The sequence below is a fragment of the Pseudomonas sp. SWRI154 genome (genome assembly GCF_014268645.1).
Taxonomy (GTDB): Bacteria; Pseudomonadota; Gammaproteobacteria; order Pseudomonadales; family Pseudomonadaceae; genus Aquipseudomonas; species Aquipseudomonas marvdashtae.
The window spans coordinates 1-85,139 of the sequence record NZ_JABWQW010000026.1 but is presented as its reverse complement, the minus strand read 5'-3'; the positions used below and the strand labels follow the sequence as shown (position 1 = coordinate 85,139).

Sequence of the window (85,139 nt, the reverse complement as noted above, 5' to 3'; positions counted from 1 at the left end):
GTTTATCCGTATAACCTGAACCGCCGTATACGGAACCGTACGTACGGTGGTGTGAGAGGACGGCGGATGTAAATCCGCCTCCTACTCGATGGCGATCAGTCAGCTAATGGCAGGAATTTGTCTTTCGCCAGGGATTTGCCGATCAATCCTCGATGCACTTCCAGAATCGCGTACGGGTTATCCGCCTTGGCAAGCAATGAGTGATAGTGCTCCTTGCGTTGTTCCTTGGTTTTCAGGTGCGCGACGCCATAGTCGGCTTTTGGCGTCTCGGCTGTTTCATAGTGAAAGTGCGCATACCAGAGTGGAAAACCGTTGCGGTCGTTGATTGCGTACTCCTGGAGGAAATCCTTTCGTGCGCCTTTCAAGGCTATGCGTCCTCCGAGCCGCGCGACTTGTATCAGGTTCTCCTTGAACAGGTGCTGCAGGTTGCCGTCGGTGGGCGGCAACTTCAGGCTCAGTTCGGTGCGCAGTGCGCGTCCCTTGGTGGTCAGGCTGGTCACGGCGTCGGATAACTGTTTGGACAGTGCTTGCTCCGCCGCTGTTGCCGGTGTTTGCGAAGCCGAGAACGCACGGTCGAGCTCGTGGGAAAGCTCGCGATAGCGATCTGCTTCGTTGCCCATTCGCTCTTCGAGTTCCTGAGGATATTTGCAGTACTTCTTATAGGCATCGGCGTTGCGTAGGCGTTCCGGCAGTTGGTCTAGCAGCGCACGCGCGTCGCTCTTGATCCTTCTGAGCGCTCTTGTCCTGGGAGCCGGGACGGGGCGCCGCTCTTCCACGACATCCCAGACTTCTTCGTGCTGCGAATAGGTGGCAAGCACATGGTCGTCGATTTCAGATCGCAACTCGACGACGTCTATCGGCATGTTTTCGTCGGCCGGTTTCAAATCACCAATCAATACGCCGCTTTTGCGGGTCTTGATCACCTTTTTCTGCGGCCGGCCGGACGATATCTTGGGGCGTTTAGGAGGACGTTTGCGCGGTTTTGGCTCAGGTTTGATCTCTGCCACCAAGCTTTTCGAGACATCCTGATACAGGCTTTCGACTAATTTGAGCAACCGGTCGAAATAGTTCTCCCTCAGATCGCTCGAATCGAGTGCTTTCAAACCGTGCAAGCCATCGAGCGCCTTGCCGTACTGTTCGGTCAGGGTCTCCAGGACCTCCAGGTGTTCCGAGGCGGTCAAGTCGTACAGGCGCATGTCGGAGTGCGAACGGACCTGCCTGATCAACGGCTCGATGATGTTTGTGAGGCTGGTGGACCGGCCACGATCGGTGGGGCTGAAAACCTGCGAGGCAAGAGTCGGTAGCTGCAACGCTTTTGTGGCCAGCGCGTTCCTTTCGTTGGGCGAACGGCCCTCGGTCAGGCGCTTGAATGCCTGCTCGCCGGCGGCACCCAGGTTCAACAGTTTCTCCAGGTATCGATCCTTGAGCTCCAGCCAATGGATCGAGCGGTCATTGATATCGGCCAGTTTGGTTAAATACCGCTCGTAGCGCTGGACATCGACGACCGCGCTCTCCACCAGTTCGAACCCTTTTGTCATGAATTGGGGGTGGGCGCCAAGCAGGTCTTGCAGATCCATTTCCACGACTACGTAGGCCTTGCGGGCGTCGTTGACCACGTTCTGCATCAACGCGTGATAGGTCCCGGAAGGCGGTTCGATGTTGAGCCGGGTGTAATCCGCTTCGTTGTCCAATATTTTCTGGCAAAGATCGACCTGTTCCTCCAGCAGCTCATAGAACACCTTGCGTTTGGCCGCGCGTTGCTCGTCGGTGTAGGTACTTGCTTCGTTGACCCTTTGCATCACCGTTTGAGCCGTGTCCACGGCTTGTTGCCGCCTGGCCTGTTGTGCGCTGAATTCGCGCAACTCTTCAATCAGCTGGGTCTTTCTTTGTGCGTTGAGACGGCGTTGCTCCATCACTCGGTTGCCTGGCATGCCTGCTCGCAGCCGCAAGCCCAAGTCGATGGACCAGTTGCCTGCACCGTCCGATCGGAGCATGGGTCCCTTTTTTGACTGATCGAGTGGATCGACAATGGTCACGCTTGCATCTGTTTCGACGCTGGCTTGATACAGGGTGTTTTCAACCAGCGCATGCCATTTGTTGCCGATCACGTACAAGCCCATTAGAGGGCCATTTTTAATAGGCTCGGGAAGTGAGGAAGGACGCGGCACTTGCATGCGCTGCAGTCGGGTGAGTTGCTCAGGGGTCAGGCGATTGCGGGCGTTGGCGAAGCTGAAGTCCAGCGCTGCGTCGTCGGTGTTGGCGTAGCCGGGCAAGGTAACGTAGCCCTCGTTGATGTCAGGCTGGACCGGTGCTGGCCATTGCTCGGGAAAGGCCCGCGGTGCGGGGGAGTCCACTGCCTGTGTCCTCAGCACTTGCGGCACCGCGGCGCGAGACGGGGCAGCAATGGAGGGGAACTGGCTCACCAGCATCGTGAGATTGAGCAGCAAATCGACGGTGGCGAGTTCCCGTGTCATGGGGTCGTTGCTGCTCAGCGCCGGGATGTCATGGTTGGCGCTGGCCATCAGGTTCCACAACCAGGCGACGGCCATGGCCGGGCCACGCAGCAACGGAACCAGCAACGTGTTGAATAACAGATTGCCGCCTTCGAGCAGTGCTGCCCAGCGGCTCTCGCGGTTGGACACTGATTCCCGATCGGCCTGGGCAACCAAGGCTCGCCCATTGCTGCCGTAGAGGTATTGCATCAGCTTGCCGTTATGCCGGAATTGTCGCAGCTCGTCGCTGGCCTCGTCGACGGCGATCGCCGCCGGGGCCGGCTTTTCGGGGGCGCTGAACTCATCACCCTGAAAAAAACGCACGATGTGCGGCTCCAGGAAACCGCCGTTGGCGTACACCGGGCGTGCGGCGTCGGACATCCATGTCAGCAGGCTGTCTTGCAAGCCTCCAGGTTTGACGATGGCCTGTAGCATCGCCGCTCGTGTTGGGAACTGCTGCAAGGAAGGCGAGTAAAAAGGCCGATACAGCAGGTGCGGGCCAGTTCGTACGTCCTCTGCCTCGATAATGAACATGTTGTCAACGATGTCGGGTTTAGCCTGGGATTTGCGCAAGAACGCCAAGTGGCGAATGACGACGCGCGGTCCACCCAATGGCTGGCTCTGTGCGTCGACCTGCAAGACTGCTTCGAGCAGACTCAAACCTTGGCGAGTCATGCCGTTCTCGTCGTTCAGTACCTGCTTCAACGCTTCGAGGACCAATTGCGCAGGGATCTGCTCGGCAAAAAAATCCTGGCGACGCTGCGCCTGGGGCAAGTCGTCGAACAGTTTTTGTTGCAAGTAACGGGGGTAGGTCGTGCCGATATCGACCTGTTCGATCAACCCGCCGTTGCGGGTAATGAAATCCACCGTCAGCCACATCGGAAGGGCCAACCCCTGGCGATGGCTGAGTTTCACGTTGGCGCTGGGCCGGGCGACGAGATTGTTGATGGCCAGCTCAGTCAGGCTCATCCGCCTCTGCTCGCTGATACCTACCGTGCCCGGATAACCGGCGGATACGGTGAAAGTGAGTACCACGTCGTCCGGTTGGTAATGGTTGGACGGGGACTTGGCCGGGCTGTTGTCGTTCGTTTTTCCCATCTTGTCGAGCAAGGCATCGGCGGTGAAGCGTTTGATGTCCTGGATATCGCTGAGATAGGTCTGGCCCTCGCTGCGCCTTCTCGCGCCAGCCAGCGCCAGGGTGTAATGCTGGAATTTCGTTTGCTCGACAACAGGCGCTTTCTTCAGCCATTCGGGTAACAACGGCGCAAGTTGTTCCGATGTTTCAGGCAGCAGGCGTGGGGCGTCGCGCAAGTCACGGGCGGGATCGGTCAACTCGCTATAAAGCGCTCCCAGCATCTGCTGGCCGATCGAGGAGGGCAGTCGGACCGTCTTGAGGTCGGCCAGTTGCTGCTCCAGCATCGATCCGGCCTGGGCGTCGAAGGCATTTCCGCCGATTTCGTAGCGTTGGAGGGTGACCGAGTCGACAACATAGCGGCTGGCAATCCGCTCGCGCCAGTGATTGTTGAAAGCCTCCATCGAATCAAAAGCCTTTACCGTGGCGCCCGGGCTGCAAAGAAGAATGACGAGGCCGTATGGGGTGTAATGAAGCAGGAGCAGGTCGGGGCTTGGCAACACAGTGCTGCGGATGCCTTGGACGAGCGTGCTTTCCAGGCTGTAGGCGTAGACGGGCGGAACGTTGTGACTGAAGCGCTGATCGCGATCGGGCCAGCGGACGATCTGGTCCAAGGCCACGCGTGCGGGTTGCGTGAGGCCCGATTGCTGCAGCGCATGGGTTTGCAACATGTTGCGCAGGGTGTCGCCGAGCCATCGCCAGCGGCTGATACTGCTCTTGGTGGCAGCTGGGGAGGCGGGATCGATGTTAGCGTTCCAATAGCGAGTCAGGGCGTGCTCCAGCCCGATTGGCACGGTCCAAGGCAGCTCGAGCACGAGCTTTTCGACGACACTGATATCCAGGCTGGCGCCCGTATCGAGGCGAAGACGCCGGGGGAACGCGTCCGAAAGAAACGCATCGAGGGCGCCGTGTGAACTGAAGTCCACGGGCGTGCCCAGGGCCAGGTAATCGAGTACCAGGGGCATGAACGGGCGGGCGATCCAGGCTTTGCCGGTGGCATCCGGTGTCGCCAGTTGGGTCTTGGAAAGGTCGATATCCAGCGTGGGGTATTTTTCTTTGAGGGTCAGTTCAAGCATGGTTTGCGCGACCTGCTCGAAGGTCGGGCGACCGGCAAACTGCTGGCTGACGCGTTCGGCTAACGCAGAGGGACGATCGGTTGGGGAGGCTGAGGTCATAAGAAGTCCTTTTCATACGCTCATGGCCGCAGGATGGCGGCGATAGAAGTATCGCCGCCCCGGTTGCTTGAAGGCGGTATATAAATACCGCCCGCATGGACGTGGGGTGTGCCAGGGCTTGTCGGGGCTTTTTATGCTACGGGGATAAGGGCAGTGGCTTGCGAGGTTCCGTAGCCTGTCAGGCGGGATCGGCGCCCAGCACCACATTCAGCGCGCTGCGGGCATCGTCCAGTTGCACCAGCGTGGCATGGCGAGCGCCAAGGGCGTCGCGGTTCTCGATGGCGGTGAGGATCGCTTTATGTCGGGGCATCGCCAGCTCATGCAGGTTGGGCCGCTGGTTGGAGTGCTTGAGCGCCTCGGCGATGGCCACCGACAGCATGTTGCACAAGTTGGCGAGCAGGTCGTTGTGGGTGGCGTCGGCGATGCGGCTGTGGAAGTCCAGGTCCGGTTGCAGCAGCGCCTCGGGGGTCGGAGCTGCTTCCATGCGCTGGTAGGCTTCGTTGATGGCAGCGATGTCTTCGTCGGTGGCGAATTGCGCGGCGAGAGCGGCGGCAGCCGGCTCGATGATGCTGCGCACGCTGGTCAGCAGGTTGAAAAATTCATTTTGCGGGCTGCTTTGCATCAGCCAATGCAGCACATCGGGATCGAGCATGTGCCATTCCCGACGCGGCTTGACCACCGTGCCCACGCGCGGTCGCGAATACACCAGGCCCTTGGCGACCAGCACCCGCGTGGCTTCGCGCAGCACCGGGCGGCTGACCGCATATTCTTCGCAGAGCAAGGCTTCGGCCGGCAGTTTGTCGTCGGGCTTGAAGCGCCCGGAGACGATCTGCATGCCCAGTTCCTGGACGATGCGCGCATGCATGCTTTTGCGGTCGGAGGGTTTGCGGTAATCCATGGGGCGCGGCGCGATCCTGTACGAGGGGGTGCCGCGCATAATAGCAGGCGCGGCGGGTATTCATCAGGCTAAACCCTTGGGGCTGTTGACCGTGTGGCGAGGGAGCTTGCTCCCGCTGGACTGCGAAGCAGGCCCCGGGGCGGTCGCTGCGCAACCGAGCGGGAGCAAGCTCCCTCGCCACAGTCAGGTGCGACAGCCAATTTTGATGTTGGATGTGCAACCGCTATCGCGAGCAAGCTCGCTCTCACAGGGAGAATGAGCTTAGTGAGAGTGGCGTGGCACCTCGGCCCCACGGCAACCCACCAGGAAGTCGAAGTCACAGCCCTGGTCCGCTTGCAGCACATGATCGATGTACAACTGGCGGTAGCCACCCACCAACAGTTGCTGCGGCGGGGCGAGGTCGGCCAGGCGCGCGGCGAGTTCGGCGTCCGGGATGTCCAGGTGCAGGCGGCCGCTGGCGCAATCGAGTTCGATCCAGTCGCCTTCCTTCACTGCCGCCAGAGGTCCGCCGGCCGCTGCTTCCGGTGCCACATGCAGCACCACGGTGCCGTAGGCGGTGCCGCTCATGCGCGCATCGGAAATCCGCACCATATCCGTCACGCCCTGGGCCAGCAGTTTGGCCGGCAAGCCCATGTTGCCGACTTCGGCCATGCCCGGATAACCCTTCGGTCCGCAGTTCTTCATCACCAGGATCGAGCTGGCATCAACGTCCAGTTCCGGGTCGTTGATCCGCGCCTTGTACTCGTCGAAGTTCTCGAACACCACCGCGCGGCCGCGATGCTGCATCAATTCGGCGGTGGCAGCGGAAGGCTTGAGCACTGCACCCAGTGGCGCCAGGTTTCCGCGCAGCACGCAGATACCACCGTCGGCGCGGATTGGGTTGTCGAGGGTGCGGATGACTTCGTCCTGGCCGTAGATCGGCGCGTCCTTGGTGTTTTCACCCAGGCTCTTGCCGTTGACGGTCAAGGCGTTCGGATGGGGGATCAGGTTGGCTTCGCCCAGACGCCGCAGCACAGCGGGCAAGCCGCCAGCGTAGTAAAACTCTTCCATCAGGAAGCGCCCGGACGGTTGCAGGTCGACGATGGTCGGCATGCCGCGACCGATGCGGGTCCAGTCGTCCAGGTCCAGTTGCACGCCGATGCGGCCGGCAATGGCCTTGAGGTGGATCACCGCGTTGGTCGAGCCACCAATGGCGGCGTTGACGCGAATGGCGTTTTCGAAGGCTTCCTTGGTCAGGATCTTCGACAGCTTGAGGTCTTCGCGGACCATCTCCACGGCGCGCATGCCGGACATGTGGGCCAGTACATAACGCCGCGCGTCCACCGCTGGAATGGCGGCGTTGTGAGGCAGGGACGTGCCGAGGGCTTCGGCCATGCAGGCCATGGTCGAAGCGGTGCCCATGGTGTTGCAAGTGCCGGCCGAGCGGGACATGCCGCCCTCGGCCGCGAGGAAATCGTCAATGGTGATGGTGCCGGCCTTGACCTGTTCGCTGAGCTGCCAGACCACGGTACCGGATCCGATGTCCTGGCCCTTGTGCTTGCCGTTGAGCATCGGCCCACCGGTGACGACGATGGCTGGCACGTCGCAGCTGGCGGCGCCCATCAACAGCGCGGGGGTGGTTTTGTCGCAACCGGTGAGCAGCACCACGCCATCGATCGGGTTGCCGCGAATGGCCTCTTCCACGTCCATGCTTGCCAGGTTGCGGGTCAACATGGCGGTGGGGCGCAGGTTCGATTCGCCATTGGAGAACACCGGGAATTCCACCGGGAAGCCCCCGGCCTCGATCACGCCGCGCTTGACGTGTTCGGCGATCTGCCGGAAGTGCGCGTTGCACGGTGTCAATTCCGACCAGGTGTTGCAGATGCCGATGATCGGCTTGCCATGGAACTGATGGTCGGCGATGCCCTGATTTTTCATCCAGCTGCGGTACATGAAGCCGTTCTTGTCGGCGGTGCCAAACCATTGGGCCGAGCGCAGGGAGGGTTTCTTATCAGACATGATCGATTCTCTTATTGTATGACTATATTGTTCTAGCTGAAGCGTAACATAAGCGCAAATTGCGCGGTTTGGAAGTGTTGTTGCTCAAATAGTATTACTATATAGTCCGGTTCAACGGAGGGGTTGTCCTGGCGGTCATTCGCGAGAGAAATCCCCAGAGCTTCTATAACAACAACAATCGGAGACCGGTCCCATGAGCCAGGAATTGCGGCTTATTCGTCGCATCACGCTGAAACTGATTCCCTTCCTGATCCTGCTTTACCTGATTGCCTACGTGGACCGCTCCGCCGTGGGCTTCGCCAAGCTGCACATGGGCGCCGACATCGGCATTGGCGACGCCGCCTACGGCCTGGGTGCGGGGCTGTTTTTCATTGGCTATTTCCTGCTGGAGATCCCCAGCAACCTGATGCTCGAACGCTTCGGTGCCCGACGCTGGTTCGCCCGGATCATGATCACCTGGGGCGCCATCACCATCGGCATGGCCTTCGTGCAAGGGCCGTACAGCTTCTATGTGATGCGCTTCTTGCTGGGCGCGGCCGAAGCCGGGTTCTTCCCAGGCGTGCTGTACTACATCACCCAGTGGTTCCCGGTGCGCCATCGCGGCAAGATCCTCGGCCTGTTCATTCTGTCCCAACCCATCGCGATGATGATCACCGGCCCCGTGTCCGGTGGCTTGTTGGGCATGGATGGCATCCTCGGCCTGCATGGCTGGCAGTGGCTGTTCATCGTCATTGGCATGCCGGCGGTGCTGTTGACCTGGCCGGTGCTGCGTTATCTGCCGGACGGCCCGCACCAGGTCAAATGGATGGACCAGAGCGAAAAGGATTGGCTGACCGGAGAGTTGAAAAAGGACCTCGAAGAATACGGCCAGACCCGCCATGGCAATCCGCTGCATGCGCTTAAAGACAAGCGTGTGTTGCTGCTGGCGTTGTTCTATCTGCCGGTGACCCTGAGCATCTACGGCCTGGGCCTGTGGCTGCCGACACTGATCAAGCAGTTCGGTGGCACGGACCTGGTGACCGGATTCGTGTCCTCGGTGCCTTACATCTTCGGCATTATCGGGCTGTTGATCATTCCACGCAGTTCCGACCGCTTGAATGATCGCTACGGCCACTTGGCGGTGTTGTACGTGCTGGGCGCCATAGGCCTGTTCCTCAGTGCCTGGCTGTCGGTGCCGGTGCTGCAACTGGCGGCGTTGTGCCTGGTGGCGTTCGCGCTGTTTTCCTGCACCGCGGTGTTCTGGACCTTGCCCGGGCGTTTCTTTGCCGGTGCCAGTGCGGCGGCGGGCATTGCGCTGATCAATTCGGTGGGCAACCTGGGTGGCTACATCGGACCGTTCGTAATCGGTGCGCTGAAGGAATACACCGGTAATCTGGCGTCGGGGCTGTATTTCCTCTCGTGTGTGATGGTGTTCGGCCTGGTGTTGACCGGCGTGGTCTATCGCCTGCTGGAGCGTAAGCACGTGTTGCCGGCCGATCAGTTCGCCGCCAGCGCCCGTGGGGCAACGCGTACCTGAGGTCACTGCGATCAATTATGGAAGAGCTTTTGTGGCGAGGGAGCTTGCTCCCGCTCGACTGCGCAGCAGTCGCAATATGGGCGATGTGTTTCGTCTGAATGAACTCGGCGCCTGAAGGTGGGGGTGCTTCGCCCCCCAGCGGGAGCAAGCTCCCTCGCCACAAAAGCCTGCTACGCCTATTCAAGTTTTGTTTACAGGGAGAAACCCCCATGCGTTTAGTTCAGTTCGAATTGAGTCACGGCGAGCGCCGCGTCGGTGTCGTCGATGGCGATCAGGTGCGCGAAGTGCAGGGCGCCGGTACTGTGCGGGAGCTGGCGCTGGCCGCCATCGAAGCGGGCGTGAAGCTTGAGCAGCAGGTCAATGGCCTGGGCCTGGGTGCCAGCCACGACTACGCGCAATTGCTCGCAGAGTTGCGCATCCTGCCGCCGTTGGATCACCCGGACCCGGCGCATCTGTTGGTCAGCGGTACCGGCCTGACCCATCTGGGCAGCGCCTCTGCCCGGGACAAGATGCATCAGCAGGCCGGTGACGAAAGCGCGATGACCGACACCATGCGCATCTTCAAATGGGGCGTGGAGGGCGGTAAACCCCAGGCCGGGCAGGCCGGCGTGCAGCCGGAATGGTTCTACAAGGGCGACGGCAGTATCGTCGTCCGTCCGGGCCAGCCGTTCCCGCTGCCGCCGTTTGCCGAAGACGCCGGCGAAGAACCGGAAATCAGCGGCCTGTACGTCATCGGCCACGACGGCAAGCCGTATCGACTGGGCTTTGCCGTGGGCAACGAATTTTCCGACCATGTGATGGAACGCAAGAATTACCTGTACCTGGCCCATTCGAAACTGCGCAGTTGCAGCTTTGGCCCGGAACTTCGCGTGGGTGAACTGCCTCAACATCTGTCCGGGACCAGTCGTATCCTGCGCAACGGCGAAGTGCTATGGCAGAACGAATTCCTCAGCGGCGAGGCGAACATGTGCCACAGCCTCGAAAATCTGGAGTTCCACCACTTCAAGTACAGTCAGTTCCTGCGCCCGGGGGATGTGCACGTTCACTTCTTCGGGACCGCGACTCTGTCGTTCGCCGATGGCATCCGCACCCAGCCGGGGGATGTGTTCGAAATCAGCCAGGCTGAATTCGGCGCGCCGCTGGTCAATGGCATTGCCCCGGTAGACGCGGTGTTCAACCCAGGTACTATCGGCACACTTTAAAGGAGACTTGCGATGAACCAGATCCTTGGCCACAACTACATCGGCGGCGCACGCAGCGCCGCCGGACAGACCCGCCTGCAAAGCGTCGACGCCAGCACCGGCGAGGCCTTGCCCCATGATTTCGTCCAGGCCACGGCTGAAGAAGTCGACGCTGCCGCCAAGGCCGCGGCGGCGGCTTACCCTGCTTATCGCAGCCTGAGCGCGGCGCGTCGGGCCGAGTTTCTCGACGCGATTGCCGATGAGTTGGACGCCTTGGGCGATGAGTTCGTCGCCGTGGTCTGTCGTGAAACTGCCTTGCCAGCCGCACGGATCCAGGGCGAACGCGGGCGCACCAGCGGGCAGATGCGCCTGTTTGCCAAGGTCTTGCGCCGTGGCGATTTCTACGGTGCGCGCATCGACCGCGCGTTGCCTGAGCGCACGCCGCTGCCGCGCCCGGACCTGCGCCAGTACCGCATCGGCCTCGGCCCGGTTGCGGTGTTCGGCGCCAGCAACTTCCCGCTGGCATTTTCCACCGCCGGTGGTGATACCGCCGCGGCCCTGGCCGCCGGTTGCCCGGTGGTGTTCAAGGCCCACAGCGGCCACATGGCCACGGCCGAACACGTGGCCGATGCGATCATTCGCGCAGCCGAAAAGACCTCGATGCCGGCCGGTGTGTTCAACATGATCTACGGCGGTGGTGTCGGCGAATGGCTGGTCAAGCATCCGGCGATCCAGGCCGTCGGCTTCACCGGTTCTCTCAAGGGCGGCCGTGCCCTATGCGACATGGCCGCCGCCCGGCCCCAGCCGATCCCGGTCTTCGCCGAGATGTCGAGCATCAACCCGGTGATCGTCTTGCCAAAAGCCTTGCAGGCCCGTGCCGACAGCGTTGCTCGCGACCTGACCGCCTCGGTGGTGCAGGGTTGCGGTCAGTTCTGCACCAACCCTGGGCTGGTGATCGGCATCCGCTCGCCTGAGTTCACCGCGTTCACCCAGCAGGTGGCGGCCCTGATCGGCGATCAGGCCCCCCAAACCATGCTCAACGCCGGCACGCTGCAAAGTTACGGCAAGGGCCTGCAAAAGTTGTTGGCTCACTCGGGCATCGAACACTTGGCCGGTCGCGAGCAGCAAGGCAACCAGGCCCAGCCGCAGTTGTTCAAGGCCGACGCCAGCCTGTTGATCAACGGCGACGAAGCGTTACAGGAAGAGGTCTTCGGCCCGACCACGATCTTTGTCGAAGTGGCGGACCAGGCGCAACTGACTGCCGCGCTGAACGGCCTGCACGGTCAGCTCACCGCTACGATCATTGGCGAGCCGGCGGACTTCGAACAGTTCGGCGAGCTCACGCCGTTGCTGGAACAGAAGGTCGGCCGCATCCTGCTCAACGGTTATCCAACCGGCGTCGAGGTCTGCGACTCGATGGTCCACGGCGGCCCGTATCCGGCGACCTCCGATGCCCGTGGCACGTCGGTCGGCACTTTGGCGATCGATCGTTTCCTGCGGCCGGTGTGCTTCCAGAACTACCCCGACAACCTCTTGCCGGAGCCGCTGAAAAACGCCAACCCGCTGGGCATCCAGCGGCTGGTGGATGGCGTACCGGGGCGCGAGGCGCTCTGAGGATCAGGCAGTCCATTGTGCTTTGATGGGCTGCCTGATCCAGGCAGGCCCGCTCCCACACTTCGAATGCGTTCGGGTGTGGGGCGGGCCTGTTTGCGTTGGCGAATGTGCCGGTGGCAGGTTTTTCGAACCTTAGGGGCCCAGGCCCGGTCCGACATTGGGTTATCATGCTGCCTTTCCCAATGACCGACTGATCGCCATGACTGCTTCCACCGACACCCTGCTGCACGCCCTCGAACACTGCGACATGCTGATCATTGACGGGCTGCACGCGTTCGATTTTTCCCTCGACGAGCAAGATCAGTTGCACGTTGAGTGCATGAACGGCCGCACCCTTGAGCACTGGCGTTTTACACCCGCGCAGATGCAGGCCGCGACGTTTGACGAAGCCCTGAAGCATTGGATCATCACCAGCGACTCGGGCGACCATCACCTGGAATGCGTGGAAGCGAGCAGCGGCCACGACGACGAGGACCAAGAAGATGAAGATGCGTAGTTTCTGGCCGTTGTTGATGGCCGGCAGCGTGGGCGCCATGGGCGTCCAGGCAGAAACCGCCGAACATTATCAATTGCTGGTCGGCTCCTACACGGCGGACCAGAGCCAAGGCATCTATCGCATGCAGTTCGACAGCCGCACTGGACAGCTCGACGCCAAGCCGCTGCAAGTAATCAAGACGGACAACCCTTCCTGGCTGACCCTTTCCAAGGATATGACCCGGTTGTTCGTGGTCAACGAAAACGGCCCGGGTCAGAAGGATCCGGTGGGCAAGGTCAGCAGCTACGCCATCGACCCGAAGACCCATGAACTGAGCCTGATCAATCAGGTACAAAGCCTGGGCAACGAGCCAACCCATTCCAGTCTGAGCCACGATGGCCAGCATTTGCTGGTCAGCAATTATTCCGTGCTGGAAAACCCGGGCGGCACCTTGGTGGTGCTGCCGGTGGGGCCAGGCGGCAAGCTGGCGCCGGTGATGCAGTCGGGCAGCCATCAGCCGAGCCGGGTCAATCCTGAGCGGCAGAAGTCCGGCCATGTGCATTCGGCGGTGCCTTCGCCAGACGGCAAGTACGTGTTTGCCAATGACCTGGGGGCGGACAAGGTCTTCGTCTACCGCTACGACCCCAAGGCCAACCCCGAGCTGCCCCTGACACCCGCCGACCCGGCATTCGTGCAGTTGCCGCCGGGCAGCGGGCCGCGTCACCTGTTGTTCAGCCGTGACGGCAAGCACGCCTGGCTGACCATGGAAATGACCGCCCAGGTCGCTGTATTCGACTACGCGGATGGCCGCCTGACCCAGCGCCAGCTTGTTGATTTGGCGGCAGACAAGCCCCAACCGGGCAGGGCAGCGGCGGCGCTGCATGCCTCCAAGGATGGCAAGTTTCTGTACGTCAGCAACCGCGGCACCACCAACGAACTTCTGGTATTGGCCATCGACCCGGCGACGGGCACGTTGAAGGAACTCCAGCGACGCTCTGTCGAAGGCGATCATCCGCGAGAATTCAGCCTCGATCCGAGCGAAAAATTCGTCCTGGTGGCCAATCAGAAGAGCAACCAGATCGTGGTCATCGAGCGTGATCCAAAGACCGGTCTGCTGGGCAAGACCGTGCAGAAGTTACCAATGGACGCGCCCAGCGATCTGAAATTCCTGGTCCGTCAATAGACTGAAGACCCCGATTGCCGGGGCCTTCGCAGTTGTATCAACGAGACTGATAGTCGCTAGTATTACAAAGCATTTCAAGACGAGACGCCTCGGCGCGTAAGTTTGCTTCACGGCCCCAACGGGCAAATCAGCTAACTGAATCCGAGGACTACCGCCATGAATCTGAATCTTTTCTCCGTGATCGCTGCTTCCGCCATTTCTGCTACCGTGGCCTTGCCAGCCAGTGCCAGCATCGAAATCAGCGACAAGAAAAACCGCACCCAGAGCTACACTGAAAAATACCTGCAACAGAGCGCCAATTTTTACGCGGCGCTGGACCACAAGACCCAACACTGAATCTCGCTGCAAATGAAGCCTGCGATCTTTTCATCTCCCTTAGCGTGCTAAAGAGAGAAAAGATCGCAGGCTTCGTGCGTCTGGGTAAAACCCTGTTGTGATATCACATAGCCATGTGTTTAAATTTGACGCTAGTTAATTGACTCCTTACCGATAAGGATCGACACCATGGCGATGCGTTTGGCGGCGATGCTGCTGTTTCTCTATTCCGCGCCGATTGTCTCGGCAGCCCAGCCAATTCCCGGCGAATTGGAAGTGGCTCGCGAACGGTTGTTGAGTTTGCTGAGCGACTGATCGGGCCGCGCGGCTTGAACATCATCATCGCTTTTGTGGCGAGGGAGCTTGCTCCCGCTGGACTGCGCAGCAGGCCTATTCGGTCTACAACCAAGGCGTCTGCTGCGCAGCCGAGCGGGAGCAAGCTCCCTCGCCACAGAAGCGCGCTCGCAAGACCAACATTTACTTGGCCATGATCGCCATGAACAGCTCGGAATCGAGCAGGCCCTGCAACCACTTCTGGAGCCGAGGGTAGGGCGCCAGGGAAAACCAGTCGCGATCGACATGGGCAAATTGGCGCACGAATGGCAGTAGCGCTACATCCGCCAGGCTCAGGTGGCCCGCAACCATGAACGGTCGGGATTCAAGCAGTTCTTCCAGCTTGCGGAGGAAAATTTCGCCTTCGCTGCGGTAATGTTCCTTCGGGTATTCGGGATGACGCTCCGGGTATTTGTAGCGATTCAAGTGGAGCTTGAACACTTGATCGTTTTCCTCGATCAACGCCGCCGTCAGCGCCTGGCCCTGGGCATCGTCCCGCAGTTTCCAATCCTGCGGATCGTGCAGGGCCAAGGCCCAGTGCATGATCTCCAGGCTTTCATCGATCACCCGACCATCGACCTGCAACACCGGCACCGTGCCTTTGCTCGACAACGCCAGCATCTCGGCAGGCTTGGCCTTGAGGCTGACTTCGACAGTGGCCACATCGATCGCGCTGTAGCGCAGCGCCATTCGCGCTCGCATGGCATACGGGCAACGGCGGAAGGAATAGAGCGTGGCGCGGCTCATTTCACTTCCACCGTGCTCAAACCGTTGCCCTGGCGGCGGACCTGAATCTGTACCGGAATCCGCTCGTGCATCTCCTGCACGTGGGAAATGACCGCGACTTTGCGGCCCTGGGCCTGCAAACCGTCGAGAGCGTCCATCGCCAGTTGCAGCGACTCGGGGTCGAGGCTGCCGAAGCCTTCGTCGATGAACAGCGACTCGATCTTCAGCGTGCTGGACGCCATCGAGGCCAGGCCCAGCGCAAGGGCGAGGGAGACCAGGAAGGTTTCGCCGCCGGATAACGAATGCACCGAGCGCAGCTCATCACCCATTTCCGTGTCCATCACCAGCAGGCCAAGCATGCTGCCGCCACGCTTGAGGCGATAGCGGCGCACCAGTTGTCGCAACTGGGCGTTGGCGTGGTGCACCAGCAAATCGAGGTTGTACGCCTGGGCCAGTTTGCGGAAACGGTCGCCAGTGGCCGAGCCGATCAACGCGTCCAGGCGTGCCCAGCGCTGGTACTCGGTATAAGCCTGCTCGATCTGTTGGGCCAGTGCCTGGTTGGCATTGTGTCGGCGTTGGTCCTCGGCCTGCCGGGCACGCAACTCGGCGCACTGTTGTTCGCTTGCTGCAAATTGATCCTGAAGCGCGGACAGGGCATCGGCCAATTCTTCCGGTGGCAGCTGGCCGTTGTGTTGGGCCTGGTGATTTTGCAGGCGCTGCTCGCGCTCGGTCAGCAGGACGCGGGCTTGTTCGACGGCTTTTTCGCTGTTGAGCAGGCGTTGCCGCAGTAGGCTGACCTGTTGCTCGTCGAGGCCCAGCAGGCCATCGAGCGCCGCGTCGTCCAGTTCAGGGTGAGAGGCGCGCCATTGCCCAATGCCAGCGGCCAGCGATTGTTGTTCGGCCTCCAAACCATGGGCCTGTTCACGACGGGCCTGGAGTTCGGCCGCCAGTTGCACAAGGTTGTTGCGCAGATCCTGCAACTGCTGATGGGCTGTTGCATCGGCATTGCGGGCCTGTTCCTGGGCCAGATCGAGCTGTTGCTGCCATTGTTCGGCACTGGCATGTTCGCCCAGCAGGTGCGTGAGTTTCCGCTGGCAGGATTGATGTTGTCCATTCAGCGCATTGAATTGCTGTTGCGCCGATTCCAATTGCTGTACGCGGGTCTGCTGGCGGTCCTGTTCTTTCTCCAGGGTTCGCTGACGCTGAAGCTGTTCGCTGAGTTCCTCGCGTTGCTGTTCCAGTTGCGCCAGGCGCTGGCTGATCCGCTGGTCAAGTTGCATGAACGTCGCTGCGGGTTCGCCGCGCAGGGCCTGTAGCGTGGCGGACGGCAACAGCGTGCTGAAATGCTCCAGTTCTTCATCCAGGCGCTGGCGATCCCGGGCCAGCTCCTGTTGCTGGTAGTTCAGATGCTGTGACGCCTGCTGGCTCGCCGTTTCGGCATCACGCAGTTGTTGCGACAGGCGCGCGGCGTCTTGTTGCAGGGTGAGCAGGGCAGCCTGGCGCTGTTCGTCCTGGCTGATGCGTTGGGTCAACTGGCTGTTTTGCTGGGCCAGCCAGGCGTCGCGCTTGTCCGAATCCTGGGCCAGCAACGGCTCCGACAGTGGATGGGCTTCGAGAGTTGGCGCGAGGCTTTGTTGTTGGGCCGCGAGTTGTTCCTGTTGCTGCTTGAATTCCTTGAGCTGGGCGATGACTCCGCTGTATTGCGCCCGCAGGTCGATGACTTTTTCATTGAGCAGGTCGACGGCCTTGCGCGCGTTGGCCTCTTCGCTTTCATCGAATCGTCCGAGGCTTTGCAGCAGCGCTTCGGGTTGATGGTAAGGATGTTCGATGCTGCCACACACCGGGCAGGGCTGGTTGTCCTGCAACTGTTCGCGCAGTTGCTCGACGCTTTCGCTGCGAGCCAGGCGCTGGCGCTCCAGTAGCTCACGGGTCACGGTCAGGGTCTGTTCGGCAACGGTCAGCTCGGCCTTGGCTTCGCCACCTTCACGTACCAGTCGATCGCGCTCCTGCAAGGCTTGTTGCTGGCGCTGCTCCAGTTGCGCGCTGCGGTTGTTCAGTTCCTGTTGACTGGCCCATAGCCGACTCAGTTCTTCGAACGCCCGCAGTTGCTTGCGATTGTCTTGCAGCAGGTTGCCCAGCAACTGGATCTGCTCGGCGACCGCTTGCGGTTCGGCACCGGCCTCCTTGTAGAGCACGTCGAGATTTTGTCGACGGGCCGCGAGATCATCGGCGGCGCGAGTTGCGTTCTGTTCCAGTAGGGCGAGTTCGTCCTGGCCCTTGTTCAGCCGATTGCCGATCAACATCAATTGTTGGAGGCGATCACGATAAGCACTCCAGGCATCACCCAGTGGCGCAAGATCGACGCTTTGCTCCAGTTCGCCGGCAATCCGTTGCAGGCGCTCGCTGACGTGGCGTTGCTGTTCGAGCAAGGTGTCGATGGTGCGTTGACCATCGCTGCAAGCCTGTTGGGCCTGTTGCAACTGCTCGGCGCCTTGAGCGACTTCCCTGGTCAGGCGAGCGAGATTGCTTTGTTCATCGAACGCCTGGCGCAGCAGCGGCGCGTTATCGTTGCTCTGCTGGCGGGCGGCAGCCAGCGCCAACTGCGCCACGCCCAGGGCCTTTTCCAGTTCGGTCTGTTGTTCATGCAGCTCGACCTGCTGCTGGGTCAGTTGCAGGATTCTGACGGCCAGCGGTTCAAGTTGCCGGGTCAACTCAGCCTGGCGGATGAATTGATGGCGCTGGGGCGCCAATTGCTCAAGGCGTGCCAGTTTCAGGCGCTCATTCGCCAGCGCAGCCCAATCGACCTGGGCCTGTTGCAATTGCTCGGCGGCACTGGCCTGTTCATCCTGCAATTGGCGCAGGTCCTTGAGCCAAGTGTGCTGCTGTTCCAGTTGCTTGAGCTGCGCCTGCTGGGCCTTGAGCAATTGCTGGGCTTGGTTGAAGCGCTGGTCCAGCTCGGCCCGGTCTTCAAGGGACAGCGGCGTGACGCCGGTGGCCTGGTCCTGTAGCACCTTGTGGGCTTCCTTGGCGTGCTTGGCCTTGTCGAAGGCGCGGCGCCCGAGGCGCGTATAGAGTGCAGTGTCGGTAAGCTTTTCCAGCAGCTCGCTGCGGTCGTTGTCGTCAGCCTTGAGGAAGGCGCTGAACTCGCTCTGGGCGAGCAGCACGGCACGGGTGAACTGCTCGAAGTTCAAACCGAGGGCGGCTTCGAGCTGGGTCTTGTATTCGCCTTTCTGGCTCGCCAGCAGTTGATCGTTGTCCAGGTCGCGAAGGCTCTGGCGGCTGGCTTGCAGCTTGCCGGCGGCTTTTTCCCGAGCGCGATTGGCTTCCCAGCGAGCGCGGTAGCGGCGGCCGTCGACGCCGCGAAAATCCACTTCGGCATAACCATCGCCCGTACCCCGGCGCAACAGTGTGCGTGGGTCACCCGTGGCGATTTCGCCGTCGGCGTCCGGCACCTTGGCGTCGCGACCGGTGTTGTTGAGGCGTGGCACCGCGCCGAACAAGGCCAGGCACAAGGCGTCGAGCAGGGTGCTTTTTCCGGCACCCGTGGGGCCGGTGATGGCGAACAGGCCAGCGCTGGCCAATGGCTCGGCGGTGAAGTCGATTTCGAAAGGGCCGGCCAGGGAGGCGAGGTTCTTGAGGCGGATCGCGAGAATCTTCATGGCTGCTCGCTCTCCGTCTGGACGTCTTGCAACAACAGGGCGAAGTCCCTGAGGGTCTGCTCGTCGACTTCATTGCCGTAGGTGTCCTGCCAGGCGCGGCTGAACAGTTCCTGCGGGCTGAGCTGGTCCAGTTCCACCAGTGCGCTGCCGTCATCGGCACCGCCGGCACCACCGTTGCCGGCATACTCGGCGGCGATTCGTACCAGGCGTACGGCTTTACCTTGCAGGGCGGTTTCCACCTGATGGCGCAAGTCCGGCTGCGGTTCGTCCAGGCGTACTCGTACTTCCAGCCAGGGCTGGCGCTGGACATCGGCCAACAGGTCGATGTCCGGCAGCTCCTTCAGTTGTACCAGCAGATCGGCCAATGGCACTGGCCCCAGGCGTTGCAGATTGACGGCACGGGGAATCAGCCGGGGTTCGACGTTTACCAGGGTTTCGCCATCCAGGGTGACGTCGAGAATCTGGTGCCGGTAGCCGATCTCGGAAAACGACAGCGGAATCGGCGAGCCGCTGTAGCGGATGCGTTCTTCGCCGTTGACCTTCTGTGGCTTGTGCAAGTGACCGAGGGCGACGTAGCTGATGCTCGGGCCGAACAGGCTGGCGGGCAAGGCCTCGGCGTTGCCGATGATCAGGCTGCGCTCGGAGTCCTCGGACACCGAGCCGCCGGCCATGTGCGCGTGGCTGACAGCGATCAGAGCTTGTCCTTTCTTGCGTTTACTGTTGGCGGCGGCGATCAGCCACTCATGGACCTGGCCGATGCCCCGCAAATAGTCGTCGCCCAGTTGTGCGCCGGTGACCTCGGCGGGGCGCAGGAAAGGCAAGGCCAGGCACCAGGCCTTGACCTTGCCTTTGGCATCCGGCAACGGCAGCAACAGACGCTCGACGTCGAGCTGCCCATCGTCCAGCCACAACACCCGGCCCAATGCGTGGGTGCGCAGGCGACGCATCAACGGCGCCGGCAATTCGATACGCGAGCCGGAGTCGTGGTTGCCGGCGATCATGACGATGGTGAGGTTGGCATTTTGTTCGTGGGCGCTGACGATAAAGTCGTACAGGCGCTCCTGGGCTTTGACCGGTGGGTTGACCGTGTCGAAGATGTCCCCGGCGATCAGCAGTGCGTCGGGCTTTTCGTTGGCCAGCTGACGCAGCAGCCATTCGAGGAAGCAGGCGTGTTCGAAGTCGCGATCCTGGCCGTGGAGGTTTTGCCCAAGGTGCCAATCGGAGGTGTGAAACAGACGCAAGGCAGACTCCAGAAAACAGAGGATGGCCGCGGGAAGAGAGGCGGCGCAAAAATGCAGAGTTTACTGGGAAATGGCGTTGGGGACTTGGTCAACTTCCCTGGATCGTCTAACGCCCGCTTTTGTGGCGAGGGAGCTTGCTCCCGCTCGATTGCCTAGCCCCCCCAATTCATCATTATGTGTGCAGCAGATCGCGGTGATGGTCCACAAAGTTCTGGGCGATTAATACATAGGAGGTATTTTTCCTTCGCCGCTTTGATCCCTGGTGTCATTTGCGCAGAAACACGGCACCGATCAGCGACGCAATGAGAGCAAGTAGCGCACCCGCCAAAAATGCCATTCCATAACCACCGCTCAACGCTGCTTGTGGTGCCAGACCGCTATCTACGAGGTAGTCACGGTGATACGAGGCCAGGCTGCTGATGATCGCCAAGCCCAAGGCTCCTCCCATCATGAAGGAGGTATTGACAAGACCGGATGCGAGGCCGGACTCACTTGCATCCACGTCGCCCATAGCGGCAACAAGCACCGGATTAAATGCCATTCCTGCACCAAATCCCAGCAGTAGCATGCCCGGCAAGATATCAAATAAGAAATTACCGTTTGCCGGCGTTCTGCTTAACAACAGAAGGCCTCCCGCGGCTAGTATCAAGCCCAAGACCAATGGGGGGGTGATACCAAAACGAATGATGAGCCTTGGGGATAGGCTCAATGAGCACACGGCCATCACAAGGTTGGCGGGCAGAAATGCAAGTCCTACTTCAAGGGGGGTATAACCCAAAACCTGTTGAAGGTAGAGGGCGCAAAGAAAAAACCAAGCGAACATTGAGGTAGCCCAGAGTATACCGATCAGGTTGGCTGTACTCAGGTTCCGCAGCCGGAACAGACGGAGGGGTACTAGCGGCTCTTTCAAGCGAACCTCTACGGCTAAGAACAGAATGAATGAGGACGCTGACAGTGTCAGCAAACTGAGTGTTTGCGTCGATCTCCATCCGGCATGATTGCCATTCATGACCGCGTAGACTGCCAGCATCAGTGCTCCGATGATTGTGATGGCGCCCAGCACATCGAGTGAGCCCTTTTTGGTGTTCTCGACAGGAGGAAGCAACCGGTAAGTTAGGCCGAGAACGATGAGCCCCAGAGGCACGTTGACCAAAAAAATCGAATGCCAGTCATAGGTGTTTGTCAAAATGCCGCCCAGCAACACGCCAATGCTGCCGCCACCAGCACACACGAAGCTATAGGAGCCGATGGCTTTTGCGCGTTCTATCGGGTCGGAGAAAAGGTGAATGATTAAAGATAGCGCCGTCGCGGTGACCAGCGCTCCGCCGAGACCTTGGAGTCCCCGTGCTGTTATCAGGACCCATTGGGTAGAGGCTAAGCCGCATCCCAATGAAGCCAGTGTGAAAAGAGTTACACCCCCGATAAAAATATTACGCTGTCCATACAAGTCGCCCAATCGACCAGCCAGCAGCAAAAAACCCCCAAACATCAGCAAATAGGCATTAATGATCCAAGCCAGCGAAGTATCGTTGAACCCCAATTCCCGTTTGATCGACGGCAGCGCGACATTGACGATCGTGGTGTCCAGCACAATCATCAATGTGGCGAGGCATATAAGCATCAACGCTTTCCAGCGTTTTTTACTGTAGGAAGCGTTGTGCGCAAAGCCTAGTTGCGAGTATTCGTTTATATTATTCATAAAATATCCTTGTGCTAGGTTGCTTTGGTGATCGTGCTCGTTTCATTTGCTTGTAGGAACTTGATGTAGGACTTTGGTGTGGGTATTGGTTTGTAGGTTTTTTCTGTCGGGTACAAGTTGGCTGCCCCATTTGCTTGGGAGTGATTGAGTCTAGAGTAATACAATATTTATTTTTTTCTAGTCTGGTTGATTCGTTCGCTTTTTATGTTGTAGGCTCGCTGCTGTCTGTTAATTGATTGGTTGTAACTATTTTTATTGCGCATCAACGGAGTGACGGTCGAGAGGCTGGGAGGGCTGAAATATATGAGCAGGCTCGCGAGTGGCTATGAGGAGCTTATATTCGATCGAATAGAAAAAGATCGAAATGACCCTGGTTGTACGCTGTCATACGGCTTTCTGCTTCACGGCGATGTAGCAGTAAGTGATTTGAGTGGCGCGTTATATACTCTGATGTGTCGCGACTATCGATGTGCTTTTAATAAATTTATAAGAAAAGAGTCCGGTGTTTACGTTTGTCCGGTGATCATGCCGAAAAATATACTTGAATATGTTGAGGTTAGTCGCCTTGAAGATTCTGGAGCTATGCCTGCTGCTGCGGTATTTCTTCCGGAAAATCGATTATTTCGCTTCACTTTGACGAAGCGTTCAGAGCATGCTCATTATCTTCGATTGACGTTCAGTCATCTGATTTTCGACGGACAGTGCTACCGGATTTTCTGTAATTTGCTGGTCCAGCTATACAGGCAAAAAAGGTTTGATCCACTTCGTGAAGGCTTGCGCGCTCGGTGTATTACTTCCGAAATTCCGACAGTTCAATCAGCCGATAGTATTGCCTTCTGGAAGGAGCGGTTGAGTCAATATCCACTCGGTCAAACGTTGCCATTTCTCAAAGCGAATCTTCGAGATACATCCCGGTTTATTACGGTGAGACGTTCGCTGGCCGGATCTCCCTATGCTGCCCTCCAGGCTTATATCAAAGATTCAAACAGTACGATGTTCAGGCTGATCTTGGCGGTGACGGCCGTGACGATCGCCCGCTATAGCGATGATGAAGACCTTAAAGGCATCAACATTGCTCATACGCTTGATGCTCGGCAGCAGCCGGATGCGTTGGGGTGTTTCACCAATCTGATTCCGTTGTGGGTTCCACATCATCCTGAGTGGTCGCCTCGACAATATCTCAGTCATGTGGATCAGGAGCGCAGAGTGCTCAGGCCACACCAGCTACTGGCTACCAAAATTTTGCTTGGTTTGGCGGATGAGCGGCTGAATCGTAATCGTCCGGTTCTGAATGTGGTGGTCAATCATTCCGAGGGGCTGTTGCCAAGCATTACCCCCGACTTGGAAGGGCTTAAGGTTGAACTGATTGACACGCCATCGACCGGTGGGGCGTACGACCTAGGGGTGAGTTTCCATCATGGCATCGAGGGATTGTCTCTGAGTGTCGACATTCCCCACAACCTTGCTACCGATGCGCTGGTCAACCAGTGGGCGGATAATTTCATGCGGGTGCTGAATAGCTTTGTGGCCGATGGAGATACTGCCATCCGCGACATCGAGTTTGCTCAATCCCTGTGCCCGGCGGCGTGCGGCGACGTAATGGGGCTGACCGAGATCGACAGTGTAGTTGCGCGCTTTTTTGAACAGGTGCAGTTGCGCCCGGAAAAAGTCGCTGTGCAGTCTTCGCAACAAGTGCTGACGTATGCTCAATTGTCGGATCGGTCTCTGCATCTGGCCCGACAGATTCAAAGGGAGGTAGAGGAGGTCGCACTGCCGCATGGTATCGGTCTGATGCTGGGGCGCTCCTCCTGGCTACCCGTGGCGATTCTCGCCGCATTGAAGCTTCAGGTCCCGTTTATCCCTTTGGATAGTACGCTGCCGAAACAACGGCTGGACACGATCCTCGCGACAACGCGATTGGCGGTTATGCTCAGCGACGGACAGGTAGATGTCGCAGATTTCCAGGCTCGCTATCCCGACGTGTTGGTGATCGAGTTGCCTCACGCCGCCACGCTATTGTCGAGCGTCAGTAACGAGCCGCTGCGGGTGCATGGCTGCGATCAGGCCTACATCCTGTTCACCTCGGGCTCGACTGGTGTTCCAAAGGGCGTTGCACCTACCAGAAACAACTTGTCAAATTTTCTAATGGCCATGACGTTTGAGCCGGGGTTTTGTGAGGAAGACCATTTCCTTGCATTGACGCCCATAAGCTTCGACATCTCGATCCTCGAACTGCTGCTGCCATTGGTCGTTGGCGGCACACTGGAAATCGTCGACGATGAGACTCGGCGTTCGGCGACTGCACTTGCTCGGTACATTAATGACTCGGCGGCCACGGTTGTCCAGGCCACTCCCACCTCCTGGCGATTACTCAAGAATGCCCGATGGTCCTGTCCCCGCAAGCTGACGATTGTTTGCGGCGGGGAGTCATTGACGACTGATATCGCGCAGTTCCTGCTTCGGGACCGGCACCTGCTGTACAACTTATATGGTCCTACGGAGGCAACGATCTGGGCCTCCTGTGCACACATCCAAAACCCCGATGTCATTTACCTCGGTCGCCCGATTCTCAACAGTTGCTTCTACGTCGTTGACGAACACCTGCGAACTGTCGCGAACGGCCAGGCGGGAGAGCTGCTGATCAGCGGTGCTTGCGTGGCGCCGGGTTACTTGAATGCCGACAACCGCAACGCGTTCATCGATGTTCCCGGCATCCAGGGCAAGGTTTACCGTACGGGGGATCGGGTCAGGCACTACGGCGAGGGGCAGTTGGCGTATCTGGGGCGGGCCGATAGTCAACTCAAGCTCAATGGTCATCGGATAGAACTTGACGAAATAAATCTGCGTCTCGCGGCGTTGCTGGGGCCAGTAGAGGTGTTCACGGTCGTACGTACCGACACTGTCCCGCACTTGTGCAGCTTTTATTGGTCCGGACAGGGCGCCGCAGTGGATGAGGCACGTGTCCTAGCAGACCTGAAAAAAGCAGTGCCGCTTTATATGATCCCATCTGCTCTCTTGCGTCTGGAGGCGATTCCGCTGACCACCAGTGGTAAGGTCGATATGCGGCGCCTGGCCAGCGAGCCGCTGGGGCTGTTGAGCCTCCTGCCCTTTGGTACCGCTAAGCCGGGGCCATCAACCTGCGAGTCTGAGGGCCGCGAGGCCAAACTCCGGGCTATTCTCCTTTCTTGCCTGGGGGTCTATGTCCACGATCGACAGCAGCCACTGGGATGGCTGGGGCTGAACTCGATTTCCTACAATCTACTGTCTCAGGCGCTATTCGATGAACTGGGAGTGCGTATCGCCCCGCATCGTTTCTATGCCCTCAACACGCTGGCTGCCATCAGCAAAGAGCTGTCGGACCGCCCGCGAAACGGTGATGCCGACAGCCAGCAGTCGTGTAAGACTCCGCAGCCAGCGACCCGAATTGAACGGGACGATCAGATCGCGATCATCGGTTATTCCATATTGATGCCTGAAGACCTTGAAGCACCGGGGTTCTGGCAGGCCTTGCTGGACAATCGGAATTTGATCTCCAGCGCCTGGCGTCCCGGTTTTACGGCTCCTCTGCAAGCCGGATTTCTGAGCAACATCAAGGCATTCGATGCCCGGTTATTTTCAGTTTCACCGCTTGAAGCCAACTGTATGGATCCACGTCAACGCCTGCTCTTGCAGACGACCTGGCGCGCACTTGAAGACGCCGGCTACGCGCCGCAAGCCCTAGCCGGCAGTCGAACCGGTTGTTACATCGCAGGAACCGGTGTCGATTACGCCACGCTCCAGGCCAGGTTCTCCACCTCATCGAACCCGTACACCCTACCCGGTACGTCGTTGAGTATCCTGGCCAATCGTCTGTCGAACTTTTTTGATTGGCGCGGTCCGTCCTTCACCTTGGATACTGCTTGTTCAGGTTCACTGAGTGCACTGATCAAGGCCTGTCAGGATCTGGCCTCGGGTGTTTGTGAGGTCGCGCTGGCGGGCGGCATCAACCTGATTGTCGATGATCAGATTTCCCACGGACTACAAGCTGGCAACTTCATGTCGCCACGGTTTCGTTGTGCCAGTTTCGATGAGTCGGCCGACGGCTATGTCCGCGCGGAAGGCGTGGGCTGCTTCTTGCTTAAACCCTTGCGTCAGGCCCAGCAGGATGGGGATGCCATTCATGGTGTGATACTGGCATACGGTGAAAATCATGGAGGGCGGGCTAACTCCCTGACCGCACCTAACCCGGAGGCTCAAGCTGCGCTGTTGACTCGTGTCTACAGTCCCGGGCTCGCCAAGCAGGTTAGTTACATCGAAACCCACGGCACCGGTACCTTGTTGGGCGATCCGATTGAAATTGACGCGCTCAAGGGCGCCTGGCGAGAACTGTGCCCGAACCAGCCTGAACAGTCGGTTTGGCTGGGGGCCGTAAAGTCCAACATTGGCCATCTGGAGCCGGCCGCCGGAGCCGCGTCGCTGGCCAAGGTGCTGCTTGCCATGCAGCACAGCACCCTGACGGCGAACCATCACTTCAACCGGTTGAATCCACTGATCAACCTTGAGCAGTCGCCGTTCTCGATCCTCACACAAACACGTCCTTGGCCTTCGCCGCAGGTGGCGGGTATCAGTTCGTTCGGTTTCGGTGGCGCCAATGCTCACCTGGTCGTTGGCCAGGCGCCGCAGCGTGAGCGATATGCCAACCATCACACCTGTTATCTGGTTACGTTGTCCGCAGCAAGCGACAAAGCCTTGCAGGCCATGCGTGAGCAGCTCAAAGACTTTTTGACCCTCACATTGCAGAGCGATTTGTTGCGTTTTGACCTGGAGCAGGTTGCGTACACGTGCAACAGCGGTCGTGCTCAGGCTGAATTCAGATTGGCCTGGGTGGCCAGCAGTCTCGCCGATTTGGTGCAGCAACTGGCACTGCCGTCGGCCTCATGGCGTGCCGCCGCTCAAGCCAATGGCGACGCTTCTGTATCGCTGCTCGCAGACTTGCCTCGGCACGAGGCGTTGTCAGCCCTCAGAGAATGCTTCTTGCAGGGCGAGACACTGGATTGGGCGAGCATACATAGGGGCGAAAGCGGTCAACGAGTACATTTGCCGACTTATCGCTTCGATGAGCGCGACTACTGGTTTGATCAGGTACGCCCGAGCCGTGCCGCGCAGGAATCGGAAAGATGATTGGGGAGGGCATTTTTGCCCCATTCATTCAGGCTCGGGGCCACGCTGCGACACTTTGCGTGCCGCCCCATCATCCATGTTTTTCCGATCATCAGGTGCGCTCGATGCCGGTCTTACCCGGCGTGAGTTATCTGGAGCTGGTCTTGAGTGCCGCGAAGTTGCTTTTTCCGCACTTCACGACAAGCACGCTGGAAGACTGTCTGTGGCTGCGGCCGTTTCTTGGCAACGTCCCGTCCCCGCGACTGAATATCGAGTTCAAGTCAGTTGGTGATGAGCGTCTGGCGTTTACCGTCGGTGATCAGCAACATACCTATGCTCTGGGTTGCCTCAGCGCTGAGCCTGCAAAAATGGACGTTCCTGCACAGGGGCAGTGCATTCGCGAGCGACTGGGGGCGCACTTCAACCGGTATTTCAACCATCAGCAGGTGTACGCCGAGTTCGCTGGCATGGGGATCGACTACGGCCCGTTCTTCAAAAAGATCAGTGAAGTGCGCATCCACGAGCAACAGTCTCTGGCGTTGCTTTCAAGACAAGCCGGCGCCGGATTCTGCTTCAGTAATCTACTGGACTGCGCGTTTCAATCGGGCATGGCCATCTCCATTGGAACCGAGCGCGGTAGCCTGATGCCGTTCTCGCTGGGCACGTTGGTGCTGCATGCCCCCATCGACTTCAGCCGTACGAATGAATACTGGGTCGCTACCCAGAAAAACACTGAGTTTCGAACCGACATTTGCGTGCTCAGCCATGATGGCAGACCGCTGATATCGGTTCGCGACCTGGGCGTCAAACCGTCTCTTCTGTAAGCACAGATCATATTCATATGGAGGTGAAACATGAGCCAGACCGTTCTTCCGTTCTCTCAGGTTGCATCATTGATATACGCACCCCGGTGGCAATGTTCAAAGCTACAAACCGACACTCGTGCCAGCTTCGAGCATGACATTCTGGTCGTGATTCCGGCCCGACAAGTCGCTACCTTCGAAGCGCTCAAACAGTGGTTTCCCGATGCACAGTCGCTGCTGCTCAATGCCGAAAACGTCGAGCGGATAGGGTACTTGGTCGAGAGCGGTGCGGTTTCGCGTATTGTTTTCATATCGATTACGCCTTGGCGTGATGGCATCGATGATCAGGCGATAAAAGTCTTTCTGCAGATGAACAAGCGGCTGGCCAAGCTGGCGCATCTGCGGCTGGATATCGTGACAGTCAAGTCGATCGTTTCACCGGCTGCCGAAGCGCCGACCCATCCGGTTGACAGTGTCTACATCGGTCTCGGGCAGACGGCGGCCAAGGAGTTCAGCGGCTGGGACGTGCGCTGTTTCTCGGTGATTGAATTCACCCAGAAGCATTTCCGGGCGGCCGTGCATGGGCACTTCCCGGTCGAGAGCGGCCAACCGATCACCCTTGATGACCGTCAGTGGTGGACACAGACTCTGGCCGCGCAATCGCTGGCACCGGTCGATACAGCCAAAGGCTTTAAACAAGGTGGTACCTACCTGATATTCGGCGCTACTGGTGGTCTGGGAAGCATGTTGGCTCATTATCTGGCCAGTCGTTATCAGGCCCGTCTGATTCTCATCGGCCGTCGCGCCAGCGCCGATGAACTACTCGCTGATCTGCGGCCCTTGACCGCCAGTGTGGTGTATGAACAGGCTGACTTGGCTGATGCGGCTGCGGTCACGGCATTGTTGGCGCGTTATCCTGAAATAGACGGAATTATTCACTCAGCGCTGGTACTTGATGACGCGGTGCTGAGCAACATGACCGAGCAGGCATTGATGCGTGTGCTGGAGCCGAAGTTGCACGGCATGGTCAATCTGTTGAATGCAGTCCGTGGTCGGAACTTCGATTTCGTCCTGCTGTTTTCCTCGATCCAGTCCTACATTGCCAATGCCGGTCAGGCCAATTACACGGCGGCCTGTGTCAGCAAGGACGCGCTGGGTGGATTGCTGCGTGACGTACTGATGATCAACACCAAAGTCATCAACTGGGGATATTGGGGGTCTATCGGCATTGTCGCCTCGCCCCTCTACCGTGAGCGCATGCAGAAGCTGCAGATCGGTTCGATTGAGGCGTCGGAAGGATTGGCGATCATCGAAGCATTGTTGCACAGCGCCGTCCCCCAGATCAGTGTGGTCAAGGCGTCGACGCAAGCGTTGGAGCGGCTGCGTATCAGCCCACATTCCGAGGCTGAGATAGAGAGCCCAGTGAGCGCTGCGCAATCACTGCTGGCTGCAGTTGTTCCGGCCTTTGACCCCGGCAGTGAGACCGTGCGCCGCAATATTGGTTTATCCCAGGGATTGCAAAACTACGCACGTGCCCGTCTGGCGCAGATCACAATTCCAGTGGTGACGGTGCCCCGACACGCCAAATTGGTGGCCGCCATCAAGGCCATTGCACGGAGCCACGGCCCCAGTCGTGAGCAACTGTTGAGCGAGTTTCCCGAAGGCGCCGGACATGTCGCGTTGCTAGACGCTTGCCTGGCGCGCTACCCGCAAATACTCAGTGGTGAAATCGACCCGCTGACTGTGTTGTTTCCCGAAGGCAGTTTCGCGTTGGTCGAGCCGGTGTACCGGGACAATCCCCTGGCGGACTATTTCAACAACATCGTGGCACAGGTTGTAGACCGATTTGCCCGTCAACAATCGCGACCCTTGCAGTTACTTGAAGTGGGCGCCGGCACCGGAAGTACTTGTCAGTTCGTGCTCCCGATATTGCAAGGGCGGGAGGCTACTTACACCTTCACTGACCTGTCCCATGCGTTTTTGAACAAGGCGCGTAGCCGTTTTTCCGCGTATGGATTTGTGCGTTACGAGCTTTGCGATATCGCGCAGCCGACCAGCAGTGACCAGCGTTACGATGTCATCATCGCTACGAACGTTATCCATGCGACCGCCGATCTCCCGGCAACCCTAGCCAATGTGCGTGACCGGCTGGCGCCCGGAGGCATTTTCATCCTTAATGAAATAACGTCTTGCCAGGACTACGCCACGCTGACCTTTGGCTTGACCGAAGGCTGGTGGCTGAGCGTTGATCCTTACCGGATCCCCAACAGCCCTCTGGTGGCCGCCGCGACTTGGCGTTCGTTGCTCAGCGAGGCCGGATTCAGCACAATGATCAGCCACGGTTCCGAGGATCAGCAGGTTATTGTTGCCAGGCTTGAGCCTGCCGCCATTGAGCCTGCGGCAAAGGCTGGCGCTACCCCGAGCGCTGGCGTTACAGGCGACTCCCAAGCTTCGGTGGAACACTGGGTACGTCGGATAATCGCTGATGTGCTGTACGCCTATGAAGACGAAATCGATGTTGACCAGCCCTTCAACGAGTACGGTGTCGATTCGTTGATTGCGATGGAGTTGCTCAAACCCTTTAAGGAAAGCCTTGGATATCTGCCGGCCACTGTGTTGTTCGAGCACCCTACCATCGTACGTCTTGCACGGCACTTTCTGACGGAGTTCGGCGAGGTGGCGGAGTGTGCAGCCAGAGCCATGTTGTCGCTCGCCGAGGGCACACAACAACCGCCAAGCGCAGTAACACCGACAGCGCAGCCTTCGCTAGCGCCAACCGTAAACGTCGCAGCAGCGCCAACCTTGCAGCGCCCGGCTTGCGCGCTCCTACGTCAGGTGATTGTTGAGACCATGTTGATGGAGCCTGATGAGTTGGAGGACACGGTGCCGTTCAAGGAATACGGTATCGATTCGATCATTTCTCTGGAGTTGCTCAAACCGCTGCGTGAGCGTTTTGGCTACTTGCCGGCGACGTTGTTGTTCGAATACCCAACAGTCGACCGATTGGCTACTTACCTGGAGCAGTACTACCCCGAGTCCGTCGGGCCACAGGCTTCAGAGCCTGTGTCGGTGGCTAACGAGTCACTGAGTGAGCCCGAGCAGTCGTTTTCCGCTGGCGCCGACATGGACGCAACGTCGCCGACGCGTGCCGATGATCTGGCGGTTGTCGGTATGGCAGGGCAGTTTCCCGATGCCGATGATGTGCAGGAGTTCTGGTCCCGTTTGCAGGCCGGGCGTCGGTGCACCTCTTCTATTCCAGACCAGCGCTGGCCGCTGGAAGGCTTTGAGAACCCTCGCAGTCCGCTCGAAGGGGGAAGCTACACCTCAATCGGTGGATTTGTGCGGGATATCGATGCGTTCGACCACCAGTTTTTCAACATCACGCCGCTTGAAGCGCAGCGGATGGACCCCCAGGAGCGCCTGTTCCTGCAGAACGCCTATCATACATTTACCGATGCCGGTTACCGGCGCGGTGATCTGAAGGGCAGTGAAACCGGGGTCTTTGTTGGGGTGATGAATGGCGGTTATGCCTGGCATCAGCCCGAAGAACCGACGGATCCGACTCCAACTTCGCTGTTCTGGTCCATCGCCAATCGTGTCTCCTATCTGTTCGACCTCAAAGGGCCGAGCATGGCCATCGATACTGCTTGTTCGGCGTCGTTGACCGCGCTGCACCTGGCTTGTCAGGCGGTACGCAGCGGCGACTGCACCCAGGCGTTGGTCGGTGGAGTCAACTTGATCGTGAACCCGCGTCATTACGAGCAGCTCTGCAGCCTGCACATGCTGTCGCGTTCGGGCACCTGCAGCCCGTTTGGCTCAGCGGCGGACGGTTTCGTTGATGGAGAAGGCATCTGCGCGATCCTGATCAAACCCTATGCCGATGCGATTCGTGCAAATGACCGTATCTACGGTGTGATTCGCGGGACGGCAGTTAATGCCGGTGGTCAATCCAACGGTTACTCGGCCCCCAACCCTGAAGCGCAATCGAGGGTTGTCGGTAAAGCTCTTGAACGTGCTGGCTTGACGCCCGCCGACATTCATTTTGTTGAAGCCCACGGCACCGGCACCGAATTGGGTGACCCGGTCGAGATCCGTGGCCTGAGCAGCGCGTTCAAAGGAGTGGCAGCCGGCTCAGTCGCCGTCGGTTCGGTCAAAGGTAACGTCGGGCACCTGGAGTCGGCAGCGGGGATGACTGGCGTTATCAAGGCTCTCAAACAGTTGCAGGCTCGCGCGTTGGTCCCTTCGATCAATGCGCAGCAGATCAACCCATTGCTGAACCTTGCCGACACGCCGTTTTATCTGGTCCAGCAACCTCAAGCTTTGCCGGCCCACGGAACCTTGTATGGCTCTGTCAGTTCTTTTGGGGCGGGCGGTGCTAATGCTCACGCGGTGTTGCAGTCAGTACCGGCGCCAGCGGTCCAGCCGACAACCGAGGTGAACATTGCGCTATTGTCGGCGCGTACCGAGGCGGGTCTACAACGTCAAATCGACGCGCTGCACGACTGGTTGGAGCAGCACGACCCGACGCTCACCGCGATCAGCTACACATTGTGTTGTGCGCGGGAACACTTCGCCTATCGCCAGGGGTATGTGTTTTCTAGCAAGGCGCAGTTGTTGAGCCTGCTGCGTCAGGATTTGCAGCAGCGTGCGCCTGCGGTGGTCGATCCGGTCAATGCACCGTCGATGACTCAACCGGTAGCCGGCAGCGGTAGGTTGCTGGTGGCCCAGGCTGATGCACTGATCTTGGCGTTCAGAGCGGGGCAGGACATTGCGTGGCCCGCATTCTTTCCCCGGCGCGAGGTCGTCTCACTGCCCGGTTATCCATTCGAGAAAACCCGGTCGTGGGTCAGGTCGACACAGAGTGCGTTCCATAACGCCAATGATCTGGTACGCCAACACTCGATTCTTGGTGCTGAAATCGCGCCGGCCGCCTGGGCGCTTGTGCACTGCCTGGAGAACCGCCGCGAATTGACCTTGAAAGCCGTGATATGGCGCAGTGTCATCTGTGATCTTGATGACGTGCTGCTGGACGTCAACGGGGAGCGATTTGAATTGCGCTCTCTGGATCACGCACAGATTTACTGCGAAGGACTGTTGCAACCCACTGTCGAAAACACGCAGGTGAAATGGTCGGCGCCCGAACCGTCGTCGACCTTTATGGGGCATCAGGAGATTTACCGGCAGTTCACTCGACTGGGTTACCAGTACGGCGATGATTTGAGGCCTCTGCGTTGGGCAAAGGTGGGGCAGGCCAGCGTCAGGACACTGCTTGATACAGGGCGCGACTGGGGGTATCGGATATCGCCAGCACTGCTTGACGGCGGTCTGCAAACCGCCATTTTGATCCCGCAATTGCAAGGTCTTGGCTCGGACGAACTGCTGGTGCCTTACCACTTGGGCGAGTGTCGGGTATTGCGCATTCCGGAACATGAAGCGGTGTTCTGCCACTGCGTCATGCGCCCGGCTCAGCCCAATGATCGATCGGTGACCTTTGATTTGCTCTTCAGTGACGGCCAGGGTCGCCCCCTGATTGTCATGCGTGAGCTGACGTCGGTGGTGGTGCATAAAAGTGCATTGAAAACTGAGCGGTCCACAGGCATTGACCGCGACTTTTTGGCACTTCACAGACCGTCGCGGATCGTGACCTTCGACCTGGACTAAAAGAGGAACGCTCATGTTGATAGGTATGTTTCCCGGCCAGGGATCACAGTTCCCTGGCATGGGGCGAGATTTGTTCGCCCGCTATGCACTGCAATGCGAAATCGCCGACGACATTCTCGGTTACTCAATAACCGCTTTGTGCGAGGGTGAAGACTCCTCGCGCATGAACTCAACGGCTTACACACAACCCGCGATTTTTTTCGTCAGTTGCCTGGCCTGGCTTGAACGTCGGCAGCAATCCGGTGACCTGCCGCAACTGCTGATAGGCCACAGTCTGGGCCTGTATGCCGCACTGTCCGGCGCCGGAGCTTTTGACCTAGAGACCGGTCTGCGGCTGGTGGCCAAAAGGGGAGAGTTGATGGCGGCGGTGCAGGGTGGGGCGATGGCGGCGATCATTGGCGAGAACGTCGAACGGTTGCCCGAGTTATTGCTTGAACATCAGTTTCATCAAATAGATATCGCCAACTACAACAGCCCGGTGCAGGCGGTGATAAGTGGTAAGTCCGAGGATGTTGACGCAGCCTGTAAAGCGCTGGAGCGGCACAGCCTGCGTTGCATGCGGCTTCCCGTCAGTGGGGCATTCCATTCCCGCTACATGGAACCGGCCCGGCTGAGTTATGCCGCGTTCCTGCAACAACAACCTCTGGGCTCTCCCAACACACAGGTTATTTCCAGCACCAGTGGCGAACGTCTTGGGGAGGCACACTTGCTTGAAGAAATGGCCTTGCAGCTTGTTCGGCCGGTGCGCTGGGCCCAAAGCATTCGAGCCTTGTGTTCACGCTTTGACAAGATTGCTTTCGAGGAAATCGGACCGGGTCAGGTCTTGACCCGTCTTAAGGCTCAATTGCTTGCGCATAGCTGAACTGTGCTTAAAGACACGGACGAGGTCGATATGAAACGCGAAAGGATTGCAATTATTGGCGGCGGAGCGGCAGGTACGACAGCCGCCTGGCAGCTACATACGCTGCACGATGTCACATTGTTTGAAGCCGGACCGCGTTTGGGCGGCCATGCCTATACCCACCATTTCAGTGTAGGTGAGGACATGCTTCACGTGGATATGGGGGTGGAGTATTTCAACGAGCGTCTGGCCCCTAACCTATTCGCGATGCTGCAGCAATTAGGCATCGATACCTACATCGCGCCTATGTCGTTTCGCGCGGCATTTCCCGGAGAGGACGAGACCTGGAGCAACCTCCATGGCCAGGGACGACTGAGGGGGGAGTTGGCCGATGAGATCGACCGTTTTCATCTGGACATGACCAAGGTACTCAGCGACGGTGATCCGCGTTACAAGAAACTTAACATTGGCGAATTCCTGACCGAACGCAATTACTCCGAAGCCTTCCAGCAGCAGGCGTTGCTGCCCTTGTTGACGACGTTTTCCGGATGTAATGCGCCTTCGCTGGAATACACGCTCATGTACGTGGCGATCTCATTCAACATGAGTCTATTGTCTTTTTTCACGCCGGGTGTCTGGCGAAAAGCCAAGGGCGGCATCGATGGCTACTTGCTCCAGCTTGGCGAATTGCTCGGCGAGCGGGTGCGCCTTGCCTGCCCGATACGTCAAGTGCGTAAGGATACTGGTCGCGGCTGGTTGGTCGAAACTGAACAAGGCGATATTGAGCCGTTTGACAGTGTGGTATTTGCCACACACGCCGATGTCACCCTGAAGTTGCTTGAAGCACCAACCGCAGCACAACGTGACATTCTTTCGCGCTTTGACTACGTCCAGACGCGCAGTGTGCTGCATAACGATGAACAGGTGCTGGTCGAAGGCAGGCGCGGTGAGTACTGCGAATTTTCCCTACCTCCAGGCCTCAATGGCGCGGATCATGGCCAACTGACTCGAATCAACAATGCCTTGGCGCCCTATGCTCATGTGCGTGAGCCCGTGTTGGTGACGTTCGACCCCAAACAGATGATCGGTCCTGAACGGCAGATTCATGAACAGCATTGGAAGTTGCCGAAACTACGTCCGGTTGATTTCTACCAGAAGTTGCGTTATCGCCGTATTCAAGGGCTTGGGAAACTGTGGTATTGCGGCACCGATACCTCTCTGACCGGCCACGAAGGGGCGGTGGTTTCGGGCTTGGTCATTGCTCATCGTTTGGGAGTCGATCACCCCTTTGCCGACAATAACCTGGCCGCAATTCAGTTCAATGTCATCAAGGACCTGATGGGGGTACACCGACCCTCTGAACGCTTCAAAGCGACACTGGGCAATCTGCTGTTCGCTGCAGCCAAAGGCTCCTCACTGCACAGGAGCCAGACTCATAAGTTCATCAAGGACGTCATTTTTTAAGCCGACCCAGGAACTTGGCGAACACATCATTTAACAGGGAGTTACATTATGTTGATCCAGGCCGACAACGTTTGCGTAGTTATTTTCAATATGCAGCTGGAAATAATTCCGTTACTGCATGAAGGCACGCAAGTGCTAAACAACTGTTGCTGGCTCGCCGATGTGGCACAGACCCTCGACGTTCCGACGCTGATTATCGAGCACAACAAACTCGGGGCATCGTCCCAGGCATTGAAAGAGGTGGCGGGCACCGCTTCTTACCTCGAAAAGACCTGGTTCGACTGCAACTCGCATGGCTCGATTTCCCATTCGCTTGAGTCTACCGGCAGGCGCCAAGTGGTGCTGGCGGGGGCGGAGTCGCATGTATGTCTGCTGCAATCGGCATTAGGGCTGCGTGAATCGGGTTACGAGGTCAACGTGATGGCGGATGCGTGCAGCGCCCGCAATCTTTTCGATCACCAACACGCACTCGCCAACTTCGCGCAGGCGGGCATACGCGTGCTGACTCGGGAAATGTTTTTCTTCGAATGTATACGGCATTCCACGCGCCCCGATTACATCGATCTGGCGATGAAGTATCTGGATGGGCGGTACATCCGCTAAGCGTGCAGAGGACCTGCCCGCGAGCCTGCTTCGATGTCTACCCAAGAGATTTTTGATATGGATATTTTCAAGCGTCATTTCGTCCCGACTCCTATGGCTTGCGGTTCGGCTCCGGCGTTGAGCGGCAGCGTTCTGTTGACTGATAGTGATGAGTTTGCACGATGGGGTCGCGCCGCTGGGCTGGCGGTCATTCAGTCGGATGTCGAACGTCTGGCTGTGCCGGACGAACTGGAAAAACTCCTGTCGCGCCTTGATTCGAGCTGTGTGCGCACCATCTTTTGTGCATTGCCTGGCGAATGCCCGCCAGCAGTTGAAGAGTACGCGGCGGTCAGTCGATGTGTGCGGGTTTTTCTAGCCCTGCTCAAGGGCTTGATTAACCAGCCCAGAGCTATTGCGCTGGTAGGGCTGCGTCGTCGCGACGCGTTGGCAGCCAGTGTGCTCGATGGTCTGGGGTTCTCTGCTTGTCGGGAAACGACCCGCCTACGATACGCATCGTTGACCGTTGAGGGCATGTTGACATCGACGTTGATCCCGGCGATTGCCACGGTGCTGGACCAGCCTGACAGGCGGTATCGTTTTGACGGAGAGGCCCTGACGCTTGAGCAACTTGAGTCTGTGGGCAACCGTGTCGAATTGATTCCGGAATCCACCTTGCGTCACAACGGTTGCTACGTGGTAACGGGGGGCGGTGGTGGTGTCGGGCGACTGCTTTGTCGGTGGTTGGCCCGTGAGTATCAAGCCAAGGTTTGTGTGATCGGACGTTCCTCGGTGGATGACGCGAAACACGCAATGCTCCGGGAACACGGGGTAACCTCTTATGTGCAGGCTGATGTGGCGGACCGGCAATCACTGGCGGGTGCTCTGAAGCATTTCAAGGATCGTTATGGCGCAATCGATGGGGTTTTTCACCTGGCCGGTACGACGGCTGATTGCTTGCTAATCAACAAGAACACTGCCGATGTCGAGAGTGTGCTGTTGCCCAAGATTGCCGGCAGCCTGAATCTTTGGGCACTGGATTCACTGATACAACCAGGCTTCGTGTGCCATTTCAGTTCCCTCAGTGGGTTGGTGGGCAATGTCGGACAGGCCGACTATGCCGCTGCGAATAGTTTTATCGATGAGTTGGTCGATTTTGTCAGTCGTCAGGCACCAGCCGGTCGTGCACGCTGGCAGTCGATCAACTGGGGCTTGTGGGCTTCCGAGGGCATGCAAATGGCCGAAGGCAGCAGTGAGTTACTGCCCTTGTCGGATGAGCAGGGATTGGCAGCATTGCGGACCATCCTTGAGCAAAGTGCGCCGCGGTTGGTGGCTTTCGCGGGCAGCCGCTCGGTACTGGGCACATTGAACCCTACCGGTGGTGGACAAGGTGTTACTGATGCATCCACGGCTGCGGGCTTACCCTCACTGGCCCGAATCAGGGAGTGGATTGGTTCACTGGTTTTTACCTACAGCGGCTTGCGCGATGTATCGCATGACGCATCGTTGGTGGAACTGGGCGTGACGTCGTCGGCGCTTATCAGCATCGTCTCGGCGATAGAACATAGATTGGCCGGCACAGGCGTCGCTGTCTCTCTGAGCAAGGCGCTGATTTTCGATCACTCTTCGGTGACCGCGTTGAGCGATTATTTGCTTGGCTCCCAGCCTAGGGCGCTGGCTGCGGCGTTTCCTGTGCAAGAGTCAGAGGCGCCGTTGCTAGCCATTGAGACGATTGCGTCGGCATCTGTCGTGCAGGTCAATCTTGAGGCGCGCCTGGCGCAGTGGGTACAAGAGGTGGTTCGACGCTTCAGCGGGATAGCTGACCCGTCGGTAGACGACAATCTACTTGAGCGTGGCCTGGACTCGGTGGCCAGTATCAACATTGCTATTGAACTGGCTCGACGTTTGTCGACTCAAGAGCCGGTCAGCATTAGTAAAACGCTGTTGTTTGAGTATTCGAACATCAGTCAGATTGTACGTTTCCTGATGGATCGCTACCCAGCGCAGGTTGCCTCCGTGCTGGGCACAGTTATAGTGCAGACGGCACCGGACGTCGATTCGGGAGCCGTGACGGCGGAGGAAGTAGTCGATCCCGTGGCCGATGTTGTGCCTGATGCGAGTGCTCACTATAGGCCTGATGACATCGCGATTATTGGTGTGGCCGGCGAGTTTCCCGGCGCAGACAATCTGGCTCAGTTGTGGGCATTGCTGAAGTCCGGATCCGAGGCGATCAGCTTGATCCCCGCGCAACGCTGGGACTGGCAGCTCGATTATTCGGCCGACCCGAAGCAACCGGGCGCGAGCTATGGCCGTCATGGTGGCTTTCTGAGGCGGGCCAAGCAATTTGATCCGGTGTTTTTTTCTATCACACCGATTGAGGCGACACGTCTTGACCCTCAAGAGCGGCGTCTGCTGGAGATGGCCTACCATGCCTTGGAAGATTCCGGGCATTTTGCCGATCCGCTGGAGGATACTGGCGTTTTCACTGCAGCGATGTTCGGCCATTACCAAAACCTCAACGCCACCAGTGCAGTGACGAGCAATTCATTTGCCTCAATAGCCAACCGCATTTCATACACCTTCAATCTTCAGGGGCCGAGCCTGTGCGTCGATACCATGTGTTCAGGATCACTGACGGCTCTGCATCTGGCCATCAATAGTTTGCGCAGTGGCGAATGCACTCAGGCGCTGGTCGGTGCGGTCAATATCATGCCGCATCCGGGCAAGTTCAAGCTATTGTCGGCGGGGCGTTTCTTGAGCCCCAGCGGACGGTGCCACAGCTTTGGTATCGAGGCTGACGGCTATGTGCCAGGTGAGGGGGCCATCGCACTGATGCTCAAGCCATTGGCTCGCGCGCAAGCCAACGGGGATCGGATACATGGAGTCATTCGAGCCTCTGCGCTCAACAGTGGCGGGCGCTCCAGCGGTTTTACCGTACCCTCGGCAAGAGCGCAGGAACAGGTCATTCGCCAGGCGTTAAGCAAGGCCGGCGTAGACGCCGGCCAGATAGATTACGTGGAAGCTCATGGTACCGGTACCCGGTTGGGTGATCCGATCGAGATCAATGCATTGACTGCAGCATATGGCACGCGTCAGGGCGAGCGACGCTGCATCGGTTCGATCAAGAGCAATATCGGTCACCTTGAATCGGCTGCCGGGCTGGCCGGCCTGGCGAAAATTTTGTTGCAATTCCAGCACCAGTCGCGGGTGCCGACGCTTAACTGTGAAATCGAAAACCCCTGGTTGAATCTTGCCGACACTGATTTTCGCTTGCCGCGCACCATCGAACCCTGGAGCGCGGACACGCCGCTGCTAGCCGGACTCAGTTCGTTCGGTGCCGGAGGCTCTAATGCGCATGTCATCGTTCAGCAGTACATCGATACGCAACATGCGCCAGCGCTACAAGCGCACTGTCTGTTGCCTGTTTCGGGGCGCACCCCCTTAGCCTTGCAGACCCGAATCAATGACTTGCTCGCCTGGGTTGAACAACATCCGCAAACCAGCCTTGCAGCTATTGCCTATACCTTGGGCGTTGCCCGTGAGCACTTTAGCCACCGAGCCTGTTTTGTTGCCGACAGCCTGGCGAGCTTTAAACAACAGTTGGCTGATAGCGCTGCCAAAGTGCCAAGTATCGATCCATCGCGGCCTGCGTTGGCGCCCCTTCAGGCAACTTACCTGGCGGGCAAAACAATTGATTTTGCGGCGTTGCACGACACCCCCAGGCTAGTGTCGTTACCTCATTATCCCTTCGAAGAACAATCGTATTGGGACGATAAACTCTTCAACTCGGGGATTGCAGATGCTACTCCGACGTCCGCGCACGAGATCGCTCCGGCGCTGGCGGAGACCGTGACTCCTGTGTGTTTTCAAACCGTTTGGGAGCCGCAACCGATTCGTGCATTGGCCCGCGCGCAAGGGCAGGGCGCCGTTGTCTTTTGCAGCCCGACACAGGCTCGCATGTTGATCGGCCAACCGCACATCGTAGTGGTCACTCTTGGGGACAGTCTGCGTCTGGACGAATACTTTGCCCAAGTACGCAGCGATTCGATCGACGATTGTCGGCAAGTCCTGCAACGCTATGCCCTTGGTTATGCGGAACAACTGCCATGGCTGATCAATTTGCTGGAAAATTCCGATGAAGACATGCAGGCCGCATGGGCGTGCTGGCAGTTCGCGCTGGCCAAGGCAATCATTGCTGCTGGTGCGCGATACCGGATGGCGTTTGTCCATGCAGAAGGCCAGGATGTATGGCCGACGCCCGCGGCTGGGGCCGTGAACCGACTGTTTCGCGTGCTGCAGATGGAACAACCCGAATTCGAACTGCTGTCGATGACCGTCGCATCCCAGGACTTTGAACGTGTGCCTGAGCTGCTGGTATCTGTGCTGAGCGAATTGGCCAATGCCAATGACGGCTTCAAGTCCACTCGGCATGTGGCCGGTGAGCGCTGGGAGGCCCGAGTTCGTGAAGTTCCTTGGCCAGCGGCGACCGGTAGTCGTTTTCGTAACAAGGGCGTCTACCTGATCACCGGGGGCTTGGGCCTGATCGGGCTGGCCGTTGCAGCGCGCTTGATCCGGCAGTTCGATGCGACGGTGGTGCTGGTCGGTCGCAGCGCCGCAGGGGAAGCAACCCGAGACAGACTTGGCGGACTGGTTGCACCGGCGAACGTCGACTACATCAGCGCTGACATTGGCGACAGCGTTGCAGTGAATGACCTGATCAAGTCGGTCATTGCCCGACATGGTGCATTGCACGGAGTGCTGCATGCTGCTGGCATCATCAGCGATGGGCTGTTGCGCAACAAAAAATTGGAAGACTTTCAGAAAGTGATAGCTGTGAAGCTCAGCGGCGCGCGTCATCTCGATAACGCAACCGCCGATGTGGCGTTGGATTTCTTCGTGTTGTTTTCCTCGATGTCTGGATTGTTCGGCAATGTAGGCCAGGCCGATTACGCTGTGGCGAATCATTATCTGGACCTGTTCGCCTATGGCCGTCAGCGGCAGGTTACCCGAGGTCATCGGCGTGGTTTGAGCCTGTCGGTGAATTGGCCTTTGTGGGACGGCACAGGCGACCCGGTCTTAGTCGCTCTCGGGCGCTATTTTCATGATAACTATGGCATTCAGCCGTTGACCCCCGCCGTAGGCGTCGACCTGTTGGTGAGGCTGATTGATGGGGCGGACGGGAGCGTAACGCAGGTCGCCCCGTTTGTAGGCGACAGCGAGAAAATCCGTCGCAGCGTCACTCCCGACGGACTGCGCAGTCACTCAGCGCTGAAACCCGGCGCAGTGCGCGCCGTGGCTACGCTGGAGCAACTCAAGCTTCGGCTCAAGGCACTGGTGAGTGTATTGACTGGCTTGCTCCCTCAGAACATCGACGACCGATGCAGTTTTGGGGACCTGGGTTTGAACTCGGTCATGTTGCAGCAACTGGCGCAAGGCATAGAGGAACAGTTCAATGTTCCCATGGCCCCAAGCACGTTGTTCACCTACAACTCAGTTTTGCAGCTAATCGAATATCTGCATGAACGGGGTGCACAGGTGTCGGCTCCGGTCTCGGCACCGGAGCTGCAAGCTCACCTTTCGTCGACCCCAATGATGCTATCGGTCAGCGCTGCTGAGGCCGATGACCGACGGATTGCGATTATCGGCATAGACGGTTGCTTGCCCGGCGGCAAGGATCTAGCTGGATTTTGGGAGGGACTGATAGCCAATCGCAGTGCGATCAAAAAAGTTGAACGTTGGCCCGATAAAGCCTGGCATGCGGGGACCATTGCCGAAATCGGACATTTTGATGCGCGTTTTTTTGGGGTATCGGCGCGCGAAGCGATGCTAATGGACCCGCAACACCGACTGTTTTTGCAAGCGTGCTACAACACTTTGCTCGATGCCGGTTACACGCCGTCCTCGCTCAAGCGCGTGGGGGTTTTCGCCGGCGTTCAGTTCAGTGATTACCAGACTCTGCTGCAGCGTTCAGGACAGAGTTTTCATCCCTTTGCTGCCACCGGGAATGCTCATGCGATGCTGGCCAATCGGGTGTCTTACCTATTCGATTTTGAAGGTCCGAGTCAGTCTATAGATACCGCCTGTTCGAGTGCACTGGTGGCAGTGAATCGTGCTGTCATGTCGCTTCAACGCGGGGAGTGTGACTACGCGCTGGCTGGTGCGGTCAGCTTGTTGATCGACAGCGACATGACCGAAGCGGCGCAGAGCATGGGCGTGCTATCACCGAACTTTCGTTGCGCCACGTTCGATAGTGAAGCCGATGGTTACGTTCGTGCGGAGGGGGTTGGAAGTCTGTTGCTCAAGCGTCTGGTCGATGCTCGCCGCGATGGCGACAGCATTCATGCAGTGATCGAGGCCGCCGAGGAGAATCATGGGGGGCGGGCCCATTCGCTGACGGCGCCCAACCCCAACGCGCAGAAGCGTCTGTTGTTTGCCGCCTACACGCCCTCACTGGCTGCTCGAGTCAGTTATATCGAAACCCATGGCACGGGAACCCGCTTGGGCGATCCGGTGGAAATCGATGCCTTGAAGGGCGCCTGGCACACGCTGGCGCCAGGCCAGACCCATCCGATTCTGCTCGGTTCGGTCAAAACCAATATCGGTCATCTGGAGCCGGCCGCCGCCATAGCGTCACTGTTCAAGGTGATTCTGGCCTTCAAACATCGGGTGCTGCCGGCCAACCTGCATTTGCGTACGCTCAATCCTTACATTGACTTCGAGAACTCGCCGTTCCAGGTGCTGGATCGCAACACGCCTTGGGAGGGGCGCGATCGTGTCGCCGGTATTAGCTCGTTCGGTTTCGGCGGGACGAATGCTCATGTGGTCCTTTCGGAACCACCGGCCTCCACTGCACAAGCGTCGTCGACGCATGGGGAGCATCTGATCGTCTTGTCTGCGCGTAGTCGTGACTCGCTGCTAGCAATGAAGGAAGCCTTGTTCCGTCACCTTGATTCGCCACCGGGGCGGTCACAGGTTTTGGCTGATATCGCGTTCACCCTTGGGGCCGGGCGCGAACATTTTGAATATCGTCTGGCCTGGAGCGTTAGAACCATCGATGCGTTGTTACATGCCTTGCGCGTGGAGCAGACGCCGGATGTTTACCACGTCGTACGAGGCAACGAGCCGGCTGGAATCGACGGGCAATGGCCGGACCTTCGCGAACAGTATTTGCATGGGGGACAGGTGCAATGGTCGACCTTGTACCCGCAAGCTGGCCGGCTCCATTTGCCCGGTTATGCCTTCGATACGCGCCGGTACTGGTTTGATGATGATTCACAGGTTCGGCTGGGCGATCGCTGATATCACAGGAGCAGAATATGCGCACGGATGAGACACATAACATAACGGCACATCTGAAACCGCAACCGGCCGAAAAAATGGTGATTGTCGGGGCTGCATGCCGTCTGCCCGGCAGCGAATCGCTGTCGGCTTATTGGCAAAATCTGATGGTCGGTCAGCGTTGCGTTGCACCGGTCATGCGATGGGAGTCTCTGTGTGGGACGACGATACATGGTGGCTTGCTGGCTCATGTGGACGAGTTCGATGCGGGTTTTTTTCGCATCTCGCCCAACGAAGCGCGCTGCATGGACCCACAGCAACGGTTGCTGATGGAAACCGTGCAACATCTGATGGATGACTGCGGTGTCCCGGTTCAGACCTTGCGCGACTTGATGTGCGGGGTGTTTTGCGCCGGCCTGCCCGGGGACTATAAATTTTTGCTGGCCCAGGAGCCTGAAACGGCTTTCAGCAGCCACAGCTTTCTCGGGAACGCCACGTCGTCGTTGGCGGGCAGATTGTCTTATTTCTACGATTTCCATGGTCCCTCGGTGAGCCTCGATACCGCTTGTTCCTCGTCATTGACAGCCTTGCAGATTGCCGTTTCACAACTGCGTGCCGGTGAATGCGGGGCTGCATTGGTGGCCGGGGTCTCGGTGTTTTCCACGCCGGAGATATTCGAGTTTGCCCAGCGCTCGAACATGTTGTCGGCGCGTGGGCACTGTGACGCCTTTGGTGACGAAGCCGACGGTTTTGTACCGGCCGAGGGCGTGGCAGCAATCATGTTGATGAGCGCCAGCAAGGCCCAGGAACTGGGGCTGGAAGTTCTGGCAAGCATCGAGGCGATCAGCCTGAATCACGACGGGATGAGCAATGGGATGATGGCGCCCAACTGCCAGGCTCAAGCGGCGTTGATCGCCGGCTGTTACGAGCGTAGCGGGATTGATGTGGGGCGTATCGGATTCATCGAGGCCCACGGTACGGGAACACGCTTGGGGGATTCGATTGAAGCGGCAGGTTTGGTCAGTAGTTTTCGTGCCCAGGCGCAACCTTACGATGTCTATCTGGGCGCCTCGAAAAGTATCATTGGCCACACGCTGGTGTGTTCCGGGCTCGCCAGTTTGATCAAGATCCTGCTGATCTTTCGTCACAGCACTATTCCGGCCCAGCCTCTGGCGGGTTCCCTCAATAGCACTCTGGACCTTGATCGGTTCAAGGTCAGCGAGCAGGCCGTCCCCTGGCCGTCGGACAAGACCTATGCTTGTGTCAGTGCCTTCGGTTTTACCGGCAGCAACGCTCACCTCGTGCTCGGCAAGCCGGAGCGGCGCCAGCTTGAGCGGCAGAACAGCCACGGCCCCTGGGCTTTTTTGATCAGCGCACAATCCTCTGCCAGCCTTCATGCGCGTGTCCAGCAGGTGTTTGGAATTCTCGATGGGCTGTCGAATGATCAATTGGCAGCGCTCAGCGTGGCGCTTGGTAAAGGAAGCCAGCCATACCGTCTGCGTCTGGCTGTCACGGCCTCGACTCGCGAGGCCCTGATGGCGCAATTGCAGCAATGGCTGGCAACACCGGCAGAGCAGCTCGACGTCGGCTGCTCAAAAGTCGAGGGCCTGGCCGACGCCGTGCTCATCGAACGTTTGCAGCGATGGTTAGCGGGTGTCGACCTGCCGCTGTACGGCACCGAGCATGCGGCTCGATACCCCCGAATCGACCTGCCGGGTTACCCATTTGATCGCAAGTCCTACTGGGTGGGGACCGGACTGATCGCTGATCAAACGCCCAGTCCTACGTCGAACCCGCGGCGAGGGAGTGTTCTTGAGACGCTGAAAAGTGATCTGGCGCGATTGCTCGGTTTCGATCAGGCCGACATTGATACCAGCCGTTCGTTGCGCGATTACGGTGTCGATTCGATTTCGTTGATTGAGCTATTGAGTCGATTAGGGGGCGGCGCCAGCCGGATGCAGCTTCACGACGTCTTCGACTTTCCATCTATCGCCGCGTTGGCCCAGGCACTGGAGGGGATACAACCCGTTTCGCCAGTCGCTTTCAGGGAGGATGGCGGCGCACCGATAGGCCGGTCGCCAATGGTCTGGACACAAACAGGGCAAGGACGCGCCATCGTGTTGCTGCCACCGTTGAACATGAGCGCGCAGGCTTGGATGCAACAAGTCAATGTTCTGACGCGTCAGGGATTCATCCTGCATATCCCGTCGTATCCCGGTCATGATGGGACCCCGCTTGATGAGGGGAATTTTAGCCTTGAAGGGCTGGTGCTGGAGATCGAGGCCTATATAAATGAACAGCTCGACGGCCAGCCCGTCCCCGTGGTGGGCTGGTCTTTGGGAGGCTGTCTCGCATTGGCGCTGTGTCGTCGAGCCTCGGCAATGGTCGAGTCGATGATCCTGATTAGCACTGCTGCACATTTTGGCGATGATATTTTCGGTAAAACCATCGAGCTGAATGCTGAATTGCAAGCTCATGCTGATTACTTAGATATTTTGTTTGAGCCTCGACAGAGCATCTCCGAGCAAGTCGGGGCCGGAGCGTCGATGAGCACGCTGAGTTGTTACTACCAGATGCTCGGGCAACTGGATTTCAGTGCGCAACTTCCCAGTATTGCTGTGCGGACATTGATTATTCATGGTCAGCAGGACGTAGTTATCGCCGGGGCGGATGCGAAGCTGTTACAGCAATTGCCTAACGCCCGACTGGAGGTGTTTGCCGATCAGGGACATTTCATTCCGCTGACAGCCGCGCGGCGTTTCAATGAGCTGTTGCTCGACTTTGTACAGGCTCGGCAACCTTGAATAATCTGACCTGTACCCAACAGGACCCGAGCCAATGGGCATTGGACGGGTTCCTTACCCATATAAAGTCGTTAGACACGGGCCTGTCGGCAGTTACGGCGATCATGGGGCGCTTTAGCTTGGAGCGCTTCGACCCAGGTTTGTACCCCCGTGCGGGTGTTGACTTTCCTCCAGATGTTGTCCGCTCTGTGCGAAGCCGCCAGGCCGAATACCTGGCGGGGCGCTGGTTGAGCCGGCAACTGTGGACCAAGCGCAATGTCACACCGGTACAGCTTGGCTCCGGGGCTCATCGTCAGCCGATCTGGCCGAGCGGTTGGGTTGGTTCGATCAGTCACACATCGACCATCGCTGTCAGCTGCTTGGCCAAGTCTTGCGAGGTCGGATTGCTGGGCCTGGACCTGGAGAACTGGCTGGCACCAGAGGTCGCGGACAGAATTAGCGCCACCATCGTCGACCGCCGGGAGGCCCGTTACCTGGGAGTGCAGGGGCCTTTTGAGCAGATGTTGACGCTAGCTTTTTCAGCTAAGGAAAGTCTGTTCAAAGCCGTTTTTCCTCAAGTTGGTTGTTATTTTGATTTCGATGCGGTGCGCCTGGTCGAGATACATTGGCCCTCAGGACGTCTGGTGCTGAAAGTGACACAAGATCTCTCGACGTCGATCAGGTCCGGCATGCTGTTCGAAGGTTATTTTCAAATGTGGGCAGGCGCCGTGTTCACGATCATTGCCCGTCCGCCGAATGCTTTTCGCAGCACCAGGGAGCGGTTCAGGGACCATTGGGCCGATTGTCCAAGGAGGCTTCATGACCCAACGATTACTCCAACTTGACCAAGTGTCGTTCAATCTGCCCGACGGGCGCGTATTGTTCGATCACTTGAACCATACCTTCAGCGCCAGAGCCACAGGCATCGTGGGTGCCAATGGCTGCGGCAAGTCACTGCTTGGTCGGCTGATAACGGGGGAACAACGGCCCACCAGCGGCACCGTACGTCGAGAAGGACGGGTTTACGCCGTGGCGCAATTACTGGAACCCGAGCGCTATCCCAGTGTCGCCGCGCTGGCCGGGGTCGACCACATTCTGGCGGCACTGGATCGCATTGCCCAAGGTAGCGTCGATGATGATGACCATTCGCTGGTGGTCGATCAATGGGATTGCGCGGCACGCCTTGAGGCACAACTGCGGCAGATCGGCCTGGGTCACTTGGATGGCCACGCATGCACCGATGCACTCAGTGGCGGCGAACGGCAACGGGTGGCGCTGCTGGGAGCGTGGTTGTCCAAGGCTGACTGGCTCATTTTGGATGAGCCCAGCAACCACTTGGATATTGATCAGCAACACAAGCTTGCGCAGCAGATCGATTGTTGGCCCAACGGTCTGGTGCTTATCAGCCACGACCGCGGGCTCCTGGAGCACGTGAACGAGATTATCGAGCTTTCACCGTTGGGGCTGGGGGTTTATGGCGGCAACTACAGTCAGTATGCGGTGGCACGCGAGCAGGAGCAGCAGTCGTTCCAGTCGGCATTGCAAGGGGAGCGGGCGCAGGCCAAGCGTGAGCAACGAGAGATGGTCGTGCAGATGGAGCGTCAGCAACGGCGCAATGCCCGAGGCGATCGCCAAGCCCGTGATGGTAATCAGACCAAGCTGATCACCAACGCCCAGAAAGAACGCAGTGAAAACAGTCAGGGGAAATTGCGCCTCAATCAACAGGTAGCCCGTGAGCAGCAGCAACGACGAATTGCAGAGGCCCGTGCGCGATGTGCGCCTGAAATCCAGCGCATGATGCTGTCCCCTGAAAGCACGGTGCCCAACGGCAAGCTGATATTGCAGCTCATTGACATCGTGTTGCCGTTTGGTTCCGCTACGCCTGTCAATCTGACCTTGACGGGGCCTATGCGTCTGGCGGTCTTGGGTCCCAACGGTAGCGGAAAATCAACCCTGCTGCGGGTCATCGCCGGTCAACTGCCTGCGCGCGAAGGCGAGCTGATACGCAGTTGTCACATCGGGTGGCTGGACCAGCACGCCGGGTTGCAGTACCCCGACCGCGCGGCAGTGCAATGGCTCCACGAGAGCAATCCCCAGTTGCCCGAAGCCGAGGCGCGAACCCGGTTGGCGCAGATGGGCATCGATGCGGATCGGGCGATGCTCAAGACAAATCAGTTGAGTGGTGGCGAACGCTTGAAAATAGCGCTCGCGGCACAGTTGTATTCACGGTGGCCACCACAACTGCTGTTGTTGGATGAACCGGACAACCATCTGGACTTGCCCAGTCGAATCGCGCTTGAGCAAATGCTCAACCAGTACCAAGGGGCCTTAGTCGTGGTTTCTCACGACTGCACCTTCCTACAGGCCATTCATCTGGATGCCGAACTCCATCTCAATGTCTAGACGCCCTTTGATGCATTACCCGACCTTTATCAAAATCACTTCGGATACAGCGGCGGCAGGCTCGAATCGCTGGTCGAATCTTGTGCGCCCTCAAGGGGCGGGATGGTCCGAATCGCACGCCACAGGTCTTCGCCTTGCCAGTGCTGGCCGGTTTCGCTGTAGAGGGCGCCGTTCAAGCCGTCGAGGGCGTCGGACAGCGGCACGAAACGCGCCGCCATGTCGGCCAGGGTTTCCGGTTGTTGGCGGGCCCAGGCGTCCAGCGCCTGGCGGGTGGCGTGGGGGTCGTTGGCCAGGCAGGCACGCTTGAGGTCGTCCAGCAGGGTGCGTGGGCTCGGTCCGGCCTGGGCCGAGCGCAGGATTGCCGGTTGCCAGCGGGCTCGCCACCACAGGCCGAAACCGAGCAGTGTGGTACAGGTCAGGACCAGCGTGCTCAGTTGCCAATACCACAGCGTCTCGCTGTCCACGGTCGTGACGATTTGGGCGGGGCCCGCCGGTGTATCCACCATCAGGCTCGGATTGTTCGCCACTTGCAGGGTTCGCGCGGGCAGGCTGGTGTGGTCCAGGTGATCTTCCAGGGTATTCCACCAGACCACTTCCACCGGTGGCAGCTCGATGGTACCGCTGCGGTTGGGCACCAGCGCCTCGCGATCTTCACGACTGCCCACAAGGCCGCGTTCGCTGCTGCGGCTGCTCAGCACCGGCTGGTCGGGATAACGTCGCAGGCCGTTGATCTCAGTCGCGGGCAACGGAGGCAGCTGGGCGCTGGTCAAGCCTTCGGCCTCCAGCGTCAGGCTGCGGGTCAGTGAGTCGCCGACCTGGCTGTGGGTCGGTTCCGGGCTCCAGCTTTCGCTCAAGGACAGGCTGCGGGCCGGCAGCCACGGCAGATCGGCCGGGTAGCTGGCGGGCTTGGGCATGACGGTCAATGGCAATGGCGTGGAGTTGACGCGCATCAACTGGCCAGGTTTGGCGCCCGGCGTTGCCGTGCCCTGGGCGGTTGGCTCGACCAGCGTGGCGCTGAAGGTCTGGATCGGGATCGTCAGTTCGCCGCTGCGCTGCGGATATATGCCATAACGCAGTTCGATCACGCCGTGGCGAACGTCGTTGATGACCTTTTCGTAAGTGCGCGATTCGCCCAGTTGCTCGGTGCGTGCGTCAGGAATGTGCAGCGGTGTCAGGCTGCTGTCGTCGTACAGCGACACCGAATGGTAGATGCGCAGCGTAAGGATCGCCTGGGCCTGCACATACACCTGGGCCTGGTCGAGGTTGGCCTCGATAAAGACGGGCGCGAGGGTACCGGAGGCGTTACGGGTTTCGCTTTCAATCACCTGCAACGTGATCGGCTGGCTGCTCGTTTCGCCCAATTGCAGGGCCGGTATCACCACGGTGCCGCTCTGGCGCGGGAGTAGGGTCACGATCCAGCGGGTGGTGGCGCGATTCTCGCCGTCCAGGGTGGTCAACTGGTTGACCTGGCGGGTGCCTCGCACATCGAACAGTCCTTGCAGCGGGCTCAGGTCGGGTTTACCGAACAGCGTGGCGTCGTTGGATTCGAGCGTCAGCTCAACGGTCTCCCCCGAATTCAGGCGGCTGCGGTCCACGCTGGCGGTGAGCTGTGCGGCTTGGGTCCCGGCAGCCCAAAGCAGCAATAGAAGGAGATAGACGGTGCAGCGGCTCATTGATTTTTTTCCTGGGCCTGGTGGCTTTGCTGTTCATACCAGAATTTTCGCCTGAGCAGTTCGCCCGGGTTATCCGGGATCTGGCGCAGCCATTGTTCCAGTGCCTGGCGCTGTTCTTCTTCATTGCGCTGACCCGCGGCCGGACGCAGTGGCGGGGTGGTGGTCTGCTCGTCCGGCAACTCGCTGCCGGGAACCTCCTGGGCGCCGGGCGGCGGTGCCTGGGATGCCTGGGATTCGTCGGGCGTCGCGCTGGCGTCGGGGGACGGCTGGCCCGGCTCTGAAGACTGCGCTGAAGCATGGGTATCCGGCGGTTGCTCGGCGGGGGGCGGTTCCTCGCGTTCGGCAGGCTTGGGCGTATCCGGTGGCGGTGCCTGCTCTTTCAACAAACTTTCCACCAGGGCTTTGTTGGTCTGCGCCGGGCGCAGGTCCGGTTGCAGCTCCAAGGCTTGTTCATAGGCGTCGATGGCGGCTTCCAGCTCGCCGCTCCTGGCGAGGGCGTTGCCGCGATTGTAATGAGCCCGGGCATCGTTGCCTTCGGCAAACCGTCGGGCGGCTTCGCTGTACGCACCGGCTTCGTACAAGGCAACCCCTTGCCATTGGCTGTCCTCGAAATGGGCGGCCGCCTCGGCGGGGCGTTTTTGCTTGAGCAAATGCTGTCCCTGTTGATCGGCGCGCAACCACAAGTCCTGGAATTCGAAGGCATGGCCGGTTTGCGGAAAGGCGAACAGCAGCGGCAGGCAGAACAGCCAACCACGCCGCCCGGCGCAAGCGGCCAGCAATAACAGCGGCAGAAGCAGCCAATAGCCTTGGTCCGCCCAGGTATCCAGGCGCAGTTTCTGCCCATCGCTGCGCAGACGGCGTGGGCCGTCCAGCAGCCCTAGGCCGCGCAGGTCGCCGTCATCCAGGCGTGCCGGCCGGTAGCGGCCGTCCAGTTCATTGATGAAGGATTTGAGGCTCGGGCTGTCGAGGCGCGGGACCAGGATGGCGCCCTGTGCGTCCTTGAGGTAACTGCCATCGTCCTGGGCCACCGGCGCGCCTTCGCGGGTACCGATGCCGAGCATCAGCAAGCGCGTCGCGGAACCGTCCAAAACCTGCCGGATGCCTAGGCGTTCCTGCTCGTTCAGCGACGATCCTATCAGCAGGATCCGGCCATGACCGAGCCCGGCCTGATCGAGCAAGGCCATGGCTTTGGTGACGGCCAAGTCGGCGCGGTGGCCGTTTTGCGGCATGATCGACGGCGCCAGGGCCTCGAGCAGGTTGGTGCTGGTGGCCAGGTCGTCGGACAGCGGCACAAGGGTGTGGGCGCTGCCGGCGTAAACGATGATCGCGGTCTGCGAGTCACTGCGATTTTGCAGCACGTCCAGCACTTTGCGCCGGGCCTGTTCCAGGCGCGTGGGCGGGACGTCGGTGGCGAGCATTTCCGGGCTCAGTTCCAAGATCACAACCAGCGGATCGGCGGGTTTCTGGCTGGTCTGTTCGACCCGCGTCCAGCTTGGGCCGAGCAAGGCCAGCACCATCAGCAGCCAGCCCAGGCCGAGGGCAATCCAGGGCAGTCGGCTTTCACGGCCGCTGCCGCCGCTGAGCAGCACCGCATGGAACGCCGGGGGCAGGATCATCTGCCAGCGACCCACGCGTTTCTGCCGGTGCCACAGTTGCCAGAGCAGCCAACCCAACAGAGGCAGCAGCAGAATGAAACCGGGGCGCAGCCAATGCGGCCAGAGCGCGATCATCGGCGCCTCCGCAGTCGCAGGCGCTTGAGCCGCTTGCGCCATTCAGAGGATTGCGATGGCTGAAACAGCGGCTGGGTGAACAGTCGCTGCAACGGGTTGTCCGGCCAGCGTTCCCTGGCCACCAGCAACATACTCAACAGCAGCGCAACGGCGAGCGGCCACTGATAGAGCGCCAGGGACGGGCGCGCCTGGGTCGGTTGCTGCGCCACCGGTTCGAGTTGGTCGAGAGTGGTCTTGATCGCCAGTAACTGCTCACCATCCTGGGCTCGAAAATATTGACCGCCGGTGACTTGGGCGATGTCCCTGAGTGTCGCTTCGTCGAGATCCAGGCTCGGGTTGACGCCCAGGAAGCCGGCCGTGCCCGTTTGCTCCGGATCGGCGCCCACGCCGATGGTGTAGATTTTCACGCTTTCATCGGCGGCCAGTCGCGCGGCAGTCAGCGGATCGATTTCGCCACCGTTGTTGGCGCCATCGGTGACCAGGATCAGCACGCGGCTGTGGGCCGGACGTTGGCGCAGGCGTTTGAGTGCCAGGCCAATGGCATCGCCGATGGCGGTGTTCTTGCCGGCGATGCCTACGTGCGCCTCATCGAGCCAGCGGCGCACGGTGTGACGGTCAAAGGTCAACGGCGCTTGCAGATAAGCCTGGCTGCCGAACAGGATCAGGCCGACCCGGTCGCCTTCGCGGTTTTCGAGAAAATCCCCGAGCATGTGCTGGACCAGCGCCAGGCGACTGACTTCCTCGTCCTTCCATTGCATGTCGGGAAAATCCATCGACCCTGACACGTCCACCGCTACCAAGAGGTCGCGGCCGCTGGCGGCAATCGGCAGAGGGTCGCCCAGCCATTGCGGGCGGGCGGCGGCGATCAGCAGCAGGAGCCACAGCAGGATGAAGGGTGCCTGCTGGCGCCAGGTGGGCAGGTTGGCCCGGGCCCGGCGCCCAACCAAGCCTTCGAGGTCCTCCAGGAAGCTGACCTTGAGGGCCGGCTCACCGCTGTCCGCCGCCGGCAGCACCAGGCGCATCAGCCAAGGCAATGGCAACAGGGCGAAGACCCACGGCCAGGCGAATTCAAACATGCTTGCGAATCCAGATCTCGACCGCCTGGGTCAGGCCGGCGATGGCTTTGTCATCGAGCTTGCATTCAGGCTTGTAGGCGCCTTCCACCAGGATCATCCAGCGAGTCAGGCCGGCGGCCGGGCAGCGGTTATCGAGGAAGGCCAGCCATTTGCGTCCATTGAGGGTGTGGCTCTGGCTGTAGGGATAGTGGTTGCGACACAGGCGCTTGAGCAATGCATTGAGTTGCTGCAGCCAGGCCCCGGCTGGTGCGCCGTCGTAGGGTTTGGGCAACAGGGCGAGTTCGGCCAGCGCCGCGAGGCGTACCGGGTCCAGCGGTTGCTCGGTGCGTGAATCGCTGCGCCTGGCGGGAATGAACCGGCGCAACTGCCACAGGCCCAGGCCCAGCAGTGGCATCAGCACCAGCAGCAACCACCAGCCTGGCGCGGGCGGCCAGAAGCCAATTGGGGGCGGGGCCATGAGCGGCTGCAGTTGATCAAGGCTGCTCATCGGGTTTTCCCTGGCCGCTTGGGGTTCAGGTACTCGCGCAGTTGTTCGACCATGTCGCCTTGGGTGCTCAACGGCAGCAACAGGATTCGCAACTTCTGCGCCAGCAACTCCCAGCGCTCCAGCCGCGCCTCGGCCTGGGCGCGATAGGTCTGGCGCAGTTCGACATTCAGCGTATCGAGCTCCAGTTGCTCGCCGCGTTGGGCAAACCGAAGCAGCCCGGCGGCGGGCAGGGCGTGGTCCAGCGGGTCGGACAACGGCAGCAGCAACAGGTCGCAATGGCGCGATAGCAGGCTCAATTGCTGCTCGGCACTGTCGGACAGGGCGCGTTCGTCGCAAATCACGATCACCAGGCTGCCGGGGCGCAGCACCTCCCGGGCTCGGCGCAAGGCGATTGCGAACGAGTCGCGGTCCGACTCACCTTCGGTGTGCAGCGATTGATTGACGCGCACCAGGCGATTGAGCAATTGCAGCAGGCTCTGCTTGCTGCGCCGGGGCTTGACTTCGTAATGGGTGTTATTGCCGAACACCAGCCCGCCCACCCGGTCGTTGTGCCCCAGTGCGGCCCAACCGATCAGGCTGGCGGCCTGGGCGGCCAGCACTGATTTGAAAACCTGCCCGGAGCCGAAGAACAGGCGATGGCTTTGCTCGATCATGATGAAGATCGGTCGCTCGCGTTCCTCGTGGAACAGCTTGGTGTGAGGCTCCTGGGTCCGCGCGGTGACGCGCCAGTCGATGGTCCGCACATCGTCGCCAGCCTGATAGACCCGCACCTGGTCAAAATCCACCCCGCGCCCGCGCAGCTTGGAGTGGTGCAGGCCAATCAACGGGCTGCGCTGGCCAGGGGTGGAGAACAATTGCACCTCGCGCACACGGTGGCGCATCTCGATCAGCTCCGAAAGGCTGACGCGGATGCCCGGGACGGGCGCCAGTGGGTCATTCATTGCCAATACTCAAGCGACTGCGACGACGTCGAGAATCCGCTGCACGACCCGGTCCTGGTCAATGCCGGCGGCTTCGGCTTCGAACGACAGGATGATGCGATGGCGCAGCACGTCGAACAGCACGGCCTGGATGTCTTCCGGGCTGACAAAGTCGCGTCCGGCCAGCCAGGCGTGGGCGCGGGCGCAGCGGTCCAGGGCAATCGAGCCTCGTGGGCTGGCGCCGTAGGCGATCCACTCGGCCATTTCCGGGTCGAACTTGGCCGGGTTGCGGGTCGCCATGATCAGCTGCACCAGGTATTCCTCCACAGCGTCGGCCATGTACAACCCGAGGATTTCCTTGCGCGCCGAAAAAATCGCCTGCTGGCTCACGCGCCGCTCAGGCTTGGTTTCGCCATTGAGCGCTTCGCCCCGGGCCTGTTGCAGGATACGGCGCTCAACCGCGGCATCCGGAAAGCCGATCTTGACGTGCATCAGGAAGCGGTCGAGCTGGGCTTCGGGCAGCGGATAGGTGCCTTCCTGCTCGATCGGGTTCTGCGTGGCCATCACCAGGAACAATGGCGACAGTTCATAGGTGCTGCGCCCGACGCTGACCTGCCGCTCGGCCATTGCCTCGAGCAAGGCCGACTGGACCTTGGCCGGGGCCCGGTTGATTTCGTCCGCCAATACCAGATTGTGAAAGATCGGCCCTTGCTGGAACACGAAGCTGCCGGTTTCCGGGCGATAGATTTCAGTGCCGGTGATGTCCGCGGGCAGCAGGTCGGGGGTAAATTGGATGCGATGAAACTGCGCTTCGATGCCCTCGGCCAACTCCTTGATCGCCTTGGTCTTGGCCAGCCCGGGCGCACCTTCCACCAGCATATGGCCGTCGGCGAGCAGGGCGATGAGCAGGCGCTCGATGAGTTTTTCCTGGCCGAGAATCTGCGTTGAAAGAAAGGTTCGCAGCGCCAGCAGCGCTTCACGATGTTCCATCGGTGACTGTTCCTGGAAAGGGTGGCCCAGGCGTCTGGATAACGCCGGGGCTGGGGGCGTTACTTTAATGCATGGCGGGGGGTGGCGACTAACGGGATTTTGTCTGGTGTGCGGATTTGTGATCGATATTGGATTCGATGCACGGCGCTGGCTCGCGACGGCGGCGGGGGCTAGTGCTGTGTCCGGATGTCATTTAGCAATGATTTGATTGCCGGTTTTTCGACCAGCGCCTGCCAACGCCCGTCGCCAGCAATCGCGCCGTTGTGCAGGACGATTACCCGATCAAAACGAAGCAGATGATCGAAATCGTGCGTGACGCAAATCAACCCGCGTTCCGCGAAAGTGTCGAACAGTAGGTCCCATACGGAACCGGTCATCCCAGGCTCGATTGATGCACTCGGCTCGTCGAACAAATTGAATTGTCCAGGCCTGTTGATCAGCCGCAGCAGCGACAGGCGCTTGGCTTCTCCGCCAGAAATATTTGATGCCTGCTCAGAAAGAGTCCGTTCAGAAACAATTTCCTCAAGCTGCAATCGTCGTATTGCCTGGCTGAGACGAGGCGACATTTCAGCGCCGAACAATACGGACTGTTCGAAAGGACCTTCCAAAAAATGGGGCTGTTGGGGGCAATACCTTAATGCTCTCAAGTGGAGGCGAGGGCTCATTTGCGAAACGGGGGTTGCGTTGATGCTCAACTGATTTCGCGTTTCTTGATCCAGACCGGCGAGAATTTCCATCAAGGTGGACTTGCCGGCACCGCTCTGACCGATGATCGCCACTGATTGGTTTTGAATGAATGTCAGCTTTTGTGTAATCGTCAGGCGAACTTGGTTGTTTTCGGTCAGTACGCATGGATCGAGAGTCAGTGTCGATGGCCCCTTGAAAACGATCGTCGATTGCCGATCGCCATGATCAAAGTTTGGAAGCGAAAGCAGGCTTAGAAGTCGACGCTGGTCGGCAAAAAACTGGTCCAGCACGCGGTATCCCTCCGTTAACGCGGCGATATTGAGTAAGTAGCTGCCCGCGATGGAAAAAATCGCCACCAGTTGTCCGACACTGATACTGGGCTGGCTCGACAGTTGATCAAGGACTCCCCAGCCCAATAATCCGCCCGTGGAAAGGCTGACGAACAGGATCTTGGCGGCGTTCAGAAAACCACCAGAGGTTGCCGCACACACCGCAGCGTTGGCGTAGCCCCTGAAGGCCGCGCTAAGCGGTTGTATTGCGGTAGCCTCGGCATTCTCCAGTTTTATCGCTTTGCCAGCAGCTAGTGTGTTGTACAAATGGGCGCCCAGTTCATCTTCCTGCTGGTTGACCGCATCAATATGTTTTCTGCGCCATCTGATAATTTTGTGGGTGACGATAAGATAGAAAATTCCTAGAGCAGTCATGGTCACGAAAACCTCAATACCGCCCATGTAGAAAAACGCACCGCCGACGATAAAAAATTCCAGGCACAACGGCAATCCAACGGTGACAAGAAACGTCAGCAACTGTTCGTGAGCGGTAATGCCGCGCTCAACTGATTTTATGAAGTGACCGATTCGCCACGAGCTGAATCGGGCAAATTCTTTGCGCAAGAGGTTTGTCAGCCACTCAATAGACGCGGCCATCATGATTTGCTGGACCAGCTTGGACAAGAAATGAATTTGAAGTGGGCTGATAATGGCTTGAGCGCATCCGGCGACAATAAGGCCCGCCGTAAGCATGAGTAACGTGTTGGTTGTTGTCTGTTTTTCACCGTATAAAGTGTCGACAATGGTCCCTAGGAGCAAGGGTGGGGCGAGAGCGGTGAGTTTGAGTACTATGATTGTTGCAATGGTTAACGTCAAAAGTGTCGTATGTTTTTTGCAGGCAGTTCTGATAAAGGTTTGCATAGGGTGCATACGACCGTCTGGGAGTGTTTGTGGATAGATGGTTTTAGTTGCTGCGTAACGTCTGCAGGGCGCAACAAAATCAATGACCGCTCTATTGATTATTCAGTGTCGCGCAGCGATCACCTGACTTGCGTGTTCCGGTGCAAGTGCATAATTAATAACAGTAGGCGTCTGGATGGGGTAGGGCGCAACTTCCGATGATGGTGTAGGGCGGTTCTTGGCGATCGGTAGGGCGCGCCTGTAGGAAAAAGAGTTATTGGTAGGTTTTGGTTTTTTGACTACCTATTACAACGGTTTGAAAGGTTTGCTCATTTAGGATGAAACAACATCGCTGCCGAAATGCTCGGCGCCGATGTTCCGCTGCCATTGGCCGGCGCGGACCCGGTTGGCCAGCTCCACCACGCGGCGACGTTACGGGCAGATATTTATCAGAACCGGGCCTTTCAACGGATTTGCAGCCCGCCAGACCATGTGTTTAGCTGCCTGCCTTCCCAGCCCTTTGACGACCGAACCCACCATGATCTTTCCCCAGCCTCGTTTGAGATTGCTGTCGATACTGAGTGTGACCCTGTTGGTGGTGGGCTTTGCGTCCTACACCTTGTTGCACCACAGCGGGGCGCCGGCCGATGAAGGTTTCGTCGCCGAGGACTTGAACGAAGGCGGCCTGGAGGACGTCGGCGCGTTGGCGCTGCCCGAGGTGCAGAAGCGCCTCAATTACTTGATCCAGGACACCGGCGAAACCCTCAGGTCCTTGGAACGGTTCAGTGACGCGCAGTTGAGCTTGAATATCGAGACAAGCGAGCCAGCCGAGGAGCAATCGTTGCAGTACGAGACGTTGTTCGTCCCGTTCACCAGCGCGCAACTGAAAGCTGAGCTGGCGTCGATCCAGGGCCTGCGTTTTGCCCAGCGGCTGTTTGCCGACGGTTCCGAAGTGAGACTGGATACCAACAGCCTTGATCCGCTCTGGAAGCGCGCGGCCATGCCGAATGAACCGACTGCCGAGCAGTACTTGCCGCAGCGCCTGCGATTTCGCGATGGCAGCGAAAAAAGCTTTGCCGACCTGAAGGCGCCGCCGCAGGCCGAGTCCGACGACATGATCTCGTCCCATGACGCCTTCGCGCTTTCGGTCAACAATCCCTTGGCCAGTCTGGGCCTGACGGTTTCTTACCGCAGCTATCCGGCGTTCCGCAAAGTGGTCCTGGACAAGGAGCACCCGAGCTTGACCCTGGACGACGGCCAGTCCTTCCAGCTCACGGCATTGGGTGACGCAAGCGCTTCAGTGCGCCTGAGCACGCCGAAGATGTCGACCTTCGTGTTGCAAGGGCTGACCGAGGAGGGCAAGGCGCTCTACAGCAACGGTAACAACTCCCGTGCCTTCCCGTCTGAACGCGATATTGCGGCATTGCGTGCTTATTACGATGCGCTGCTGCAAACCAAGGATGATCTTGCTCAGCTCAAGACCGGCCAGGCAGTACAACAACAGCTGGAGCGCGTCACCCAAACGCTGGTCGCTCAGGCCGGGCCGTTGAAAAACACCGAGGTCGAGTACCGCTTCGAGGCTACCCCGCAGCGTATCGTCATTCATGTGCTCAATCCGATGGAAGCCAACACCGTCGAATTCGCCACGGTCGACAATGTCCTGGCGGAACAAGCGCGCTACATCGCCCTGGATCGCGAGGCCGAGCGCTACGGTTTCGTCGATCCGGCCGGACAGTGGCTGATCAGGCCGCGTTGGGTGCAGGTGCAGGACAGTCTGATGACCGATGCCTACACCGTGTTCACTGTGGATAAATCCAGCGACCCCGAGTCGGATGGGCAGGCTTTACGCAGCCAGTTCGCCTATTTCCCCGCCGGGAGCAACAAGCTTGTCGACCTGCCGTTCGAACACATCACCGAAAAGTTGCGTGATGGCCTGTTGCTGGTGGAGCGTGAAACCAACGGGCCTTATGGGCTCTACGATGCCAAAGGGCACCGTTTCATATTGCCGATGAAATTCGTCAACCCCACGTTGACCGACAACCTGTTCATCGCCCGTCTCGGCACGCGTACCTATGCGACGGAGGGGCTTTACGGCGCCTACACCCTGGACGGCAAGGAAGTCCTGCCCGCGCGGTTTTCAAGCATCGAGCACAGCGACGGCTTCCTTTACACCAGCTCTGCCGACGGCAATCGCCAGGACGTTTTCAACCTTCAAGGCAAGCGGATCAATCTTGAGGGCTACAACGTCAAAGGTCGTTTTGTCGGGCAACAACCGCTGCTGCTGCAGGACAACAAGAACGGGACGTTCGTCTTCATCAATCGCCAGGGCGCGCGGTTGCCGATCAAACTGCCGTATGACGAGGTGGAACCGTTTTCCAACGGCATGGCAGTGGTCGGGCGCGATGACAGCTACGGTGCCATCGACCTGGCGGGCAGGTTACAAGTGCCGCTGGATTACCAGCAGGTCAACGCGTTCCAGACCCGTTATGCGGCGGCGATCCGGGTGGGTGGGGGTTCCTCGCTGGTCTTGATCAGTCAGGACAACAAGGTGATCAAGGAGCTGGGCCCCTACACCAGTATGAAGGTGCCGGATAACGGTAATGAGGCCCGTTACTACGTGAGGAATCCGAATAACGATGACGAGTACCTGGTCTATGACGCCGATGGCAACCAGGTGCGGAAATCCGAGTGACACCCCGACCCCGTGGCGAGGGAGCTTGCTCCCGCTCGGCTGCGCAGCAGTCGCAAGTCGACCGATGCGGTTTATCTGCGGTATTCGTGGTGCCTGTTTTTGGGGTTGCCGCGCAACCCAGCGGGAGCAAGCTCTCTCGCCACAGGAGCGTCTTCGTCCCCGGGTTTCACAGTTGGCTGATATAGGTGCCGGTCCCCTTGAGGATGTTCTGCAGCGTCAGTTCCACTTCCGCCAGGTCCGCGGCATCGCTGCTGTGAGTGATTTCCAGCACCTCATCGCCGTTGAGCGCATCGGCATCCGCCGCGGCGATTTCGATTTTCAACAGGGTCGGGCTGAGCGTGACCTTCACGCCATCCAGCGTCGAGGGTTCGTCGTCGAGGGTGATTTCCAGCTCGTCTTCGTCGGGGTAGCGGGTCATCAGGAACATGTTGCCCTGGGTGCTGTGGCAACACAGCATGGCCATATTGTCCTCTTCGTCGTCGCACGGGTTGGCGATGAGCAGGTCGGTGGTCATTTGCATGGGGGGGGCTCCTGGCTCGATGAGCCGTCACAGGCGAAAAAGCGAATTCTGCCAGCCCGGAGGATTTTCTGCTGGATTACTACCTTAGGGTGCCGTTTGCGCTCCAGGCTGCTAGGGTTGTTCGATGCTGAGTCGCTATTAAAGCTAGCCGATGACCGAATATGTCGCAGCGTTGCAAGCAGGCACGTTGTCGCACTCGTTAAGCTGCGCAACGGATGTGTACCTGCAAAGGGCATCGCGAAGTGTTTTTTGCAGGTGGTCATCACAGTGAAATTACATGGAAAAAGGATGTGACCTGCGGGTCTCGTCCAGCTTCACCCACCTGTCATCCTGTTTCCTCTGCCCGAGAATCAGGAACGGGATGGCCGACGGCCCCGGAAGGGGTTGCACGCGACGCTACCATCAATAACAAGCCCAAGCGGAGTACCACAGATGGCGTTCTTCACCGCAGCCAGCAAAGCCGACTTCCAGCACCAACTGCAAGCGGCACTGGCGCAGCACATCAGTGAACAGGCACTGCCACAAGTGGCGCTGTTCGCTGAACAATTCTTCGGCATCATTTCCCTCGATGAACTCACCCAGCGCCGGTTGTCCGACCTCGCTGGCTGCACCCTGTCCGCCTGGCGCCTGCTTGAGCGCTTCGACCACGCGCAACCGCAGGTGCGTGTCTACAACCCCGATTACGAACGCCACGGCTGGCAGTCGACCCACACCGCCGTCGAAGTGCTGCACCACGACCTGCCATTCCTTGTGGATTCGGTCCGCACCGAGCTGAACCGTCGTGGCTACAGCATTCATACCCTGCAAACCACCGTCCTGAGCGTGCGTCGCGGCAGCAAGGGCGAGTTGCTGGAAATCCTGCCGAAGGGCACCCAGGGCGACGACGTGCTGCAAGAGTCGTTGATGTACCTGGAGATCGACCGCTGCGCCAACGCCGCCGAACTCAACGTCCTGAGCAAGGAACTTGAGCAGGTATTGGGCGAAGTACGCGTGGCCGTGGCGGATTTCGAGCCGATGAAAGCCAAGGTCCAGGAAATCCTCGCAAGCCTGGACAACAGTGCCTACGCCACTGACGCCGACGAAAAAGCCGAAATCAAGAGCTTCCTGGAATGGCTGGTGGGCAACCACTTCACCTTCCTGGGCTATGAAGAATTCGTGGTGCGCGATGAAGCCGATGGCGGCCACATTGAATATGACCCTGAGTCCTTCCTTGGCCTGACCAAATTGCTGCGCGCCGGCTTGACTGCCGAAGACCTGCGCATCGAAGACTACGCCGTCAATTACCTGCGCGAACCGACACTGCTGTCGTTCGCCAAGGCCGCGCACCCGAGCCGCGTGCACCGTCCGGCCTACCCGGACTACGTGTCGATCCGTGAAATCGACGCCGACGGCAAGGTCATCAAGGAATGCCGTTTCATGGGCCTGTACACCTCTTCGGTGTATGGCGAGAGCGTGCGGGTCATCCCGTACATCCGCCGCAAGGTCGCGGAAATCGAACGTCGTTCGGGCTTCCAGGCCAAGGCGCACCTGGGCAAGGAACTGGCCCAGGTGGTCGAAGTGCTGCCCCGCGACGACCTGTTCCAGACCCCGGTGGACGAGCTGTTCACCACCGTGATGTCGATCGTGCAAATCCAGGAGCGCAACAAGATCCGCGTGTTCCTGCGCAAAGACCCGTATGGCCGATTCTGCTACTGCCTGGCCTACGTGCCACGTGATATCTACTCCACCGAAGTGCGCCAGAAGATCCAGCAAGTGCTGATGGATCGCCTGAAGGCGTCGGACTGCGAGTTCTGGACCTTCTTCTCCGAATCCGTGCTGGCCCGCGTGCAGTTGATCCTGCGGGTGGACCCGAAAAACCGTCTCGACATCGACCCGGTCCTGCTGGAAAAAGAAGTCGTGCAGGCCTGCCGCAGTTGGAAAGACGACTATGCCAGCCTGGTTATCGAGAGCTTCGGCGAAGCCCAGGGCACCAACGTGCTGTCGGACTTCCCGAAAGGCTTCCCGGCCGGCTACCGCGAGCGTTTTGCCGCGCACTCCGCCGTGGTCGACATGCAACACCTGCTGAGCCTGAACGAAACCAACCCGCTGGTGATGAGCTTCTACCAGCCGTTGGGCCAGGTGTCCGGCCAGCGTGAGCTGCATTGCAAGCTGTATCACGCCGACACGCCGCTGGCGCTGTCCGACGTGCTGCCGATCCTGGAAAACCTCGGCCTGCGCGTGCTGGGCGAGTTCCCATATCGCCTGCGCCACACCAATGGCCGCGAGTTTTGGATTCACGATTTCGCGTTCACCGCCGCCGAAGGCCTGGACCTCGATATCCAGCAGCTCAACGACACCTTGCAGGACGCCTTCGTCCACATCGTCCGTGGCGATGCCGAGAACGATGCGTTCAACCGCCTGGTGCTCACCGCCGGCCTGCCGTGGCGCGACGTGGCGTTGCTGCGTGCCTACGCCCGTTACCTGAAGCAGATCCGCCTGGGCTTCGACCTTGGCTACATCGCCAGCACCCTGAACAACCACACCGACATCGCTCGCGAGCTGACCCGGTTGTTCAAGACCCGCTTCTACCTGGCGCGCAAGCTCAGTGGCGATGACCTGGAAGACAAGCAACAGCGTCTGGAACAGGCGATCCTCTCGGCCCTGGACGACGTCCAGGTGCTCAACGAAGACCGCATCCTGCGTCGCTACCTGGATCTGATCAAGGCGACCCTGCGGACCAACTTCTACCAGACCGATGCCAACGGCCAGAACAAGTCCTACTTCAGCTTCAAGTTCAACCCGCACCTGATTCCGGAACTGCCGAAGCCGGTGCCGAAGTTCGAAATCTTCGTCTACTCGCCACGGGTCGAAGGCGTGCACCTGCGCTTCGGCAACGTCGCCCGCGGCGGCCTGCGCTGGTCCGACCGTGAAGAAGACTACCGCACCGAAGTGCTGGGCTTGGTAAAAGCCCAGCAAGTGAAGAACTCGGTGATCGTGCCGGTAGGCGCCAAGGGTGGTTTCCTGCCGCGTCGCCTGCCATTGGGCGGCAGCCGGGACGAGATCGCGGCCGAGGGCATCGCCTGCTACCGCATCTTCATCTCGGGCCTGTTGGACATCACCGACAACCTGAAGGACGGCGCGCTGGTGCCGCCGGCCAACGTCGTGCGTCATGACGACGATGACCCGTACCTGGTGGTAGCGGCGGACAAGGGCACAGCGACCTTCTCCGACATCGCCAACGGCATCGCCATCGACTACGGCTTCTGGCTGGGTGATGCGTTCGCCTCCGGCGGCTCGGCCGGTTACGACCACAAGAAAATGGGCATCACCGCCAAGGGCGCGTGGGTCGGCGTTCAGCGCCACTTCCGCGAGCGCGGCATCAATGTCCAGGAAGACAGCATCACCGTAGTGGGCGTCGGCGACATGGCCGGCGACGTGTTCGGCAACGGCTTGCTGATGTCCGACAAACTGCAACTGGTCGCGGCTTTCAACCATCTGCACATCTTCATCGACCCGAACCCTACGCCTGCCAGCAGCTTCGCCGAGCGCAAGCGTCTGTTCGAACTGCCGCGTTCGGCCTGGACCGACTACGACACCAGCATCATGTCCGAAGGCGGCGGTATCTTCTCGCGCAGCGCGAAGAGCATCGCGATTTCGCCGCAGATGAAAGAACGCTTCGACATCAAGGCCGACAAGCTGACCCCGACCGAACTGCTGAACGCCTTGCTCAAGGCGCCGGTGGACCTGTTGTGGAACGGCGGTATCGGCACCTACGTCAAGGCCAGCAGCGAAAGCCACGCCGATGTCGGCGACAAGGCCAACGATGCGCTGCGCGTGAACGGCAACGAACTGCGCTGCAAGGTCGTGGGCGAGGGCGGCAACCTGGGCATGACCCAACTGGGTCGTGTCGAGTTCGGCCTCAATGGCGGCGGTTCCAACACCGATTTCATCGACAACGCCGGCGGCGTGGACTGCTCCGACCACGAAGTGAACATCAAGATCCTGCTCAACGAAGTGGTGCAGGCCGGCGACATGACCGACAAGCAACGCAACCAGTTGCTGGCGAGCATGACCGACGAAGTCGGCGGCCTGGTGTTGGGCAACAACTACAAGCAGACCCAGGCCCTGTCCCTGGCGGCACGCCGCGCCTTCGTGCGGATCGCCGAATACAAGCGTCTGATGAACGACCTGGAAGTGCGGGGCAAGCTGGACCGCGCTATCGAGTTCCTGCCGACTGAAGAGCAACTGGCCGAACGCGTCGCGGCGGGCCATGGCCTGACCCGTGCCGAACTGTCGGTGCTGATCTCCTACAGCAAGATCGATCTCAAGGAAGCGCTGCTTAACTCCTTGGTACCGGACGACGATTACCTGACCCGGGACATGGAAACCGCGTTCCCACCGACCCTGGTGAGCAAGTTCTCCGAGGCCATGCGTCGCCATCGCCTGAAACGCGAGATCGTCAGCACCCAGATCGCCAACGACCTGGTCAACCACATGGGCATCACCTTCGTCCAGCGGTTGAAAGAGTCGACGGGCATGAGCCCGGCGAACGTGGCGGGTGCGTATGTAATTGTTCGGGATATCTTCCACCTCCCGCACTGGTTCCGTCAGATCGAAGCCCTGGACCATCAGGTCTCCGCCGACGTGCAACTGGAGCTGATGGACGAGCTGATGCGCCTGGGCCGTCGCGCCACGCGCTGGTTCCTGCGCAGCCGCCGCAACGAGCAGAACGCTGCCCGTGACGTCGCTCACTTCGGTCCGCACCTGGCGGCGTTGGGCCTCAAGCTCGACGAGTTGCTGGAAGGCCCGACCCGTGAAGGCTGGCAGACCCGCTATCAAGCCTACGTGGCCGCCGGCGTGCCGGAATTGCTGGCGCGCATGGTTGCAGGCACCACGCACCTGTACACCTTGCTGCCGATCATCGAGGCGTCCGACGTGACTGGCCAGAACGCCGCCGATGTAGCCAAGGCGTATTTCGCCGTGGGCAGCGCGCTGGACATCACCTGGTACTTGCAACAGATCAGCGCCTTGCCGGTGGAAAACAACTGGCAGGCCCTGGCCCGCGAAGCGTTCCGCGATGACATCGACTGGCAGCAACGGGCGATCACCATCTCGGTCTTGCAAGAGGGCGACGGCACCCAGGACGTGGAAACACGCCTGGCACTGTGGCTGGAACAGCACCGCGAAATGGTTGAGCGCTGGCGCGCCATGCTGGTGGACATCCGTGCCGCCAGCGGCACCGACTACGCCATGTACGCGGTGGCCAACCGCGAACTGCTCGACCTCGCGTTGAGCGGTCAGGCGGTCGTCACGGCCAATTGATACATAGCTGAGTGAACAAGCCCCGCCTCGAAAGACGCGGGGCTTTTTCTTGGCTGTTCAAATGGTTGCGCTCCTCGCCACAACAGCGTCTTCAGACCGCACCCCGCGCACCTCAAGGCTTGGCTAGGGATCGCTTCAGTTCGTCGACCAATTCGGGCGTCACGTAATGTGGCCCGTCAAAAAGGTAGAGCGGGTAGCCGTCATAGGCGGTCAGTTGCGGCAGGAGCTCGGCCGCGGTGGCCGAACGGAAGCCGCCGCCCTGTTGGGGACGGAAGGCTTCGACAATGATCCGCACCCGATCCTTGCCGAGGCGATCACGCAGCGTGTCGGCATAGGTTCGTGCCACCGGTGCGGTGCGCGCGTAGACGCCGACGCCGTCCTGGAAAAACACGCCAATGTCGTCTGGCAGCCACTGCTTGAGCCAGTCGGCGGTGGCGGCTGGGCCGATATTGGCGCCGTCATAGACGCTGATCCACAGTGGACGCGGCAGGTTGGCAAGCAACGCGGGCAGCTCCTTGGCGCGAGTCCAGCTGGGGTCGACTTCGGCCGGAAAGTACCAGCCGGTGACGTGCAGCGGTGTTGGCAATCGAGCAATACGTTCTGACACCGCAGCCAGTTGCTCGATGTTGTCCCGTGAACGGTTTTCGCTGAAGTGACCGGCGAGTCCGAGGATGACATCCTGTGCCCATGGCGCCTTGGCGATTCGCGCCCAATCCGGCAGCACCGGTACGTTGGGCAGGCCGGTGCCGGGAACAAACGCCTGGTCGTCCACCACCGTCCATTGCACCAGCAGTTCGCGCACTCCCAGCTGTTCCCAATTGCCATTGATGCCAACGGTCTGGTTGTCCGGCTGCCAGACGATGCCGACAATGTCCGGTGCAGCCCTGCTGTTCATCATGTAGTACGTCCCTGTACTGGCGCCAAGCGCCGCCGTGACGGCGAGCGCCGCCACTGCGACGCGATTGACGATATGGCCAAAGATTTTCAAGCAAGCGCCTTGTTGCAGATACACATCACATCAAGTCCTCAATAAGAATAGGTCAGGCGGGCGAAAACGCCTTTGGCCCGTTCCTCGCCGAACACCCGGGCCCGGTACTGCAGGGAAAAATCCACGTAGGAGCGCGGTGCATTGTAGGTGTCTTCACGAAACCAGTAGCGCACGTTGTTGCCGATCCCGATCCCCCCGGCGTCGCCGGATTCGAAGCCGCCGCTGTTGTTACTCTTCATCTTCGAATCGTAGTCAATCGCCGCCACGACATGGGGGAAGGCTACCCAGCGCGAACCGGTGCCGCCGATTGCGTAACTGCGGCCGACTTGCCATTCGCTGTTGAAGTAATCCCGTGAATCATTGATGTAGTGACCGACTTCGGCGTACAGCTGCGACGTCCACCAGCTGGGCACATCGACCCGCAGGTCCGTGCCGATGCTGGAACCGTAGCCCAGGCGCACCAGCCAGTCGCCGTCGACGTTTGACGAACCCAAGGGAAAGGTGCGTTCAAAGGCAGCCATGATGTTGACGGAACTGAACGGTTTGATACGTACCCCGAGGGCGCCTTGCAGCGCGTCGGCGCCGGTGTCCGAATCGCTGTTCTTGCTCCACAGGGTATCGGTGACGCGTCCGTAGAGTTCGACAAAACGAGCATTGCGATACCCCAGCGGGCGCCAGGACAGTTCGGTGCTGTTCTGCAGGAGGTCGTTGCTTTCACTGCCGCTGCTGGTTGAGTTCGGTGCGGCGCTCAGGCCGCTGGAACTGTTGCCGCGATAGCTGGTGGTGCTGGTCAGTCCCCAGGTGCGGGAGATATCACCCACGGCCCGCCGGGTATTGAACAACTGCTGCTTGGACATCGGCGACTCAGCGGTTTTCTGCCCGTCGATCACCCGCTCGAAATACGCCACGGCTTCATCGTCTTCATGGACGCGCATGGCGTTATAGGCCGCATCCTGGGCTGCCGCCGGGGGCAATCGGTGGCTCGCGTCGGCCTCGCGAAATGCCGCGTGGGCGCTTTCGTCGTCGCCCGCCTGGACCGAAATATAGGCCAGTTGCAGATCGCTTGCCGAGGCCAGTTCGCCGTTGCTGCGTGCCTCTTGCAGGCGTTCGCGGGCCGTACGGCGCTGGCCGATGGCGGCATACAGTCCGGCCTCTTCATAGGCCGGCAGGCTGCCCAAGGCGAGTGCGCGGCTGAAGTCATCCCGTGCACCGTCCTCGTCGGCCACTTGTTGGCGCAGGCGTCCGCGCATGACCAGCAGTCGCGCGTCGTCGCTGTGGGCCTGCAATCCTTCACTGGCGGCAGCGATGGCTTGCGGCAGGCGGTGTTGTTCCGTCAGGGCGCTGACCAGCAAGCGTCGATAAGCCGGGTTCCGCGGTGCCCGCGCTACCGCTTGGTTGGCCAGGGCTGAGGCTGCCGCCGGATCCTTGCGAGCGAGGGCGGCATAGGCCTGGGAAGCCGGGGCGGTGCCGGCGTCGCGCACTGTGCCCGGCCAGATGGCACAGGTCAGGCCGAAAGTGCTTTCCTGGCAATCCAGCGCCGGTGGCGGCGCCTGGACGACACTGGTCAAGCCCTTGCTTTTCTGGCGCAGCGCCGCGCGCGCGGTGGCGCGCCGGCTGGCAATGGCATCGTCAGCGTCGTTGCCCAAGGCCTGCAACTGACTCAGCGCCTGCTGAGGCTCGCCGCGGGCCAGCGCGGCGTCAGCGGCGAAGAGTTGGATATCGCGGACTTCGCTTGCCGACAGGCTTTTGAGGGCCAAGGCGCGATTGACGTCAGTCTGGCCCGCCTGAACCTTGCCCTGACGATCGCGGGCATAGCTGCGCAGAATCCACGGCGCGGCTTTACTCTCGTCCCGAGCCAGCGCGGCCGAGGCGGCTTGTTCGGCCCCTGGATAATCCTTGGCGGCGAGCAGGGCGCTGATCAGCAGTTGCTGGTTAGCGGCAACTTCCGGCGCCCAGGCCACGGCTTTGCGTGCCTGAGTCACGGCCAGCACCGCGTTGCCTTGTTCCAGGGCGCGGTAGCCCTGGACAGCCAGCGGCACGGCAAGTTGGCGGCGAATGGCTTGGCGACGCAGCAACAACGTATTGTCGTTGGCAAAAGTCCCAAGCGCGTCGGTGACGGCCTGGTCGGCGGCTTCCAGTTGCTGCTGGCGTTGCAGGGAATCAATCAGCAGCAATCGATATTCCCGGCGCCGGGGAGCCTGGGCGATGGCCGTGCGCGCCGATTGCGCCGCGAGGCCGAACTGCTCGCGGTCATAGGCCTTGAAGCCCCGGTTCGCAGCCACGAAACCCGGTGCTGCGGCAGGCGCGCGGCCCGAGGCGACAGTCCTGGGTTGGTCGCGCAGTTGCTTGTCACGTTCGGCCAGGGCGATCAGCGTATTGAGGCGCGTCACATCGGCGCGCTGGCGCAAGGCTTCGCGTGCCTTGGCGATGGCCAGGTCGTAGTCTTTGCGCTCATAGGCGCTGTAGGCTTCGTTGGCGGCCACGTAGGCGGGGCCGGTCAGCGGCAGCGGCAGTGTCTCGGCAACGGCAAGCACCGGTAAAAGGCTCAGCCCCGCCGCCAAAAGGGTCAAAAGGGGGCGGTTCATGCCGGAAGCTCCGTTGGGTAGAGGCTGTGTTGGCGTGCCACCGCTTGCTCGATCGTGGCTCGCGGCAAGACGCCGCTGTCTACGAGGTAGTCGCCGATCCGGCCATGATGCTGCGGCCGATACTGCAACATGGCGCGGCTGAACTGGTCGCGGTCGAGCAGGCCCATCTCGATCAACAGGTCGCCCAGCAGTGGGGCACGGGCATCCGGTACGGCGTGACCGTTGTCCGCTGGCAACCGGCGCAACAGCGCGAGGATTTCACTCTCACGGGCGATCAGTTGCACCGGCTCATTGCCCAGTTCGGCGCTGATTTGTTGCAGCCCCTCCTCGGAAAGCGGGTTGGCTACGGCAATCTGTTCACAGCCTTCGCTGTTGCGGCCCAGCGGTATTACCCGCCAGCGCAACGCAAACTCGCTGCTGAGCGAGGACGATGAAGCCGCGGCTTTTTCGGCGACGTCAAACACCCGGGGCAGGTCGTTCTGGAACGCGATCGCTTCGGCCAGGGTTTCATCGTCCAGCCAGCCGTTGTTGAGCAGGATCCGCCCCAACGGCACGTCCCGCGCCTGTTGTTCATCCAGTGCGCTTTGCAAATGGCTGTCAGTGATGGCTTGCCACGACAGCAACACGCTGCCCAGGCGACGCGGCGCGATGGCGACCAGGTCGGTGGACGGGAAGTCGTGCATGGTCTTGTCCCAGACCAATTTGCGATTCATCACCTTGCCCACCAGGAACATGCGCCAGGCCCGTGAGGCGGCCATGAAGTTGACGAAGTTGCCGACCAGCATCCGCGGGATAGACAACAACCCATGCTGCCAGCCGTACAACACGGTGGTGAAATAACAACGGTGCAAGATCCGCCAGGCCAGGGCGACGCCGTTGGCCAGTAGCAGGTACTTGATCAGTCCGCCGTTTTCAAACGGTGTTGGGAAGCTGACGTTCCACAAGCCACTCTGGCGCAGGATAATCAGGGCCAGCAGTTGCACCAGAATGACGTAGGCAATGATGCTGACGAACGCTGTCACCACGCCCTTGCGGTCGCGAAACAGCAGGTAGCGGTTGGCCAACGAACCGTTCCAGCCCATTTGTTCCCAGCCTTGCAGGCCGATGCCCAAGGTCCAGCGGGCCTTTTGCCGGAACGCCGTGCGGAAGGTGTCGGGGAAGAACTCACGCACGCAGAGCGGCATGTTCAACGTCGATTCGTAGGGCTTGCGGAACCAGGATTTGCGCAGCACACGAAACTGCACCGGGAAGCGCACGAAGATCGCGTTCATGCCGACCTTGGCCAGCCGTGCGCCGACGTCGTAGTCCTCGGTGAGGCTGTCGGTGTTGAACGGCTGGTTCTCCGTTTCACCGGCCAGCACCCGCAGGGCTCGATGGGAAAAGCACGTGCCGACGCCGGCCGAGGGCACGGTGTCGGTCATGCTTTCACGCACCACCAGGTCCTTGCCGTGCCATTCGGCGAACTCGTCCATATACGTGCCGGCGACCCACTCGTACCAATTGCGCTCCAGCGACACCACTGGCAGTTGGATCATGTCCTTGCGCGGCAGCAAATAGTTGAACAGGCGTAACTCCAGCGGGTGCAGCACGTCTTCGCTGTCGTGCAACACCACGCCGGCGAAGGTCATGCCGTGGGTTTTCTCGTGCAGGAATATCGCCTGGATGACCCAGTTCAGGCAGTCGGCCTTGCAGGTCGGCCCGGCATGCGGCACTTCCACGCGATGCAGTTGTTTGTAGCGCCGGCGCATCCGCTCGACTTCGTCGATGGTGCGCTGGTCGTTGACGTAGGTGCCGACGAAGACCACGTAGTTCTGGTAGTCGAGCGTCGAGACCATGTTTTCGATCATCGGCGCGATGACGTCGTATTCCAGCCAGGCCGGCACCATGATCGCCAAGGGCTGTTCGTCCCGGGCCAACAGTTGTTCGGCGGTCAGTGGCCGGTATCTACGGTCCACGGTGAACTTGCGGTACAGCCGGCGAGACCAGTACCACACGTCAATGATCAGATCATCCAGGCTGGAGATCAGGATCAACACCGCGACCACGATGGTCGCGACCTCAAGGTAGTTGTAGTAGTGGGCCAGCCAATAGGGCCAATAAAGCGACGTCATCGGAGGTTTCCGTTACTGGCGATTGCGACGGGCGAGACGGCCGGCCAGCAACAAAATGAAGAACAAGGCGATACCGCCGGGAATCAGCCAGAGCAGCGAAGGTTTACGCCAGGCGTCGAGGCCCTTGGGTTCTTCACGGTCGATCAACTGGCTGCCACTGGGATCCTGGCTGTCGATGACGGCAACGGCGCCGCTGTCGCCAAGAATCGCCACGTCACCACGGGTCAGCACGATCGGTTCGGCCAGGCTCGGCGCCTGGCTGCCCAGGGTCCGATAGACCAGGCCGTGTTGCCCCGAGGTCTGCACCACTTGCAGCGACGCCAGATGGTTGAGCGACTGCACGTCAAGGAGCACTTGATCCTTGTGGTGAATGCGCAGGCGACCCTGATCATCGACCTGGACCGATTCCTTGCTGTCTTTAAGTGGCAGTTCGAAAGCCAAGAAGGCTTTGTCCGGGCGGGCCACGGCTTTGGCGTCAGGACTGACTTTCAGCTGTGCGCGCAGCGGCGAAACGCCGGCGGCATCGGCGACCGCAATCACCCGCGCCAGGCTGCTGGCGGGATGGTCGAGGTACGCCTGGGGCACCAGGACTTGGGTGTCCATCGCGAAACGTGCGGCCATGCCGGAAAAGTCGTCGGCCAACGCGGTGGCGTCCAGCACGATATGGCTGGTGGGCAAAACCGAAACCGGGAAAGCCTGAGGCGTTTCCAGGCACCGATCGCTGACTGGCTGGCGCTGGAACGACACACGCAACACGTTCTTCGAACCCAGCGCATAACGAGGGATATGGGCCTGGATGCGTTGTGATTCACCATTGGCGCTTAACTGCTGGGCGCCAATCAGGTAGTCATTGAAGAACAGCGAGGCCACCGGCGCGGTGTCCGAAGCACCTGGCGCTGCGGAGACGTCCACCACGGCCGTGACCGGCAAACGACCGTCATAGGCCACGCTGCCCAACGGGAACGAGGTGCTCCAGTCGAACCGCGAGGCGACATCGTAGGTGCCAGGGGCGCCGCCCAGTCGCGACAGGGCCACGCGGTTATCGTCGCTCAACGGCGTCTGCGCTTCGCTCACCGTCAGCTGGCGGCTGCGGGCCAATTTGTTCCACGCCGAACCGAGCAATGACAGTGCTTTGCCGGTGGCGTCCGGGGCGATCATCAGCACCGGGCGCGTGCCCAGCAGCGCCAGGCGTACATTGTCGCTGCCGGCAGCGGCCAGACCTGCGTTGACGTGTTGTTCGCGCCATTGGGTCAGGGCGCTGGCCGCTGTTGCGTCGAGCCCCTGGACCTGACTCTGCAAGGCATCCAGCGCTTGGTTGACGGCTTGGAGCAGTTGCGGGTCGTTGATCGCCAGGTCGGCCTGTACGTTCGAGGTCTGGCCCAGCATCAGCAGGGCGCCGATTTCGGCTGGGTTGGCGAGGGTATGCTGGCCTTTGCCGTTGAGGCTGGCAAAGGCTGGAATGCTCAGCAGCTCGGCGGGGATGCGCAGGCCGCTGAGGTCCACGCTGTCCTGTACGGCAGGGAAGGGCAGGATGCGGCTGTGTTTGCCGATACGTGCCAGGGCTACGCCAAGTTTCCAGGCGGCGTCGTAACTGGTGGCGGACAACGAACCCGGCGCGACCAGGATCCCCGGTTCACTCGGCAGTGCGGCCCAGGCTGCGCTGACGTCCCGCAATTGGCTGGCGTCGTAGCTGTAGGTCAGGCGCGTCTCGGGCTGGATGCGCAGCACGTTGCCGATGATTCGATCGTCTTCGCACAATGGACGGGAAACCACTGACGACCAGGCAATGCCCAAGCGCACCAAGCCGTTTTCACGCGGTGCTTTGTCAACGCCCAATGTCGCGCTTGCGTCGCCCTGTGCCTCGCTGAGCCCTTCGGCGCGCACCGGATATCCATCCAGCGACAACAGCAGCGTGTTGCGGCCACCTTCGCCGTTGAGATAACTGGCGTCCACTTGCAGTGTCGCGTCATTGAGGACGACACCGGCGGGCACCGGCAGATACAGTTCGCGTCGGGCGTCGCTGGCGCCCAGCAGAATCGGCGCGGTGATGCCCAGGTCGCTCAGGCGCACGACGCGCTCCTGGTGGGTGTCAGCATTGAGACGATGAATCGCCTGGGTGAGCGGACTGTCCGCAGCCAGCGCAAAGGACGGCATAAGGGCAAGCAGGCTCAGGCCACAGGCAAAGGCGCTGAGTGCACCCGTAGGGAGGGCAACGAAAGGCTTCATTCAGGCAAATCTCGATTCGATAGGAAGAGGGCGGTGGTTAGGAGAAATCGGCGGACAACTCGCGTGCCTCGTGCGGCAACGGGTGAAGTGCCTGGTGTTGCGAGTGCAACTGACCCGCGACGAAGTCCTCGACCACTCTGCCCATCAGCACATCGACGATGCGCTGGCTGGCGTGACCGTCGCCGTAGGGGTTGGCCGCTTGTGAGGCGCGGCGCCACAAGGTGTCGTCGTCGAACAGCGCATCCACACCGGCAATGATCGAGGCCGGAGAGGTCCCGACCAGTCTCACGGTGCCCGCCGCTACGGCTTCGGGGCGTTCGGTGACGTCGCGCATCACCAGCACCGGTTTGCCCAATGACGGTGCTTCTTCCTGCACACCGCCGGAATCGGTGAGGATCACATGGGCGTGTTGCATCAGGCGCACGAACGCCAGGTAGTCCAGCGGTTTGATCAAATGCACGTTGAGCAGGTCGCCCAATTGTTCGGTCACCGGGCCCAGCACGTTGGGGTTGAGGTGCACCGGGTAGACGATCTGGATATCCGTGCGCTGGGCCAGGTGGCGCAACGCTTTGCAAATGTCGAGAAAACCCTCGCCAAAGTTTTCGCGGCGGTGACCGGTTACCAGCAGCAACTTGCGTCCGGTTTGCAGGAACGGAAACTGGCGGTCCAGCTCGTCACGCAGCCGTGCGTCCTGGTCGATGCGCGCGGCGGTCATCTGCAACGCGTCGATCACCGTGTTACCCGTCACCAGGCTGCGCCCTTGGGCGCGTTCGTTTACCAGGTTGTCGCGCGATTGCCCGGTGGGAGCGAACAGCAGATCGGCACTGAGGTCGATGCAGCGGCGGTTCATTTCTTCCGGCCATGGGCTGTAGATGTCGCCGGTACGCAAGCCAGCTTCCACATGGCCCACCGGGATACGGCGATGGAAAGACGCCATCGATGCCACCATGGCCGATGTGGTATCGCCATGCACCAGTACGCGATCCGGGCGAGTCTGCTCCAGCACCGGGTCGATGGCGGCATACAGCGCGGCGGTCAGGGAGTTGAGCGTCTGGTGTGGCGTCATTACATCGAGGGTGAAATCGGCCTTCAGGTCGAACAGGTCGAGCACTTGTTCAAGCATGCTTTGATGCTGGCCGGTGACACAGATCAGCGATTCGATGCCGGGTTCGGCGGCGAGGGCTTTGACCAACGGGGCCATCTTGATGGCTTCCGGACGGGTACCAAAAATCGACAGCACCCGGAGCCGAGACTGATTAGTTGCGATGACGCCCTTCCTCGCGCAGTGGCTGCGCCGCACAACAGTTCGCCCAAGCGCGAAGAGGCGTTTGAGCAAACAAGCGATTTAAGTTAAGTGGGTTTTTGAATGTCAGACGAGACAGGCGCAAAAAATAGGCTTAATGGCTTCGTGCTACTCCGACCCGTCAAATTAATAACATCAACCGGTTTAATTGCAAAGTTTTATATATGAAGTTTTTTATAGAGGGGCTTGGGCGCAAAAAGTTGCAGGTGGAGGAAGTGAGTCGCCTGTAGGTTTTGTTTGTTTTAACTATTTGAATATAAAAGATATTTAAACTTTTATGGGTCGATCGCCAACGGCGGGGGTGCGTAGGTGTGAGCGCGTGGCGGCTTTTTGGCGTCGGAGTTTTGTAAATGAAGGGTGCAGTCTCTGTCAGTCCGTTGGCGCCTGTAAGTTGTCAAAAAAAGTCGGAGAGCGCAGTTATAAAAGCGCGAAAGTACGGGGCGAGCAAAGTTCATTTAATTAGAGCATCTAACCGAAAATTTTAGTTGCCATTGTGGTGCCGCCCCAAGAGGCATGAGTGGCACGACCTCGCCCCCCAGCCTTAGCCGATAATCGCACGTTTTTTCAGCCGCTCGTGTCTGGCGTATTGACCGAACTAACCGGTTGGTACATTTTAGTCGCAGCACGTCTCGCCCGGCATGGTCGAGATCATAATAAAAAGAGGAACACCCGATGCGTACCCGTCCATCAGCGCCACGCGCCTTTCCCCCAAGCCGTTGCTCGCGTCCCGAAGCAACGTCCAGTACCTCTCAAGCGACCCGCTAGCGACCGCGCTAATAGCTGCACTGGCGAGCCGGCTGGATGTCGGCACCTAAAGTCCGAGAGGTCTCGAAGATGACAAAAGTCGTCGATTTGTATTTCAAGCTGCTGAAGCTGCTGATCGTCTTATGCATGGTCGCGATGATCGTGCTGGTGTTCGGTAACGTCGTGTTGCGCTATGCCTTCAACTCCGGCATCAGCGTGTCGGAAGAACTGTCGCGTTGGTTCTTCGTCTGGATGATTTTCCTGGGCGCCCTGGTGGCGCTCAAGGACCGCGCCCACCTGGGCATGAACAGCCTGGTCAAGCGCTTGCCGCCGGCGGGCCAGCGTGCCTGCCTGATCATCAGCCACCTGTTGATGCTGTACATCTGCTGGCTGATAGTCAGTGGAAGTTGGCAGCAGGCGGTCATCAACCTGGACGTGGTCGCGCCGGCCTCGGGCCTGTCGATGGCGTTGTTCTACGCCGCAGGATTGGTGTTCGGTGCCAGCGCCGGCGCCATCCTGGTGTACGAGCTGTACCTTGCACTGTCCGGCAAACTCAGGGACGAGGAGCTGGTGATGGTCGAGCAAAGCGATACCCCGGCAATCAATCCTGACACCATCGCTGACAAGAGTACCCGCCCATGACCTTGGCCATCTTCCTGGGATCGTTGATGGGCAGCATGGCACTGGGAATGCCGATTGCCTTTGCCTTGCTGGTGGTCAGCGTGTCGCTGATGTTCTACCTGGACCTGTTCGACGCCCAGATCATCGCGCAGAACCTGCTCAATGGTGCCGACAGCTTCCCGCTGATGGCGGTGCCGTTCTTCATGCTGGCCGGCGAAGTCATGAACGTCGGCGGGCTCTCCAAGCGCATCGTCAACATTGCCATGGCGCTGGTGGGGCACAAGCGTGGTGGCCTGGGTTACGTGGCCATTATTGCCTCCTGCTTGTTGGCGTCGCTGTCTGGTTCGGCCGTGGCCGATGCGGCGGCGCTGGCAGCGCTGCTGGTGCCGATGATGGTGCTGGCCGGGCACAACCGGGGGCGCTCGGCCGGGCTGATCGCCGCCGGTAGCATTATTGCCCCGGTCATTCCGCCGAGCATCGGTTTCATCGTCTTTGGCGTGGCGTCCGGCGTGTCGATTTCCAAGTTGTTCCTGGCTGGGATCGTGCCAGGGCTGATGCTTGGCGCCGGGCTGGCCATCGCCTGGTGGTTCATCTCCCGTCGCGAAATCGTCGAGACGCCACCCAAGCGCTCCCGTGCCGAAGTGCTGCGCACATTGCTCGATGGCAGCTGGGCGATGGGCCTGCCGCTGATCATCATCCTCGGTCTGAAGTTCGGCATTTTCACGCCCACGGAAGCGGCGGTGGTCGCGGCGGTGTACTCGTTGTTCGTGTCGTTGGTGATCTACCGGGAGATGAAGATCAGCCAGCTGTACGAAGTGATCCTGTCCTCGGCCAGGACCACCTCGGTGGTGATGCTGTTGGTGGCGGCGGCCATGGTTTCATCGTGGCTGGTGACCATCGCCGACTTGCCCGGTCAACTGGCGGAACTGCTGGCGCCGTTCATGGACAACCAGACCCTACTGCTACTGGTGATGATGGCGTTGATCATCTTGGTCGGCACGGTGATGGACATGACCCCGACCATTCTCATTCTCACGCCGGTGCTGATGCCGGCCGTGATCCAGGCGGGCATCGATCCGGTGTACTTCGGCGTGCTGTTTCTGATTAACACGGCGATTGGCCTGATCACGCCGCCGGTGGGCACGGTGCTGAACGTGGTGTGCGGCGTGGCGAAGCTCGACTTTGAGGAGATCGTGCGCGGCGTATGGCCGTTCATGCTGGCGCAATTTGCCGTGCTGTTTTTGCTGGTGCTGTTCCCCCAGCTGGTCCTGGGACCGTTGAAATTCTTCACTGGTTGACGCCGGTGACAACCATGGCCGCTCTACGCTAACAACAATAATGATCGGAGACTGAGATGCAAAAACTGATGAAAACCTTGCTGGCCGGGGCGTGCGCGACAGGCTTGCTATTGGGCAGCGTGGCCGCCCACGCGGACGAGATCCGCGAGCGCACCTTGCGTTTCGCCTTCCAGAACGTCAAGGAGCACCCGCAAGGGCAGGGCGCGCAAAAATTTGCCGACCTGCTCAGCGACAAGAGCGGCGGCAAGATCAAGGTTCGTCTGTTTCCTGGCGGAACCCTGGGCGGCGACGTGCAGACCGTCTCGGCCCTGCAAGGCGGCACGCTGGACATCACCGTGCTCAACTCCGGCATCCTCGCCGCCCAGGCCGCGGATTTCGCGATGCTCGACTTCCCGTTCCTGTTCAACAACGCCGAGGAAGCCCATGCCGTCATCGACGGGCCAGTCGGACAGAAACTCGCGGCGCAACTGGACAGCAAGGGCCTGGTCGGCCTGGGCTATTGGGACCTGGGTTTCCGCAACCTGACCAATAGCAAGCATCCAGTGACGAAACTGGAGGACATGCAAGGCCTGAAGATCCGGGTCATTCAATCGCCGATCTACCTGGAGACCTTCACGGCCCTGGGCGCGAACCCGGTGCCGATGGCATTCCCCGAGGTCTACACCGGCCTGGAACAACACACCATCGACGGGCAGGAAAACCCGTTCACGGTGATCGAAGGCAACAAGTTCTACGAGGTACAGAAATACCTTTCGGTGACCGGCCACATCTTCAATCCGCAGTCACTGATCATCAGCCAGAAAACCTGGAGTCGCCTGAACGATGATGAAAAGGCGATGATTCGCGCGGCAGCAGCCGAGGCGCAGACCTTCCAGCGCGAGGTCACGGCAGCGAGCATGGACAAGGCGAAAGCGACGCTGGCGGGCGCAATGACCGTCAACGAAATCACGCCGGCCGAGAAAGATCGCTTCCGCGAGCGCGTGCAGCCGGTGATCGACAAATTCGCCAAGTCCCTGGACGGCGACCTGGTGAAGATGATGTATGCCGAAATCGCCAAGGTTCGGGCGGGGCAATGAGCTAAGCGAAACGGTTCTTGAGCGACCCAAACCAGTGGAAGCGAGCTTGCTCGCTTCCACTGGTTTTTTGCATTACTGGGCGGCTGGAACCGCCAGCCATTGTCCAATCACTTTCTGATAGCTGCCGTTGGCCTTGCTCAAATGCAGCCATTGGTCGACATACATTTTCCAGGTGGTGTCGTCACGGGGCAGCAGGTAGGCTTTTTCGCCGTACTGCAGATAACGGCTCGGATTGACCGCGCAGAGGCCCGGCTTGAGCTTCTGTTGGTAGAGCGCTTCGGAGGCATCGGTGATCATCACGTCGGCGCGTTTCTCCAGCAGCTCCTGGAAGATTGTCACGTTGTCGTGGAAAGCGAGTTGGCCCTTGGGCAGGAACGCGCGCACGAACGCTTCGTTGGTGCCGCCGGCTGGCTCGACGAGACGCACCGAAGGCTGGTTGATCTGCTCGACGGTCTGGTAGCGCGACTGGTCTTCGCAACGCACCAGCGGGATCTTGCCGTCGACGTCCAGGGTGCTGCTGAAATTAGCCTTCTTCTGCCGCTCCAGCGTCACCGAAATTCCACCCATGCCGATGTCGCATTTGCCGGCGACCATATCCGGCATCAAGGTTTTCCAAGTGGTCTGCACCCATTGCACCTTGACGCCCAGGCTCGCCGCCAGGGAGCGGGCCATGTCGATATCGATGCCTTCGTACTCTCCCGATTCAGCCTTGTAGGTGTAGGGCTTGTAGTCGCCCGTCGTGCACACCCGCAGTTCACCTTGTTGTAGCACCTGGTCCAGGTGCGAAGGGGGTGGCTCGGCCAAGGCGCTGGCGCAAAGCGCGAGCAGGCCGCAGAACGTCATCGTACTTGTTATGGTTTTCATATTGATGGGACGTCTCGCAAGGGGAAGGACTAGGCCGTCGAGTGTAGTAAAAGTGTCGGCGGGCTGTCACTGAAGGGCGAAGCAGAGCCGTCATTGCTCTGGAGGGGCGTGCTGCTGCCCCAGGCTTTCCATATAAGCGCAGAACATATCGGCCATGGCCTCGGCATAGATCCGGATTTCCTCGCGGGTGCGAGGCGTTGCCGAAAAGCGCTTACCGACAGCGCTGAGCGTCGTGATGATCAGGTCTCCCGCCAGGGCGCGAACCTGTTCCGTGGCATCGGGCAGCGCCTGCAGCATGAAGGCGTCCACCGAGTCTTGCACCGACACTCGCGCCGCATGGTGCTCGGGGGCGTCGCGGTAGAGCGGGGCGGCGTCGTTGAGCGCGATGCGGACCTGCGCCTCGTCGCACTCGGATTGGATGAACGCCTGTACCAGGGACCTCAACCGCTCAAGTGGTGGCTTGGCCGGGTCTTCCAGGATTTTGCGCAGCATTGCGCTGGTTTGCTGCCATTCATCACTTTGCAGCCGGAACAGGATCGCCGCTTTGTTCGGAAAGTATTGATACACCGATCCAACGCTGACGCCTGCCCGCTCGGCGACACGGGCCACGGTGAAGCGCGGGGCGCCCTCGGCCGCCAAAACCTGAACAGCCGCCTCCAGGACCGCCGCCACCAGTTCGCTAGAGCGTGCCTGTTTCGGCTGTTTGCGCGAGGAAATCTGCGGGCCTGGGCGTTCGGACATGAGGGCGATGAACCTCGAAAGGGAATGCGAATAGGAAATGCGACGGATTGTTCGTATCTTGAATGCGACTAATTGATCGCATTCTAGTCGGCTCCGTAAACAGTTCAACTTCTCATCGCGTCCCTTTCCGTAGGTAGGGTTTATGACTCAAGAAAATATTCATCTCGGTGCCTCATCGGCGCCTCAGGCAACCGCAGGCGCCAGCCCGGCACTCAAGCTGTTGCCGCTCACGCTGACCGTCTTCATCGGTTTCCTGACCATCGGCATGCAGTTGCCGGTCTTGCCGCTGCACCTGCATGAAACGCTGGGCATGGGCACCCTGGTCATTGGTCTGGTGGTCGGCGCGCAGTTCGCCGCAGCGCTGCTGTCGCGGGCCTGGGCCGGGAATTTTGCGGACATGCGTGGCGGCAAGCGCGCGGTCATGGCCGGGCTGGTGACGGCCGCCGTGTCCGGGCTGATCTATCTGCTTTCCCTGGCGTTCGTTGCCATGCCTGTCACATCGGTCTGGTTGTTGGCGGGCGGCCGCGTGTTGCTGGCGCTGGGCGAAAGCCTGATCGTGACCGGCGCGTTGGGCTGGGGTATCGGTTTGGTTGGTCCGCAGCATGCGGGCAAGGTCATGGCCTGGACTGGCATCGCCATGTACGGCGCCTATGCGCTGGGCGCTCCGCTCGGCGTGGCGCTGAACACTGGCTGGGGTTTCATGGGCATCGCCATGGCCTCGATGTTCATTCCGCTGCTGGCCTTGGCAGTCGTGGCGGGTGTTCGGGCTGTCGCCCCGACGGCGACCCGACGTATACCCTTCTACAAAATGCTTGGCGTTGTGTGGGTTCCCGGTATGGGATTGGCATTGTGCAGCGTCGGCTTTGGTGTCGTCACGGCGTTCATCGCCCTGTTGTTTGCGGCTCGGGACTGGGGCAACGCGTCGTTGGCCTTCACCGCGTTCGGTCTTGCGTTCATCGGAGCGCGCCTGCTCTTCGGGCACCTCCCGGACAAGATCGGCGGCGCCCGTGTCGCCTTGGTCTGCGTATTGATCGAGGCCATTGGTCTGCTGCTGATCTGGGACGCCGACACCGCGACCATCGCCTACCTGGGTGCAGCATTCACCGGCTTCGGTTATTCCCTGGCGTTCCCAGGCTTCGGCGTGGAAGCGGTGCGGCGTGCACCGTCACAGAACCGTGGCCTCGCCATGGGGGCTTATGTCGCCTTTCTCGATATTTCCCTGGGCATCACCAGCCCGCTGGCCGGCCTGTTGGCGAGTGGCTGGGGGATCGGTGCGGTTTACCTGGGCGGTGCTATTGCCGTTGCACTGTCTCTCGGGGTGGCTTTGATGCTGCTGAGAGGGCAGGCAGTACAAGTTCAATACAAATCCTGAGCCGTCTTTGGGTTAAAGAGGGCGTTTGATTTTGCTTTTTCCAGAACAGGAGCGTTGCACATGCACGTATTCGTAACCGGTGGCACGGGCTGGGTTGGCTCGGCCGTGGTACAGGACCTGATCGGCGCCGGGCATCACGTCACCGGCCTGGCCCGCTGCGAAGAAAAGGCTGCCGCACTCGCGGCGGCCGGCGCAAAGGTCGTCCGAGGAACCTTGGATGATCTGGACGTCTTGCACAAGGCCGCCTCGGCAGCGGACGCGGTGGTTCACACCGCATTCAGTCATGACTTCTCGCGATTTGCCGAAAATGCCGAGCAGGATCGCCGCGCCATCGAAACATTGGGTGGCGCATTGCAAGGCTCCGACCGACCGTTGCTGGTGACGTCGGGCCTGTTCGGATTGACCCGCGGCGCGAGTGAACTGGAAGTGGTCAGCCCGGCCTCGCCACGGAAGTCCGAAGCAGCGGCGAGAGACCTGGCCGAGCGCGGGGTGCGCGTGGCGACGGTGCGGTTGGCGCCATCGGTGCATGGTCTCGGTGATCATGGGTTTGTGCCGATCCTGATTCGTCTGGCGCGAGAGAAGGGTGTGTCTGCTTTTCCTGGAGAGGGCCGCCATTGCTGGTCGGGGGTGCATCGACTGGATGCCGCGCGGGTCTATCGACTCGCCCTGGAGCAAGGTGTGACGCAATCGGTCTATCACGCCGTCGCCGATGAGGCGGTGCCGTTCAGGGATATTGCCCAGGCGATCGGGCGTGGCCTGGGGTTGCCGGTCGAGTCCCGCGAACGCGAGCATTTTGGCTGGTTCGCTCATATGGCGGGCGCGAACATGGCGGTGTCCAGTGAATACACCCGCGGCTTGTTGGGTTGGACGCCAAGCGGTCCGGGGCTGTTGGCTGATCTTGGGCAGCCGGGTTATTACACGGAGTAATTGCCACAAGAGCGGTGCGTGGGCTAGCGGGAAATAAGCCCATGGTCGATCGCGTATTTCACCAAGGCGGCGGGTTTATCGATGTTGAGCTTGCGGCGGATGCTCAGGCGATGGGTTTCGACGGTGCGCACGCTGATGTCCAGTTCCCGGGCCATTTCCTTGTTGTTCAACCCCTGGACCATTTTCGCCAGGACCTGGCTTTCGCGCGGCGTCAGCTCGCTGTCGGTGTTCGGGTCGGTGGCGAGGCGCTGGGCGATCTCGGCGCTGTAGAAAGTACCGCCGCTGATGATGGCTTCGATGGCGGCGACGATTTCCTTGGACGGTGAATTCTTCAGGACATAGCCGCTGGCACCGGCGCGCACCGATTCGCTGATGTATTCATGATTGTCGTACATGCTCAAGATCAGGATCTTGAGGCTGGGGTACTGCTTGCCCAGCAGCCGGGTAAGCTCCAGGCCGTTCATGTCCTTGAGACCGATGTCCATCAGCAGCAGGTCCGGCTGGCAGCGCTCCACCATTTCGATCGCCTGCACGCCATTCTCCGCTTCGCCGACCACGTCCAGCCGTGGCATGACCGACAGCAGGGCTCGGATACCGTCGCGGACCAGGGAATGGTCGTCGACCAACGCGACGCGTATAGCCGCAGGCAGGTTCATGGGCAGGTGCTCTTGTTGAAATGAATGCGCATCAGCTCTCCGTGGCGGGCATGGTCATGGGCAACAGGATATCCAGTTCGCTTCGTCCCGGTACCGATGTCAGTTCCAACCGACCGCCGAAATGCTCGACCCGTTCGCGGATATTACGCAGGCCGATCCCCGTATGGCCACGTTCGACCTGCGGGACGTTGAAGCCCATCCCATCGTCGATCACGGTCAGTCGCAAGGACTGGCCCGAGCCGAACAGGGTGATGGCGACACGTTTCGCCCCGGCGTGTCGCTCGATGTTGGTCAGCGCTTCCTGGGCAATGCGGAACAGCGAGACGGGGGCGCCGTTTTCCAGGCGACAATCGAATTCGTTGCTCCGGTAGGCAACCTCCAGGCCACTGCGCTGTTCGAATTCTGCCGCGAGCTGGCCGATGGCGGCGGGCAGGCCCAGGGTGTCGAGCAATGAAGAGCGCAAGTCGTGGGAGATGCTGCGGATTTCACCGATGGCTTCACCCAGGCGATCCGTGGCGTTTTTCAGGATACCCAGGCCGTTTTCCTGGCCATTCTCGAGCACATGGCTGGCCAGTTCGAATTGGAATTTGATCGACACCAATAATTGGCTGATGCCGTCGTGAAGCTCGCGAGACACCCGTGAGCGTTCTTCTTCCTGCAAGCTGACGATGCGCTGGTTCAGACGCTGGAGCTTCTTGTCGGCCAGGCGATGTTCGCTGACGTTGAGGGTGATGCCGCCGGCAAATACCAGCAGCACCGCCACCAGCGCAATGGCGGCGATGGCCTGCATGGTGGAGTGGATGCCTTGGGCCACTTCGTCGCGTGCCTGCTGGGTGGCGCGTTCGACGTCCTCCAGGTAGATCCCGGTGCCGAGCATCCAGCCCCAGCGATCCAGCATCACGACGTAGGCGAGCTTGTCGGTCACTTGTCCGGAGGAGGGCTTGTTCCAGGCATAACGCTGGAAGCCCTCGCCTGATTCGGCACTCTTGAGCAACGCCTGGATCACGGGCAGGCCTTGCGGATCTTTCATGTCCCAGAGGTATTGCCCCACCAGCTCCGATTGGCGGGCGTGCATCAGGCTTCGACCCTGCCGGTCGTAGACGAAAAAATAACCGTTGATGCCAAAGCTGAGCTTGCGCAGTTCTTCCAATACCTGTTGCTGCGCCCGTGCGTCGCCCTTGCCATCGTCGTAAAGCGGAGCGATCAGGCTCTGGGCCATTTCCACGTAGTTCTTCAACTCGGCGCGTTTGCTCGCCAGGATACTGTCTTCGATCAGTTGCGCCTGTTGATCGCCCAGCTGGCGGTTGAGCGAGATGACCAAGGCACCAATAACGGCAATCGCCAGGACCAACGGCAAAATCCCGAGGGCGACGATCTTGTGTTTGAGCAGCATCTGTACTCCTGTCCGAATTCGGCGGGGGGAGGTGGATGGCGGGCATCATATGCCAAACCTGGGTGGCTGGCATAAGACCTGTGGGAACGGGTGTCTACGTAGTACTACGTAGGTAACCCGTACGTAGTACTGCGGATTTATTTATTGACGGCTTGCAGGGATATTGGGTCGGCTCCGAATAGCCGGGGCACACTATAAAAACAATCGCCGCAATCCACTGGATATCGGCAGGAGACACGCAATGACAACCCGTCTGGTTAAACACCTCGCCTGGTTTGCCGTGGCTGTTCTGGGAGCTTGTGCGCTGAGTGTCGTGGCCTTGCGCCGCGGAGAGCCGATCAACGCCCTCTGGATCGTCGTCGCAGCCGTGGCCATTTACCTGGTCGCCTACCGCTACTACA

Annotated in this window: 48 protein-coding genes; 24 read left to right on the top strand and 24 right to left on the bottom strand. The window is 59.9% G+C overall.

Annotated elements, in window-relative coordinates:
- Nucleotides 1-95 precede the first annotated feature (95 nt).
- From HU806_RS20715 to HU806_RS20705, 3 genes are all read right to left on the bottom strand, one after another.
- The gene (locus HU806_RS20715) at nucleotides 96-4,799 is read right to left on the bottom strand and encodes a dermonecrotic toxin domain-containing protein (protein WP_186613882.1); all 4,704 of its coding nucleotides are present in this window, start codon (nucleotides 4,797-4,799) and stop codon (nucleotides 96-98) included.
- A gap of 178 nt (nucleotides 4,800-4,977) precedes the next feature.
- Nucleotides 4,978-5,697: a FadR/GntR family transcriptional regulator gene (locus HU806_RS20710; RefSeq protein WP_186613880.1), complete on the bottom strand. Its 720-nt coding sequence runs from the start codon at nucleotides 5,695-5,697 to the stop codon at nucleotides 4,978-4,980.
- 261 nt (nucleotides 5,698-5,958) lie between these two features.
- Nucleotides 5,959-7,695: an IlvD/Edd family dehydratase gene (locus HU806_RS20705; RefSeq protein ID WP_186613878.1), complete on the bottom strand. Its 1,737-nt coding sequence runs from the start codon at nucleotides 7,693-7,695 to the stop codon at nucleotides 5,959-5,961.
- Nucleotides 7,696-7,888: 193 nt separating this feature from the next.
- Here HU806_RS20705 and HU806_RS20700 point away from each other — a divergent pair, with 193 nt between their 5' ends.
- The 7 genes from HU806_RS20700 to HU806_RS26670 all read left to right on the top strand — a co-directional run bounded on the left by HU806_RS20700 (nucleotide 7,889) and on the right by HU806_RS26670 (nucleotide 14,294).
- Nucleotides 7,889-9,211 carry an MFS transporter gene (locus tag HU806_RS20700; RefSeq protein ID WP_186613876.1) on the top strand — a complete coding sequence of 441 codons (1,323 nt, stop codon included), beginning with the start codon at nucleotides 7,889-7,891 and terminating at the stop codon, nucleotides 9,209-9,211.
- Nucleotides 9,212-9,420: 209 nt separating this feature from the next.
- The gene (gene araD1, locus HU806_RS20695; protein ID WP_186613874.1) at nucleotides 9,421-10,413 is read left to right on the top strand and encodes an AraD1 family protein; all 993 of its coding nucleotides are present in this window, start codon (nucleotides 9,421-9,423) and stop codon (nucleotides 10,411-10,413) included.
- Nucleotides 10,414-10,425: 12 nt separating this feature from the next.
- Complete coding sequence (locus tag HU806_RS20690) at nucleotides 10,426-12,006, top strand: aldehyde dehydrogenase (NADP(+)) (RefSeq protein WP_186613872.1); 1,581 nt, start codon at nucleotides 10,426-10,428, stop codon at nucleotides 12,004-12,006.
- Nucleotides 12,007-12,205: 199 nt separating this feature from the next.
- Nucleotides 12,206-12,502: a DUF5629 family protein gene (locus HU806_RS20685; protein ID WP_186613870.1), complete on the top strand. Its 297-nt coding sequence runs from the start codon at nucleotides 12,206-12,208 to the stop codon at nucleotides 12,500-12,502.
- On the top strand, nucleotides 12,489-13,664 hold the full coding sequence (locus HU806_RS20680; RefSeq protein ID WP_186613868.1) for a lactonase family protein: 1,176 nt from the start codon (nucleotides 12,489-12,491) through the stop codon (nucleotides 13,662-13,664). Before HU806_RS20685 ends, HU806_RS20680 begins: the two co-directional genes overlap by 14 nt.
- A gap of 156 nt (nucleotides 13,665-13,820) precedes the next feature.
- On the top strand, nucleotides 13,821-14,000 hold the full coding sequence (locus HU806_RS20675; protein ID WP_018611529.1) for a hypothetical protein: 180 nt from the start codon (nucleotides 13,821-13,823) through the stop codon (nucleotides 13,998-14,000).
- A gap of 168 nt (nucleotides 14,001-14,168) precedes the next feature.
- Nucleotides 14,169-14,294, top strand: coding sequence for a hypothetical protein (locus tag HU806_RS26670; RefSeq protein WP_273018696.1), 126 nt, complete (start codon nucleotides 14,169-14,171; stop codon nucleotides 14,292-14,294).
- 162 nt (nucleotides 14,295-14,456) lie between these two features.
- On the opposite strand, the gene HU806_RS20670 is transcribed toward HU806_RS26670, so the two are convergent.
- From HU806_RS20670 to HU806_RS20655, 4 genes are all read right to left on the bottom strand, one after another.
- The gene (locus HU806_RS20670) at nucleotides 14,457-15,059 is read right to left on the bottom strand and encodes a glutathione S-transferase (protein WP_186613866.1); all 603 of its coding nucleotides are present in this window, start codon (nucleotides 15,057-15,059) and stop codon (nucleotides 14,457-14,459) included.
- The gene (locus tag HU806_RS20665) at nucleotides 15,056-18,697 is read right to left on the bottom strand and encodes an AAA family ATPase (protein ID WP_186613864.1); all 3,642 of its coding nucleotides are present in this window, start codon (nucleotides 18,695-18,697) and stop codon (nucleotides 15,056-15,058) included. Before HU806_RS20665 ends, HU806_RS20670 begins: the two co-directional genes overlap by 4 nt.
- Nucleotides 18,694-19,938, bottom strand: a complete 1,245-nt coding sequence (locus HU806_RS20660; protein ID WP_186613862.1) for an exonuclease SbcCD subunit D C-terminal domain-containing protein — start codon at nucleotides 19,936-19,938, stop codon at nucleotides 18,694-18,696. The genes HU806_RS20665 and HU806_RS20660 overlap by 4 nt, the downstream gene beginning before the upstream one ends.
- A 265-nt stretch (nucleotides 19,939-20,203) precedes the next feature.
- Nucleotides 20,204-21,637: an MFS transporter gene (locus tag HU806_RS20655; RefSeq protein WP_186613860.1), complete on the bottom strand. Its 1,434-nt coding sequence runs from the start codon at nucleotides 21,635-21,637 to the stop codon at nucleotides 20,204-20,206.
- Nucleotides 21,638-21,940: 303 nt separating this feature from the next.
- Here HU806_RS20655 and HU806_RS20650 point away from each other — a divergent pair, with 303 nt between their 5' ends.
- From HU806_RS20650 to HU806_RS20605, 10 genes are read left to right on the top strand one after another with little or no spacing between them, the layout of a single operon-like run.
- Nucleotides 21,941-26,797, top strand: a complete 4,857-nt coding sequence (locus HU806_RS20650; RefSeq protein ID WP_186613859.1) for a beta-ketoacyl synthase N-terminal-like domain-containing protein — start codon at nucleotides 21,941-21,943, stop codon at nucleotides 26,795-26,797.
- Nucleotides 26,794-27,600, top strand: coding sequence for a polyketide synthase dehydratase domain-containing protein (locus HU806_RS20645; RefSeq protein WP_273018695.1), 807 nt, complete (start codon nucleotides 26,794-26,796; stop codon nucleotides 27,598-27,600). The genes HU806_RS20650 and HU806_RS20645 overlap by 4 nt, the downstream gene beginning before the upstream one ends.
- A gap of 30 nt (nucleotides 27,601-27,630) precedes the next feature.
- A complete protein-coding gene (locus HU806_RS20640; RefSeq protein WP_186613856.1) occupies nucleotides 27,631-33,240 on the top strand; it encodes an SDR family NAD(P)-dependent oxidoreductase in 5,610 nt (1,869 codons plus the stop codon).
- Nucleotides 33,241-33,253: 13 nt separating this feature from the next.
- The gene (locus HU806_RS20635; protein ID WP_186613854.1) at nucleotides 33,254-34,102 is read left to right on the top strand and encodes an ACP S-malonyltransferase; all 849 of its coding nucleotides are present in this window, start codon (nucleotides 33,254-33,256) and stop codon (nucleotides 34,100-34,102) included.
- Between the two features lie 30 nt (nucleotides 34,103-34,132).
- Entirely contained in the window at nucleotides 34,133-35,545 is a 1,413-nt protein-coding gene (locus HU806_RS20630) for an FAD-dependent oxidoreductase (protein WP_186613852.1), read from the top strand.
- A 48-nt stretch (nucleotides 35,546-35,593) separates the two neighbouring features.
- Nucleotides 35,594-36,148 carry an isochorismatase family protein gene (locus HU806_RS20625; RefSeq protein ID WP_186613850.1) on the top strand — a complete coding sequence of 185 codons (555 nt, stop codon included), beginning with the start codon at nucleotides 35,594-35,596 and terminating at the stop codon, nucleotides 36,146-36,148.
- A gap of 33 nt (nucleotides 36,149-36,181) precedes the next feature.
- The gene (locus HU806_RS20620; protein ID WP_186613848.1) at nucleotides 36,182-43,423 is read left to right on the top strand and encodes an SDR family NAD(P)-dependent oxidoreductase; all 7,242 of its coding nucleotides are present in this window, start codon (nucleotides 36,182-36,184) and stop codon (nucleotides 43,421-43,423) included.
- Between the two features lie 17 nt (nucleotides 43,424-43,440).
- Nucleotides 43,441-46,206, top strand: a complete 2,766-nt coding sequence (locus HU806_RS20615; RefSeq protein ID WP_186613846.1) for an alpha/beta fold hydrolase — start codon at nucleotides 43,441-43,443, stop codon at nucleotides 46,204-46,206.
- On the top strand, nucleotides 46,203-47,030 hold the full coding sequence (locus tag HU806_RS20610) for a 4'-phosphopantetheinyl transferase family protein (RefSeq protein ID WP_186613844.1): 828 nt from the start codon (nucleotides 46,203-46,205) through the stop codon (nucleotides 47,028-47,030). The genes HU806_RS20615 and HU806_RS20610 overlap by 4 nt, the downstream gene beginning before the upstream one ends.
- Nucleotides 47,005-48,588: an ABC-F family ATP-binding cassette domain-containing protein gene (locus tag HU806_RS20605; RefSeq protein ID WP_186613842.1), complete on the top strand. Its 1,584-nt coding sequence runs from the start codon at nucleotides 47,005-47,007 to the stop codon at nucleotides 48,586-48,588. Before HU806_RS20610 ends, HU806_RS20605 begins: the two co-directional genes overlap by 26 nt.
- A gap of 35 nt (nucleotides 48,589-48,623) precedes the next feature.
- On the opposite strand, the gene HU806_RS20600 is transcribed toward HU806_RS20605, so the two are convergent.
- From HU806_RS20600 to HU806_RS20570, 7 genes are all read right to left on the bottom strand, one after another.
- Nucleotides 48,624-50,261, bottom strand: a complete 1,638-nt coding sequence (locus HU806_RS20600) for a BatD family protein (RefSeq protein ID WP_186613831.1) — start codon at nucleotides 50,259-50,261, stop codon at nucleotides 48,624-48,626.
- The gene (locus HU806_RS20595; RefSeq protein ID WP_186613829.1) at nucleotides 50,258-51,991 is read right to left on the bottom strand and encodes a vWA domain-containing protein; all 1,734 of its coding nucleotides are present in this window, start codon (nucleotides 51,989-51,991) and stop codon (nucleotides 50,258-50,260) included. The genes HU806_RS20600 and HU806_RS20595 overlap by 4 nt, the downstream gene beginning before the upstream one ends.
- Nucleotides 51,988-53,067 (bottom strand): vWA domain-containing protein, encoded by a 1,080-nt coding sequence (locus tag HU806_RS20590; protein ID WP_186613827.1) that lies wholly within the window; start codon nucleotides 53,065-53,067, stop codon nucleotides 51,988-51,990. Before HU806_RS20590 ends, HU806_RS20595 begins: the two co-directional genes overlap by 4 nt.
- Nucleotides 53,060-53,554, bottom strand: a complete 495-nt coding sequence (locus HU806_RS20585) for a DUF4381 domain-containing protein (protein WP_186613825.1) — start codon at nucleotides 53,552-53,554, stop codon at nucleotides 53,060-53,062. Before HU806_RS20585 ends, HU806_RS20590 begins: the two co-directional genes overlap by 8 nt.
- Nucleotides 53,551-54,495 (bottom strand): DUF58 domain-containing protein, encoded by a 945-nt coding sequence (locus HU806_RS20580; RefSeq protein ID WP_186613823.1) that lies wholly within the window; start codon nucleotides 54,493-54,495, stop codon nucleotides 53,551-53,553. The genes HU806_RS20585 and HU806_RS20580 overlap by 4 nt, the downstream gene beginning before the upstream one ends.
- Nucleotides 54,496-54,504: 9 nt before the next feature.
- Nucleotides 54,505-55,464 carry an AAA family ATPase gene (locus HU806_RS20575; protein WP_039589986.1) on the bottom strand — a complete coding sequence of 320 codons (960 nt, stop codon included), beginning with the start codon at nucleotides 55,462-55,464 and terminating at the stop codon, nucleotides 54,505-54,507.
- Nucleotides 55,465-55,634: 170 nt separating this feature from the next.
- Entirely contained in the window at nucleotides 55,635-57,341 is a 1,707-nt protein-coding gene (locus HU806_RS20570) for an ATP-binding cassette domain-containing protein (RefSeq protein ID WP_238350209.1), read from the bottom strand.
- A 517-nt stretch (nucleotides 57,342-57,858) separates the two neighbouring features.
- On the opposite strand from HU806_RS20570, the gene HU806_RS20565 reads away from it, so the two are divergent.
- Nucleotides 57,859-60,012, top strand: coding sequence for a WG repeat-containing protein (locus HU806_RS20565; RefSeq protein ID WP_186613819.1), 2,154 nt, complete (start codon nucleotides 57,859-57,861; stop codon nucleotides 60,010-60,012).
- A 166-nt stretch (nucleotides 60,013-60,178) separates the two neighbouring features.
- Here the strand turns inward: HU806_RS20565 and HU806_RS20560 are convergent, their stop codons facing one another.
- On the bottom strand, nucleotides 60,179-60,532 hold the full coding sequence (locus HU806_RS20560) for a hypothetical protein (RefSeq protein ID WP_186613817.1): 354 nt from the start codon (nucleotides 60,530-60,532) through the stop codon (nucleotides 60,179-60,181).
- A 432-nt stretch (nucleotides 60,533-60,964) separates the two neighbouring features.
- On the opposite strand from HU806_RS20560, the gene HU806_RS20555 reads away from it, so the two are divergent.
- Entirely contained in the window at nucleotides 60,965-65,833 is a 4,869-nt protein-coding gene (locus HU806_RS20555) for an NAD-glutamate dehydrogenase (RefSeq protein ID WP_186613815.1), read from the top strand.
- A 112-nt stretch (nucleotides 65,834-65,945) separates the two neighbouring features.
- Here HU806_RS20555 and HU806_RS20550 read toward each other — a convergent pair whose 3' ends face one another.
- From HU806_RS20550 to wecB, 5 genes are read right to left on the bottom strand one after another with little or no spacing between them, the layout of a single operon-like run.
- Nucleotides 65,946-66,821: an alpha-amylase family protein gene (locus HU806_RS20550; RefSeq protein WP_186613813.1), complete on the bottom strand. Its 876-nt coding sequence runs from the start codon at nucleotides 66,819-66,821 to the stop codon at nucleotides 65,946-65,948.
- A gap of 38 nt (nucleotides 66,822-66,859) precedes the next feature.
- Nucleotides 66,860-69,406, bottom strand: coding sequence for an NfrA family protein (locus HU806_RS20545; protein ID WP_186613811.1), 2,547 nt, complete (start codon nucleotides 69,404-69,406; stop codon nucleotides 66,860-66,862).
- The gene (locus HU806_RS20540; RefSeq protein WP_186613809.1) at nucleotides 69,403-71,517 is read right to left on the bottom strand and encodes a glycosyl transferase family protein; all 2,115 of its coding nucleotides are present in this window, start codon (nucleotides 71,515-71,517) and stop codon (nucleotides 69,403-69,405) included. Before HU806_RS20540 ends, HU806_RS20545 begins: the two co-directional genes overlap by 4 nt.
- 12 nt (nucleotides 71,518-71,529) lie before the next feature.
- Complete coding sequence (locus HU806_RS20535; protein WP_186613807.1) at nucleotides 71,530-73,743, bottom strand: cellulose biosynthesis cyclic di-GMP-binding regulatory protein BcsB; 2,214 nt, start codon at nucleotides 73,741-73,743, stop codon at nucleotides 71,530-71,532.
- Nucleotides 73,744-73,780: 37 nt separating this feature from the next.
- Nucleotides 73,781-74,944 (bottom strand): non-hydrolyzing UDP-N-acetylglucosamine 2-epimerase, encoded by a 1,164-nt coding sequence (gene wecB, locus HU806_RS20530; RefSeq protein WP_238350208.1) that lies wholly within the window; start codon nucleotides 74,942-74,944, stop codon nucleotides 73,781-73,783.
- 936 nt (nucleotides 74,945-75,880) lie between these two features.
- Between wecB and HU806_RS20525 the strand changes: the two genes are divergently transcribed.
- From HU806_RS20525 to HU806_RS20515, 3 genes are read left to right on the top strand one after another with little or no spacing between them, the layout of a single operon-like run.
- Nucleotides 75,881-76,432, top strand: coding sequence for a TRAP transporter small permease (locus tag HU806_RS20525; RefSeq protein ID WP_186613806.1), 552 nt, complete (start codon nucleotides 75,881-75,883; stop codon nucleotides 76,430-76,432).
- Nucleotides 76,429-77,709, top strand: coding sequence for a TRAP transporter large permease subunit (locus tag HU806_RS20520; protein WP_186613804.1), 1,281 nt, complete (start codon nucleotides 76,429-76,431; stop codon nucleotides 77,707-77,709). Before HU806_RS20525 ends, HU806_RS20520 begins: the two co-directional genes overlap by 4 nt.
- Before the next feature lie 56 nt (nucleotides 77,710-77,765).
- Nucleotides 77,766-78,785, top strand: a complete 1,020-nt coding sequence (locus HU806_RS20515) for a TRAP transporter substrate-binding protein (protein ID WP_186613802.1) — start codon at nucleotides 77,766-77,768, stop codon at nucleotides 78,783-78,785.
- A gap of 72 nt (nucleotides 78,786-78,857) precedes the next feature.
- Here the strand turns inward: HU806_RS20515 and HU806_RS20510 are convergent, their stop codons facing one another.
- Together HU806_RS20510 and HU806_RS20505 are read right to left on the bottom strand one after the other, a co-directional pair.
- On the bottom strand, nucleotides 78,858-79,649 hold the full coding sequence (locus HU806_RS20510; protein ID WP_186613800.1) for a transporter substrate-binding domain-containing protein: 792 nt from the start codon (nucleotides 79,647-79,649) through the stop codon (nucleotides 78,858-78,860).
- A 90-nt stretch (nucleotides 79,650-79,739) separates the two neighbouring features.
- A complete protein-coding gene (locus HU806_RS20505) occupies nucleotides 79,740-80,390 on the bottom strand; it encodes a TetR/AcrR family transcriptional regulator (protein WP_186613798.1) in 651 nt (216 codons plus the stop codon).
- A 142-nt stretch (nucleotides 80,391-80,532) separates the two neighbouring features.
- Between HU806_RS20505 and HU806_RS20500 the strand changes: the two genes are divergently transcribed.
- Nucleotides 80,533-81,762 carry an arabinose transporter gene (locus HU806_RS20500; RefSeq protein ID WP_186613796.1) on the top strand — a complete coding sequence of 410 codons (1,230 nt, stop codon included), beginning with the start codon at nucleotides 80,533-80,535 and terminating at the stop codon, nucleotides 81,760-81,762.
- 60 nt (nucleotides 81,763-81,822) lie between these two features.
- The gene (locus tag HU806_RS20495) at nucleotides 81,823-82,689 is read left to right on the top strand and encodes an SDR family oxidoreductase (RefSeq protein ID WP_186613795.1); all 867 of its coding nucleotides are present in this window, start codon (nucleotides 81,823-81,825) and stop codon (nucleotides 82,687-82,689) included.
- A 23-nt stretch (nucleotides 82,690-82,712) separates the two neighbouring features.
- On the opposite strand, the gene HU806_RS20490 is transcribed toward HU806_RS20495, so the two are convergent.
- Nucleotides 82,713-83,345 (bottom strand): response regulator, encoded by a 633-nt coding sequence (locus tag HU806_RS20490; protein ID WP_186613793.1) that lies wholly within the window; start codon nucleotides 83,343-83,345, stop codon nucleotides 82,713-82,715.
- A 31-nt stretch (nucleotides 83,346-83,376) separates the two neighbouring features.
- Nucleotides 83,377-84,738, bottom strand: coding sequence for a cache domain-containing protein (locus tag HU806_RS20485; protein WP_186613791.1), 1,362 nt, complete (start codon nucleotides 84,736-84,738; stop codon nucleotides 83,377-83,379).
- Nucleotides 84,739-85,139: the final 401 nt, after the last annotated feature.

Coding starts and splice junctions, on each gene's coding strand:
- HU806_RS20545 (WP_186613811.1), bottom strand. CDS start 69,406: ATGAACCGCCCCCTTTTGACCCTTTTGGCGGCGGGGCTGAGCCTTTTA.
- HU806_RS20705 (WP_186613878.1), bottom strand. CDS start 7,695: ATGTCTGATAAGAAACCCTCCCTGCGCTCGGCCCAATGGTTTGGCACC.
- HU806_RS20510 (WP_186613800.1), bottom strand. CDS start 79,649: ATGAAAACCATAACAAGTACGATGACGTTCTGCGGCCTGCTCGCGCTT.
- HU806_RS20490 (WP_186613793.1), bottom strand. CDS start 83,345: ATGAACCTGCCTGCGGCTATACGCGTCGCGTTGGTCGACGACCATTCC.
- HU806_RS20630 (WP_186613852.1), top strand. CDS start 34,133: ATGAAACGCGAAAGGATTGCAATTATTGGCGGCGGAGCGGCAGGTACG.
- HU806_RS20565 (WP_186613819.1), top strand. CDS start 57,859: ATGATCTTTCCCCAGCCTCGTTTGAGATTGCTGTCGATACTGAGTGTG.
- HU806_RS20605 (WP_186613842.1), top strand. CDS start 47,005: ATGACCCAACGATTACTCCAACTTGACCAAGTGTCGTTCAATCTGCCC.
- HU806_RS20590 (WP_186613827.1), bottom strand. CDS start 53,067: ATGTTTGAATTCGCCTGGCCGTGGGTCTTCGCCCTGTTGCCATTGCCT.
- HU806_RS20515 (WP_186613802.1), top strand. CDS start 77,766: ATGCAAAAACTGATGAAAACCTTGCTGGCCGGGGCGTGCGCGACAGGC.
- HU806_RS26670 (WP_273018696.1), top strand. CDS start 14,169: ATGGCGATGCGTTTGGCGGCGATGCTGCTGTTTCTCTATTCCGCGCCG.
- HU806_RS20485 (WP_186613791.1), bottom strand. CDS start 84,738: ATGCTGCTCAAACACAAGATCGTCGCCCTCGGGATTTTGCCGTTGGTC.
- HU806_RS20655 (WP_186613860.1), bottom strand. CDS start 21,637: ATGAATAATATAAACGAATACTCGCAACTAGGCTTTGCGCACAACGCT.
- HU806_RS20620 (WP_186613848.1), top strand. CDS start 36,182: ATGTCTACCCAAGAGATTTTTGATATGGATATTTTCAAGCGTCATTTC.
- HU806_RS20525 (WP_186613806.1), top strand. CDS start 75,881: ATGACAAAAGTCGTCGATTTGTATTTCAAGCTGCTGAAGCTGCTGATC.
- HU806_RS20645 (WP_273018695.1), top strand. CDS start 26,794: ATGATTGGGGAGGGCATTTTTGCCCCATTCATTCAGGCTCGGGGCCAC.
- HU806_RS20555 (WP_186613815.1), top strand. CDS start 60,965: ATGGCGTTCTTCACCGCAGCCAGCAAAGCCGACTTCCAGCACCAACTG.
- HU806_RS20715 (WP_186613882.1), bottom strand. CDS start 4,799: ATGACCTCAGCCTCCCCAACCGATCGTCCCTCTGCGTTAGCCGAACGC.
- HU806_RS20670 (WP_186613866.1), bottom strand. CDS start 15,059: ATGAGCCGCGCCACGCTCTATTCCTTCCGCCGTTGCCCGTATGCCATG.
- HU806_RS20585 (WP_186613825.1), bottom strand. CDS start 53,554: ATGAGCAGCCTTGATCAACTGCAGCCGCTCATGGCCCCGCCCCCAATT.
- HU806_RS20570 (WP_238350209.1), bottom strand. CDS start 57,341: ATGCAAACCTTTATCAGAACTGCCTGCAAAAAACATACGACACTTTTG.
- HU806_RS20495 (WP_186613795.1), top strand. CDS start 81,823: ATGCACGTATTCGTAACCGGTGGCACGGGCTGGGTTGGCTCGGCCGTG.
- HU806_RS20500 (WP_186613796.1), top strand. CDS start 80,533: ATGACTCAAGAAAATATTCATCTCGGTGCCTCATCGGCGCCTCAGGCA.
- HU806_RS20540 (WP_186613809.1), bottom strand. CDS start 71,517: ATGACGTCGCTTTATTGGCCCTATTGGCTGGCCCACTACTACAACTAC.
- HU806_RS20535 (WP_186613807.1), bottom strand. CDS start 73,743: ATGAAGCCTTTCGTTGCCCTCCCTACGGGTGCACTCAGCGCCTTTGCC.
- HU806_RS20505 (WP_186613798.1), bottom strand. CDS start 80,390: ATGTCCGAACGCCCAGGCCCGCAGATTTCCTCGCGCAAACAGCCGAAA.
- HU806_RS20650 (WP_186613859.1), top strand. CDS start 21,941: ATGAGCAGGCTCGCGAGTGGCTATGAGGAGCTTATATTCGATCGAATA.
- HU806_RS20710 (WP_186613880.1), bottom strand. CDS start 5,697: ATGGATTACCGCAAACCCTCCGACCGCAAAAGCATGCATGCGCGCATC.
- HU806_RS20560 (WP_186613817.1), bottom strand. CDS start 60,532: ATGCAAATGACCACCGACCTGCTCATCGCCAACCCGTGCGACGACGAA.
- HU806_RS20685 (WP_186613870.1), top strand. CDS start 12,206: ATGACTGCTTCCACCGACACCCTGCTGCACGCCCTCGAACACTGCGAC.
- HU806_RS20625 (WP_186613850.1), top strand. CDS start 35,594: ATGTTGATCCAGGCCGACAACGTTTGCGTAGTTATTTTCAATATGCAG.
- wecB (WP_238350208.1), bottom strand. CDS start 74,944: ATGGCCCCGTTGGTCAAAGCCCTCGCCGCCGAACCCGGCATCGAATCG.
- HU806_RS20690 (WP_186613872.1), top strand. CDS start 10,426: ATGAACCAGATCCTTGGCCACAACTACATCGGCGGCGCACGCAGCGCC.
- HU806_RS20600 (WP_186613831.1), bottom strand. CDS start 50,261: ATGAGCCGCTGCACCGTCTATCTCCTTCTATTGCTGCTTTGGGCTGCC.
- HU806_RS20615 (WP_186613846.1), top strand. CDS start 43,441: ATGCGCACGGATGAGACACATAACATAACGGCACATCTGAAACCGCAA.
- HU806_RS20575 (WP_039589986.1), bottom strand. CDS start 55,464: ATGGAACATCGTGAAGCGCTGCTGGCGCTGCGAACCTTTCTTTCAACG.
- araD1 (WP_186613874.1), top strand. CDS start 9,421: ATGCGTTTAGTTCAGTTCGAATTGAGTCACGGCGAGCGCCGCGTCGGT.
- HU806_RS20640 (WP_186613856.1), top strand. CDS start 27,631: ATGAGCCAGACCGTTCTTCCGTTCTCTCAGGTTGCATCATTGATATAC.
- HU806_RS20635 (WP_186613854.1), top strand. CDS start 33,254: ATGTTGATAGGTATGTTTCCCGGCCAGGGATCACAGTTCCCTGGCATG.
- HU806_RS20680 (WP_186613868.1), top strand. CDS start 12,489: ATGAAGATGCGTAGTTTCTGGCCGTTGTTGATGGCCGGCAGCGTGGGC.
- HU806_RS20580 (WP_186613823.1), bottom strand. CDS start 54,495: ATGAATGACCCACTGGCGCCCGTCCCGGGCATCCGCGTCAGCCTTTCG.
- HU806_RS20665 (WP_186613864.1), bottom strand. CDS start 18,697: ATGAAGATTCTCGCGATCCGCCTCAAGAACCTCGCCTCCCTGGCCGGC.
- HU806_RS20675 (WP_018611529.1), top strand. CDS start 13,821: ATGAATCTGAATCTTTTCTCCGTGATCGCTGCTTCCGCCATTTCTGCT.
- HU806_RS20595 (WP_186613829.1), bottom strand. CDS start 51,991: ATGATCGCGCTCTGGCCGCATTGGCTGCGCCCCGGTTTCATTCTGCTG.
- HU806_RS20520 (WP_186613804.1), top strand. CDS start 76,429: ATGACCTTGGCCATCTTCCTGGGATCGTTGATGGGCAGCATGGCACTG.
- HU806_RS20700 (WP_186613876.1), top strand. CDS start 7,889: ATGAGCCAGGAATTGCGGCTTATTCGTCGCATCACGCTGAAACTGATT.